Origin of the sequence: Curtobacterium sp. Curtsp57 (assembly GCF_047324335.1) — a bacterium.
GTDB lineage: Bacteria > Actinomycetota > Actinomycetes > Actinomycetales > Microbacteriaceae > Curtobacterium.
In genome coordinates this window covers 2,717,945-2,831,523 of record NZ_CP168511.1, presented here as the reverse complement: position 1 = coordinate 2,831,523, position 113,579 = coordinate 2,717,945, and the positions used below count along the sequence as shown (strand labels likewise).

The window sequence follows — 113,579 nt, the reverse complement described above, 5'->3', positions numbered from 1 at the left end:
AGCGCTTGCCGGCGATCGTCACCTCGAGGCGCCCCTGCGCCAGCCGCGGGACACCGTCCGCGTAGCCGACCGGTACCAGCGCGAGGGTCGTCTCCGTCGTCGTGCGGTACGTGTAGTCGTAGGAGACACCGGTGTCGACCGGCACGCGCTTGGTCTTCGCGACCGACGCGGTGAGCGTCATCACGGGCTCGAGCCCGAGGTCCGCCGCCGAGACGCCGTCCGCGCCGGGGATGCCGAACAGGTTCGCCCCCATCCGGACCATGTCCTTGCGGAACTCCTTGCGCTCGAGTCCGGCGAGCGATGCCGCGACGTGCTCGATCGGGATGTCGAGCCCGAGGTCCTCGGCGCGTTCGACCGCGTCCTCGAAGAGCCCGACGGCGGCGCTGTCGTCGTCCTCGGACGACTCGGCCAGGTGTGTGTACGCGGCGACGACCTCGATCCGCCCGGCGCGCTGGGCGTCCCGTGCGGCCTCGACCAGGGCTGGCCAGTCGTCGACGGACGAACCGTCGCGGTGCAGCCCCGTGTCGAGTCCGAGGTGCACGCGGGCCGGACGCTGGTCGACGGCGTCCACGACGCGCAGCAACTCGGCGACGTTCGAGACGCCGAGGTCCACGGCGGAGTCGATCGCGTCGCGGAAGTCGAGCGCCGGGTCGTGCTGCCAGGTGAAGAGGTGGACGTCCTCGCCGACGCCGATCGACCGGAGCCGGAGCGCGGCCGGGACGGTGAGGACACCGATCCAGCGGATGCCGGCGTCGACGGCGGCGAGCGCGATCGGTTCGAGGCCGTGCCCGTACGCGTCGGCCTTCATGATCGCCATCACCTCGACGGGGTCCATCCACTCGCGGACCAGGTCGAGGTTGGCGCGGTAGGCGTCGAGGTCGATCTCCGCCTGGCGCAGGGGTGCGCTCACGTCGTCCTCCGTTCGATGCTCCGGCCGAGCCGGGCGACCACCTCGTAGTTGATGGTGCCGACGGCCGCCGCCCAGTCCTCCACAGCGGGATCGCCGTTCGCCGGGTCGCCCCAGAGCACGACCTCGTCCCCCACGGCGACGTCGGCGTCCCCGATGTCGATGTGCATGGCGTTCATCGCGACGCGGCCGACCACGGGGAACGTCCGATCGCCGATGCGGACCACGACGTGGTTGCCGAAGGCGCGGTCGAAGCCGTCCGCGTACCCGAGGCCGATCACGGCGAGGCGGGTGTCCGACTCGGCGCGCCAGGTGTAGCCGTAGCTGACGCCGTCACCGGCCGGCACGACGACCGTGCGCAGCACCGACGCGGTCAGGCGCATCGCGGGTCGGAGCCCGAGGTCGGCCGAGGTACGGTCGGCGAACGGGCTCAGGCCGTAGAGCGCGATCCCCACACGGGCGAGGTCCCGACGGGTCTCGGGGACGGCCAGGCTCGCGGCGCTCGCGGCGAGGTGCACCATCGGCGGGACGATGCCGACCGCGCCGAGGCCGTCGAGCGCGCGCTGGAGGGCGGCGTCCTGGTCGAGGTCGTCGGTACGGGAGGCGTTCGACAGGTGGGACATCAGTCCCTCGACCCGGGTCCTCGCGCCGTTCCGTGCGAGTCGACCCGCGGTCTCGAAGAGCTCGGGCCACTCGGACTCGACGGCGCCGTTCCGGCTGAGCCCGGTGTCGACGCAGATGTGCACCTCGGGCACCTCGGAGTCGGCCGCCGCGGCGAGTTGGGACACGCTCGACACCGCGGGGGTGATGCCGTACTGGGCGGCGCGGCGGAAGTCCTCGGCCGGCGCGTGCAGCCAGGCGAGGATCCGGACGCCCTCGTCGATGCCGGCCTGCCGGAGCGCGATGCCCTCGTCGATGTCGGCGACGCCGAGCCACTCCGCGCCGGCGTCCACGAAGGCCTGCGCGGCGTCAGCCGCGCCGTGCCCGTAGGCGTTCGCCTTGACGACCGCGATGACGCCGGACGGTGCCACCTGTTCGGCGACCGTCGCGTAGTTGGCGATCAGTGCCTCCCGGTCGACCGTGATCCCGGTGAACGCACTCAAGCCGTGTCCCCTGTTCCTTCCAACACCACGAACGCCGTGGCGATCCCTCCATCATGGGACAGCGACAGGTGCACGCTCGTGACCCCACGCGCATCGGCCACCTGCCGCGCCTGCTGGTGCAGCGTCAGCGACGGGTTCCGCTGGTCGTCGGAGACGACCTCGAGGTCCTGCCAGCTCAGTCCTGCGCTCGAGCCGAACGCCTTGATCAGGGCCTCCTTCGCAGCGAACCGCGCCGCGAGCGAGGCGATCGGGCGTGGTTCGCCGTCCCGGAGCAGCTCCCGCGACGTGAACAGGCGCGTGCGCATCGCGGGCGTGCGTTCCAGCACCTGCCCGAACCGCGAGAGGTCGACGACGTCGACCCCGATCCCGATGATCACCGTCCGACTACTCGACGGTGACCGACTTCGCGAGGTTGCGCGGCTGGTCGACGTCGAGGCCCTTGGCCGCGGCGAGTTCCATGCCGAACATGTGCAGCGGCGCGACCGCGAGCAGCGGCTCGAACAGCGGGGTCGCGAGCGGGATGCGGAGGACCTCGTCGGCGAACGGCAGCACCGCGGCGTCGCCCTCTTCGGCGATCGCGATCACCCGGGCGCCGCGCGCGCGGATCTCCTGGATGTTCGACACCACCTTCGGGTGCAGCGAGCGGGCGTCACGGGGCGACGGCACGATGACGAAGACGATCTGGCCGGGTTCGATGAGCGCGATCGGACCGTGCTTCAGCTCACCGGCGGCGAAGCCCTCGGCGTGGATGTACGCGAGTTCCTTGAGCTTGAGCGCGCCTTCGAGGGCGATCGGGTACCCGACGTGGCGACCCAGGAACAGCACGCTCCGGGTGTCGGCCATCCACTTCGCGAGCTCGGCGACCCCGGAGGCGTCCTCGATGGTCTGCTGCAGCTTCGGCGCGAGGGACTCGAGTTCCGCGACCTGCTCGGCGATCTGCTCGGACGTCAGCGTGCCGCGGAGCGTCGCGAGGTGCAGCCCGAGCAGGTACAGCGCGACGCCCTGCGCGAGGAACGCCTTCGTCGACGCGACGGCGACCTCCGGACCGGCGTGCGTGTAGATCACGGCGTCGGACTCGCGCGGGATCGTGGCGCCCTGGGTGTTGCAGATCGAGAGGACCTGCGCGCCCTGCTCACGCGCGTACTTCACGGCCATGAGCGTGTCCATCGTCTCGCCGGACTGGCTGATCGAGACGACGAGCGTGCGGTCGTTCAGCACCGGGTCGCGGTAGCGGAACTCGTGCGCGAGCTCGACCTCGACCGGGATGCGTGCCCACTGCTCGATGGCGTACTTGCCGAGGATCCCGGCGTACGCGGCGGTGCCGCAGGCGATGACGATGACGCGGTCGACCTGCTGCAGGCGCTCCGCGATCGGGTCGAGGTCGGTGAGCGTGACGGCGCCGTCGTGCACGCGGCCGAGGATGGTCTTCGCGACCGCCTCCGGCTCCTCGCTGATCTCCTTCGCCATGAAGGAGGACCAGCCGCCCTTGTCCGCGGCCGACGCGTCCCAGTTCACCTCGAACTCGTTGCGGTCGGCCGGGGTGCCGTCGAAGTGGACCACGTCGACGCCGTCGGGGCGGATGGTGGCGATCTCGTCCTGCCCGATGGACAGCGCTCGCTGCGTGTACGCGACGAACGCGGCGACGTCGGAGCCCATGAAGTTCTCGCCGTCGCCGAGCCCGACGACCAGGGGCGAGTTGCGACGGGCGCCGACGACGACGCCGGGCTGGTCGGCGTGCACGACGAGGAGCGTGAAGGCGCCCTCGAGCCGCTGCACGGTCTGCTGCATCGCGGTCGTCAGGTCGCCGGTCTCGCGGAAGGCCTTCGCGACCAGGTGCGCCGCGACCTCGGAGTCGGTCTCGCTGAGGAACTCGACGCCCTCGGCCGCGAGTTCGTCGCGGAGCACGGAGAAGTTCTCGATGATGCCGTTGTGGATGAGCGCCAGCTTGCCGCCGTCGGCGAGGTGCGGGTGCGCGTTCTCGTCCGTGGGGCCGCCGTGGGTCGCCCAGCGGGTGTGCCCGATGCCCGTCCCGCCGTCGGCGATGGGATGCTCGTCGAGCTCGTCGACGAGGGCCTGCAGCTTGCCGGCCTTCTTCGCCGAGGAGAGGTCACCTGCCGGGTCGATGACCGCGATGCCGGCCGAGTCGTACCCGCGGTACTCGAGCCGACGGAGTCCACCGAGGAGCACGTCCGTGCTGCTGTTGGTGCCGACGTAGCCCACGATTCCACACATGGGACCGATCCTACGATGCGGCTCAGCCCGCTCCCTGCGAGGCCGCGGATCGTGCGGGATACCGTGATCATCATGGGACGTTTCGACGCAATCGACATCACGACGCTGCACGGTGAGCACACCACCTTCGGCGCCTTCGCGGACAAGGCGGTGCTCGTGGTGAACGTGGCGTCGCGCTGCGGCCTCGCACCGCAGTACGAGCAGCTCGAGGAGTTGCAGAAGACCTACGGCCCGCGGGGCTTCACGGTGCTCGGGTTCCCGAGCAACCAGTTCCTGCAGGAGCTCGGCTCGTCCGAGGCGATCGACGAGTACTGCTCCACCACGTGGGGCGTGACGTTCCCGATGTCCGAGAAGGTCAAGGTGAACGGCGGTGGCGCGCACCCGCTCTACAAGGAGCTCAAGCAGACGCCGGACGCCGCAGGCAAGGCCGGCCGTGTGATCTGGAACTTCGAGAAGTTCCTGGTGGCACCGGACGGCACCGTCACCCGGTTCCGCCCGACGACGAAGCCGGACGCACCAGAGGTGATCGCGGCCATCGAGGCGGCCCTGCCCGCCTGAGCGGGCTCCGGACTGGAGGCTCGGTGAAGGTCCGCCGCGTCGCCCACCTGCACCGCGCCTCCCGTCTACGCTCGTTCCCATGCCGATCCCGGAAGCCACCGTCGCGCACCCCACCCCGTTCGTGGAGATCCCCCGCGGGGAGTGGTCGCAGCTCGCGCCCAAGGAGCACCTCTCCCTGACCGAGACGGAGATCGTGCAGCTGCGTGGCCTCGGTGACCGCCTCGACATGCAGGAAGTGCAGGAGGTCTACCTCCCCCTCTCCCGCCTGCTGACGCTCTACGCCGCCGGCGCGCGGAACCTGCATGCGGAGACGAGCCGCTTCCTCGGGGAGCGGGCCGGGCGCACGCCGTTCGTCATCGGCGTCGCGGGCTCGGTCGCCGTCGGCAAGTCGACCGTCGCACGGCTGCTGCGCGAACTCACGAAGCGGTGGCCGGACACCCCGCGGGTGGAGCTCGTCACGACCGACGGGTTCCTGTACCCGAACGCCGAGCTCGAGCGTCGCGGGATCATGGACCGGAAGGGCTTCCCGGAGTCCTACGACCGTCGCTCCCTGCTGCGCTTCGTCAGTCAGGTGAAGAGCGGTGCGACCGAGGTCCGGGCGCCGTACTACTCGCACCTCGTCTACGACATCGTGCCGAACGCCGAGATCGTCGTGCGGCAGCCGGACATCCTCATCGTGGAGGGGCTCAACGTGCTCGCGCCGCCGGTGCACGGGCGGCTGGCACTGTCCGACCTGTTCGACTTCACGATCTACGTCGACGCGAAGACCAAGGACATCGAGGCCTGGTACGTCGACCGGTTCCTGGCCCTGCAAGAGGAGGCGTTCTCGAGCCCCGACTCGTTCTTCCACCGGTTCGCGTCCCTGTCCCGATCGGACGCCGTGGAGACGGCGACCCAGGTCTGGCGCGCGATCAACGAGCCGAACCTCGTCGAGAACGTGCTCCCCACGCGCTCCCGGGCGACCCTCGTGCTGAAGAAGGCCGCCGACCACAAGGTCTCGTCGGTCCTGCTCCGCAAGATCTGACGCGGCGCCTCCGGCCGGGGCGGCGGGCGGCGCCGGGCCGGACCCGGATCCCGTTCGCACAACCGAAAGCACCCCGCACCACGTGTTCACGTGGTGTGGGGTGCTTTCGGTTGTGCGAGAGCGAAGCGCGCCGCCGCCAGCCGGCCCAGCCCCTACGCGGCGTCGAGCGCCAGGCGGTCGGACACGACCGCGGCGAGCTCCTCCGCGATGCGCTGCGCGTCGTGCTGGGAAGCCGCCTCGACCATGACGCGGACGACGGGCTCGGTGCCCGACGGACGGAGCAGCACACGGCCGGTGTCGCCGAGCGACTCGGTGGCCGACGCGACGGCGTCCTGCACGCCCTGGTCCGCCAGGCCGTGCCGGTCGACGCCCTTCACGTTGAGCAGCACCTGCGGGAACACCGTCATGCACGACGCGAGTTCACCGAGCGTCTTGCCGGTCCGCGCCATCTCGGCGACGAGGTGCAGCCCCGTGAGGATGCCGTCACCCGTCGTGGCGTAGTCCTGGAAGATGATGTGCCCGGACTGCTCGCCACCGAGCGAGAAACCGCCGGCGTTCATCTTCTCGAGCACGTAGCGGTCGCCCACACCGGCTTCGATCACGGTGATGCCCGCGTCCGCCATGGCGCGCTTGAGTCCGAGGTTCGACATCACCGTCGCGACGAGCGTGTCGTCCTTCAGGTGTCCGCGCTCCTGCAACGACAGCGCGAGGATCGCCATGATCTGGTCGCCGTCGATCGCGTTGCCGTCGGCGTCCACCGCGAGGCAGCGGTCCGCATCGCCGTCGTGGGCGATCCCGACGTCAGCGCCGTGCTCGAGCACCGCGCGAGCGAGGTTGTCGATGTGCGTGGACCCGACGCCGTCGTTGATGTTGATGCCGTCGGGGTCGGCGCCGATCAGCGTGACCTCGGCACCCGCGTTGACGAAGACCTCTGGCGAGACGCCGGCAGCGGCACCGTTCGCACAGTCGAGCACGACGTGCAGCCCGTCGAGACGGTGCGGCAGCGTTCCGAGCAGGTGCACGACGTAGCGGTCCTCGGCATCGGCGAACCGGGTGATGCGGCCGACGTCGGCGCCGGTGGGGGTCGGTGCCGAGTGGTCGTGCATCGCCGCTTCGATGCGGTCCTCGACCTCGTCGGGGAGCTTCCGGCCGCCTGCGGCGAAGAACTTGATCCCGTTGTCCGGCGCCGGGTTGTGCGACGCGGAGATCATGACGCCGAAGTCGGCGTCGATGTCCGCGACGAGGAACGCCGCAGCAGGGGTGGGGATGACCCCGGCGTCGAGCACGTCGACGCCGGCGGAGGCGAGCCCGGCCGCGACTGCGGCACCGAGGAACTCGCCGGAGACGCGCGGGTCGCGCGCCAGGACCGCGCGGGGGCGCGGTCGACCGGACGCCCGGCGGGCGTCGGCATGGTGTCCGTGTGTGAGAACGGCCGCGCTCGCCTGGGCAAGACCCAGTGCGAGCGCGGCCGTCAGCTCGCCGTTGGCGAGACCACGAACCCCGTCGGTACCGAACAGACGCGGCATTGCGATCTTCAGCCGGTGACGACTAGCGCTTCGAGAACTGCGAAGCCTTGCGGGCCTTCTTGAGACCGGCCTTCTTGCGCTCGATGACGCGGGCGTCACGGGTGAGGAAGCCGGCCTTCTTGAGGGTGGCGCGGTTGTTCTCGCGGTCGATCTCGTTCAGCGTGCGTGCGATCGCGAGGCGGAGGGCACCGGCCTGACCCGAGGGGCCACCACCCGTGATGCGGGCGGTCACGTCGTAGGCGCCGAGGAGCTCGAGCACCTTGAACGGGTCGTTGATGAGCTGCTGGTGCAGCTTGTTCGGGAAGTAGTCCTCCAGCGAACGGCCGTTCACCGTGAACGAGCCGGAGCCCGGAACGAGGCGAACGCGCGCGATGGCCTCCTTGCGGCGCCCGACGGCACCGCCGGAGACGTTGAGGATCTGACGGGGAGCGGCCTCGGCAGCGGCGGGTGCGCTCTCCGTGGTGAAGCTCTCCGGGGTCTGGTCGAGGGAATCAGCGATCTGAGCCATGAGTTTCTCTATGTCCTTGAAGTCGTCGTGGCCGGAACTACTGTGCGACCTGGTCGAAGGTGTACGCCTTGGGCTGCTGCGCGGAGTGCGGGTGCTCCGCGCCGGCGTAGACCTTCAGCTTCTTGAGCTGCTCGCGACCGAGGGTGTTCTTCGGCAGCATGCCGCGGATCGCCTTCTCGACGGCGCGGGTGGGGTGCTTCTCGAGCATCTCCGGGTAGGAGGTCGCCGTGAGGCCGCCCGGGTAGCCCGAGTGGCGGTAGTAGACCTTCTTCGCGAGCTTGGAGCCGGTGAGGGCGACCTTGTCCGCGTTCACGATGATGACGTAGTCACCCATGTCCATGTGCTGGGCGAAGGTGGCCTTGTGCTTGCCGCGCAGGAGCGCCGCGGCGTGGGTGGCGAGACGGCCGAGGACGACGTCGGTCGCGTCGATGACGATCCAGTCGTGCTGGACGTCTGCCGGCTTCGGTGAGAACGTGCGAGTCACAGGAGTGCTGCTTTCGTGTCGAGGTGAGGAGTCCGTGAATCCCGCTCCGGTCGGGGTTCCCCGCGGCAGAAGCCGGCGGAACGCCCGGGTGGAGGGCTCATCTGACTGTCCGGCGCACACGGCGCGCAGACCAAGGTGAGAGCCTACCGGACCGGCCTCCCGCTGGTCAAACGCGTCCGGATCGGTCCGCGTGGCCAAATCGCGCGTAGGAGGTCGAAACGCGCGTAGGTAGCCCGAACTTCCGACCACCTACGCGCGTTCCCGCTTTCCACCGCGCGTGCCATGGGTCGAAACGCGCGTAGGTGGCGGACGGGAGGCACGGTGCCAGCTGGCACCGTGCCTCCCGTCCGGCATCTGGTCACGCCCGGGGCGAGACTCGCGCCCGGCGACAGTCCTCGCGGCCCACACCGCGAGGACCGTCGCTCACGCCGAGACTCGGCCCCGCACCCCACGGCGGCGGCGCGCGACCAGCACGCCGGCACCAGCGGCGAGCAGCAGCAGCGCTGCGGCGATGCCACCCGTCAGGTCGGCACCCGTGAACGCCAGCGCACCCGTCACCGGATCGATCGTGATCGTCGTCCACCCGATCACCGACCCGTCAGCAGCCGTCACCACGATCCGGTGCGACCCCGCCGGAGCATCAGCCGGGATCGTCACCCGCACGCTCCCGTCAGCCGCGACCGTCACCGTGCCCAGCAACGTCGGCGTGGAGAACATCCACACGTGCACCCGCTGCCCCGCGTACTGCGCCCCCACACCGATCGTGATCGTCTCACCCGGACGCGCCGACGACGGCGCCGTGACCGTGCCACGGTTCGCATCCGTCAGGGACGACTCCGACGGAGCAACCGGCGCCGAACCAGCACCAGGAGCCGGAACGGGGGTCGAGCCACCACCAGGCGTCGTGCCCGGGTCCGTCGGGTCCGTACCCGGGTCCGTCGGGGTGGTGTCGCCGGTCAGGTCGAAGCCGACCAGGATCGGGTCGTGGTCGCTCGCCCGGTACACGTCGTCCGTGTACAGGTTCGTCGCGTTGTAGTTGTAGCGGCTGTACTCCAGCGCCACCGACTCGACCGAGTTGATGTTCCAGATGTCCACACCCGTCACCGTCGCGAGCGCCGCTGGCGAGGCGAGTACGTGGTCGAGCGACCCGCTCAGGCCGCTGTACACGTACGACCACTCCGACGAGTCGAGCGCCGGCCCGAGGTCCGTGTAGCCGGCATCGTCGAGGACGACCATCGGGTCCTCCTGGCTGTAGGCGTTGAAGTCGCCGAGCATGAACACCTTGTCGGTGCCGTACTGCGTCTGCATCTTCGTGGAGAACGCGGCGAGCGCCGTCGCCTGCTTCACGCGGTCGGCGTTCGACGCCCCCTGGCCGTCACCCTGGTCGGCGTTCTCGCCGGTGCCCGACCCCTTCGACTTGAAGTGGTTCGCGATCACGAGGAACTCGTCGTCCGCCGTGCCCCCGACCGGACGGAACGCGTCCGCGACGGGCTGACGGGCGTTCGTGAACGCCGGGTCGATGAGGATCGTCGACTCACCCGTGGGTGCGACCCGGTCCTTCTTGTAGATCAGTGCCAGGCGGATGACGTCCTCGCTCGCGGGGAGCGTCTTCGGGGACTTGACGTACGCCCAGGTGTCGGCACCGGTAGCGGCGTTGAGCGCCCCGACGAGGGTGGCCACGGCGGCGTCGCGGTCCTGGCCGAACTCGGCCGAGTTCTCGATCTCCTCGAGCGAGACGACGTCGGCGCCGAGACCGTTGATCGCCTTGACGATCTTGACCTGCTGGCGCTCGAAGTCCTCCTGCTCGGCGGCGCCGCGGGCGTCGCAGCCGGAGTTCACCGTGACGGGGTCGCCGTCGCGGTCCGTGTAGTACGAGCAGCCGGTCAGCTGGTCGCCGGTCGTCGGGAAGTAGTTCAGGACGTTGAAGCCGGCGAGCTTGAGGTCGCCGCCGACGTCCTGGGGCTTCGCCGTGCGGACGTTCGAGAAGGTCGCGGGCAGATCGGTCTTCGCGGTCGCGCCGGTGATCGGGGACGTGGGCTGGAACTTCCACGAGTCGTTGCGGTAGTCGAGGACGACGGGCTTCGTGAAGGTCGCCGCTGCTCCGACGGTGACGGGCCCCTGCGTCAGCCAGGACACCGGGATCGACTTGTTCGCCTGGGTCAGGAAGTTCGTGCTGCCGCCGTCGTCGAGCGTGACCTTGCGGGCGGCGTTGTCGGCCTCGACCGCCTTGGCCGCTGCACTGCCCGGACGGGCGACCTCGGTGGGCTGGATCAGCCGCTTCGTGCCCGACGCCAGGACGATCTCGCCGTACTGGTTCGTCGTGTAGTTGTCGGCGACGGTGTAGTCGCCCTGCGGTGCGACGAGCATGCTCTCGAGCGACTCGCGCTGTGCGTCCGAGGCCGGGAAGGCGACGGTGGCGGCCTGCGGAGCCGGCACGGTCTCGGTGCGCTTCGTCATGCCGCCGGCGGCGACGTTCAGCTCGGTGAGGCCGTAGTACTCGCTCACCGAGCCGGTGAGTTCGACGTAGTCGCCCGCTGCGACCCGGGACGCGGTGGCCGAGGAGAACACGAAGACCCCGTCGGACGCGGTGTGCGTGCCGAGGTCGATCGCACCGCCGGTGCCGGGGGTCTGCACGGTGTAGCCGTTGAACCCGCCGGTGGCGTACACGGCGGTGACGACGCCCTTCGTGACGACGGTCTTGCCGACGTACGGCGAGGTGTCCGTCGTGCCCTGCAGCTGCGCGATGGTGACGGCCTCGGCAGGAGCACCGGGGTCCGTCGGCTCCGTCGGGTCCGTCGGCGTCGTCGGCGCGGTCTCGCCGGCTGCGTTCGTCGGCGTGAGCGTCGTCGTGACGGAGAAGTCCGCGGCGTTGTCGTCGCTGTCGACCGTGCCCTGGCGGACCAGGCCGTTCGGGACGGTGTTCCCACCGTCGACGGTGCGCACGTGCCCCTCGAAGGTGTTCGACGCACCGTAGCCGAGGAGGTCCACGACCCCGGCGGTGCCCGCCGCGATCGCGCCGGTCGGCAGGGTGAGCGCCTGGGACTGGTCGGACAGGACCAGCGTGCCCGTGGTGCCCGAGGTGTTCAGGGTCGCGGTGTCGTCCGCGGCGGGCAGCTCCGCACCCGTCGCGCCGTTGCCCGCCATCGTGACGAGGAACGTCCCGTTCGCGGGGACGGTGCCCGCGAGGCCGCTGGTGCTGAACGCGGCCGAGCCGGTCGCCGAGCGGTACTGCAGCGACCAGCCGTCGAGCGAGACCGGGGCGTCGGTCGGGTTCGCGATCTCGACGAACTTCTTGTTGAAGACGGCGTTCGCGCTGCCGCCCTTCAGGTAGGCCTCGGCGATGACGAGACCCGTGCCTGCGGTGTTCGCACTGGCGACGGAGACGGAGGCGAGTGGCGCTGCGAGGAGTGTCGGCCACCGTGGCGCACAGCAGAGTGCGGCCGACGATCTTGGGCATGCTGACCTTCTGGTCGGAGACGTGGATGGTCAGACCGTACCGACCTGCAGAGTCCCTCAGGTTGCGCCCAGGTAAATGATTGCGCTCCGCAACACCAGGGCGCGCTCAGTCCCCGGTGAGCAGGCGGAGCGCCATCACGCCCGCGGTCACCACGTACCAGCCCGCGAGGTTCCCCCGCTTCTGCGCGAGCACCAGCGACGGCGCGGCGGTCGAGCCGGCCACGGCGACCGCGATCCAGCGGATCACCGGGTCCTGCCCGGCCACCCCGACTGTGAAGAGGGCGACCGTCGCGACGACGACGAGGAACGCGACAAGGCCTTGCCTGGCACTCCACGGCGTGGGCGGCTGCACGTCAGGGGCACGGACGACGTCGTCGGGTTCGCGCATCGGACCAGCATGTCACATTCCACCTGACATCACGACCCGACGGGTACCCACTCCCGCCCGACCCGGTGCACCGCCGGCCCGTGGCCCGGCAGCACGATCTCCGGGATCGGCAGCGTCCGGGCGGACTCGAGCGCCACTGCCTGGTCCGCCGTGAAGAACGGCGTGATCATCCGCGGCCTGGGCGTCCACGACGCCGGCTGCGTGTCGTGCCGCGAGACGACGGCGTCCCCGGTGACGATCGCGTCCGCGGCCGGCAGCAGGTACGCGGTGGACCCGTCGGTGTGCCCGGTCGCCGGGAACGGCGTGATCGCCCGGCCCTCGAAGTCCGCACCCGTGAAGGCCCGGACGGTCGGCACCGTGGTCGGCCGGAGCGCGTCGGAGCGGATCGCGCGGGCGAGCCACCTGAGCACCCGCGCCGACGCCAGCCGGCCGCCGATCTCCGCCGGCGTGACCTGCTGCCGCGAGGGTCCTCGGACGTTCGACAGCTCGTCCGCGTGCGCCAGGACCTCGACGTGCGGGTGCTGTTCGAGGATGCCGGGGATGCCACCGACGTGGTCGACGTGCCCGTGCGTGACGTAGATGCGGCGGAGGTCGTCGAGATCGTGCCCGGCGTAGCGCACGGTGTCCAGCACCAGGTCGGTGTCAGCTGGGTAGCCGGCGTCGATGAGGGCGACGCCGTCTTCTTCCGCGAGGACGACCCAGTTCGAGACGGGCCCCTCGACGAAGACCACCCCTGGTGCCACGGAGACGACGGACCGGGGTTCTCTGGAGCTCATCCCCCGACGCTATCCGAGCCGGACGGTGCGGAGCGCCGCGCCCGCGTCTGCGATGCCCGCGCGGCGAGCTCCTCGTCGGCCGGGTAGCCCACCTCGGTCAGGGTGAGACCGCGCGCCGGCGCGACCTTGAAGGCGCTGGTCCGCTCCCCCGCGACCCGCAACTCCTCGAGACGGTCCGGTCCGAAGCGCCCCTCGCCGACGGCGATGGTCGCCCCCACCATCGCGCGCACCATGGAGTGGCAGAAGGCATCGGCCTGGAGGCTCGCCACCAGCACGCCGTCCGGCTCACGGTCCCAGCGGAACTCCTGCAGCGTCCTGATGGTCGTCGCGCCGTCGCGCGGCTTGCAGAACGCCGCGAAGTCGTGCAGCCCGAGCAGCGTCAGCGCACCGCGCTCCATCGCTCCCGGGTCGAGATGCCCCGGGTACCAGGTCGTGTGCCCCCGACGGAGTGGATCGCGGGGTGCGTCGAGGTCCGCGACGCGGTACGTGTAGCGGCGCCAGAGCGGGGAGAACCGGGCGTCGAACCCGTCGGGCGCGACCGAGACCCGGCTGACGACGACGTCCCCGAGCGGCCCCGCGAGCCCGTTCAGGCGCTTGACGAGCCCGTCCAGCGGCGAGCGCCCCGATCCCCGCTTCGTGCTGAGCGCACCCCACTGCTCGGCGGACAGGTCGAGGTGCGCGACCTGTCCGGTGGCGTGCACTCCGGCGTCGGTGCGTCCGGCGACGGTCAGCTGCGGCGCGCGGCCCCAGCGGCTGAACACGGTGGCGAGCGCGTCCTCGAGCGCGCCCTGGACGGTCCGCAGTCCCGGCTGCTTGGCCCACCCGGAGAACGCGGCGCCGTCGTACGCGACGTCGAGCCGCAGCCGCACCCCGCTCTGCAGCCCGTCGCTCTCGCTCACACCCCAACGGTACCGATGTCAGCGCCGCGTCAGTGCCGTGTGAGCGCCCGACGGCAGCATCGTCCTCGACATCGACGAAAGGAACTGCGATGACGACGACACCACTCGCGGTGGAGGCCACCGGCCTCGTCAAGACCTTCGGGCAGAACCGCGCCGTGGACGGAGTCGACCTCCGCGTCGAGGCCGGCACCGTGTACGGCGTGCTCGGCCCGAACGGCGCCGGCAAGACGACCACGATCAGCATGCTCGCGACCCTGCTCAAGGCGGACGCCGGCGAGGCCAGGATCTTCGGCCACGACGTCCGGCGGGAGCCCCAGGAGGTCCGCCGGCTCATCGGCGTGACCGGCCAGTACGCCAGCGTCGACGAGACGCTGAGCGCGACCGAGAACCTGGTCGTGTTCTCGCGGCTGCTCGGGCTGTCCCGGGCCGAGTCGAAGCGGAAGTCCGCCGAGCTCCTCGAGCGCTTCGGCCTGACCGAGGCGGCGAAGCGTCCGCTGAAGAACTTCTCCGGCGGCATGCGTCGTCGCCTCGACCTGGCGGCGAGCCTCATCGCGCAGCCGCCGCTCATCTTCCTCGACGAGCCGACGACGGGCCTCGACCCGCGGACCCGTGCGCAGATGTGGGACACGATCCGGGAGCTCGTCGCGACCGGCTCCACCGTGCTCCTGACGACGCAGTACCTCGACGAGGCTGACCAGCTCGCCGACCGCATCGCCGTGATCGACCACGGCAGGGTCGTCGCGGAGGGCACCGGCGACGAGCTCAAGGCGTCGATCGGCACCGCGTCGCTGCAGCTCCGGCTCGCCGATGCGCTCCGACTCGACGCGGCGAGGACCATCGTGCGCCAGACGCTCGGCGTCGACGCCGTCGCGAGTCCCGAGGGCTCCCGGCTGACCGCGCCGATGGCCGAGCCGGACCGCGTCACCGACCTGCTCGTGTCGTTCCGCGACGCGGGCATCTCCCTCGCCGAGATGAGCGTGCAGAAGCCGACGCTCGACGAGGTCTTCCTGACCATCACGGGCAAGCCGACCGCCGACGCGGCGGACGAGGACGCCCAGCGCGAGCTCGAAGGGAGCATCGCATGACCACGCTCACCCCGCAGGCTCCGACCACCCCACGCATCACCCCGCGACCAGGGGTCGGCGGCACGGGCATCGGTGCCACGATCCGGCAGTCGCTCACGATGGCGTACCGCGGCCTGATCAAGGTCCGCCGCACGCCGGAGCAGCTCTTCGACGTGACGCTCATGCCGATCGTCTTCACGGTGATGTTCACGTACATCTTCGGCGGCGCGATCTCCGGCAACGTGGCGTCGTACCTGCCGATCATCATCCCGGGCATCCTCGTGCAGACGAACATCACGTCGTCGATCGTCACCGGCGTCCAGCTCCGCGAGGACATGGACAAGGGCGTGTTCGACCGCTTCAAGTCGCTGCCCATCGCCCGCATCGCGCCGCTGGCCGGAGCGCTGCTCGCCGACACCGTCCGCTACGCCATCGCGACGACGATCACGTTCATCACCGGCTTCGCGATGGGACTCCGCCCCGCTGGCGGCTTCGGCGCGGTGGTCCTCGCCGGTCTGCTGGTCATCGTCGTCGCGTGGGCGATCAGCTGGATCTTCGCCTACTTCGGCGTCGTCGCCCGCACCGCGTCGAGCGTCTCCGGTATCTCGAACCTCGTGCTGTTCCCGCTGACGTTCCTGTCGAACGCGTTCGTCCCCGCCGACACGCTGCCGGACTGGCTGCGCTGGTTCTCCGAGGTCAACCCGATCTCGCACCTCATCACCGCGGTCCGTGAGCTCGTGAACCACGGAGCCGTCGGCGGCGACCTGGTGTTCTCGCTCGTCGGCGCAGCGGTCGTCGTCGCGGTGTTCGCCCCGCTGACGGTCCGCGCCTACATGCGGAAGGCGTGACGCTCAGGCGCTGAAGCGCAGCTCCTCGAGCAGCACGCGCGCCCGCGAGACGGCCTCGGCCCGGTCCCATCCGGCCGAGGCCGTCTCGGCGTCCACGAGGGGTCCGGCACCGACGACGGCGCCGAGGACCCCGCGCAACCGGTCGTGGGCGAGGACCGCGAAGTCCTGTCGCGAACCGAGCCGTCGCGCAAGGCCCCAACACCGCGCTGCGTGGTCCGCCGCTCCCTGCCGTGCAGCGGCGACCGCCAGCCCGAGCAGCGTGGTCCCGATGACGGGCAGGTCGATCCACCACGGGTGCAGTCGGAGCATCACGAGCGCGCCGACCCGCAGGCGACGCGGCACCTCCGATCCGGACGGGAGGCCCGGTCCGGCTCCTGCGGGTCGGCTCGCCGCCGCCTCGTCCTCCGCCGCGATGCGTGCCGCGCCCGCCATCAGTGTCCAGTTCGGCGTCTGCTTGCGATGCGCGGTCACGGCGTCCCAAGCTCGCGCGTACTCGGCCGCCCCTGAGGCCACGTCCCCGTCACTCCGTGCGCACTCGGCGGCGATCGCGATCGCGAGGACGGCCATCTGCACGGCTTCCCCGTCGGGACCACCGCGGTTCGCCACCGGCTGGTTCGCGAGGTCCGCTGCGACCTGCCGCGCGCGGACGACGTCGCCCGTCGCCGCCGCGCACAGCCCGACGGTCCAGCCGATCTCGTAGAGGTCGTCCTCGGCGCCGAACACCTCGAGGCGGGTCCGCGCGACGTCGGCGACGACGAGCGCGTCCGCGTGCCGTCCGGTCTGCGCGAGCAACTGGGTCATCGTGACCGCACCAGACCCCAGTGCCCATGCGTCGTCGGTCCTGGTGGCGAGTGCCTCGGCGCGCTGGGCGTGGCGGAGCGCGTCGTCGAACTCCCCGTCGTTCTCCGCCAGCGGGGCGCTCAGCATGCACGCAAGGCAGGCCACGCCGTCGTCCGGGTCGTCACGGAGCGCGGCGAGCATCCGCAGCCCGTCGTCCGGGCGGCCGAGCGTGAGCAGCAGTGCCGCCTGCGCGTCGAGGACCGGGAAGCCGGTGGACCCCTGCCGGACGACCCTGCGGAGCATCGCGATCGCGCGCACGGAGGTCCTGCGGTCCGAGAACGCCGTGGAACCGCCGATCAGGACGAGACCCAGCGTCGTGGCGGCTCGGTCGCCGGGGGACGGCTGAGCGGTCCTGAGCAGCGCGACGACCTCGGCGGCGACCGCGACGACCTCGCCGTGGGCACCACGCAGGGTCCAGTACCCGCCGAGGGCCGCGAACACCTGTGCGAGCGCCGACCGGTCCTCGGCGACGAGGCTCCAGCGCAGCAGCGTCACGAGGTTGTCCGCCTCGCGGCCGATCTCGCGGAACCACCGTCGCTGCGGTTCCCCGGTCGCGGTGAAGACGTTGCGGGTGGCGGCGAAGTCCCGCCCCCAGCGGACCATCGCTGCGCGGACCTCGTCGGTGCGCCCGCGTTCGTCGAGGCGGGCGGCACCGAACTCGCGGACGGTCTCGAGCAGCCGGTACCTGATGTCGGCGCCCTCGTGCTCGACGAGCTGGACGAGGGACTGCTCGACGAGCTCGGCGAGGGCGTCCAGCGCATCGTCCCGCTGCTCAGGTGCCGCGACGGCCTCGACCGCGTCGACCGCGAGGCCGTCCGGGAAGAGCGCCAGCCGGGTCAGCAGGTCCTGGGCTCCGTCGTCGAGGAGCCGCCAGCTCCACTCGATGACGGCGAGCAGGGTGCGGTGCCGCTCGGGTGCGCTCCGGTCGCCGCCACGGAGCAACGCGAAACGGTCGTCGAGCCGCCGTTCGATCTCCTCGACGCCCATCCCGCGGATCCGCGCGGCGGCGAGCTCGATCGCGAGCGGCGACCCGTCGAGCCGCGTGCAGATGCGCCGCACGGTGTCGAAGGGCAGGACGGCACCGGGGCGGGCGGCTCGTGCGCGGTCGGTGAACAGCCGGACCGCCGCGCCGTCCGCGTCGACGGGCAGCGGTGCGAGGGGCGCGACGACCTCGCCGGCGATGGCGAGCGGTGCACGCGACGTCGTGAGGATGCGGAGGGACGGGAGCTGGGCGAGCAGGTCGGCGGCGAACGCGGCGACGTCCGCGACGAGGTGCTCGCAGTTGTCGAGCACGAGCACGGTCGGTTCCTCACCGAGCGCGCGGAACACGCGGCGCCGCAGATCGGCGACGACGGCGTCCCGCAGCGCCCGGGCGGACCGTACCTCGGCGATCCCGAGCAGCGCGCCGAGGGCGGGGACGACGTCCTCGCCGGCGGCCAGTGGTGCGAGCTCGAGCACCACGACGCTGCGATCGGCCGGGACTGCCGCCGCGACCGCCTGCGCGAGGCGGGTCTTCCCGAGCCCACCGGCACCGAGGACGGTCACCAGCCGTTCGCGGGACAGGAGGTCCGTGACGGCGGCGAGGTCGGCCTCCCGTCCGACCAGCGCGTTCGGCGCGGCACGCAGGCCGATCCGTCGGACGCTCCCGGAGGCGGACGCCGTCCGGCGGAGCAGGTCGGCGTTCAGCCGCACCAGGTCGGCGGACGGGTCGGCACCGAGCCCGTCAGCCAGCCGCTCCCTGTGGGCCGCGAAGACCGCGAGCGCTTCGCTCGTCCGGCCGGCGGCGGCGAGCGCGCGCATCGATCCCGAGACCGCGACCTCGTCGAACGGGTCGGAGGCCGCTTCCTCGTGCCACAGCCCGACGGCCGCGTCGGCCTCACCGGCGTCGAGCATCGCCGTGCCGAGCGCCCGGCGGAGCGCACGTCGCGCCACCTCGGCTCGTTCGGCGAGCGCCGTGCCGAGGTCGCCGTCGACATCGGCGCCCGGATCACCCCGCCACAGGGCGAGCGCCGCCCGACTCGTGTCGTCGGACGTGTACCGGGCCTCGGCGACGTGTTCGGCACGGACGAGGTCGACGTCGTCCGGCTGGACGTCGAGCGCGTAGCCGGTGCTCGTCGACACCACGAGCCCCTCGGCCGTGCTCCGCCGGAGCCGGGACACCAGGGTCTGCAGGGCCGCCCGCGCGCCCCTCGGCGGAGCGTCGGTCCAGAGCTCGTCGATGAGCGCGTCCGTCGTCATCGCATGACCGCGGGCGAGCACGAGCGCGGTCAGGAACGCCCGCGGGAGCGCCCCGGGGACGGGCACCGCCGCGCCGGACGGGTCCTCGACCAGGACCGGTCCGAGGACGGCGATGCGGGGCTGCTGCGGCACGCAGCGAGTCTACGGACGGTGTTGTGCGATCGTGATGCGCGCACCGATCGGCGGGCTCCACGGCGGCCTAGCCTGTGCGTATGCACATCATCACGAGGGGGGTCGTGGCCGTGGCGCTCGCGACCACGGCGGTCGTCATCGTCGCCGGGTGTTCCACCGCGTCGTCCGCAGGAACGACACCGGCACCGTCGCGCAGCGCCGCACCGTCGGCCACGCCGACCGAGACGGCCTCCGGCGTCGACTTCGGTCCGTCGCCGGAGTCCGACGGCGTACCGACCTGTGCGCAGCTGCTGCCGTCGGACCTCGTCACCCGAGCGGTCCCCGGCACCACCGTGCTCGACCCGATGACGACGCAGGACCACGTCCTCGGCGCCTGGACGACCGCGACGACGAGTGGCGGTACCGACTGCTGGAGCACCAACGGTGTCTCGCTCCTCGACGACGTCAGCCCCGGCGAGCAGGGCGATCCGATGTACGAGGGCGTCGGGCTCTCGGTGCTGCCGGACGCGGCCCCCGAGCACGCCGATGCCACCGAGCACGTCGATCCGTCGACGGACCCCGCGTCGGTGTACTGCGGGGCCTCCGACGCCGCCCGGGTGAGCTGCAGCGGGCGTGCGCTCGCCGGGAACGCCTGGATCGACCTCTCCCTGACCCGCCTCCAGACCACGGGCGACGCCACCCCGGAGCAGGTGCAGCCCGCGTTCCAGGCGCTGCTCGACCACGTCGAGGAGACCGTCGCCGCGGCACCGGTCGCGGGGGTGCAGACCGAACACGATGCAGCGTCCTGGAAGCCGAGCACCTGCACGGCCGACCGAGTGGACGCCGTCACCGCCGTCGCACTGGTCGACCCGTGGTCGCTCGGCTCCGACGTCGGCGCCGAGCCGACCTACTACGCGCTGAACCGTCTGGGTGCCGCGGCGTGCTCGTTCGGTCCTGCCGAGCAGCCGTTCTCACGGACCGGAGCCTCGTACTCCTCGATGCCCGACTCGGGATGGGTCGTCAGCGCCCGCCTCGGCAACGGACTCATCGACCGGCACGACCGGCTCGAGCTCGACGGTCTCGCGGAGGACGCCGCCGCCTGGCGCACCTGCGACGAGGCAGCGTGCTCCGTCGACGTCGTGCAGGACGGCACCTGGACGCACTACGTCCTGTTCTCCTGGGCCGCTCCGAACACGAGCTCGGCGATCGAGCGCTGGGCGGAGTCGTCCCTCACCGCCTGACGTCGCGCCGGTGACCGAACGCGGACGGCCCCGTCGACGTTTCGAGGTCCTCCGTCGCCCGCCGCTCGGACTCCACGATCCCCCGGAGCGACACCAGCGCAGCCGACGTCACCGCGACGTGCGACGGGTCCTCCTTGCTCGCGTCGAGGGCCCGCTCGACCTCGGCGATCGCGTCGTCCCCGGCGCTCTCCGGGCACTCGCCGCGGATCATGCACGCGAGTTCGCGGAACGCCTTCGCGAGCGGTTCGGCGAACGCCGGGTCCGGGCGGCCGAGCCCGTCGGACACCGGACCCGAGCGGGCGACGAGCTCGGTGAGGTCCGTCGTGTACCAGGCGGCCCGCTCGAGCGCCCGGAACCGCGCGCCGTCCTGCTGCAGCCGAGCCCGTGACCCGCGGAGCGCCCCGCGGGGGTTCAGCTTCCGGCTCTCGTGCGCGATCGAGACCCGGGACCGGACGTCGGCGATGGCCCGGTCGAGCCGGTCCTGCTGCTTGTCCCATGCCTTCTCGTCGCGCTCGTCGGCCTCGAGCACCGCGGCGAGGCCGTCGAGGTGGTCGGCGAGCACGTCGTTCACCGCGTCGATCCGGTGTTCGGCGTCCCAGAAGCGCAGCGGCGGGAAGACCAAGAAGTTGACGAGCAGCCCGACCGCGACGCCGACGGCCATCTGCACGAGGTACCCGAGCGAGTACCCCTCCGCGTGCGCACCGCCGACGAGCAGGACGAACAGCGCCGCGGTGGACACCCACGAGCTGCCCTCGCCGAGGATGCGGAACCCGCCGACGAGCACCCCGATCCCCACGGCGAGGGCGATCGCGATGAACCCGGGGTCGCCGATCCACATCGTGAACCCGGCGATCACGATCCCGAGGCCGATGCCCACGAGGGTCTGGATCCCGCTCCTGAGCCCCGCGAACACCGTCGTCTGCATCGCGACCACGGCCCCGAGCGGCGCGTAGTAGGGGTAGTCCGACGCGACCCCTGGCACGTGTCTCGCGATGAACCAGGCGAGACACGCGGCGAACGCGGCCTTCCCGGCGTGCAGCAGGCGCGGCTGTGTGCCCGAGGTCCGGCTCCAGCGCCAGACCCTCGTCCCCACGCCCGCGACGTGTTCGAATCCCATGGGTCCTCCGGTGTCGGCCCGCACCCGATGGGCCGACGGGTCACCCTACGATGCAGTTGCTGGGAACGACACGGCCCCCGCAGCGTGCGCGGGGGGGGCCGTGTCGAGTGGTGCTGGGGTTACTTGTCGTCCGACTTCTCGTCCGACTTGGCCTCGGCGTCTGCCTCGACCTCGGCGGCAGCCTCGGTCTCGGTCTCCTCCGCGACGGGAGCCGACTCCTCGGTGGTCTCGGTCGACTCGACCGGGGCCTCCTCGGTCGTCTCCTCGGCTGCGGACTCCTCGGCTGCGGGCTCCTCGACCGGCGCGGCGGCGGCCGGAGCCGACTTGCGCGAGACGGGGGCCGGCGTGCCCGAGACGGGCTCGAGGACGAGCTCGATCGACGCGAGGGGAGCGTTGTCGCCCTTGCGGAAGCCGAGCTTGGTGATGCGGGTGTAGCCACCCTGGCGGTCCTCGACCTGCGGAGCGATCTCGGTGAACAGCGTGTGCACGACGGTCTTGTCGCGCAGGATGCTGATCACGCGACGGCGCGCGTGCAGGTCGCCACGCTTCGCGAACGTGATGAGACGCTCGGCGACCGGGCGGAGGCGCTTGGCCTTCGTCTCGGTGGTCGTGATGCGACCGTGCGTGAAGAGGGCGTTGGCGAGGTTGCTCAGGAGCAGGCGCTCGTGGGCGGGGCCGCCACCGAGGCGGGGGCCCTTGGTGGGCTTCGGCATGTCAGTTCTCCAGTGGTGAAAGTGGTGCGCGCTGCGTCAGCGGCACGCGTGCGCGTGAGCGCGAGGTCAGTTGTTGGACTCGTCCTCGTCGTACCCGCTGTAGAAGTGGGCGCCGTCGAATCCGGGGACGGTGTCCTTGAGGGACAGGCCGAGCTCGGTGAGCTTGTCTTTGACCTCGTCCACCGACTTCTGACCGAAGTTGCGGATGTTCATGAGCTGCGTCTCCGACAGGGCGACGAGCTCGGACACCGTGTTGATGCCCTCCCGCTTGAGGCAGTTGTAGCTGCGGACCGACAGGTCGAGGTCCTCGATCGGGGTCTGCAGCTCGTTCGAGAGCACTGCGTCGACCGGCGCCGGGCCGATCTCGATGCCCTCTGCCGCCGTGTTGAGCTCGCGGGCGAGACCGAAGAGCTCGACGAGCGTCCGACCGGCCGACGCGATGGCGTCGCGCGGCGTGATGGCCGGCTTCGACTCGACGTCGACGACCAGACGGTCGAAGTCCGTGCGCTCACCGGCACGCGTCGCCTCGACGCGGTAGGTGACCTTGAGGACGGGCGAGTAGATCGAGTCGATCGGGATCTGACCGGCCTCGCTGAACTCCGAGCGGTTCTGCGTCGCCGAGACGTAGCCGCGGCCACGCTCGATGGTGAGCTCGAGCTCGAAGCGCGCGGTGTCGTTCAGGGTCGCGATGACGAGGTCCGGGTTGTGGATCTCGACGCCGGCCGGTGCGGAGATGTCCGCAGCGGTGACCTGACCGGCACCCTGCTTGCGCAGGTACGCCGTGATGGGCTCGTCGTGCTCGCTGGAGACGACCAGGCTCTTGATGTTGAGGATGATCTCCGTGACGTCTTCCTTCACACCGGGAACGGTGCTGAATTCGTGGAGGACGCCGTCGATACGGATGCTCGTGACCGCAGCACCGGGGATCGAGGAGAGGAGCGTGCGGCGCAGCGAGTTCCCGAGGGTGTAGCCGAAGCCAGGCTCGAGCGGCTCGATGACGAAGCGCGAGCGGTGCTCGGAGATCGACTCCTCGGTGAGGGTGGGGCGCTGTGCAATGAGCACTGTGGGATTCCTTTCGGCGAAGTGTCCGCTATATGACACTTGGCGGTACGACGGGGCCGGCGAGGCCCCGACGGGTCTGTTGAGTTGTGATCACGCGCACCGGAGTGCGCGATCGAACGACCAGGAATGGCCGTCCCCGCTCGCTCCCGTCAGACGGGTCTCCCCGTCAGGGACCGAGCAGGGGACGGCCGGTTGCTCCTCGCGTCAGACGCGACGGCGCTTGGGCGGGCGGCACCCGTTGTGCGCCTGCGGCGTGACGTCGTTGATCGAACCGACCTCGAGGCCGGCGGCCTGGAGGGAGCGGATCGCGGTCTCGCGGCCCGAACCCGGACCCTTCACGAAGACGTCGACCTTCTTGACGCCGTGCTCCTGCGCCTGACGCGCAGCGGACTCGGCGGCGAGCTGCGCCGCGAACGGCGTCGACTTGCGCGAACCCTTGAAGCCGACGGCTCCGGAGGACGCCCAGCTGAGGACGGCACCCGACGGGTCGGTGATGCTGACGATCGTGTTGTTGAACGTGCTCTTGATGTGGGCCTGGCCCACTGCGACGTTCTTCTTCTCCTTGCGGCGCGGCTTGCGCGCGGCAGTCTTGGGGGTAGCCATCGGGGTCTCCTATCGAGCCTTCTTCTTGCCTGCCACGGTGCGCTTCGGGCCCTTGCGGGTACGAGCGTTGGTCTTGGTGCGCTGACCGCGCACCGGGAGACCACGACGGTGGCGAAGACCCTCGTAGCTACCGATCTCGACCTTGCGGCGGATGTCGGCGGCCACCTCGCGGCGGAGGTCACCCTCCACCTTGAAGTTGCCCTCGATGTAGTCGCGGAGGGCGACGAGCTGGTCGTCGGTGAGGTCCTTGACGCGGATGTCACCGGAGATACCGGTGTCCGCGAGCGTCTTGACCGCGCGAGTGCGGCCGACGCCGTAGATGTACGTGAGTGCGATCTCCACGCGCTTCTCGCGCGGGATGTCGACGCCTGCTAGACGTGCCATGTGCTGGCTGCTCCTGTTGTCGATGGAGGTGTGGCGCAGTGCCGGTGCTCGGGCCTCCGACCCGAGGTGTCCCCCTGTGCGCGGCCGGGGCCGGACCAGGGTTCTGGTACTGCGTTTGCGGTGTTCAGTTGTGGATCCTGCGCAGGCCGCCTGTCGGCGTCCGGTCAGGCAGTTCCGGGGACTAGCCCTGGCGCTGCTTGTGACGCGGGTTGCTCTTGCAGATCACCATGACGCGGCCCTTGCGGCGAATCACACGGCAGTGCTCGCAGATGGGCTTGACGCTGGGGTTGACCTTCATTGCTGTTTCCTCGTGCTCGCTGGCTTCGTGCCCGGCAGGGTTGCCGAGTCGTTCCTTTCCAGCTCGCGGATCACTTGTAGCGGTAGACGATCCGGCCGCGGGTCAGGTCGTACGGGCTCAGCTCCACGATCACGCGGTCCTCGGGGAGGATGCGGATGTAGTGCTGGCGCATCTTCCCGGAGATGTGCGCGAGGACCTTGTGCCCATTGGTCAGCTCAACGCGGAACATCGCGTTGGGCAGAGCTTCGAGCACCGAGCCTTCGATCTCGATGACGCCGTCTTTCTTGGCCATAGCCTCACTGTCGCTTGGTTGGATTACCGGTGTGATCCCCGAGCCGGTCTGCGGGTCGGTCGCCACGCCGAGAGGGCATGACACACCAAAGATCGATCTTATGGGAAAGTGGTCCGATTGCCAAGTGCAGCCGGCGCGCCCCCAGAGCTGGGGTGTTCCTGAGGGACGGACCAGCGTTCCACAGTGGTTCCACGGCGCGTTCGAGGGGATGGACATGGGTCCAGCCCTACGGTGACGATGCAGCCACCCGAACGGAGACCACGTGCCCGACGCCTCTCGGCCCTTCGCTCGTCACGGACGACTCCCGCGACGACGAGCCTGGACGACCCTCCTGTCGATCGTCGCCTCCACCCTCGCGGTGGTGCTCGTCAGCGGGACGAGCGTCGCGGCCATCGCCGGCGCGCAGCTCGCCGGTGCGCCGACCTCCGTGAAGCTGAGCACCGACGACCAGAGCGCCGCGAAGACCGCCGACATCACGGCCATCAAGGGCGGCGCGAACATCCTGCTCATCGGCAGCGACACCCGCGTCGGGCAGTTCGACGCGAACGAGGACGTCGAGGGCGCACGCAACGACGTGACGATGCTCATCCACGTGTCGCAGGACCACACCCAGCTGACCGCGGTGAGCTTCCCCCGCGACCTCATGGTGCCGATCCCCGCGTGCACCAACCCGGAGACGGGCACGAGCTACCCAGCAGCGACCTCGGCGCAGTTCAACACCGCACTCGGCAACGGCGGCGTCTCCTGCGTGGTGGACACCGTCGAGAACCTCACGGGACTGAGCATCCCGTACGCGGGCCTCATCACCTTCGACGGCGTGATCGAGATGTCGAACGCGCTCGGCGGCGTCGACGTCTGCGTCGCGAAGGACATCGACGACACCTACACGGGACTGCACCTCACCGCGGGGTCGCACTCGCTCGAGGGCTCCGACGCGCTCGCCTTCCTGCGGACCCGACACGGCGTCGGCGACGGCAGCGACCTCGCCCGCATCAGCTCGCAGCAGGTGTTCCTCTCGGCACTGCTCCGCAAGGTCACCTCGGACGGCACCCTCTCGAACCCCATCACGCTCTACAAGCTCGCCGGCGCGGCCCTGAACAACATGGTCCTGTCCGACGGGCTCAACCAGCCGAAGACGCTGGTCGGCCTCGCGAGCATGCTCCGCGGGATGAGCACGTCGAGCATGCTGTTCGTCCAGTACCCCGTCGCCGACGACCCCGACGACAGCGCACGCGTCATCGTGGACCAGACGACCGCCCACACGCTCAACGTCGCGCTGCAGACCGACGAGAAGACGACGCTGAGCGACTCGTCGACCGGTCGTGCATCAGAGGACCAGAGCGGATCCTCCAGCGCCGCGCCGTCGTCGGCTGCGACGCCGTCGAGCGAACCGACCGGCACGAGCACCAGTACGAGCGCAGCGAGTCCGTCGTCGACGCCGTTGCCGTCGTCGATCACCGGACAGAGCGCGGCGGAGGAGACCTGCTCCGTCGGCAACTGACGCCGACGGGGCGGGGCCGAGCCGAGCCTCCAGGCCCTGGAGGCTCGGCTTACGGGATCGGGACCGGTGTCACTCCCAGCGGGGCCAGGGCAGCCGCCCCGCCGTCGCTGGACGTGAGGACCCAGAGGCCGTCCGCGTGGACCGCGACGCTGTGCTCCCAGTGCGCCGCATCGGCGCCGTCCAGGGTCCTGACCGTCCACTCGTCGTCGTCCGTCGTGCTGTCGATCGTGCCGGCGGTGACCATCGGCTCGATCGCGACCACCAGGCCCGGCCGTACGGCGGGGCCTGCGCCACGGACGCGGTAGTTGAAGACCGGGGGTTCCTCGTGCATGGAGCGGCCGATGCCGTGACCGGTGTAGTCCTCGACGATGCCCCAGGCGCCGGTCTCGTCGATGGCGTCCTCCACCGCGTCGCCGACCTCGTTGAGGTGCTTGGCGTGCGCCAGCGCGGCGATGCCGTGCCAGAGGGACCGCTCGGTGGTGTCGCAGAGCGTCTGCCGCGCCGCGGTCACACCGGCGTCGCCGCCGGGCACCACCGTGGTGAAGGCGCTGTCGCCGTTCCAGCCGTCGACCTCGGCGCCCGCGTCCACGGACACGATGTCGCCCGGCTGCAGGACACGGTCGCCGGGGATGCCGTGCACGATCTCGTCGTTCACGGACACGCACAGGGTGTGGCGGTACCCGGGCACCAGCTGGAAGTTCGGGATGCCGCCGCCGTCACGGATCGTCCGCTCGGCGATGGCGTCGAGCTCGCCCGTGGTGACCCCCGGTCGGATCGCCGAACGGACCGCGTTCAGCGCCGCCTCGGTGAGGAGTCCAGGGCGCACCATGGCGCGGAGTTCCTCGGGCGTCTTGTAGATCGAGGGCTTGCGGAACCGGACCACGCCGGGGTCAGACGCCGGCGGTGAGCCCGCGCGACGCGAGCGCTGCCTGGATGCGGTCGCCGACCTCGTCGATGGCGCCGAGGCCGTCGACCTCGACCACGAGACCGCGCTGCTGGTACGCCGCGACGATCGGGGCGGTCTGCTCGACGTAGACCTGCTGGCGACGACGGATCGTCTCCTCGTTGTCGTCGCTGCGGCCCTGGTCCTCGGCACGCTTCAGGAGGCGCCCGACGAGCTCGTCCTGGTCGGCGACGAGCTGCACGACGGCGTCGAGGCCGGTGCCCTGCTCGGCGAGCAGCGCGTCGAGGTACTCGACCTGCCCGACGGTGCGGGGGTAGCCGTCGAGCAGGAAGCCGCTCTCGGCGTCGGACTCGCCGAGGCGGGACTTCACGAGCTCGTTCGTCAGCGAGTCCGGGACGTAGTCGCCCGCGTCCATGATCGCCTTCGCCTGGACCCCGAGCGGCGTGCCTTCCGAGACGTTCTTCCGGAAGATGTCACCGGTGGAGACGGCGGGGATCCCGAAGGACTCGGCGATGCGGCCGGCCTGGGTTCCCTTTCCCGCTCCGGGAGGTCCGACGATGATGAGACGTGCGCTCAACGGAGAAGCCCTTCGTAGTGACGTTGCTGCAGCTGCGAGTCGATCTGCTTCACGGTCTCGAGACCGACACCCACGATGATGAGGATGCTCGCGCCACCGAACGGGAAGTTCTGGTTCGCGCCGAACAGCGCCAGTGCTGCCAGCGGGATGAGCGCGATGAGACCGAGGTAGAGCGAGCCGGGCAACGTCACCCGGGTCAGGACGTAGTCGAGGTACTCGGCGGTGGGGCGACCGGCACGGATGCCGGGGATGAACCCGCCGTACTTCTTCATGTTGTCGGCGACCTCTTCGGGGTTGAAGGTGATCGCGACGTAGAAGTAGGTGAACCCGACGATGAGCAGGAAGTACAGGACCATGTAGAACCAGTTGTCACCCGAGGTCAGGTTGTTCTGGATCCAGGTCACCCACGCGGCCGGCTCCGAGCCGTCGGAGGGCTGGTTGAACTGCGCGATGAGGGCCGGCAGGTAGAGCAGCGACGAGGCGAAGATGACGGGCACGACGCCGGCCATGTTCACCTTGATCGGGATGTACGTGTTGTTGCCGCCGTAGGTCCGGCGGCCGACCATGCGCTTGGCGTACTGCACGGGGATGCGCCGCTGTGACTGCTCGACGAACACGACGGCCATCATGATCACCAGGCCGACGAGGATCACGAACAGGAACAGCTCGAAGGACTGCGACTGCTCGATCGCCCAGAGCGCCGACGGGAACTGCGCTGCGATGGACGTGAAGATGAGGAGCGACATGCCGTTGCCGATGCCGCGCTCGGTGACGAGCTCGCCCATCCACATGATGAGGCCGGTCCCGGCGGTCAGCGTGACGACCATGAGCATGATCGCGTACCAGCTGTCGTTCGAGATGATCGACGAGCACGAGGCGCTGGCGTTCGTGCCGAAGAGCTGGCCGGAACGGGCCACCGTGATCAGCGTGGTGGACTGCAGCACACCGAGCGCGATCGTGAGGTAGCGCGTGTACTGCGTCAGCTTCGCCTGGCCGGTCTGGCCCTCCTTGTAGAGGGCGTCGAAGTGCGGGATCACGACGCGCAGGAGCTGCACGATGATCGACGACGTGATGTACGGCATGATGCCGAGCGCGAAGACCGAGAGCTTCAGCAGCGCGCCACCGGAGAACAGGTTGATCAGGTCGTAGAGACCGCCGGAGGACGATGCGCTCGCGAGGCAGGTCTGGACGGCGGCGTAGTCCACGTACGGGGCGGGGATGTACGACCCGAGCCGGAACAGCGCGATGATCGCCAGGGTGAAGCCGATCTTCTTGCGAAGATCGGGGGTGCGCATGATGCGCGCGACCGCTCTGAACACGAGAACTCTCCGAACTACTGGGACCGGTCTTGCCGATCGAGCCGGGCGAGGCCGCCCGTGGCCGGGACGCCGACCGCGCGACTCGGGACCGTCGGCACGTGGCCGACCAGCTCCGGGTCTGTCATCAAGGAAACCGTAACGGCGGCCCGTGCGCAAACGCACGGGCCGCCGACGGGACTACTGGGAGACGGTGCCGCCCGCAGCCACGATCTTGTCCTGGGCGGAGCCCGAGACCTTGTCGACCGTGACGGTGAGCTTCACGCTGATGTCACCCTGACCGAGAACCTTGACCTTCTCGTTCTTGCGGACGGCGCCCTTGGCGACCAGGTCCGCAACGGTGACGTCGCCACCGTTCGGGTAGAGCTCCGCGAGCTTGTCCAGGTTCACGACCTGGTACTCGACGCGGAACGGGTTCTTGAACCCGCGGAGCTTCGGGGTGCGCATGTGCAGCGGCATCTGCCCACCCTCGAAGCCGACGCGGACCTGGTAACGGGCCTTCGTGCCCTTGGTACCGCGGCCCGCGGTCTTGCCCTTCGAGCCCTCACCGCGACCGACACGGGTGCGGTCCTTCTTCGAGCCAGCGGCCGGACGAAGGTGGTGCACCTTCAGGATCTGGACGCGCTCGTTCTTCTCGTCGCTCATGCGTCGACCTCCTCGACCTTCACGAGGTGCGCCACCGTCGCGATGTACCCGCGGTTCTGGGAGTTGTCCTCGCGCAGGACCGTACGGCCGATGCGCTTGAGACCCAGGCTGCGGAGCGTGTCGCGCTGGTACTGCTTCTCGCTGATGACGGACTTCGTCTGCGTGATCTTCAGCATGGCCATCAGGCACCTGCCTTCTCGGTCGCTGCGGCACGTGCTGCCGCCTCGGCCTTCAGGAGGCGAGCCGGCACGACGTGGTCCACGTCGAGGCCACGACGTGCGGCGACGGCGCGGGGTTCCTCGAGCTGCTTGAGGGCCTCGACCGTGGCGTGCACGATGTTGATGGTGTTCGACGAACCGAGCGACTTGCTCAGGACGTCGTGGATGCCGGCGCACTCGAGCACGGCGCGGACCGGACCACCGGCGATGACACCGGTACCGGCAGCGGCCGGGCGCAGGAGGACGACGCCAGCGGCGGCCTCACCCTGCACCGGGTGCGGGATCGTGTTGCCGACGCGCGGGACGCGGAAGAAGTTCTTCTTCGCCTCTTCGACGCCCTTGGAGATCGCCGTGGGGACCTCCTTGGCCTTGCCGTAGCCGACGCCCACGAGGCCGTTGCCGTCACCCACGACGACGAGCGCCGTGAAGCTGAAGCGACGACCACCCTTGACGACCTTCGAGACGCGGTTGATGGTCACCACGCGCTCGAGGAACTGGCTGTCGCCACCGCGGTTGTTGCGGTCGCGGCCCTGCTGACGGTCACGACCGCCACCACGACGGCCACGGTTGTCGGCCGAGTCGCGGTTGTTGGACGCGGAGCCGGCAGCGGTCTCGACCGGACGCTCGGCGACGGGGGCAGCAGCCTCCGCCTTGGCGTCGGTGGACTTGGTCTCCTCGGCGCTGGTGGCCTCGGTCGTCTCCTCGACGGCCGGGGTCTCCTCGGCGTTGCTGTTGTTCGCGATGTCGCTCACAGGTTCAGCCCTCCTTCACGGGCACCATCGGCGATCGCGGCGACGCGACCGGCGTACTTGCTACCACCGCGGTCGAACACGACGGCTTCGACACCGGCGGTCTTCGCACGCTCGGCGAGGAGCTCGCCGACGCGACGCGCCTTGGCGGTCTTGTCGCCGTCGAACGAGCGGAGGTCGGCCTCCATCGTCGACGCGCTGGCAAGGGTGTGGCCCTTGGAGTCGTCGATGACCTGCACGAACACGTGACGTGCCGAGCGGGTGACGGCGAGACGCGGACGTGCCTCGGTGCCGGTGATCTTCTTGCGGAGGCGGTTGTGGCGACGGGCCTTGGCAGCCGCCTTGCTCTTGCCTCGGGTACGAGTTCCGATAGCCATGATCACTTACCTGACTTTCCGGCCTTGCGGCGCACGTTCTCGCCCGCGTAACGGACACCCTTGCCCTTGTAAGGCTCGGGCTTCCGCAGCTTGCGGATGTTCGCAGCGACCTCGCCGACGGCCTGCTTGTCGATGCCGTTGACGGTGACCTTGTTGTTGCCCTCGACGGCGAAGCTGATGCCCGCCGGCGGCTCGACCGTGATCGAGTGGGAGTAGCCGAGCGCGAACTCGAGGTTCGAGCCCTTCGCCTGGACGCGGTAACCGGTGCCGACGACCTCGAGGCCCTTGGAGTAGCCCTGGGTGACGCCGATGATCTGGTTCGCGATGAGCGTGCGGGTCAGGCCGTGGAGCGACCGGGACTCACGCTCGTCGTCCGGGCGGGTGACGAGGACCTGGTTCTCCTCGACGTTCGCCTGGATGGGCTCCGCGACGACGAGCGCGAGCTCGCCCTTCGGGCCCTTGACCGCGACGTTCTGACCGTCGATGGAGACGGTCACGCCAGCGGGGATGTCAATGGGAAGACGTCCGATTCGTGACATGTTCGATCACCAAACGTAGGCGAGGACTTCCCCACCCACGCCCTTCTGCTCGGCTTCGCGGTCGGTCAGGAGACCCGACGAGGTGGACAGGATCGCCACGCCGAGGCCACCGAGGACCTGGGGGATCTCCGTCGACTTCGCGTAGACCCGGAGACCGGGCTTCGACACGCGCTTGATGCCGGCGATCGAACGCTCGCGCTCGGGGCCGTACTTGAGCTCGATGGTGAGGGTCTTGCCCACGCGGGCGTCCTCGACCTTCCACTCGGTGATGTAGCCCTCGCGCTTGAGGATGTCAGCGATGGTGGTCTTGAGCTTGCTGCTCGGAAGCGAGACGGCGTCGTGGTGCGCCGAGTTCGCGTTCCGCAATCTGGTCAGCATGTCTGCGACCGGATCGGTCATCGTCATGATGTGATTCCGTTTCTCGCCTGGTTTCGACACCCGTTCCACGAATGCCGACCTGAGCGATCGAGTGACTCCAGGGCGATTCCCCGGAGTCTGTGTTCGTGCGTGCGGGCCGGAGGACTCGAGAGTCCTTCGGCCCGCAGCGCCCGAAGTAGTTTAGACCGTCTGCTCGGCAGAGCGGAACGGGAAGCCGAGCTGCTTGAGCAGCGCGCGTCCCTCGTCGTCCGTCTTCGCGGTGGTCACGACGGTGATGTCGAAGCCGCGGACACGGTCGATGCGGTCCTGGTCGATCTCGTGGAACATGCTCTGCTCCGTGAGACCGAAGGTGTAGTTGCCGTTGCCGTCGAACTGGCGGTCGCTGAGACCACGGAAGTCGCGGATACGGGGAAGCGCCAGCGAGAGCAGGCGGTCCAGGAACTCCCACGCGCGGTCGCCACGGAGGGTGACGTGCGCGCCGATGGCCTGGCCCTCGCGCAGCTTGAACTGCGCGATGGACTTGCGGGCCATCGTGACCTGCGGCTTCTGACCGGTGATCGCCGTGAGGTCCTTGATGGCCCCCTCGATGATCTTCGAGTCGCGAGCGGCCTCACCGACACCGGTGTTCACGACGACCTTGACCAGGCCGGGGACCTGGTGGACGTTCGCGTAGCCGAACTGCTCGGTCAGCGCCGCCTTGATCTCGTTCTTGTACTTCTGCTTCAGGCGCGGCTGGACCTTGTCAGCCGTCGCGGCAGTCGTGTCAGTCATCAGAGCTTCTCACCAGACTTCTTGGCGTAGCGGACTCGGACGGTCTTCTTGACACCGTCCTTCTCCACCTCTTCGGTGCGGAAGCCGACGCGGGTCGGCTTCTTCGTCTTGGGGTCGACGATCGCGACGTTCGACACGTGGATCGGGGCCTCGTGCTGCTCGATGCCGCCGGTCTTCGAACCACGCTGCGTCTGGCCGACGCGGACGTGCTTCGTGACGAAGTTCACGCCCTCGACGACGACGCGGTTCTTGTCCGTGAGGACCTCGATGACCTTGCCCTGCTTGCCACGGTCGCCGCCACGCTCCTGCGTCGCGCCCGTGATGACCTGGACCAGGTCACCCTTCTTGATGTTCGCCATGGCTTACAGCACCTCCGGCGCGAGCGAGATGATCTTCATGAACTTCTTGTCACGAAGCTCGCGACCGACCGGACCGAAGATGCGCGTGCCGCGCGGGTCGCCGTCAGCCTTGAGGATCACTGCCGCGTTCTCGTCGAACTTGATGTAGGAGCCGTCGTTGCGACGGGTCTCCTTCTTGGTGCGAACGATGACCGCCTTGACGACGTCACCCTTCTTCACGTTGCCGCCGGGGATGGCGTCCTTCACCGTGGCGACGATGACGTCACCGAGACCGGCGTAGCGACGACCCGAGCCACCGAGCACGCGGATGGTCAAGATCTCCTTGGCACCCGTGTTGTCGGCGACCTTCAGGCGGGATTCCTGCTGAATCACTGCTGTCTCCTATTTCCGCAAGCGGGCCGCGAGGCCTACTTGGCCTTCTCGAGGATCTCGACCAGGCGCCAGCGCTTGGAGGCGCTGAGGGGACGGGTCTCGCTGATCACGACGAGGTCGCCGACACCGGCCGAACCGGCCTCGTCGTGTGCCTTCACCTTGGAGGTGCGGCGGATGACCTTGCCGTAGAGGGCGTGCTTCACACGGTCCTCGACCTCGACGACGATGGTCTTGTCCATCTTGTCGCTGGTCACGTAACCGCGGCGCGTCTTGCGGTAGCCGCGGGTGAGGGCGGCGGAGTCCTTCTCTTCGTTCGCCATCAGTTCTCCTCGGCGGTCTCGGCCTCGGTCGACTCGACCGGCTTGTCAGCCTTCTTCGTCGACTTCTTGGCCTTGGTTGCGGTCTCGACGGGCGCGGGGGTGGCACGGATGCCGAGCTCGCGCTCGCGGAGGACGGTGTAGATCCGGGCGATGTCGCGCTTGACGGCACGAAGACGACCGTGGCTCTCCAGCTGGCCGGTGGCCGACTGGAAGCGGAGGTTGAAGAGCTCCTCCTTGGCCTTCTTCAGCTCGTCAGCAAGACGCTCGTTCTCGAACGTGTCGAGCTCCGTCGGACGGAGCTCCTTGGAACCGATCGCCATTATGCGTCGCCCTCCTCGCGCTTGATGATGCGTGCCTTGAGGGGCAGCTTGTGAATTGCACGGGTCAACGCCTCGCGGGCGATGTCCTCGCTGACGCCGGAGAGCTCGAAGAGCACGCGGCCCGGCTTGACGTTCGCGATCCACCACTCGGGGGAACCCTTACCGGAACCCATGCGGGTCTCGGCGGGCTTCTTCGTGAGCGGACGGTCCGGGTAAATGTTGATCCACACCTTGCCGCCACGCTTGATGTGACGCGTCATGGCGATACGAGCGGACTCGATCTGACGGTTGGTCACGTAAGCGGGGGTCAGGGCCTGGATGCCGTAGTCACCGAAGGAGACCTTGGTGCCACCGGTCGCCTGACCCGAACGCTTCGGGTGGTGCTGCTTGCGGTGCTTGACTCGACGGGGGATAAGCATGGTTACGCCTCAACTCCTGCGCCGGCCGGCGCGTCCTGCGGGGCCTGCTGCTCGCGGCCGCCACGGTCGCCGCGGTCGCCGCCACGACGGTCACCGCGGTCGTTGCGGTCGCCACGCGGGCCTCCACGACGCTCGGGGCGCGACGAACGCTGGTTCGCCTGCTCGCGAGCGAGCTCCTTGTTCGTGATGTCGCCCTTGTAGATCCACACCTTCACGCCGATGCGACCGAACGTCGTCCGGGCCTCGTAGAAGCCGTAGTCGATGTTGGCGCGGAGCGTGTGCAGGGGCACGCGGCCCTCGCGGTAGAACTCCGAGCGCGACATCTCGGCGCCGCCGAGACGGCCGGCGACCTGGATGCGGACACCCTTGGCACCGGCGCGCTGTGCACCCTGGAGGCCCTTGCGCATGGCGCGACGGAACGCGACACGAGCGGAGAGCTGCTCCGCGATGCCCTGCGCGACGAGCTGGGCCTCGGTCTCGGGGTTCTTGACCTCGAGGATGTTGAGCTGGATCTGCTTCTTGGTGAGCTTCTCGAGCTCGCCACGGATGCGCTCCGCCTCGGCGCCGCGGCGACCGATGACGATGCCAGGACGCGCCGTGTGGATGTCCACGCGGACGCGGTCACGGGTGCGCTCGAGCTCGATGCGGGCGACGCCGGCACGGTCGAGGGTCTTCTTCAGGTACTGACGCACCTTGATGTCCTCGGCGACGTAGTCGGCGTAGCGCTGACCCGGCTTCGTGCTGTCGGTGAACCAGTGCGAGACGTGGTCCGTCGTGATCCCGAGGCGGAAGCCGTACGGGTTGACCTTCTGGCCCATTACTTGCTCGCCTTCTTGCTCGTCGCGGCAGCAGCCTCGGCCTCGTCAGGGGTCGCGAGGACCACCGTGATGTGGCTGGTGCGCTTGTTGATCCGGAAGGCCCGGCCCTGAGCACGCGGCTGGAACCGCTTGAGGGTCGTGCCTTCGTCGACGAAGACGCGGCTCACGTAGAGGTCGCGCTCGTCGAGGAAGCTGTTCGTCGAGTCCGCCTTGACACGTGCGTTCGCGATCGCCGAGGCGACCAGCTTGTACACGGGCTCCGAAGCGCCCTGGGGGGCGAACTTCAGGATGGCGAGCGCCTCGTGGGCCTGCTTGCCGCGGATCAGCTCGATGACGCGACGGGCCTTCTGAGGCGTGACGCGGATGTGTCGCACGCGTGCGATCGACTCCACCATTTCGTTCCTCCTCTGCGTCGCCGCCTTAGCGGCGACGGCCCTTCTTGTCGTCCTTCACGTGACCGCGGAAGGTACGGGTCGGCGCGAACTCGCCGAGCTTGTGACCGACCATCGATTCGGTGACGAACACCGGGATGTGCTTGCGTCCGTCGTGCACCGCGATGGTGTGCCCGAGCATGTTCGGGACGATCATCGAGCGGCGCGACCACGTCCGGATCACGTTCTTCGTGTTGGCCTCGTTCTGCGTGACGACCTTGCGAAGCAGGTGCTCGTCGACGAAGGGGCCCTTCTTCAGACTGCGTGGCATCTTCTGAACTCCTACTTGCGCTTCTTGCCGGCGTTACGGCGACGGACGATGAGCTTGTCGCTCGGCTTGTTCGGCTTGCGCGTGCGACCCTCGGCCTGGCCCCAGGGGCTGACCGGGTGACGACCACCGGACGTCTTGCCCTCACCACCACCGTGCGGGTGGTCGATCGGGTTCATCGCGACACCACGCACGGTCGGGCGGACGCCCTTCCAGCGCATGCGGCCGGCCTTGCCCCAGTTGATGTTCGACTGCTCGGCGTTGCCGACCTCGCCGATGGTGGCGCGGCAGCGGGCGTCGACGTTGCGGACCTCGCCCGACGGCAGACGGAGCTGCGCGTAGGGGCCGTCCTTGGCGACGAGACGCACCGAGGCGCCGGCCGAACGCGCGAGCTTGGCGCCGCCACCTGGGCGGAGCTCGATCGCGTGGATGACCGTACCCACGGGGATGTTGCGCAGCGGCAGGTTGTTGCCGGGCTTGATGTCGGCGCCGGGGCCCTGCTCGACGACGTCGCCCTGCTTGAGCTTGTTCGGCGCGAGGATGTAGCGCTTGGTGCCGTCCACGAAGTGCAGGAGCGCGATGCGCGCCGTGCGGTTCGGGTCGTACTCGATGTGCGCGACCTTGGCGTCGACGCCGTCCTTATCGTGACGACGGAAGTCGATCACGCGGTACTGGCGCTTGTGGCCACCACCGATGTGACGGGTCGTGATGCGGCCCGAGCTGTTCCGGCCACCGGTCTTCGGCAGCGGACGAAGCAGGGACTTCTCCGGCGTCGAACGGGTGATCTCGGCGAAGTCGGCGACCGACGAGCCGCGACGACCCGGGGTCGTCGGCTTGTAGTTACGAATAGCCATGATGTTTTCCCTCTGGTCCTCAGCCGACAGCCGTGAAGATGTCGATCGAACCGGACTTGAGCGTCACGATGGCGCGCTTGGTGTCCTTGCGCTTGCCGATGCCGAAACGCGTGCGACGGGTCTTGCCAGGACGGTTCAGCGTGTTGATGCCGGCGACCTTGACGTCGAAGATCTTCTCGATGGCGAGCTTGATCTCGGTCTTGTTCGCGCGGGGGTCCACGAGGAACGTGTACTTGCCCTGGTCGATGAGGCCGTAGCTCTTCTCCGACACGACGGGCGCGATGATGATGTCGCGCGGGTCCTTGTTGAAGCCGCTCATGCGGAGATCTCCTTCGCGGTCTTCGACGCGATGAAGGCGTCGAGGGCGCTCTTGCTGAAGACGATGGCGTCCGAGACGAGGACGTCGTATGCGTTCAGCTGGCCGTACGAGAGCGCGTGGACGTTCGGCAGGTTGCGGATCGACTTGAGCGTGAGCTCGTCGTCCGACTCGAGCACGACGAGCACGTTCTTGACGGGCGCGACCTTCTCGAGGAGCGTGCGGGCGGTCTTGGTCGACGGCACCTCGGCCGCGACGAAGCCCTCCACAGCGGAGATACGGCCACCGCGGGCACGGTCCGAGAGCGAGCCGAGCAGCGCAGCGGCGATCATCTTCTTCGGGGTCCGCTGCGAGTAGTCGCGCGGGGTCGGTCCGTGGACGACGCCACCGCCGGTGTGCTCGGGAGCACGCACCGAACCCTGACGCGCGCGGCCGGTGCCCTTCTGCTTGAACGGCTTGCGACCAGCACCGCGGACCTCGCCGCGGTTCTTGGTCTTGTGGGTGCCCTGACGCGACGCGGCGCGCTGCGCGGTGACGACCTGGTGGATCAGCGGGACGTTGGTCTCGACATCGAAGAGCTCGGCGGGGAGCTCGACGGAGCCGGACTTGACGCCAGAGACGTCGAGGACGTCGATCGTGGTTGCAGTCGTGGTGGCCATGATCACTTACCCTTCACGGCGGTGCGGACGAAGACGGAGCGACCGCGAGCACCGGGGACGGCGCCCTTGACGAGCAGCAGACCCTTCTCGGCGTCGACGGCGTGCACCGTGAGGTTGAGGACGGTCACGCGCTCTCCACCCATGCGACCGGCCATGCGCATGCCCTTGAAGACACGCGACGGGGTCGAGGAAGCGCCGATCGAGCCGGGCTTGCGGTGGTTGCGGTGGGCACCGTGCGATGCGGAGACGCCGGCGAAGCCGTGGCGCTTCATGACACCCGCGAAGCCCTTGCCCTTGCTCGTGCCGACGACGTCGACCTTCGCGCCGGCTTCGAACGTGGCGTCGACGGTGAGCTCCTGGCCCAGCGTGTACTCGCTCGCGTCCGACGTGCGGATCTCGGTGAGGGTGCGGCGCGGGGTGACCCCGGCGGCCTCGAAGTGGCCAGCGGCCGGCTTGTTCACCTTGCGGGGGTCGATCTGGCCAGCGGCGATCTGGATCGCCTCGTAGCCGTCGCGCTCCACGTTGCGGATCTGGGTGACCACGTTCGGGCCGACCTCGATCACGGTGACGGGGATGAACTTGTTGTTCTCGTCCCACACCTGGGTCATCCCGAGCTTCTTGCCGAGGAGGCCCTTGACGGTCTTGGTTGTGTTCGCCATCAGTTCAGCCCCCTTACAGCTTGATCTCGATGTTGACGTCGGCCGGGAGGTCGAGACGCATGAGCGAGTCGACGGCCTTCGGCGTCGGGTCGACGATGTCGATGACCCGCTTGTGCGTGCGCTTCTCGAAGTGCTCGCGCGAGTCCTTGTACTTGTGGGGAGAACGGATCACTGCGATCACGTTCTTCTCGGTGGGGAGCGGCACCGGGCCGACCACGGTCGCACCGGCACGGGTCACCGTGTCGACGATCTTCCGGGCCGACGTGTCGATGACCTCGTGGTCGTACGACTTGAGCCGGATGCGGATCTTCTGTCCCGCCATGTGTTCTCTGTCCTCTCTGCGCCGCGCACCCTCGGGCCGCCTGACGCCGCCGGGTTCCGCCCTGTGCGGACCTGGCTGTTTGCGTGAATCACCGGACGCATCCGCTGGGGATGACCGCTGTTCTCCTGTCAACCGCGCGGACGGTCATGCCGTGTTGCACACGACGGCCCGCGTGGACGTATCGCCACCCCGGCTGAAGGACACGGGTGTCCGTCAGGTTGTGGGGCTTCGATGTGTTCTGCTGCCTGCGGCCCAACCCAGCCCTGCTGGACAAGGGGGTTGTGCACTGCCAGTGCAGTGATCCTTCGGGGCGCGAACGCCCCCGGAATTTCGGAACCGGACAAGTCTCCCATAGCCCGGGGTTCCGTGCAACCCGGGCGTGTCGCGTTTCCCCGGGCGTGTCGAGACCAGCGTACTTCCCCGGTCCGCCGCGGATCCACCGCCCTGGAGGCCCGGCTCGCGTCCGCCCCGCAGCGCACGTCCCGAGACGCCTCGGGCGCCCCCGCCGACATGCGTCGCGCCCCCTCCCGGACATCGCGCCCCGGGGTGGCGGGGTGCGGTGTTCGTGAGGGGGCGCGATGGACAGCCGGGGCGCTCGGGTCAGTCCTCGTCGGGGACGACCGGCGGCACGAACCACGGCGGGAAGACCGCGACGCGCGGGACGTGCCCGCCGTGCTCGGACAGGATGTCCTTCACGGCGTGGCGTGCACGGTCGTTCGGCACACCGATGACCGCCACCGAGGAGAACGGCACGCTCGGCCCGGCGAGGACCTCCACGCCGTGCATCTCCGGGTCGGTGAGGTCCGTGCGGCGCAGCAGGTTCGCCGCTGCCTCCGGACCGACGGCGAACCGGACGTCCTCGGCGTCGGCGTCCGTGTCCGCCAGGATCACCGATGCACCGAAGGCCGCGGTGGGGACGACGAGCACGACGTAGTCGACGCCACGGGCGTGCCGGGCGGCGTCGGACCAGCGCTCGGTGTCGTGCGCCCCGCGTCGGACCTCGTCCCAGCGCGCGCCGTCGGGCGAGAGCGAGAACGGGACGTGGCTGGCGACGCTCGACCCGTCGGGAGCGGTCGCCGCCGCGCGGGCCGCGCGGGCAGCAGGGGCGCTGATGTCGTACGACGGCGTGACGGCGTCGGACGCGAGGATCGCCCCGTCCGCGACGATCCCGTCGAAGTTGTCGATGTGGGTCACGTGGTGTGCGCGCAGGGCGCCGAAGACCCGGGCGGCCGGCATGTCCGGCTCAGCCGTGCGCAGCGCGGTCGCCTTCGCACGGGCGGGCGAACCGCCGGGGGTCGACCGCAGCGAGGTGCTGACGCGGGTGCGCCGCGGCGCGGGGGCCTTGGGGACGTCCGGCACCTCGCGCTGTCGAGGCGCGCAGATGTCGCAGAGTTCGGTGGGGAATCCGTGGATGCACTCGTCGGTCACGACTGATGTGGGTCCTTCCGTGCCGCGTGGGGGTGGGACGGCACGAGGGTCAACGGTACGTCATCCCGGACGCGTCGCGGCACCGATGCAGGTCATTGGCGGTAGAGCAGCGCCCGGACCTCGGACTCCGCGGCGTGCTCGCGCTTCGGATCGATGGTCTCGCCGTGCTCGTACGCGTCGAGCAGGCGGGGGTCGACGTAGCTCTGCCTGGCCACCGTCGGGGTGTTGCCGAGGACCTCGCTCGCCGCCTTCACCGCGTGCGACACCGCACGCTTCCGCTTCGCCTCGCTGGACTGCGGCCCGGTCTCCGCCAGGTCGATCGCCGCCGCGACCGTGCCGTGCAGCGTGCGGAAGTCCTTCGCGGTGAACTCGTCGCCTGCACGCTCCTTGACGTAGGCGTTGATGTCCTCGGCCGACAGCGGCTCCCAGTCGGCTCCCCTGGTCGGACGGAAGGACAGCAGCCGCGCCGTGGGTCCGCGTCGCTTCATCCCGGCGATCACGCTCGACAGGTCGGCGTCGTGGATGGACGACGACCACTCCTGCCCGCTCTTGCCGGGGAAGGAGAGCTCGATGTCGTCACCGGACACGTGCGCGTGCGCGCAGAGCAACGTGGAGAGACCACGGCTGCCGTGCTCGGTCGCGTACCGTTCCGACCCCACCCGCAGCGATCCCTGGTCGAGCATCCGGAACGCCGCAGCGAGCGCGCGTCGCCGGTCCGGCTCGGGGCGTCGCAGGTCGAGGGTGACGCCGCGGCGTGCGCTCGGGAGCGACTCCGCCAGGGCGAGCGCCCGGTCGTACTTGATGCGGTCCATCCGCTCGCGCCAGGACGGGTGGTACATGTACTGCCGCCGTCCGACCGCGTCGATGCCGGTGGCGAGGACGTGGCCGTTGTCGTACGGCGAGATCCAGACGTCCTCCCACGCCGGCGGCACGACGAGGTCCTCGAGGCGCTGCCGGACACCGGGGTCCGTCACCGTCTGCCCGTCGGGGTCGCGGTACGAGAAGCCCTTGCCCGAGCGGACGCGGTGGTAGCCACGACCGTTGGTCGCGGATCTGCGGAGGCGTGTCACCCCTCCGAGCAAACACGACCCGCCTCAGCGGGGCAGCAGGAAGCGACGGATCGCGCACCGCGACCCGGCGGACCCTGCCGGCCGACGGGGTGGTGGCGACCGACGACGGACGGGAGGACCGGTGCGGGCGTGCACCGGTCCTCCCGTCCGTCAGGCGGTCACCGCCCGCCGCTCGGTCATCGTCCGCCGCTCCGTCATCGTGCGTCGCGTCGGCGGCGGAGCAGGAGCAGCAGCAGGCCGAGCGAGAGCGCGAGCAACGCGAGCGCTCCACCGAGTCCCAGGCCGGCCGCACCGGTGAACGCGAGCGCACGGGGCTGCGGGTCGGCGCGGACCGGAGCCGGGTCGCTCGCGCGGAGCGGATCCGTCGCGACCGCACCGGTCACCTGCGTCGTCGCGGACCGGACGGTCGCGACGTTGGTGATGCGGTCGGGGGCGTCCGTGGCGACCCGGACGGTCAGCTGGATCGCGATCCGGTCACCGCTGGCGAGCGGCTCGTCGAGCGTGCAGGACACCGTCGAGCCCGTCGTGCAGGTGGCGGCGCGGTCGTCGACGCTCACGAAGGACAGTCCCGTCGGCAGTGCGTCGGTGACCACGACGGGGCCGGGGTCCTCGGTGGGCCCGGCGTTCCTGACCGTGATCGTGTACCCGACCGTGCTCCCGCGGACCAGCTCGCCGGTGTGCGTCTTCGTCACGGAGAGGCTCGAGAGCGGCTGGACCGCGAGCTCGTCGTCGGCGGCGTTGTCCGCCAACGTCGTCTCGGTGGTCGTCGTCGCGACCGTCGCCGTCGGCGTGACGCCGGGGTAGGCCGCAGCGGTCGGCGTCTGGTGCACCGTGATCGCCGGCGCCAGCGTGCCGGCCGGCAGCGTGCCGCTCAGCGCGAACGACACCGTCGTGCTGCCGTCGGCGTTCGTGACGACGCCGGTGACCGTCCAGGCCGGATCCGCCTCGGTCGAGACGTACGTCAGGCCCTTCGGCAACGTGTAGGTCGCGGTGACGGCCGCCGCGTCGGAGAGCCCGGCGTTCCGGACCTGCACCGTCTCGGGCAGGTCCTTCCCGATCACGGCCTTCCCGCTGTGCCCGATGCTGATCTGCACGTTCGCGACGGCGGCGACAGGCAGCGGGGCCACCGCGGTCCCACCGTTCGTCCCGATCGGCTCCGGCGTGCCCTGCGCGGTGATCGCCGCGCGGTTCTCGATCGCACCGGCCGTGTAGCCGGACGCGATCGCCGTGGTCAGCCAGAGTCCAGGCGCGTCGGTACCCGCCACGACGGTCGACCCCAGCGTGCACGTCACGACGGTGGTGTCCGTGGTGCCGTCGCACGTCCAGGCCGCACCGTCGGACTCCGCGGCCACGAACCGCATGCCCTCCGGCAGCTGGTCGGTGACGACGGTGTCCGGCTGCTCGTCGGACGGTCCCTCGTTGCGCACCTGCAGGTACCAGACCTGCTGGCCGCCGGCGGTGGTCGTCGTGGAACGGTCCGTCGACCCGGTGCGGTCGACCGGGGTCTTCGACAGCGTCAGCGCGGCGTGCGTGGTCACGTCGACGTCGGCCCCCGCGGTGTCGTCCGAGGGGTCGGGATCGTCCGTCCCCGACGAGACCGTCGCCGTGTTCCTGAGCGTGCCGGCGGGCGTCCCCGAGGCGATCGCCGCCGACACGTGGAACGTGGCGGACGCACCGGATGCGAGCGTGCCGGTGGACCAGGAGGTCGGGTCGGCGCCCTGTTGCCACCCGTCGTCGTCCGTGCTGACCGCGGTCACGGTCATCCCGGCCGGAGCCGAGTCGGTCCACGTGACGCGCTGGGCGTCCGAGGGGCCGGCGTTCGTCACGGTCACGTCGTACGTCACGTCCGTACCGGCGTCGGCCGTGGCCGCGCTGGTCCTGGTCTTCGTGATCGACAGGTCCGCGGAGGTGGTGACGTCGACGGTCGCGTCGTCGTGCGCGGTCTCCCCCTTCGCGGTGACCGGCGCGGCGGTGGCGGTGTTCACGATGGACGAGCCGCGGAACGAGGCGGGGACGTGCACCACGACGCCGATGGTGTCGGGGTCGGTGGTACCAGCGGCGATGCCGTCGGTGCTCACGAGGGTCAGGACGCCGTCGACGTTCGACTCCACGGTCCAGTGCGCGGCGGTCCCGTCGGTCAGCCCGACGTACTCGACACCGACCGGCAGCGTGTCCTGCACGCGGACGCTCGGGGTGGTCGCGTCGCCCGCCGGCAGGTCGGACGGCCCGTCCGGGTTCGCGACCTGGATCGTGTAGGTGACGTCCTCACCGGCGTCGACCGACTGGACGTCCGCGGTCTTCGTGACCCGCAGTCCGACCGTCTGCGTCGCGGTGCTCGAGGTGCTCGCGGTCTGTGTGGCCGCGTTGTCCGAGCGCACCACGGCCGTGTTCGCGAGGGTGCCGGAGAGGCCGGCAGGCGTCGTCACCGTGATGGTGAACGACGACGTCGTCCCGGCACGCAGGGTGCCGTCGAGCACGCAGGAGACCGTGTCGTCCGACGTGCACGTCCAGTCGCCGTCGGTCTGGGACCCGCCCTGGAGGCTCGTCCCCGACTCGAGCGCGTCGGTCACGACGACCTTCCGCGCGTCGGCCGTGCCGGTGTTCCTGACCGTGATGGTCCAGTCCGCCGGCTCGCCCGCCACGAGGCGGTCGCTGGAGAACGCCTTCGCGATCGTCAGCGAGGTGGTGTCATCGACCGGGGTGCTCGTGTTGCTGACGTCGTTCGACGCCTTCGGGTCGGTCGTCGACGGGTCGACGGCGACGCGGGCGGTGTTCGCGATCGTCTGCGACGCCGTCGTGTCCGGCCGCACCGTCGCCGTGACGGTGATCGGCGGTGCGGTCGTCCCGTTCGACAGGCCGTCACGGGTGCAGGTCAGGGTGTTGCCGTCGGTGTCGCACGTCCACCCACTGTCGTCCGCGACGGTCACCTGCTCGAGCTGCACGGTGCTCGGCAGCGTGTCGGTCACGGTGACGGTGCCGCGGGCGTCGGAGACGCTCTGCTCGGCCGGGTCACGGACGTTCTGCACCGAGAGGGTCCACGACGCGGTCCCGCCGGCGGTGAACCGGTCGGCTGCTGCGGTCTTCGTGATGGCGAGGTCCGCGATCGCGACCGGGGTGGTGCTCGCCGAGTCCGAGTCGTTCGCGTCGTTCGGGTCGAAGGTCTGGCCGGTGCCCTGATGGATCGTCGCGCTGTTGCGGATCGCGGTGAGCGGGGCGTCGGCGGGCAGCGTCAGTGCGACGTCGAGCTCCGGGAACGCCGAGCCCGACGCGACCACGGCGCCGTTGACGCAGGTCTGCTCGTCCGTGCCGGTCGTCGTGCACGTCCAGCCCGACCCGGAGAACCGCAGGGTCGCACCGTCCGGGAGCCCGGCGACGGTGTCCACCACCGTCGTGCCGTGTGCGGCGTCCCCGCCGGTGTTCGTGACCACGATCGTCCAGGCCTTCGCCGTCGTCGCGCCGGCCACGACGTCCGCGGTCGTCGCCTTCTTGGCGATCGACAGGTCGGCCGCGGCGATCGAGGCGGTCGCCGTCGCGTCGGTCCCCTTCGTGCCGTCCTGCTGCTTCGGGTAGGTGGTGAACGAGCCGGCGCCGCCGTCGTACCCGGTGCCGCCGGAGGCGTCCGTGATCGTCGCGGTGACGTGGTTCGTGTGCTTCGTCGCCGTGCCCGCCGCGGTCGCGGCGGCCGTCGTCGGGGTCGCGCGGTAGTGCAGGGTCAGGGTCTCGTTCGTCCCGAGTGCCCCGAGGTCCGCCCAGGTGAGCGTGGTCCCGGCCACCGACGGGTCGGGAGCTGCCGTGCTGGCGCCTCCGTTCCTGGCGGTCGTCGAGCTGCCGGCGTCGTAGGTCCACCCGTCGGGCAGGACGTCTCGCGCGGCGACGGAGGTCGCGGCACTGCCGGTGTTCGTGAACGTCACCGTGAAGTCGGACGGGACGCCGAGGTAGGACAGCCCGCCGACGGTGTCGTTCGACTTCGCCACGGCGACGGACGGGAACGACGGGGTCACCGACGCGCTCGCGGTGGTGGGGCCGTACGAGCCGCCGTCACCGTCCGGGAGCGAGGTGTACGTGCCCGTCGAGGCGGTGTTCACCAGGGCGTCACCGGTCAGCTCCGCGTCCTCGGCGAGCACGGCGTGGTACGTGTACGTGGTCGTGGAACCGGTGCCGAAGGTCGTGCTCGGCCAGGTGATGACGCCGCCGCCGCACTTCGCGTCGGTACTGAGCGTGCCGCCGCCGGAGATCCGTGCGGGGTCGACCACGATGCCGTCCGGCACGCAGTCGGTGACGCTCGTGCCGTACGCGGGCGAACCGGAGCTCGAGACCGTCACCGCGTAGGTGATGTCCTGGCCCGGCTCGGCCTTCGCGGTGGTCGTCGTCTGCCCGGCCACCGTCGCCGACTTCGCGATCGCGAGCGACGGGGTCACCGCGGTCGCGTTCGCCTGGTTCGACGTCGTCGATGCGTCGGTCGGCTCGGCGCCCTTCGCCGTCCGGTCGTAGGCGAGCTTCGCCGTGTTCGAGTACGCCGTGCCGGACGACTGACCGGCACCGACCCGCACCGGGACGTCGACCGTGATCGTCAGCGGTGCGCCGAGCCCCGACGCGATGTCGGAGATCCGCACCGTGACGGTCCCGGAGGCGACCGATGGGGTGACCGTGACCGAGGAGTCGCTCGCGGTCGCGGTCGGGGTCCCGACCGCCGTCATGCCCTTCGGCAGGGTGTCCGTGATCCGGCCGTCGTACATCGCGACGTTCGCCGGGACGGTCGCGGTGATGCGGTAGGTCGCGGTGTCGCCCGCGCGGATCGGGAGCGCGTTCTTGTTCGCGGGGTTCGTGGTCGCGGTGCCCGTGCCGGCCCCGGTCGTGGCGTTCCACGTCGGCGCGGTGAGCGTCTTCGCGATGGACGGTCCGGACACGGTCACGGTGTTCGTCGCGGTCGCGACCTGCACGAACGACGTGTTCGCCGCGGCGTAGTCGGTGTCGAGGCTGGACGCGAGGACCCTGGCGGTGTTCACGTACTGTCGTCCGGCGGGGGCGGCCGTCCCAACCGTCGCGGTGACGGTGATCGTCGCGGAGGCGCCGGCGGCCAAGGTGCCCACCGACCAGGTGTGCAGCGTGGTGCCGGTCGGACAGGAGCCCAGTGCGCTCCGCTGCGCGCTCGTCGGCGTGCTCTCGGCACGCGAGCTGCTCGTGAGGGTGAGGTCGTCGGGGAAACAGTCCGCGATCACGGTCGACCGCGCGTCCGCGGTGGACGCGGTGTTCTTCGCCGTCAGCGTCCACGTCACGGTGTCCCGACCGGCGACGGTCCGGCCGCCCAGGTTGTTGGTCTTCGTGATGCCGACCTGTGGGGGCTGGACCGCGATCGTCTTCGCGGCGGTGCTCGTCGACGGGGTACCGTCGGCCGGCTTCGACGAGAACGTCGCCGTGTTCGTGACCGTGCCGGGGGCGGTACCGGACGCGTCGTACTTCCCGACCCCCTTCGTCACCACGAGCCCGGACGCGGTCACGGAGAAGATCGCGGTCGAGTCCCCGGCGTTGTCGAAGGTCGTGGGGAAGACGACGGCACCGGCACCGAGCGTGTTCCCCGTCCCGGTCAGCGTGAAGGTCTGTCCGGCGTAGGTCCCGTCGACGTCGGTCGACTGCGCCGAAGCCGGCACGGTGATCGTGCTGCCGTCCGGGAAGGTCAGGGTCCAGCTGCTCGCGGACGTCGTCGAGACGCCGGTCGGCAACGGGTCGCTGAGCGCGCCGTTGCCGACGCTCGTGTGCGCCGGGACGGTGGCGGAGTAGGTGTACGTCACGCCCTGGCCGGGTGCCGCGGTGTCACCGGAGAGGTTCGTCGTGGAGTCGGCGACCGCGCTGCCGCGCTTCTCGACCGCCACGGCCGGGATCGACACGGCTCGCGAGGCATCGGCGTTCGGCGCAGTCCCCTGCCCTGCCCCCGGCGTCGCGGTGAAGGTGCTCCCAGCGGTCTTCGCCGGGATCCAGGTGGTCGTCGTGTCCGCGTTCGTCGTGGTCGTGAAGCTCGTGACCGATGCCGTGTTGGCGTACGCCGTGCCGACGTACCCCGGGGTCGGCACGGTCAGGTCGTACGTCAGCGCCTTCGTGGCAGCGGCGTCGATCGAAGGGATCGTCCAGCGGAGGTAGCGCGAGGACGCGTACTGCGACGCGGCGCCGGTCGGAGCCGGACCGCAGACTCCGTCGTCCGAGATCGCGGCGACGGCAGCACACTCGACGCCGGCGGGGAGCGCGTCCCACACGGTGACGTCACCGATGGCCGTGCTGGTCCCCGTCGCGGGCTTGTTGCCGACGGTCAGGCGGTAGTGCAGCGTCGCGCCCTCGGTCGTCGTCGACGGGTTCGTGACCGCACCGTCGGCGTCGACGATGTCCTTCGCGAGGGTCGCGGTGGGCGTCCCGGCCACGGCGTAGCCGACCGAGGTGCGGAGACTCGTCACGGCGCCGGCGGTGTTCTGCTGGGCGACCTTCATGAGGTTGTCGGCGAGGTCGACCGTCGTCGCGCTCGAGCCCTGCGAGGTGATGCGCGCGGCGACGTAGAGCACGACCCGTGCACCGTCGGTGTCACCGTCCACGTACGTGCCGCTCGCGCCGGAGACCGTGTGCCCGATCGCGAACGCACCCATCGTCGACGACGAGGACTTCAGGGCGACGTCCGACTCCGGGACCGTGCTCTCCGTCCCGTAGGACCAGTCGGTGTCCTCGTCCCAGCTGCTGCCGGCCGTGGTGTGCACGGGGAGCATGTCGGTGATCGTCGCGTTGCGGCTCTGCACGCCGGCCGGGAAGTCCACCTGCAGCTTGAAGCAGACCACGTCCCCGAGCTGGAAGGCGTCGCTCGGGGTGGTCGTCACGTAGGAGCCGGGCCGGCCGTCGGCGGTGCAGTCGGCGGAGCTCGTCACGCCGTCGCTCGCGCTCCGCGGCAGGACGGACTTCGAGATCACCGGCGCCTTCGACGTGATGGACGCACGGGAGTCGTCGACCACCTTCGTGGCGCCGCTGTCGCCGTGGACACCGGTGGAGGTGCCCGTCATCGCGACCGTGTTGTCGAACGAGTCACCGGCGGACGTCGGCCCGCCGGAGCCCGTGACCGAGTAGGCGGTCCGCATGAGCGCCTGGTACCGGACCGTCGTCGCGCCGTCTGCTGCCATGTCCGCGATGTGGAACGAGATCGTGAACTTCCCCGTGGCCGCGTCGTACGCGACACGGTCGACGGTGGCGTTCGTCATCCGCTGGTCCAGCGACGCGTTCATCGAGAGCGTGCAGTCCGCGGGGAAGGTCCCCGTGGTGGGCGTACCGACCGGGAACGCGGGGCAGAGTCCGTCGCCGAGCGTGTCGGTGAACGTGATGCCCGCCGACGACTCGTACTCGCTCGCCCGCACGTCCAGCGAGTAGGTCGCGAACTTCCCGGCCGCGAACGACCCCCCGGCCGGCGTGGTGACCGACTTCGCCACGGCGAGGTCCATCGCCTCGACGGTGAGTGCGGCGCTCGCGGACTGTGCCGAGGTCGCCGTCCCGCCGACCTTGCCCGTGTAGGTCCCGGCGGCGACGACGGTGTTCTCCTGCCCGCGGCCGTTCGACGTGGTGTCGGCGGTGTCCTGACGGGTCGAGGGACCGTTGTTGTTGTCGAGGTTCGCCTCGTCCTGCAGGCCCGTGGCGGCCGGTGCCGACACGGCCCCGGCGGGCTTGCCCGTGCCCTGCCCGCTGAACGACATGGTGTTCTCGAACAGCGGCACGGCGGCGAGGTACTTGATGGTGACCGGGGTGTTCGTCAGCGTCGGGATCGACCAGACGACCTTCGTGAAGACCTTGCCGCCCTGTCCCGCGACGTCGTCCACCGTGGTCACGCTCTGCGGCGTCAGGCAGGCACTCTGGTCCCACTCGCCCGTGGCGCCGGCCGCCGTGGCGGACTGCAGGGACGGCGCACCCTCGTACTCGGGCCCCGAGGTCGTGTTGTCGATCGTGCCGCAGCCGAGGAACTCCAGCCCCGCCGGCAGGAGATCAGTCACCGTGACGTCCGTGCTCGGAGCCGTCGCGGTGTTCTGCACGGTGAGCGTGTACACCGTCGGGTGGTCGTGGACGCCGCGGACGAGCTCGTTCTCGGGGCTGCCCTCCGCCTTCGTGATGCGGATCGCGGAGATCGACGTCGGGTTCGAGGTCGCCGTCGCCGAGTTCGACGTGTTCGTCGCCGGAGCCCCGGTGGCGTCGAACGTCGGGATGTTGCGTGCGTCGCTGTTCACGGCGATCTGCGCCGTGCCGGTGAACGACGTGCCCACCGGGAAGACCGTGTCGGACGCGGTGACCTGGAACGCGATCGACTTCTGGTCGCCCGAGACCAGGTCGGACACGTTCGAGAAGACGAGGAGCGTTCCGCCGTCGGCGAGGGTGGTCGTGGTGGGATCCGGCAGCGCCGTGCCGTCCGCCGTCGCCTTGCCCGCGACGTAGGTCACGCCGGCCGGCAGCGTGTACGAGTACCCGAGGTTGTAGAGATCCGTCCCCCCGGAGGCGTCGGCGGTGTTCTTCGCCGTGAGCGTCACCGTCGCCGGCGCCCCGCTCAGCACCGAGTCGTCGGCCTTCGCGATCACGCTGACCGTCGAGGCCGCCGATGCGGGCTGCGCGATCGCGAACACCGCGAGGAGCCCGGTCACCAGGGCGATCACCACCGCCATCGCCATGGATCGGGGGCGTGCGGGCAGGAGGGACAGTCGCATCGGAGAGTGCTCTCGAGTCGTCTTCGGATGACGCGAGGCACAGCAGACCGCGCCGTCGACTGGGCAGGGTCGAGCAGCGTTGCGGGGGTGTTCGGGTCACCGCGGGACCCAGGGCGGTCCCGCCATTCCACGGTATCGAGCACGCCGACGGACCGATGCACCCAGATCGGGGTACACCGTTGTCGGCCGTCCGAGGGACGCGAACACCCGCCCGGCGAGAGCCGGACGGGTGTGGGGTCGCAGGGGTCGGCGCGGGACTACTCGTTGCCGACGTGCTTGTCGACGTTCGCGGCGGCGTCGTCGATCTTGTCGTCGAACTTCCCGCCGGTGACCTTCTTCAGGCCGTCCGCGAGCCCGTGGATGATCTTGTCCGAGACCTCTTCCACCTTCTCGCTCGTGACGGCCGCCTCGATCTTGTCCTTGTTCTCGTCGACGAAGGCCTTCGCCTTGTCGGTGACCTCCTGCGCCTTCGCGGAGACGTTCTTCTGGATGTCGTCGAAGCCGGCCATGGTGCCTCCCTGTCGGCCGGGGTCCCGGCCATCCGATGGCCGGGTGGTCCGGCCGCTTGCGAGACATGTTGCCCGACCGTGCGCGATCTGTCCGCAGCGCGCAGCACCGCCCCGGGAACGACGAAAGCGGGGCCGGACCCGAAGGTCCGACCCCGCTGACTCAAGGAACCAGAAGTTACTTGATGATCTTCTCGACCGTGCCGGCGCCGACCGTACGACCACCCTCACGGATGGCGAAGCGGAGGCCCTCTTCCATGGCGATCGGCTGGATCAGCTCGACCGTCATCGCGACGGTGTCGCCGGGCATGACCATCTCGGTGCCCTCGGGCAGCGTGATGACGCCGGTGACGTCCGTGGTGCGGAAGTAGAACTGCGGACGGTAGTTCGCGTAGAACGGGTTGTGACGACCGCCCTCTTCCTTGTTCAGGATGTACGCGTTCGCGGTGAACTCGGTGTGCGGCGTGACCGAACCCGGCTTCACGACGACCTGGCCGCGCTCCACGTCCTCACGCTTGAGGCCACGGATGAGCAGACCGGTGTTGTCACCGGCGACTGCCTTGTCGAGCAGCTTGCGGAACATCTCGATGCCCGTGACCGTGGTCTTCTGGGTCGGCTTGATGCCGACGATCTCGACCTCGGAGTTGAGGTCCAGCTCGCCGCGCTCGACGCGACCGGTGACGACGGTGCCACGACCGGTGATCGTGAAGACGTCCTCGATCGGCATGAGGAAGGGCTGGTCGGTGGCGCGCACCGGGTCCGGCACGTGCTCGTCGACCTGGGCCATGAGGTCCTGGACGGACTTGACCCACTTCTCGTCGCCCTCGAGCGCCTTGAGCGCCGAGACCTGCACGACGGGGGCGTCCTCGTCGAACTCCTGCGAGCCGAGGAGCTCGCGGACCTCGAGCTCGACGAGCTCCAGGATCTCCTCGTCGTCGACCATGTCGGACTTGTTCAGCGCGACGACGATGTACGGCACGCCGACCTGGCGAGCGAGCAGCACGTGCTCACGCGTCTGGGGCATGGGACCGTCGGTGGCGGCGACCACGAGGATCGCGCCGTCCATCTGGGCCGCACCGGTGATCATGTTCTTCACGTAGTCGGCGTGACCAGGAGCGTCGACGTGCGCGTAGTGGCGCTTGTCGGTCTGGTACTCGACGTGCGAGATGTTGATCGTGATGCCGCGCTGGCGCTCTTCGGGAGCGTTGTCGATCTGAGCGAAGTCACGGGCCTCGTTGAGGTCCGGGTACTGGTCGTGCAGAACCTTGGTGATCGCCGCCGTGAGCGTGGTCTTGCCGTGGTCGACGTGACCGATGGTTCCGATGTTGACGTGCGGCTTGGTGCGCTCGAACTTGGCCTTGGCCACTGTGGGTCCTCCTCAGGACTCGGATGCGAGACCCCCGGGAGCACCCCTGTCAGGGATGCCGAACCGTTGGCACGCGGTGTGTGTGTCTTTACTTTACTTGGTGGCGAGGGGCCCGTCGCCGGGCGCCCCCGCCTGTGGAGAGCACGCTCGGAAGAGCGTCACTCCCCCTTGGACTTCGCGACGATCTCCTCGGCGACGTTGGACGGGACCTGGTTGTAGGTCTCGAACGTCATCGAGTAGACGGCACGACCGGAGGTCTTCGAACGAAGGTCCCCGACGTAGCCGAACATCTCGGACAGCGGCACGCTCGCGCGGACCACCTTGACGCCGGAAGCGTCCTCCATCGCGGCGATGTTGCCACGACGCGAGCTCAGGTCACCGATGACGTCGCCCATGTACTCCTCGGGCGTACGGACCTCGACGGCCATGATCGGCTCGAGGATGACCGGACCGGCCTTGCGAGCCGCTTCCTTGTAGGCCATCGAGCCGGCGATCTTGAACGCCATCTCGGACGAGTCGACGTCGTGCGCCTGGCCGTCCTTGAGGATGGCCTTCACACCGACGGTCGGGTACCCGGCGAGGATACCGACCTGCATGGCGTCCTGGATACCGGCGTCGACCGACGGGATGTACTCACGAGGCACGCGACCACCGGTGACGGCGTTCTCGAACTCGTAGACCTTCTCCGCCGTGACCTCCATCGGCTCGAGCGCGATCTGCACCTTCGCGAACTGACCGGAACCACCGGTCTGCTTCTTGTGGGTGTAGTCGTAGCGCTCGACGGTCTTGGTGAGGGTCTCGCGGTAGGCCACCTGGGGCTTGCCGACGTTCGCCTCGACCTTGAACTCGCGCTTCATGCGGTCGACCAGGATGTCGAGGTGGAGCTCGCCCATGCCCTTGATCGTCGTCTGACCGGTCTCGGCGTTGAGCTCGACGCGGAACGTCGGGTCCTCTTCGGCGAGCTTCTGGATGGCCGTGGAGAGCTTCTCCTGGTCAGCCTTGGTCTTCGGCTCGATCGCCACCTCGATGACGGGCTCCGGGAAGGTCATCGACTCGAGGACGACCTGGTCCTGCGGGTCGCACAGGGTGTCACCGGTGGTGGTGTCCTTCAGGCCGATGACCGCGTAGATGTGACCGGCGGTGACCGCGTCGACCGGGTTCTCCTTGTTGGAGTGCATCTGGAAGATCTTGCCGATGCGCTCCTTCTTGCCCTTGGTCGAGTTGATGACCTGTGCACCGGACTCGATGTGGCCGGAGTACACGCGGACGTAGGTGAGGCGACCGAAGAACGGGTGCACCGCGACCTTGAACGCGAGCGCCGAGAAGGGCTCGGAGGCATCCGGCTTGCGGATGATCTCCTTCTCCTCGTCCTTGACGTCGTGGCCGATCATCGGCGGGACGTCGAGCGGCGACGGCAGGTAGTCGATGACCGCGTCGAGCATCGGCTGGACGCCACGGTTCTTGAACGCAGAACCGCAGAGCACTGGGTAGAGCTCGCTGTTGACGGTGAGCTTGCGGATCGCAGCCTTGATCGCGGCCACCGAGAAGTCGGTGTCGCCCTCGAGGTAGCGCTCCATGAGCTCGTCGTCCGCCTCGGCCACGCGCTCGATGAGCTTCTCGCGGTACTCGGCAGCGCGGTCGGCCAGGTCGGCCGGGATCTCTTCGATCTCGTACTTCGCGCCCATCTGGACGTCACCCTTGGCGTCGCCGCGCCAGGTGAGGGCACGCATCTCGACCAGGTCGACGACGCCCTCGAAGGAGGACTCCGCACCGATCGGGAGCTGCAGCACGAGGGGCTCGGCGCCGAGGCGCTTCACGATCGTGTCGACGGTGAAGTAGAAGTCCGCACCGAGCTTGTCCATCTTGTTGACGAAGCAGATGCGCGGGACGTTGTACTTGTCCGCCTGACGCCACACGGTCTCGGACTGGGGCTCGACGCCCTCCTTGCCGTCGAAGACGGCGACAGCACCGTCGAGGACGCGGAGCGAGCGCTCCACCTCGACCGTGAAGTCCACGTGACCGGGGGTGTCGATGATGTTGATCTGGTTGTTGTCCCAGAAGCAGGTCGTCGCGGCCGACGTGATCGTGATGCCGCGTTCCTGCTCCTGCGCCATCCAGTCCATCGTGGCGGCGCCGTCGTGGACCTCACCGATCTTGTGCGTGATGCCCGTGTAGAACAGGATGCGCTCGGTGGTCGTGGTCTTGCCGGCGTCGATGTGCGCCATGATGCCGATGTTGCGGACCTTGTTCAGGTCGGTGAGCACGTCCTGTGCCACAGGGTTCCTCCGGAAGAGTTGTAGGAGATGGTGGTCGGCCGGGCGCCGTGGGTCTTGCCCTGACGGCGCCCGAACCGATCAGCCAGGTACGCCGGGATTACCAGCGGTAGTGCGCGAAGGCCTTGTTCGACTCGGCCATCTTGTGGGTGTCCTCGCGACGCTTGACAGCGGCGCCGAGACCGTTCGACGCGTCGAGGATCTCGTTCATGAGACGCTCGGTCATCGTCTTCTCGCGGCGAGCCTTGGCGTACGAGGTCAGCCAGCGCAGGGCCAGCGTGTTCGCACGGTGCGGCTTGACCTCGACCGGGACCTGGTAGGTCGAGCCACCGACGCGGCGGCTACGGACCTCGAGGGTCGGACGGACGTTGTCGAGCGCCTTCTTCAGCGTGACGACGGCGTCCTGGCCGTTCTTCGACGAGACACCTTCGAGTGCGTCGTAGACGATGCGCTCGGCGAGGCCCTTCTTGCCGTCGAGGAGGATCTTGTTGACGAGCTGGCTGACGATCGGTGCGCCGTAGACGGGGTCTGCGACGACGGGACGCTTGGGGGCGGGACCCTTACGAGGCATCTAACTCAACCCTTCTTCGCGCCGTAGCGGCTACGCGCCTGCTTACGGTTCTTGACGGCCTGGGTGTCCAGTGCGCCACGGATGATCTTGTAGCGGACACCCGGGAGGTCCTTCACACGACCGCCGCGGACGAGCACCATCGAGTGCTCCTGCAGGTTGTGGCCCTCACCGGGGATGTAGGCCGTGACCTCGGTACCGTTCGAGAGCTTCACACGAGCGACCTTGCGCAGTGCCGAGTTCGGCTTCTTCGGGGTGGTGGTGTAGACGCGGGTGCACACACCACGCTGCTGGGGGTTCGCCTTGAGGGCCGGTGCCTTGGTCTTGACGACCTTGGGCGTACGACCCTTGCGAACCAGCTGCTGAATAGTAGGCAACTGTTCTCCTGGTTCTTCGCTCGTGTTCTCTGGCCGACGTGGTCCGTCGGCATCCTCGCCCACGCGAACGGCCGCCTGTCAGGCGGACGTGAGTTGGGGGCGGACTGTCCGGATCAGGTCGTCGACCTGCCGAACTTTTCGGGCGCGCCCGAGGGCGCACACCCGGAAGAGCCTACCTGTGTACCCTCGCGAAATCAATCCGGGCGCGTCGTCCTGGAGGCCCGTGGAATCGGCCGTCGGCGAACGCACGTCCGCCGGCCGGTCGCGCCCGGCGCGGGGCGGGCCCTGGAGCCCGCCACGTGCTCCGGCGTGCTGCCGTCGCGGAGGCGGGTCGGGCCTCCCGTCCGGGACGGAGGCGACCACCAGCGATCAGGAGCCGGTGTCCGACGAGCCGTTGCCGATCGACGACTCGAACGTCGCACCCGCGTCGGTGAAGCCCGTGATGTAGCCGGAGGCGTTCACGTTGATCGGACCGGCCGTCGCCGTGCCGGAGCCCGCCGGCCCCGTGAAGTTCGCCGTGAACGTCGCCGAGCCGTACGACGACGTGGTGACCATCCAGCCATCGGCGAGCCAGCCGTCCACCTGCACGGTCGGGCGGGCGTCGAGCGTCCACTTCTGGTCGGTGTAGGTGTTCGCCGGGTTCTCGCCGTACGCGTAGAAGCTGCAGCCGTCCGGGGTGGTCGACGTCGAGGCGATGCAGCCGTCCACCCAGGCGTTCACGGCGTCCGTCGCAGCCGCTCTGCCGTCGTCGGTGAGCGTCGTCGTGATCGAGACCGGCGTCGACTCCGCCGCGGCGAACCCGCGGACGTCCGCCGTCGTGGTGTCGGCCGTGAACCACTTGCCGCCGTCGACCGCGACGTCGTAGGAACCCGGGAGCGCACGCAGGGTGAGCCCGCCGGTCTTGTCCGTGGTCACCTTCTGGCCGGCGACCGCGACCGTGGTGCCCGCCGGGGCCTGCACGACGACGTCCACCGATCCGAGGTCGGGGGCCTGGAGCTCCCACTTCGGGAACACGCCCCAGTCGGTGCCGGTCTTGTCGAGGGTGAACGTGGCGGCGACCTGGCGTCCGCTCTGCGTCAGGTACGCGCCCACCGTCGCGGTGTCGCCGTCGGTCTTCGTGGCGGCGATGCGGTACCCCGTGACGCGCGACTTCGCCTTGGCGTACGCGGCGTCGGTCAGCAGGACGTCGTCCTTCGAGTGCTCGATGCCGGCGTCGGTCAGGGCCGCGTCGACCTTGCCGGACCGGAGGTCGTCGAGGAACGCCTCGACCTGGCGTTCCGGTGCATGGCTGTTCGAGCCGACCGAGTAGCCGACCCCGCCCGCGACGGCCAGCAGCACCACGGCCGCTCCGCCCGCGATGATGCCGATGAGTGCGCCCCGGCGCATCCGCTTGCGCGGTCGCGGTGCCGGCGCTGCTGCAGCACCCGCCGGCGCCTCGCGCGTGCCCGGCGCTGGCGCTTCGCGCGTGCCGCTGATGTCCGCGACCCGTGGGACGGATCCCCATCCGTCCTGCGGTGCGGTGTCGTCCGTGCTCATCGGTCCCCCGTGGTCTCGCTGCCGCGCTGTTCCGGCGGCACCGATATCCTACCGGCGACCGCCGTCAGTTCGACTGCTTGGTCTGGTGCCTGGCCATCGCGATCCCGCCGATCACGCAGAGCAGCGCGATCACGACCGAGCCGACCACGAACGGGCCGAGGGCGTAGCCCGCCGGGAACACCAGGAGCTCGGTGACGTCCTGGCGGATCAGCGCGTAGCCGACCGACCCGACGCCGAGCATCACGAGGTAGCTCGTCGCGGCTGCGACCAGGCCCGTGACGCCGGGGTTGCCGTCCGGGATGCCGAACGCCGTCGCGAGGAACACCACCACCGCGCCGCCGAGGACCATCGCCGGGCCGAGGTACGGCGTCGCGTCGGTCTGGGAGATGATCGCGATGTCGGCGAGGAGGGACTCGAACCCGCTCACGGCGATGACGAGCGCGATGAAGAGGATCGACGTCATCGTCGCCACCAACCACCGGGACATGGACCGATGGTAGCGCCGGTGACGGGTGCCGTGGCTGGTGTGGCGGGTCGGGTGCGGCGTGCGTTGCGTGGTTCGGTGCGGTCAGCTCGCAGGCTGGTCCTGCTGCTCGCGGTCGTCCCGTTCGTTGCGCTCGGCGCGGCGCTGCTCTTGCGCGGCGTTCACGAGGGCGATGGCGATCGCTGCGGTGATGACCGGGACGCTCTCGGTCATGGGGGCGGCGGGGGCGGTGATCGCCTGTTCGACAGGCTCGGCCACGTCGGCCACGTCGGCCACGTCGGTCTGGAGGCTCGGGGGTGCGTCCGCCGTGTCGGTCACGTCCGGCTCGTGGTGCCGGACGGCGGGGCCGATGACGGGCAGCACCGCGGTCGTTGCCGCTGGCTCCGTCGAGAGCTCGTGGTGCGTCTCGAGACCGGCCCGCTTCGCCGTGCGACGCGCTCTGGCCATGCGGACCAGGACGACGACCGCGACGACGGCCCAGATGCCGTTCACGATGGTCGACGGGACGGCGTGGTGGGCGGCGACGTTGACCGCCACCGCGAGTCCGCCGACGAGGTTGAACAGCTGGTAGACCGGGCCGTTCGGGAGCTTGCCGGTTGAGAACAGGATGTAACCAGCAAGGACGGTTACAGCTCCGAACCATCCGAGGAATTCCACGATTCCAGACAACACGCGCGACTCCGGGCACGACGAGGAACGGCCGATTCGAGCCGACCGTTCGAGGGGGTGTGACGAGCCGCAGAACGCGGCATCGGGAGCATCGTACGCACAGCGGGAGCCGCCACGGAAGAGGCTTCGGCGTGGCGGCTCCTCCCCCAGTTGGCGGGGGTGCTTGTCAGCCCTTCGCGGGGGTGTCCGACGTGGCGCGGAGGACGTACACGTACCCGGCGAAGGTCCAGGTCGTCGTGGAAGCCCCCGCGGCGTCTGCCGACCCGTCCGACGTCGAGGACGAGATCGAGTCGATCAGGAACAGCCGCGCACCGTCCCGGGTACCGGACGCGAACGACAGCGCCTGTTCGAAGGATCCGTCGACGGACACCGAGACCGGGATGACCGAGAAGTTCGAGCCGGTGATCGCCGGGTTCGTGGTCACGTCGGGAGCGGTCGGTGCAGCCGACGCCGTGGCCGACGCAGTCGGCTCGGGTGACGCGGTCGCGGCAGGGGACGCCGCATCGGTCGCCGTGTCGGTCGCGGTCGACGCAGGCGGGGCGTAGGCGATGGCGTCCGACGTCGTGATCGCGGACACCGTGACGCCGGACGTCGAGGCGATCCCGTCGATCTCGCTGTAGAACCTCGACATGCTCGCGCTCGACGGCACCGACGCTTCCAGACCGGTGAGCTCCGACTGCATCTCGGGCAGGGACTTCGCCCGTTCCCGGAGGCGAGCGAGTTCCTTCGCGGTGGTGCTGTTCGTGGCCTCCACCGTGGTCTGCTGTGCACGGTTCGACGCCGCCTGTGCGAGCTGCGGCTGCACGCCCAGGAAGAAGCCGGCCGCCGCCACGACGACCATCGCCAGCACAGCGATCAGCATGTTGAGTCGGTTCTTGCTCATGTCACTTCCCCCCGTCGAGGTCGTACTTGCCGTCGAAGGCCTTCTCGTTGACGTGGATCGTCATGTTGACCGTGTACGTCCCGGACGTCTCGTCGAGGGTGACCGAGTTCGCGGTCGCGTCGACGAACCCGGTGATGGACCTGACGGAGTCGAGCCACTCCGGGACCGAGGGCAGCGTCGGGCTCTCGGCGTCGAACGTGAGCGTCGCGATGCGCTGCCCCTGGAGCGGGGCGTCGGCCTGGGCGTACGCCTCGAGCGGTGACGCCGAGTCGACCGTGACGCCGGTGATGTCCACCCCTCCGGGGAGCGAACTCTTCACCGAACCGAGGTAGGTCCCCCAGTCGATCTCCGTCGCTCCGCCGACCGCCTGCGCTGCCTCGAGGAGCGAGGTCGAGGCCTCGGTCTCGCGGACGTCCTTGTACTGCGCCTGCTGCTGGACCAGGGCGAGCGTCTGCGCCTGGGCATCAGCAAGGTCGTTCGCGGACTCGGCTGACATGAGTGAGGCTCCGCCGATCGCGATCCCCGCGACGACTGCGACGACGGCGACACCACCCCAGACCCGCCGGACCACCCGACGTTCTCGTCGGTCGACCAGCACCTCGGTCGGGAGGAGATCCACCCGCGGCCGGGCGCCGACGGTGAGCAATTGCATGTTGGCGCGGCCCTGCCGTTTGGTGCGCTCGGCGACCTCGGCGGACACGCGGCCCTCGGCGCTCTGGTTCGTCTTCGCCGGACGCCCGGTACGGGGCGGTCGGACCTTCGTCGCTTCGCTCATGCCGCCTTCCCCCCTGCTGCCAGACCCCACGCGGTGGCGATCGACGGCCCACGCGAGTACAGCTCGTCGCGGCTGATCCCGCGGGACAGCCCGGCGTTGGCGAACGGATCGCCGTGGCGGACCGGGATCCGGGTGAACTCGGCGAGGGAGTCGCGGAAGCCGGGAAGGGCAGCGCCGCCGCCTACCAGCAGGATCTCCCCCACGGGTTCGGCGGGGTGGGTGTTCACGAAGTAGTTGACCGTGTTCCGGAGGCTCGCGAGCAGTTCGCTGGTCGTCTCACGGATCGCCGCCACCGCGAGTGCATCGTCGGGGGTGTGCGCACCGAGTGCGTCCATGCCGAGGTGACGCTTCACGGCTTCCGCCTCGGCCTCCGGGATGTCCAGGCGGCCCGCGAGCATCCGCGTGACGTCGTCGCCGCCGGTCGGGATGATGCGGACGAACTTCGGGACGCCGTGTGTCACGATCACGACCGTCGTCGTGTTGCCACCGCACTCGACGATGGCCGCGGTCGGGTGGGCCGCGGTCGGAGCCACGGCCCGCGACAGCGCGAACGGGATCAGGTCGACGCCGACGGGGTTCAGGCCGGCGTGCTGGACCGCGCGGACGTTGGCGAGGACCGCGTCCTTCACCGCGGCGACCAAGAGACCGTTGACGACGGGGCCGTGCTCGGTCACCGACTCGGACGTCGGGTAGAAGTCGAGGATGGCGTCGCCGACGGGGACCGGGAGCATGTCCTGCACCTGGAACGGGAGCGACTCACGGATCTGGGCGAGCGGCGCCTTCGGCACCGTCAGGTCGCGGGAGAGCACGCGCTGGTTGCCCATCCCGAGCACGACGTCCTTCGATCGGAACTTCCCGGCGGACCACAGTTGCTTGAGCGCTGCGGCCACCGTGTTCGGCTCGATGACCTCGCCCTGGCGCGTGGAGCCGGGAGGAACCGGGACCTCGGCGAACCGCACGATGGTCGGCTGCGGCTTGTCGTGGTCCTGGACCTCGACCGCGCGGATGGTGGCTGAGCCGATGTCCACGCCGACGATGCTCTTCGCCATGCTGTTGTCCTTCCGGAGCCGCAGGCTTCGGGTGCGCTGCGGGTGGTCTGTTGGGCTGACCGTGGGAGACGGCCGAGTTCAGGTCGAGTGATCGGGGATCAACCGAGGCCCAGCACACCGAGGTACGTGGACCAGATCGGCGCGCCGAGGGAGATGCCGAGCCAGGAACCGGCGAGCATCCAGGGGCCGAACGGGATGCCGCTCCGACGTCCAGCCCGGCGCACGATCACCAGTGCGATCGCGAAGATACCGCCGAGGACGAAGGCGCCGAAAGAACCCACTGCGAGGGGTCCCCATCCGAGGTACGCCATCGCGAAGCCGAGGACTCCGGCCAGTTTCACGTCCCCGAGCCCCATGCCGCCGGGCACCGCGAGCGCCAACGCGAGGTACACGCCGCCGAGCACGACGAGCCCGAGGAACGCGCGCGCCAGAGCTCCCCAGTCGCCGGAGAGCGCCGACGCCGCAGCGAGCAGCAGCGGCACCACGGCGTACGCCGGCAGCACGATGCGGTTGGGCAGGGTGTGTGTGTCCAGGTCGATCAGGGTGAGCGCCACGCTGATCGCCATGACGTAGAGGTAGGCCAGGAGGACGACCGCGCCGTAGGCCAGCGCAGCGCCCGCTCCGTCCGGTGCAGCGGTCCGCAGCGGACTCCACGGTACGGTCACGAAGAACACGGTCACCAGGACGGCCAGGAGGCCCGTGGCGGCTTCCACGAGCGGGTAGCGCGCCGAGATGGGGGCAGCACAGTCACGGCACCGTCCGCGCAGGACCAGCCAGGAGAGCACGGGGACGTTGTCGTACCCGCGGATCGCGTGCGCGCACCGCGGGCACGCGCTCGCGGGGCGCGACACCGAGAGTCCGGCTGGGACGCGGTAGACGACGACGTTGAGGAACGACCCGACCGCGAGTCCGAGGACGCCGGTGATCGTCGCGAGGAACGAGAGGGCAGCGGTCACGACGCGCTCCCGTCGGCGGCGTACGCGGTCTTGGACTCGACCTGGGTCGCGACCCGGTAGGTCGTGATCGTGGGCTGCGGGAACTTCGGAGGCGTGTACGTCGCGAGTGACGAGTCGTACTCGTAGTCCTTCGCGTAGCCCGTGCCGCCGGTCGTCGCGACGGCACCACGGAAGTTCTGCGCGATCGAGCCGTTCACCGTCAGCGTTCCCCTGCTCGACCCGAGCGTGTAGTTCTGGACCGCGAAGGTGCCGTCGTTGGAGAGGATGGCGGCGTCGATGCGGCGGTCCTTGGCCTTGTACGTGCTGTTGGCGCTGTTGATCGGGTTCCACACCCAGACCGCCTGTTGCCCGATCAGGCCGAGGACCGTCGACGCGGTGCGGTTCGTCGGGTAGGTGATGTCGCCGGTCACGTAGACGAAGTTCTCGGCCGCGATCGTGACGGCCTTGTCGACGGTGCCCTGGACGAACACGTCGCCGTTGTCGCACTTGTACGGGTTGGTGACGGCGTTGCCGAGGCCGGCCGTCGGGTCGGCTTCGCTGTTGCTGGAGTTGGTCCCGACCTCGGGGAAACCGACCCCGTTCGACGGCAGCGTCGTGTACGCGCTGGCACGGGTCGTGTTGGAGCACGCGGTCGCCTGCGTCTTGTAGCTCGACGCGCTCCACAGGTTCGGGTCCTGCGACGAGCCGGACCTGGACCCCGGCTCGTTCTGGACGTAGATGAGGTTGTTCTTCGGGATGTCGATCGTCGCGCCGGCCGCGGTGTGCAGTGCAGCGACGTCACCGCACCGGGCCGGAGCGGCCCCACCCGTGAGCAACCCGCCGGACTGGTTCGTCGTCCCCGTGACCGTGGTCTTCACCGTCAGCGGGGAGACGATGTTCACCTTGCCGCCGCCCACGAAGGTGATCTTGGTCGGCCCCGTGTACAGGCAGCCGGGGCCCTCGACCGTGTTGGTCGTCGTCGCCAGGTCGGTCCGCATGTAGTCGCGGAGGTCGGAGATCGTGGCGGGTGGGGTCAGCGTCGAGCTCGTCGTCGGGTTGGACGCGAAGTTCGGCGTCGTCCCGGTGCACCCCGTCTTCGACCAGCCGTAGACGCTCTGCACCGTGCTCTTGAACGTGGCGCCGCAGATGCGGAACTGGTCGTTCGAGCGCACCGGCCCCTCGAGCGTGTCGCCGGCGGCGAACTGGATGTACTGGCAGTTCGTGGACCCGGCCAGCGGCTGGTACGCGCTCACGCACGGGGCCTTGCAAGTCAACGAGCCGCAGCGGTAGCTGTACGTCTCGCTGCTCACCGACGGGTCCTGCGACTCGTAGTTCGTGAAGTAGAGGTAGTTCGAGAAGCCGTCCGGCTTCACGTTCGCGATGAACGTCCGCGTGGTCGAACCCGCCCGCCCGGTGGACTGGACGCGGATGACACCCTGCGAGGTGAGCTTCGAGTTGTCGACGGCGTACCGGTACGAACCGTCGCTCGCCGCGCCGTTCGCGCCGGGGACGCTGACCCAGCGCCCGCCTGCGGTGTAGTCGAACGCGGGGTTGTCGCCGGTGCCCTTCGTGAAGGTGCTGAGCGTCGCCTGGCTGAACGGCGCGAGCTTCTGCCCGTAGTTCCCGTAGCTGTTGTCCGCGTTGAGCCGGGCCTGGTAGTCGGCGATGCCCGCGTAGGCGGCAGCCGCTGCACGTGCCCAGTCCCGATCGCTCGTGGTCGCCTTCGCGCCGTTCGTCGCGACGGCGACGAGGGTCGCGACGAGCATCATCACGACCATGCCGATCCCGACGACGGCCACCAGGGCGACGCCGCGTTCGTCGTCGCGGGCGCGCATGGCACGCAGGATCCGGATCACGAGGATGCTCCCATCACGATGTTCGGCAGGTTGACGCTGTTCGTGAGCGTGGTAGCTCGGGGGTCCGACGTGCTCGTGCCGGTCGTCACGGTGACGGTCACCTTGCGGATGTTCGGCAGGTCGGTCGCGCTGATGGAGCCGCCGGACGGGGCGATGATGCCGCCGGCGGCGTTGTAGAAGGTGAAGGCATTCGCCGACACGACCGAGTTCACGAGCGTGCGGGTCGACGTCGGGGTGGTGCTCAGCGTCGCACCGGTGGACATCGGGAACGTGAAGTAGTCGCTGTACGGCACGACGGTGCCCGACCACTTCGTCTCGGTGATGGTGCCCCTCGTCGTGTCGAGCGAGAGTTGGACCTGAACGGGCTGCGACGCCGTGGACGACGTGTTGACGTAGGTGAAGAAGCGGACGCTCGTCGCGCTCGCGTACTGGAACGCGTACTGCGGGTCGTCGCCGGTCGACACCGGGTTGTCCGTCGCGGACCGCATCACCCGGGTCATCTCGTTCATCGCCGCCGCCGCGGTGCGGGTGTTCTCGTTGACCGCACTCGCCGTGACCGACGCACGCTGCGTCGAGATGAGGAAGGAGCCGGCGATCGTCAGGACGAGCACGCTCAGGGTCATCGCGACGATGAGCTCGACGAGACTGATCCCCCGCTCGTCACGGAGCAGCCGCTGCCATCGCGACGGCCGACGCCCGGTCACGACGCGGCCTTCGTCCGCGGGTCGAACAGGACCGTCCGGCCGGAGACCGACACGTTGACGTTGGTCGCGCCAGGGGACGCCGCGAACACCGGCGTGTTCGAGCCCAGCGACGTCGCCGACGTCCCCTCGCTGAACTTGAACGTGCCGTACGGCAGGGCGATGGTCGTCGCGGTCGTCGCGTTCAGCCCGGTGAACGTGTACGTCGTCGCGGGCGACGTCGTGCACCCGGGGTCGTTGGCACCCGTCGGACCGGGCGTCGCGACCGCGGTGAGCACGGTGTCGGAACCGTTCAGCTTCACGTCGATGAGCGCCATCGGGACCTTGACCGTGCTCGTGGTACCGGGGACCGCGCCGACGCCGACGGGAGCACTCGCGCTGTCGACCATGAGGTTCGTGGTGGTGGGCGTCGTCCACTTCAGCGGGTTGACGTTCTTGCAGGTCGACGCGTTGTAGTTGCCGGCCACCACCGCCCATCCGTCGGTGTACGGGAAGACGGTCGTCGTCGTGGCGGTGACCGGGGTACCGGCGTCGCCCCGGAGGAAGGTCGTCGCGACGCCCGACGGGAGCTTCGGGTTGCTACCCGCTCGCGCGTTCGCGGCGTACTGGACGTTCACCGTCGCGGGCTGGTCGAAGAGGAAGGTCTTGCTGGCGACGCTCCCGACGGCGGCGGTGACGGTGAAGGACGGGGAAGCGTTGAGCGTCTCGTCGGTGTTGCCGCTCTTGGCGAGCACGATCTTGTACGAGCCCGGGGTGACGTTGAGCGCGTAGGTGCAGCCGTTCGCATCGGTGGCCGCCGGTTGGGACGACAGCGACGTCGCTCCGCCCGAGACGGGGGTTATGGCGACGCTGACGCCGGTGTTCGGACCGCCGCTGGCGTTGTTCACGGCGACGACGATGGTCGAGCTCGATGCGCTCGACACGGAGGTCGAGGGGGCGACCATCGTGTCCATCACGACGGAGCGTTCGTCATTCGAGGTCCCGTTGGTCCAGCTCACCTTGACGCTGACACGCTTGTAGGACAGCTGACCGTCACCCGCGCCGCAAGCGTTGTCCGTGCCGGACGAGGTGATCCAGTTCGACGTGCGGGTCACCGTGTAGGGCTGGTTGCCGACCGTCGCCGAGGTGGTCTTGTTCGTGACGCTGAAGATGTCCTTCGTGCTCCGGACCTCGTCGATCGTCTGCGTCGCGAGGTTGAGCGCCGCTTCACGGGAGCGGTTGTCCTGCGTGAGGTAGATGCTCGACACGATGCCGGCCGCGACACCGGCGGCGATGATCGCGAAGATCGTCATCGCGACCATGACCTCGATGATCGTGAAGCCGTCTTCCTGCTCGCGCGCTGCGCGGAGCCGGTCGACCAGGCGGAGCATGGACGGTCCCTTCACGATGGTGGGTCGGGATGCGATGAAGCGGATCGCGCCGAGGCGCGACCCGCTTCATGACGACTAGGCGCAGAGACCACTCACGACGCCACCGTTCTGCGTGACGCTGAACTTGTTCCCGGCGTTGCTGGTGACCTGGATGCAGAACTTGCCGTCCGCGGCACCGGAGCCGGTCTTGTACGCCGGCGCCACGCCTGGCAGGGTGTAGGTCGACGCGGTGTAACCCTGGTCCTCGAGACCCGTGAGCGCCGTCGGGTTCGCGTTGGTCTGGGTGTAGTACGAGATGACCGCGGTCTTCGCGTTGGTCAGGTCCGACTTCGCGGCCGAGTCCTTCGCGTTGTTCTGCACGCCGATGTACACCGGGATGGCGATCGCGGCGAGGATGCCGATGATGATGACGACGACGAGGAGCTCGATGAGCGTGAAGCCCTTCTCCTTGTCGGCGAGGAGACCCTTGCGGCGAGCGTCGAGCTTGCCCATGAGAGCGAAGTACATGGTTGTTCCATTCATTCGGGAATGTCGGGTGGGGATTTCGGGGCTTTGCTCGCCGCCGGTGATCAGCGTATTGGAGGCGGATTCTGGCGGTAATCCCGAGAACGGGGGCCACGGCGGAGCAAAATGCCCCCAGAAGCGGGGACGCCGACAAACCAAACCACCCCCGTCCGAGTGACGGGGGTGGTCAGGGGGACTACTTGATGAGGCTCGTGATCTGGAAGATCGGCAGGTACAGCGCGACGATCATGCCGCCGACCACCACGCCCAGGAACGCGATGAGGAGCGGCTCGATCAGCGAGGTGAGCGCTTCTGTCGTCGATTCGACCTCGCTGTCGTAGAACTCGGAGATCTTCTCGAGCATGACCTCGAGCGAACCGGCGTCCTCGCCGACCGCGACCATCTGCGAGACCATCGACGGGAACACCGGTTCTTTCAACAATGGTTCGGCAATGGTGTTTCCTTTTCGCACGGCTTCCGCAACGCGGTTCACCGCGCTTTCCACCACGTAGTTCCCGGAGACTTCTCCGGCGATCTGCAATCCCTGGAGAATGGGGACACCGGCACCGATCATGTTCGAGAGGTTCCGCGAGAAACGCGCGATCACGATCTTCTTGTTGAGCCCGCCGAACACCGGCAGGCGCAGCTTGATCGGGTCGACCGCCGCACGGACCCTGGGCGAGTTCTTGTTCGCCCGCCACCAGAAGAACCCGACGATGATCAGGACGGCGAGAACCGGCCCGACGTAGACCATCGCGTGCGACATGTAGACGAGCATCATCGTCGGCAGGGGGAGCTTGCCGCCGAGGCTCGAGAACATGTCCTGGAAGATCGGGACGATGAAGACGAGCATGATGACGACCGCGGCCAACGACATGCAGAGGACGACGACCGGGTAGGTCATCGCCGACTTGATCGTCGAGCGGAGCTTGTGCTCCTTCTCGAAGTTCGTGGCGATGGAGTCCATGGCCTGGTCGAGGAAGCCGCCGGTCTCGCCGGCGCGGATCATGTTGATCATGATCGGCGGGAAGTCGACCGGGTACTTGGCGACGGCGTCCGAGAACGCGACGCCACGTTCGACCTGGTCGCGGACGTCTTCGAAGATGCCCTTGAGCTTCTTGTTCTCCGTCTGGTCCGTCAGGATCGACAGGGTCCTGAGCAGGGACAGCCCCGACGAGAGCATGGTCGACGCCTGGCGCGACACGATCGCCAGGTCCTTGAGCCCCACGCCCTTCTCGAACCCCGGGATCTTGATCTCGGTCTGCAGCCCGGTGCCGGCCTTCGCCTCGGTGATGGCGATCGGCGAGACCCCCATCGTGCGGAGGCGCTGGACGACAGCACCCTCGGACGCGGCGTCGAGCCGACCCTTGACGAGCTTGCCGCCGCCGTCGCGGCCCCGGTAGTCGAACGCGAGTGACATCAGTGGCCTCCGGAGAACTTGTCGCCGAAGTCGATCCCGCTCGCGGCGATGGCCGCTGCGGACGAGTCGGACGGTGATTCGACGCGCTGCACGAGCCGGTCGAACCCTTCGTGGTCGTGGACCTTCTCCATCGCCGCACGCCGCGTGATGGTGCCGACGTTGACGAGCTCGGCGAGGTCCTGGTCCATCGTGTGCATGCCCGAGTCACGACCGGCCTGCATGGCGGAGGTGATCTGGTAGGTCTTGCCCTCGCGGATGAGGTTGCCGATGGCGGGGGTCGTCGTCATGATCTCGGTCGCGACGACCCGACCGACCCCACTCGCCTTCGGCACGAGGGTCTGGCAGACGACGCCTTCGAGGGTCGAGGCGAGCTGCGTCCGGATCTGTCCCTGCTGGTGCGGCGGGAACACGTCGATGACGCGGTCGATGGTGCCGGGAGCGCTCTGCGTGTGCAGCGTCGCGAACACCAGGTGGCCGGTCTCGGCAGCGGTGAGCGCGACGGAGATCGTCTCGAGGTCGCGGAGCTCGCCGATCAGGATGACGTCGGGGTCCTGACGGAGCACGTGCTTGAGCGCCTTCGCGAAGGAGTGCGTGTCCGCACCGACTTCGCGCTGGTTGATGATCGCCTTCTTGTGGTCGTGCATGAACTCGATCGGGTCCTCGACCGTGACGATGTGGTCGGCACGGGTCTCGTTGACCAGGTCGATGAGCGCGGCGAGTGTGGTCGACTTGCCGGACCCGGTGGGGCCGGTGACGAGCACGAGCCCACGCGGCAGCTTGGCGAAGTCGCCGACGTGCTCCGGGATCCCGAGCTGCTTGAGCGTCTTGATCTTGGTGGGGATGATGCGGAAGGCCGCTCCCCAGTTGCCGCGCTGCTGGTAGTAGTTCACGCGGAAGCGGTACTCCGGCGACAGCGAGTACGCGAAGTCGAGCTCCTGCTCGTGGTCGAACTGCCCGGCCTGCTCGACGGTCATCAGGGTCTTCAGCGCCGCGATGACCTTGTTCCGTGCCCAGGGCCCGCCGGGAACTGCGGGGCGGAGACCGCCGTCGACACGGACGGTCGGCGGGGCGTCGGCGGTGACGTGGAGGTCGGATGCGCCCTGGTAGACGACCTGGGCGAGCGCGGTGATGAGGTCGGGGTCCGCGACTTCACGAGCGTGGCGCGTGAAGCCGATCTCCGGCAGCGGCTCGGCTCCCGGAGCGGCGGCGGGCGTCGCGAAGACGGTGGGTGCGTGCACGGCCGGGAGGACCGTGGTCGGGTCGGCAGGCACGACCGGCAGGTGCTGGGTCGCCTGGTCCGCGTACCCGTACGACGCGGTCGAAGGCGGGACCGCGGCCGGCGGGGTCGCCGGACGCGCCTGCGGCTGCGCGACCGGCACGGCGACGGGCGAACCGGACGGTGCGGGCCAGCCGGTGAGGTCGTCGGACAGGTCGTAGACGGGCACGGCTGGCGCGGGCGCAGCGGCGGGGGCCGGCGCAGCTGCGGTCGCCTCCGACTGCGACGCCAGGCGCGCGGCACGGCGGCCGCCGACCTCGGCACCGGGACGGCCGGGGTGCCAGCCGTCGATGGGGTCGTTGACGTCGGGGATGTCGTACACGGAGTCGGTCATCGGTTCGTGCCCTTCGCCTACGCCACCACGCGCAGGATCTCGTCGACGCTCGTCAGCCCGAGCTTCACCTTTTCCCACCCGTCCTGGCGGAGCGTGAGCATGCCCTGCTCCTGCGCGACGCGGCTGATCTCGGCGCTGGAGGCCCGTGCGACAGCGAGGCGCTCGATCTCCTCGGAGACGGTCATGACCTCGTGCAGGGCGATGCGGCCGCGGTACCCGGTGTTCGAGCAGACGGCACAGCCCACCGGCGCGAAGAACGGCGGGATCGTGGCGTCGTCATCACCGACGAAGCCCAGCACCCGGAGCTGGTCGAACGTGTACTCGGCCGGGGCCTTGCAACGGTCGCAGAGCTTGCGGGCGAGACGCTGGGCGACGACGCAGTCGAGCGCCGACCCGACCAGGAACGGCTCGATGTCCATCTCGGTCAGACGGGTGATCGCCGAGGGGGCGTCGTTCGTGTGCAGCGTGGACAGCACGAGGTGACCGGTGAGCGATGCCTCGATCGCGATCTGGGCGGTCTCGTGGTCGCGGATCTCACCGAGGAGCACGACGTCGGGGTCGGAACGCAGGATCGACCGGAGCGCCGAGGCGAACGTCAGGCCGGCCTTCGGGTTGACCTGCACCTGGTTGATGCCCGCCATCCGGTACTCGACCGGGTCCTCGACCGTGATGACGTTGATCTCGGGTCGGGCGACAGCGTTGAGCGTCGTGTAGAGGGTGGTCGACTTGCCCGACCCGGTGGGGCCGGTGACGAGGATCATGCCGTACGGCTTGGAGTAGGACCGCTGGTACGCGTCGAAGTTCTGCTCGAGCAGGTTGAGGTCCTTGAGGGACATCGACGTGTTCGTGTTGTCGAGGATTCGCATGACGACCTTCTCGCCCCACACGGTGGGGAGGGTCGCCACGCGGAGGTCGATCTGGCGGCCACCGTGGCGGACGGACATGCGGCCGTCCTGCGGCTTGCGACGCTCGGCGATGTCGATGTCGCTCATGATCTTGAGACGGCTGATGACGCCGTTCTGGATGTTCTTGGGCGCAGGGGCCATCTCGTGCAGCACGCCGTCGATGCGGTAGCGCACCCGGACCTCGTGCTCGCCGGGCTCGATGTGGATGTCGGACGCGTGGTCCTGGATCGCCTGCGAGACGAGCAGGTTCACGAAGCGGACGATCGGGACGTCGTCGAGCGAGCCCTCGCCGATGTCGACCTGCTGCTGCGCGTTCGCCGTCGCCTCTTCTTCGAGGGAGGACGTCAGGTCGTTGAGCTCGTCGTCGGCACGCAGGTAGCGGTCGAGCGCCGCGGCGAGGTCGCGTTCCTCGACCTGGAGCGGCTTGATCGCACGGCCGGACGCGGCACGGGCGTCGTCGACCGCGAGCACGTTCGTCGGGTTCACCATCGCGAGGACGAGGACCTCGCCCTCGAAGCCGATGCCGAGCACCTGGTGCCGCCGGCAGAGCGCCGCCGGGAGCATCGACACCGCGGTGCCATCGACCGGGTAGTCGGTCAAGGGGACGGTCTTGGAGTTGTTCGACGCCGCACGTGCGGTGATGAACTGCGCCTCGCTGACGACGCCACGGTCGACGAGGGAGCGGATCGAGCGTTCGTCGATCTCCTCGTCGCCGGTGAGCGAGTCGAGGTGCTCGATCGGGAGTGCTCCGTTGAGGATCAGGATCTCGGAGAGCGTCGCCATGAGTCTCGCTGCCTCCTTCGGGTTGCGTGAGGACGTCGTGGTGCGTCGACAGGGTTCGACGCCTGTCCACGCTATGGCCGGGACCGGCGGGTACCGAAGTCCCAGAATGAGGGCCGGAGGACATCGGGGCGCACCCAGAACAGGGGACGGTGGACGGGCGCGGAATGGATCGTGCTGTGGAGGACAGGAAATCCCTCGACGTGCGCGGCACTCGCAGGACATGATGAGTCATGGACATCACGAGCGTGACCGTGGGGCTGCCCGTCACCGACATCGAAGCGTCCTGCCTCTGGTACGGCGCGGTGTTCGAGCGCGTCGAGCCGGACCTCGAGCCGGACGAGGGCATTGCCGAGTACGAGATCGGCGGCATCTGGATCCAGCTCTTCGAGGACGACCAGGCCGAGGAGAACGCGGTCATCGTCCGCTTCGGCGTCGACGACGTCGCCGCGCAGCACACCAGGATCGGCGCGCTCGGCATCGACGTGGGGCCCATCGAGTGCGTCGACGGCGCCGTCGACTGGTTCGACGTCCGTGACCCCGACGGCAACGTGCTCAGCCTCTACTCGCTCGCGGACGAGACGGGGCGCGGATCAGGCGGTCGCGACAGCGACGCCGGCCGCACGATCTAGACGCGACCGAACGGCGGACGGGAGGCTCGGTGCCAGCTGGCACCGAGCCTCCAGTTGGTCTGCGGCAAGGAGATCCGGCAATCTCTGGACAGGCGTCCGGCGCAGTGCCAGCATGGCCATCATGCAGAACACGCGTATTTCAGATGTGGTACAGCGGCGATGCGCAGCGGTGGTCGTCGCCGCAGCGCTCGTCCTCGGATCGACGCTCGTCGCGTCCCCGGCGCAGGCGGCACAGTTCACCGCGAGGGTCGGCGCGATCGCGCACAACGCGGGTGACGTGACCCTGGCCGGCACTGGTGACGCCGGCGATCTCGTCTCGATCACGCCCTCGGACGGTGCGCCCGTCGAGACCCGCGTCAAGCCGAACGGCTCGTGGCGGACCACGGCGCACGTCGACGGGTTCGGGGACCACACCTTCCGCGTCGCCGACTCGATCGGCTCCCCCGCGGCGACCCTCCGCGCGAGCACCCACGAGGTGAGCTTCGAGCGGATCATGGTCGCCCGCGAGAACTGGAACCGCTCCCTGAAGATCGACGGCACCGGCTTCGAGCCCCGCAGCCGCATCGAGCTCACCCTCGACGGCGTCCCGACCGCGACCACCACGACCGACCGCGACGGCGCCTTCGCCCACCGGATCACCGGCGTGCGCTTCGGTGACCACACCCTCACGACCGTGGAACGCTTCGACGGGACGGAGCAGCTCCGCGTGAACTCCTCGGCGAAGCTCGAACCCTCCCCCTTCGTGGACACGGTCCGGGTCGACCCCGTCGCCCGCACCGTGCACCTCGAGGGGCGCGGTCCGGCAGGAACCGACATGCGGTTCGTCGACGAATCAGGTGCCCCGTGGTCACTGACCGACGGGCAGGACTGGACGGCGAACACCGACGGCACGTGGAGCGCCGACCTGGCGTACCCGCCCGCCGGGACCCGGTTCATGGGCATCGTCGCCGAGGTGTACGACGACGGCAAGCTCATCGGTTCCACGACGAGCGGGGCGACGATCCCGTTCCCGGTGACGGCGGACGTGACGAAGGTCACCGCCAAGAAGCTCGTCCTCAGCGGATCCGCCGAGCCCGGCGCCCGCCTGTCGTTCACCGACGCCGACGGCACACCGGTGACCGACGCCGACGGCAACCGCGTCGAGCCGCCGGTGCCCGGGTCGTCGCAGTGGAGCGTGACGCTCGACCCACGTCGCATGGCCGGCGGCACCGTGACCGTCTCGGCCACGGGCGACGACGGCCCCCTCGGCAGCGTCACGCGGACGTACCGCTGACCACATCCACTCCGGCAACGAGCGAGGGCCCCGCATCCTGGTGGATGCGGGGCCCTCGTCAGTGGATCACTCGGCTCAGTTGTACGTGCCCGGCGTGAAGTCGTCCGACGAGAAGCTGTCGAAGTCGACGAAGCTCAGGTCGGCGTCCGAGAACGACGAGTCGTCCGCGAAGATGCGGTTCGGGTACCGCTCCGCCTTCGCTTCCTCCGTCGCGTTCACGTCCACGTCGCGGTACCGGCTGAGGCCCGTCCCGGCGGGGATGAGCTTCCCGATGATGACGTTCTCCTTGAGGCCGACGAGGTGGTCCTGCTTGCCCTCCATGGCCGCCTGCGTGAGCACGCGGGTGGTCTCCTGGAAGGACGCGGCGGACAGCCACGACTCGGTCGCGAGGGACGCCTTCGTGATGCCCATGACCTCCTGGCGAGCGGAAGCGGTCTTGCGACCCTCCTGCAGCGCCGCACGGTTGATCTCGTTGTACCGCGAACGGTCGACGAGCTCACCCGGGAGCAGGTCCGTGTCGGCGTGGTCGACGACCGTCACCTTGCGGAGCATCTGGCGGACGATGACCTCGATGTGCTTGTCGTGGATCGGCACACCCTGCGAGCCGTACACGTCCTGCACACCGTTGACCAGGTGCTTCTGGACCTCACGGACGCCCTTCACACGGAGGACCTCCTTCGGGTCCACCGTGCCGGCGATGAACTGCTCGCCGAGCTCGACGTGCTGGCCGTCCTCGATGAGGAGGGTCGCACGCTTGAGCACCGGGTAGATGAACGGCTCGTCACCGTTGTCCGGCGTGAGGATGATCCGACGACCCTTGTCCGTGTCCTCGACGACGACGCGGCCGGGGGCCTCGGCGATCGGGGACGCGCCCTTCGGGGTACGGGCCTCGAAGAGCTCGGTGACACGGGGCAGACCCTGGGTGATGTCGTCGGCGGACGCCGAACCACCCGTGTGGAAGGTACGCATCGTCAGCTGGGTACCGGGCTCACCGATGGACTGCGCGGCGATGATGCCGACGGCCTCGCCGATGTCGACCAGGTTGCCCGTGGCGAGCGACCGGCCGTAGCACTTCGCGCAGACACCGACGGCCGACTCGCAGGTCAGCACCGAGCGCACCTTGATGCTCTCGACACCGGCCGCGACCAGCTTGTCGATGAGGACGTCACCGACGTCCTCGCCTGCCTCGGCGACGACCGTGCCCTTCGCGTCCGTCGCCGGGGTGGCGAGGGTGCGCGAGTACACGGTGTTCTCGACGCGGGCGTCGCGGACGAGCTTGCCGTCGGCGTCGACCGTGGCGATCGGCAGCTCGAGGCCGCGCGTGGTGCCGCAGTCGTCCTCGCGGATGATGACGTCCTGCGAGACGTCCACGAGACGACGGGTGAGGTACCCGGAGTCCGCGGTGCGGAGCGCGGTGTCGGCAAGACCCTTGCGAGCACCGTGGGTGGCGATGAAGTACTCAGCCACGGTCAGGCCCTCGCGGTACGAGTTGATGATCGGGCGGGCGATGATCTCGCCCTTCGGGTTGTTCACCAGACCACGCATACCGGCGATGTTGCGGACCTGCAGCCAGTTACCACGGGCGCCGGAGGACACCATGCGGTTGATCGTGTTGTCGATGGGGAAGTTGTCCCGCATCTCCTGCGCGATCTCGTTGGTGGCCTCGGTCCAGATCTTGATCAGGTCGGCGCGACGTTCCGCGTCGGTGATCAGACCCTTGTCGAACTCGCCCTGGACCTTGGCGGCCTGCGCCTCGTAACCGGCGATGATCTCCTTCTTGCGAGGAGGCGTCACGACGTCGGAGAGCGCGACGGTCACACCGGAGCGCGTGCCCCAGTAGAAGCCGGCGTCCTTGATCCGGTCGAGCGCAGCGGCCGTCTCGGTCTTGGAGTAGCGCTCGGCGAGGTCGTTGACGATCGCGGAGAGCGTGCCCTTGTCGGTGACCCGCTGGACGAACGGGTAGTCCGCCGGCAGGGTCTCGTTGAAGAGCGCGCGACCCAGGGTCGTCTCGAGGAGGATCGGCTGACCGACCTCGTAGCCCTCAGGTGCTTCACCCTCGGCGAAGTGGACACCCGACATGCGGATCTTCACCTTGGCGTTCAGGTGCAGCGTGTTCTGGTCCTTCGCGAGGATCGCCTCGGCGACGGAGGAGAACGCACGGCCCTCACCGACGGCGCCCTCGCGGACGGTCGTCAGGTGGTGCAGACCGATGATCATGTCCTGCGCGGGCAGGGTGACCGGACGGCCGTCCGACGGCTTGAGGATGTTGTTCGAGGCGAGCATCAGGATGCGTGCCTCGGCCTGGGCCTCGACCGACAGCGGCAGGTGCACGGCCATCTGGTCACCGTCGAAGTCCGCGTTGAACGCAGCACACACGAGCGGGTGGAGCTGGATGGCCTTGCCCTCGACGAGCTGCGGCTCGAACGCCTGGATGCCCAGACGGTGCAGCGTCGGCGCACGGTTCAGCAGGACGGGGCGCTCGCGGATGATCTCCTCGAGGACGTCCCACACCTGCGGACGCGAACGCTCGACCATGCGCTTGGCCGACTTGATGTTCTGCGCGTGCGACAGGTCGATGAGGCGCTTGATGACGAACGGCTTGAACAGCTCGAGGGCCATCTGCTTGGGCAGACCGCACTGGTGGAGCTTGAGCTGCGGGCCGACGATGATGACCGAACGACCCGAGTAGTCGACGCGCTTGCCGAGCAAGTTCTGGCGGAAACGACCCTGCTTGCCCTTGAGCATGTCGCTCAGGGACTTCAGGGCGCGGTTGCCGGTACCCGTGACGGGGCGACCACGACGACCGTTGTCGAACAGCGCGTCGACCGCTTCCTGCAGCATGCGCTTCTCGTTGTTCACGATGATCTCGGGGGCACCGAGGTCGAGCAGGCGGCGGAGACGGTTGTTGCGGTTGATCACACGACGGTAGAGGTCGTTGAGGTCCGAGGTGGCGAAGCGGCCACCGTCGAGCTGCACCATCGGGCGGAGCTCCGGCGGGATGACCGGGACGACGTCGAGGACCATCGCTGCCGGCGAGTTGCCGGTGGCGAGGAAGGAGGAGACGACGCGCAGACGCTTGATCGCGCGGATCTTCTTCTGGCCCTTGCCCTCGGCGATCTGCAGACGGAGCGACTCGGCCTCTGCGGCCAGGTCGAACGCCTCGAGACGGAGCTTGATCGCCTCGGCGCCCATGTAGGCGTCGAAGTAGATCCCGAACCGGTCCTGCAGCTCGTGGAAGACGGCGTCCTCGGGCTTGAGGTCGCCCACCTTGAGGTTGCGGAAGTCCTCCCACACGCGCTCGAGACGGGTGATGTCCTCGTCGAACGACTTGCGGACCTGGGACATCTCCTTCTCGGCGGTGTCCTTGGTGCGGCGCTTGATGTCGGCCTTGGCGCCCTCTTCCTCGAGCGCTGCGAGGTCGTCCTCGAGCTTCTTGAGGCGGTCGGCGATGATCGAGTCGCGCTGGTTCTCGAGGTTCTTGATCTCGAGGCGCATCTCGTTCTCGAGACCCGGCATGTCAGCGTGCCGGCCCTCTTCGTCGATGCTGATGATCATGTACGCGGCGAAGTAGATGACCTTCTCGAGGTCCTTCGGCGCCATGTCCAGCAGGTAGCCCAGGCGCGACGGGACGCCCTTGAAGTACCAGATGTGCGTGACGGGTGCGGCGAGCTCGATGTGGCCCATGCGCTCACGACGAACCGAGGACTTGGTGACCTCGACGCCGCAGCGCTCGCAGACGATGCCCTTGAAGCGGACACGCTTGTACTTGCCGCAGGCGCACTCCCAGTCCCGGGAAGGACCGAAGATCTGTTCGCCGAACAGACCGTCCTTCTCGGGCTTCAGGGTGCGGTAGTTGATGGTCTCCGGCTTCTTGACCTCGCCGTACGACCACTGGCGGATGTCCTCGGCCGTGGCGAGGCCGATCCGCAGTGCGTCAAAGGAAGTTGCTTCGAGCAATGTTCTTCTCTCTTGCTGAATTCGAAACGTTGTCGGGCGGGGCGGGATCAGATGTCGTCGACGGAGGACGACTCGAACCGCGAGGAGATGTTGATGCCGAGCTCTTCAGCGGCACGGAAGACCTCGTCGTCCGTGTCGCGGAGGCTGACCGCCTGGCCGTCGGCCGAGAGGACCTCGACGTTCAGGCAGAGCGACTGCATCTCCTTCATGAGGACCTTGAAGCTCTCCGGGATGCCGGGCTCCTGGATGTTCTCGCCCTTGACGATCGCCTCGTAGACCTTCACGCGGCCGAGGATGTCGTCGGACTTGATCGTCAGGAGCTCCTGGAGGGCGTAGGCGGCGCCGTACGCCTCGAGCGCCCACACCTCCATCTCACCGAAACGCTGTCCACCGAACTGCGCCTTACCACCCAGCGGCTGCTGCGTGATCATCGAGTACGGGCCGGTCGAACGGGCGTGGATCTTGTCGTCGACCAGGTGGTGGAGCTTCAGGATGTACATGTACCCGACCGAGACCGGCTCCGGGAACGGTTCGCCGGAGCGACCGTCGAAGAGCTGGGCCTTGCCGGAGGAACCGATCAGGCGCTCGCCGTCGCGGTTCGGGAGCGTCGAGTCGAGGAGGCCCTCGATCTCACGCTCGTAGGCACCGTCGAACACCGGGGTGGCGACCTTCGTGCCGGGTGCCGCGCTGCGCGCCGCCTCCGGGAGGGCCGATGCCCACTCCTGGACGCCCTCGACGTTCCAGCCCTGCTTCGCGAGCCACCCGAGGTGGATCTCGAGGACCTGGCCGAAGTTCATGCGGCCGGGGACGCCGAGCGGGTTGAGCACGATGTCGACCGGGGTGCCGTCCGCGAGGAACGGCATGTCCTCGACCGGCAGGATCGTCGAGATGACGCCCTTGTTGCCGTGACGACCGGCGAGCTTGTCACCTGCGGTGATCTTGCGCTTCTGGGCGATGTAGACGACCACGCGCTGGTTGACGCCCGAGCCGAGCTCGTCGTCGCCGTCCTGCGCGTCGAACACCTTGACGCCGATGATCGTGCCCTCTTCACCGTGGGGCACCTTCAGCGAGGTGTCGCGGACTTCGCGCGACTTCTCGTTGAAGATGGCGCGGAGGAGGCGCTCTTCGGCGCTGAGCTCGGTCTCGCCCTTCGGCGTGACCTTGCCGACGAGGATGTCGCCGGGGCGGACCTCGGCACCGATGCGGATGATGCCGCGCTCGTCGAGGTCGGCCAGGAGGTCCGGGCTGACGTTCGGGAGGTCGCGGGTGATCTCTTCCTTGCCGAGCTTGGTGTCGCGGGCGTCGACCTCGTACTCCTCGATGTGGATCGAGGAGAGGGTGTCGTCCTTGATGAGGTTCTGCGACAGGATCATCGCGTCCTCGTAGTTGTAGCCCTCCCACGGCATGAACGCGACGAGGAGGTTCTTGCCGAGCGCGAGCTCGCCGTTCTCCGTCGCGGGGCCGTCGGCGATGACCTCGCCCTGCTCCACACGCTCACCGGCCGAGACGACGACGCGGTGGTTGTAGCTCGTGCCCTGGTTCGAGCGGTCGAACTTGCGCAGGTAGTACGTCTGCGTGCCGCCCTCGTCGAGCTGCAGGGTCACGGCGTCGGCCGAGACCTCGGAGACGACACCGGCCTTGTCGGCGGTGACGACGTCGCCGGCGTCGATGGCGGTGTAGCCCTCCATGCCGGTGCCGACGAGCGGCGACTCGGAGCGGAGGAGCGGCACTGCCTGGCGCTGCATGTTCGCACCCATGAGGGCGCGGTTCGCGTCGTCGTGCTCGAGGAACGGGATGAGCGACGTCGCGACCGACACCATCTGGCGCGGGGAGACGTCCATGTAGTCGACCTCGTCCTTGGCGACGAGTTCGACCTCGCCGCCCTTCTTGCGGACGAGCACCTTGTCGTCGGCGAAGTGGAACGAGTCGGTCAGCGGGGCGTTGGCCTGCGCGACGACGAACTCGTCCTCTTCCGAGGCGGTGAGGTAGTCGATGGTCTTCGTGACCTCGCCGTTGACGACGCGACGGTACGGGGTCTCGATGAAGCCGAACGAGTTGATCCGACCGAACGACGCGAGCGAGCCGATCAGACCGATGTTCGGGCCTTCAGGGGTCTCGATCGGGCACATGCGGCCGTAGTGCGACGGGTGGACGTCGCGGACCTCGACGCCGGCACGCTCACGGGACAGACCACCCGGGCCGAGGGCCGAGAGACGACGCTTGTGCGTCAGGCCCGCGAGCGGGTTGTTCTGGTCCATGAACTGCGACAGCTGGGACGTTCCGAAGAACTCCTTGATCGCGGCGACGACGGGACGCACGTTGATGAGCGTCTGCGGCGTGATCGCCTCGATGTCCTGCGTGGTCATGCGCTCGCGGACGACGCGCTCCATGCGGGACAGACCCGTGCGGACCTGGTTCTGGATGAGCTCGCCCACCGCGCGGATGCGACGGTTGCCGAAGTGGTCGATGTCGTCCACGTCGAGGCGGAGCTGCACCGGCTCGCCGTCGCGGACGCCGTCGATCGTGGTGCGCTCGGCGTGCAGCGAGACCAGGTACTTGATGGTCGCGACGATGTCCTGGACGGACAGCACGGAGTCGGACAGCGGCGCGTCGATGCCGAGCTTGCGGTCCAGCTTGTAGCGGCCGACCTTCGCGAGGTCGTAGCGCTTCGGGTTGAAGTAGAAGTTGTCGAGGAGCGCACGCGCGGCCTCGGCAGCGACCTGCTCGCCCGGACGGAGCTTGCGGTAGATGTCCTTGAGCGCCTCTTCCTTGGTGAGGATGGCGTCCTTCTCGAGGGTCGACTCGATCGAGGCGAAGCCCTGGAACTCGTCGAGGATCTCCTCGCTCGTCAGGCCGAGGGCCTTGAGGAAGACCGTGACCGACTGCTTGCGCTTGCGGTCGATGCGCACGCCCACCTGGTCGCGCTTGTCGATCTCGAACTCGAGCCATGCGCCACGCGACGGGATGATGCGAGCGGAGTAGATGTCCTTGTCGGACGTCTTCTCCTGCTGACGCTCGAAGTACACGCCGGGGGAGCGGACGAGCTGCGAGACGACGACACGCTCGGTGCCGTTGATGATGAAGGTGCCGCGCTCGGTCATGAGCGGGAAGTCGCCCATGAAGACCGTCTGCGTCTTGATCTCACCGGTCATGTGGTTCATGAACTCGGCGTTGACGTACAGCGGGGCGGCGTAGGTCTTGCCGCGTTCCTTGCAGTCGTCGATGGAGTACTTCGGGTCCTCGAGCTCCGGGGACGTGAACGAGAGCTGCATGGTCTCGCCGAGGTCCTCGATCGGGGAGATCTCCTCGAAGATCTCCTCGAGGCCGGAGTGCAGCGCGAGGTCGGTACGACCCTGCTCCTGCCCCTCGGCCAGTCGGGCCTTCCAGACGTCGTTGCCGACGAGCCAGTCGAAGCTCTCCGTCTGGAGAGCGAGCAGATCGGGAACCGTGAGGGTGTCCGTGATCTTGGCGAACGAGAGTCGCGAGTGGTTGCGACCGTTCTTGGGGTTGGTGGATGCGTTGGGCGCAGCAGCCAAGGGTGTGACCTCCGTAGGCCCCGTCGGGCCGGTACTGACGAGCAGCATGTAGGTGAGTGGATTGAACGCTCGGCGCAACCCTCGAAGACACGCGATCATGGGCCAGCCGCGTGAGCGGGAACACATGTGCGATGATCTGGGTGAGCGGTACCCGCCGACATATACGGGACCGAACTCACCAGGGCCTGTTCTCGAAGAACTCTGCGTCGACCGCAATATGACGACACGGATGCCAGGGAGCGCGAACTGCCATCATAGGCAGCGCTCGCGCACGATGTCCAGTCCTGGCTTGACCAAGATCAGGACTGCCGTGTATAAGCAGCGGCGACCAGCAGCCATTCCCGGCCGTGCGCTCAGCCCAGGCGTTCGCGCGCAGCTGCAGCCGAGCCTCCAGTCAGGCCCGCCAGCGCACGGAACGCGTCTTCCGGACGGCGCGTCCGCACGAACGTGACGCGACCACGCTCGTCCGTGAGCTCGATGCCGAGCCCCGGGGTGAGCAGCAGCGCCCGGACGCCGCGGCCGAGCCGCAGGCCGATGCCACCGTACGTCGCCGCGTCGGCCTCGACGAGACGGGCGTCCACGATCCGGTGCCGCGCGATCCGCCGGGGCGGGAGGGGGCGGAAGTGCAGGGTGACGTGCGTGTCGGTCACCGTGAACCCGGACCGCGCCAACAGCAGGAGCAGGCCGACGACGACGCCGACGAGACCCGGGACGAGGAGCGCCGCCTCCGGCGCCTCCCCCGGCCAGCCGAGCACGGCCGCGGTCAACCCGACACCCGCCGTGAGGAGCGCACCACCGATCACGCGCATCCAGACGGGGGCCGTCTCGCGGTCCGCGTGGAACGGACGGGAGGCACGGGTCGCCTCCGCGGGCACGCTCGGCGTGGCGGGACGGTGCGTCTGGATGCTCATGGTGTCGGCGGACATGTCGGGTCTCCTGCGGTTCGTGGCCGGCGGATGCTGCATCCGTATTTTACATAACGAACGCAATGTACTCAATGGTCGGTGCGCGCGAGCACACCGAGGAGCCGCAGGCGGACTGCGGGTGACGGCGTGGGGTGCGCTGCACAGCGACGCGCGTCACGGTCGGCCGGCGTGCGGACCCGCGGGGAGGTGGGGGCTCCAGGGGGTCGACGCACCCGGCACGACGACGGTGGTCGACGGTACGTCAGGACGCTTGGCGTTCACTGGCCGTTCATGTGTACGCATTCATCTGGACGGCGGTCCTCGCACGTCAGCCGACCGGCCGCGCTCGCGCGTCAGCGCAGGGCGAGGGCGACGGCCTCCGCGCGGGTGCGGACACCGAGCTTCTGGAACAGCTGGTTCACGTAGGACTTCACGGTCGGCACGGTGAGGAACAGTTCGGCGGCGATCTCCGGGTTCGTCCGACCGTCGGCGATGCGCTCGAGCACGTCGGCCTCACGCGGGGTGAGCTCGGGGAAGCGGGCGCGGAGGGACGCCGGCCGCTCGGGTGCCGTCGTCGCGGTCAGCTGCGCGACGAGTCGTGCTCCCACCGCGGCGTCGAACGTGGACTGCCCGGACGCGACGGCCTGGATGGCGGCGGCGATCTCCACCCGTCCGGCGTCCTTGGTCAGGTATCCGCGGGCACCTGCTCGGAGCGCGGTGGTGATCGACTCGTCGTCGGCGAAGGTCGTCAGCACGAGCATGGCCACGCCGGGGTGCTCCGCCGTGATGCGCGCCGTGGCGGTCGGACCGTCGACGCCCGGCATCCGCAGGTCCATCAGCACGACGTCAGGGGACCACCGTTCCACCGCGGCGAGCGCCTCCGCTCCGTCGGCTGCCTCTCCGACGACCTCGAGGTCCGGCACCATGGACAGCACCGTCACCAGGCCGTCGCGCACGATCGCCTGGTCGTCGACGACGAGCACGCGGATGGTCATGCGTCCGTCACGTTCTGCGCGTTCTGCACGTCCTGCGCGTCTGGTTCGTCGACGCGGGCGCCGGCGACGGGGACGTGCATCGCGACGACGAACTCGTCCTCGGAGCGTTCGGCCTCGACGGTGGCGCCGGCGTCGAGCTCCGCGAAGCGCTCGTGGATGCCGATCAGTCCGTGGCCGCCGCCGGAGAGCGGGTTCGCGACGACCACGTCGACGGCGTCGCCGTCCCGGATCACCGAGAGGGACACCGGTCGGCCGGGGGCGTGGCGGCGGGCGTTGCTCAGGGCCTCCCTGGTGCTCGCGACGACGACGACGCGGTGGGCGTCGTCCAGGTCGGCGAGGGCGAGGTCGCCGGTGACGACGAGTTCCCCGCCGAAGTCGCGGTGGGCGGCGACGAGGGGGTGCAGGCCGGCGCCCGGTGCTGCGACCGGGGCTGTGTCGGTGGTCGCGGCTGTGTCGGTGTCCGCTTCTGCGTCGTCGCGGAGGGCGTGCACCGCACGGCGGGCCTCGGCGAGACCGTCGGCCGCGAGGGTGCGCGCGGCACCGGCACGCTGCGTGGCCTCGTCGACCCGGCCGGCCTCGAGCAGGGCCTCCACCGCGTCGAGCTGCAGCACCAGGCCACCGAGGGAGTGCGCAAGGACGTCGTGGATGTCCCTGGCGGCCCGCGACCGGTCGGCCAGGAGCCGGGCGCGCTGCTGGTCGCGTTCGGCCTGGCGCGCCTGCTGCTCGGCGACGCGGTACTGCCGCCGGCTGAACCCGACGAGGATCCCGAGGACCAGTCCTGCGCACGACCCGAGGACGAACTGCACGGTGGCGCCCTCCAGGCTCGCGGAGACGGCGATCTCGACGAGGGCGACCAGCGCGGCGACGACTCCGGCCCACACCGGGACCGCTGCACTCGCCTGCAGCACGACGATGCCGACGATCACCGCCGCGATCATCAGTGCGTCGGTCGGGGCGACCACGGCAGCGCCCGCGACGACCATGACCGCGCCGGCTGCCGCCATGGTGCGAGGCGTCCTGACGAACTCCCGGAGCGTCCACGCCGCGATCGTCACGCCACCGACGACCCAGACCCACGGTGGGAGCTGCTCGGCGATGCCGTTCCTGATGAACCAGAACGTGACGGCGACGATGCCGACGGCGCTCAGCACCCACCCGAGACGCGAACGCGACCGGCCCGCGGACGGGTCGGTCGGCTCGGGGACGGACAGCAGGGTCACCTGACCATCATGCCGCGGGTCCGTCCGGGGATGCGCTGGTCGATGACGAGCGCGCGGGCCGCACGGTTGATCGCGAGCATCAGCAGGATCGCGCCGGTGGAGGTGAGCAGGTGTGCGCCCATGGTGCCGCCGACGACGTCCAGCCCGACGCGCACGGCGATGAGCACGAACCAGAGTCCGGCGCCGTACCAGCCGGTGCGGGACTGGATCGTTCGGCCCTTGTCATCAGGGGTCGACACCGTCCGGAAGCGGGTCATCGTGCCCATCGCCAGACCGACGCCGACCGAGATGAGCGCCTCGATGCCGAGGAAGACGATGTCCGTCGTGGTGATCGTGGCCTTCGTCTGCGCCAGGACGACGACGCCGATGACCGCCATCACGAGCGGACCACGCCAGATGCGAGCGGGGTCCAGGTACTGCCAGGTGGCCTGCCGGTACGCGAGGAACCCGACGAGCGCGAGCCCGATGACGATGTTCGCGATGAGCTGGACCGACATGATGTGTGCCTTTCGGTGGAGTCCGGCGGGGGTTCCCGGCCGGTGATCCCATCGTGGTTCGGGCGCTCAGCGGACCACACCAACCACGGGTGGGGACGTGGGTGGTGATCGCGTGGTGTTCCATGGACCCATGGCTGATGCGTTCGACGGGTTCAAGCTCGGTGCCGGGTTCTCGGTGATCGAGCCCGACCGGCACCGGCCGGGCTCGTTCACGCTCGTCGTCGACGGCACGCCGCAGTCGCACGTCGACCTCGAGGACCCGACCCACCTGGCGTTCGAGTACATCCGCCGGATCGGCCACGCGATCGACCTGCTGCCGCCCGGACCGATCACGGCACTGCACCTCGGCGCCGGCGCCCTGACGCTCCCGCGCTACGTCGCGGTGACCCGACCGGGCTCGCGGCAGCAGGTGATCGAGCTCGAGCGAGACCTGGTCGACCAGGTGCGTGAGGCCCTGCCGTTCCCCCGAGGCGCCTCGATCCGGGTCCGGTACGGCGATGCGCGCGAGGTCCTCGGGAAGCTCCCCCACGGGCTGCGCGGCACCGTCGACCTGGCCGTCGTGGACGTGTTCGGCGGCGCACGGATCCCGGCGCACGTGACGAGCGTCGAGTTCTACCGCGAGGTCGCCGAGTTCCTGTCCCCGACGGGCATCGTCGCGGTGAACGTCGCCGACGGTGCCGGTCTCGCCTTCGCCAGGGGCCAGGCGTCGACGCTGCAGTCGGTGCTGCCGTCCGTCGCGGCCGTCGCGGACACCGGCATGCTCAAGGGCCGTCGGTTCGGCAACATCGTGCTGCTCGGCTCCCCCACGGACCTCCCGGTCGCGGACATGCCCCGCCGGTACTCGTCCGACCCGATGCCCGCGAAGGTCGTGCACGGCGCGGAGCTCCGGTCGTTCATCGCCGGTGCGCCCATCGTCACCGACGCGACGGCCGTCGCGTCTCCTGAACCGAACCGGTCCGTCTTCGGCGCCTGACCCGGACCTGCTTGCGGGCAACCTGGTGGTGCCGCTGCCAGGATGGGTGCTGAACGACCGCGCAGGTGCGTGGACGAACGAGACGGGGAAGCGCTCATGACGAACGACGACCGGAGCAACGAGGACCGGCCGGGCGACGGCCAGGCACCGACCTGGGGCGAGCCCGCTCCGCAGCAGCCCACGCAGCAGCCGGCGGCTCCGCAGGACGATGCACCGCGATACGGCGAGCGCATCACCCCGGCCTCCGCACCGCAGTACGGCGAGCAGGCCGCACCGCAGCAGCCGCAGTACGACCAGCAGCAGTACGGCCAGCAGCAGCCGCAGTACGGGCAGCAGCAGTACGGCCAGCAGCAGTACGACCAGCAGCAGGGCGCTCCGACGTGGGGCGGTCAGCAGCACGCAGCAGCGGCACCCGCGTCCGCCGGCGCCCCCGGGTGGCAGAGCTACGAGGAACCGAAGGCGAAGAAGAAGACCGTCGGTGTCATCGCGTTCGTCCTCGGGCTCGTCGCACTCGTGGTCGGCGTCATCACCGGCTACCTCTTCGGCACCGCGATCGTCCACAGCAGCGCGTTCGACCAGCTCCTGCAGAACGGCGGGAGCACGACCCCGGACCCGTCGCAGTTCCAGGACATGGAGAACGACCCGGCGCTCGCGGGTGCTGGCGTGCTGTTCCTCCTGGGGACGGTGATCGGTCTCTGGGCCCTGGTGCAGGGCATCATCGCGATCGCGACGAAGCGCGGACGCGGCTGGGGTGTCTTCGCCGTCGTGCTCGCCATCGTCGCGGTGATCGCGGTGCTCGTCACGTACGCGGCGGTCGCCGCGGTCGCGGTCTCGAACGGCGTCTCCTGAGCAACCGCGTGTGGCACCGGCCGCTCCCGGGCACGCACGGTTACCCTCGACCCTGATGTCCCCCGACGACCGCCAGCACCTCGACGACCTGGACGACCGCGCCCGGGAACCGCGCCACGCGGCTCCCGTCACCGCCGGTGTCAGCCCTGGGAGCACCTTCGCGCCCATCAGCCTCCGTCCGGCCGTGGACGTGCAGGTGGTCCAGGACCGCCTCCGTGCCCTCGGGCAGAGCCGCAGCACCGAGGCCCTCGCCGAGCGCGCGGAACTCCTGCGTCTGCTCGGCCGCCTCGACGAGGCCCTCGTCGTCGCGGAAGAGGTCTTCCGGCTGACGATGTTCACCGGGGAACGCGCCGACAAGGTCGCCGCACGGATCCGGCGTGCGCACGTCCTGCACGACCTCGGCCGGTACGAGCGGGCCGCGACCGAATCGGCCCTCGCCCGCGACACGGCGGCGACGGAGGAATGGCCTGAGCTCGAGGGCGCTGCCGCCGAGCTCGAGGGCTGGTCGCTGTTCGAGCTGAACCGCTTCGAGGAGGCGCGCGAGGTCCTCGGTCGCTCGTACGAGGCGTTCCGCGCCGCCGGGGCCCCGTCCGAACGCACCGACGCGCTCCGCTCGGCCGTCGAGGCGGCGATGCGCGCGTCCATCGCCCAGCCGGCGGCAGCGCCCGAGCGCCCGACCGCAGACCGTCCCCGCACCGCACGAGAGGCAGCGGTCCGTCGCGAGACCGACCCGGTCACGCGCGTCGCCGAGCCCGTGAAGGAGGTCCCGCCGGTCCGCCGCCGGGTCCTCGGGGCACCGGATGCCGCGCGCACCGAGGCGGACAGCCTCTGGGGCAAGCTCTCCGATCGCGCCGACCGGACCGACCGCACCGACCGCTCCCAGCGGCAGGGCCCAGCCGACCGGTGACGTCGCTCGACCAGGTCCGCTCCCGCGCCGCGGAGCTCATCGCGGCGCACCTGGGCGCCGGGTCGTGGTCGTTCGGCTTCGACAACGCCAAGACCCGTGCGGGCCAGTGCGACTTCGCCAAGCGCCGGATCACGGTGAGCAAGCACCTCGCCGTCCGGTTCTCGGACGACGACGTCGAGCAGGTCCTGCTGCACGAGGTCGCGCACGCCCTGAGCGGTGCCCGCGCCGGGCACGGGCCGAAGTGGCGGCGCACGGCTGCCTCGATCGGGTACACCGGGTCCCGCCTGCACGACGGCCCGATCGCCAGCGAACTGGCCCCGTGGGTCGGCGAGTGCCCGGCGGGACACGAGCACTTCCGCTACCGCACGCCGACCAGACCGCTGGCGTGCGCGAAGTGCTCCCGTCGGTTCGACGAGCGCCACCTCATCACGTGGACCCGCCGGGCGGACGTCGCCCGGACGGAGCCCGCGCGTTCCGAACTCGGCACCGAGGCGCGCCGGTAACCCGTTAGCCTGGGCGGATGCAGACGGGGCAGCACATCCGCACGGACTCGGGGTCGTCGTGGTTCTTCGACGCCGGACGGATCGCCCTCGACTTCGCGCACACCGGCGGGTTCGCCGACGACCCCGACGGCCGACGCCCCCGAGCCCAGCTCGGTGAACTCCTCGTCACGCCGGCCGACCTCGACGAGTGGTTGAGCGACCACACCGAACCGATCGACGTCGGCGCGAGCGCCCGCGAGCTGCAGGACGCCCGTGAACTCCGCGCCGCCATCGGCCGTCTCGCGGTCGCGGCGGCGCCCGCGCCGGCGTCCACGGCTGCCGAGCGCGCCGCGGTCGCAGCCGGCCTGCGTGCCGGGACCGGCCGCACGCGCCCCGCGCCAGACGACATCGACACCGTCAACCTGTTCGCCGCCCTGCCGGACGTGCCCCCGAGCCTCCCGGGTGGCCGTCGCCGGGCCGGAGCGAACCGTGTGCGGCTCGCACAGGCGCTCTCGAGCGTCGCTCGCGACGCCGTCGCCCTGTTCACCGAGGTCGGGTTCGACGACGTGGAGGCCGACGGCCGACCGACCCGCCTCAGCCGCTGCTCGGCGCCGGACTGCGGGCTCGTGTTCTACGACTCGTCCCGCGGCGGCACGCGCCGGTGGTGCGCGATGCAGCGCTGCGGGAACCGCGCGAAGGTGCGCGCGCACCGCGCTCGGCGCGCCGCCGCCTGACCTGCGGGTCGGCGAGCGCGTCGAACGTCACCGACCCTGGACGACAGAACCGTTGTCGTACGACAGCGATGCTGTCGCAATCCCGCGCGTGCAACTGTTGCGGGCGCGTGGGAGCGACACAACCGGTGTCGTACGACAGCGACTCTGTCGTTCCGGGTCGACAACCGGAACGGGCGCGGGCAGCCGGAACGACGCGGGCAACCGGAGCCGACGCGCACGCAAGCGCGCGCCTACTCCGCGCGCCAGGTGATCGTCGAGTCGCCCTCGGGGGCCTCGTCCACGGGCGCCGCACGCATGTAGCTCACCGCGTCGACGGTGGAGTCCTTCGGCGCCAGCAGCACGGCGCAGACGTCCGCGGTGCCGGTACCCGTCAGCGCCGACGTGATCGCCTTCCGGTCGAACGGGCACGCCTCCTGCAGCACGTCGTTCCGGTCGCTCGCGGCGAGCTCCGGCCCGGCCTGCAGCTTGTCGGCCGCACGGAGCCCCCACGCGTCGTTCGTCAGGTCTCCGACCGCGTCCGGGTCGAACGCACCGGACACCCGCTTGACGGTGAAGTGCGCGAGGTACGCGTCGTCGCCCTTCGGGTTCAACCCGAACTGGTCCATCGCGGCCGCGGTGACCCGCTCGACCTTCGTGGCGCGGATGTCGAGCTGCCCGTGGAACGCGGAGCCGTTGAGCTTCGTCGTCACGGAGTCACCCATGTCGTGGCCGCCCTGCGCGCACCCGCTGAGCATCGCGGCGGCGGCGATGGCGAGCACGCTCGCCGTGGTCAGTCGTCGTCTGGTCCCCTGCATGGTCGCCACGGTACGGACCCGGGAGGCTCGGGGCACGTCGTCGAATCAACCTCGCGTCCGGCGCGGGTCGGGACAGGCGCCGTCAGCAGTCGGTGACGACGTGGTCGGGATCGCCGAGGTCCTGGGACTTCCCCCAGTCGGCGAAGGAGAGCTCGACGGTACCGGTGGTGTCCGATGCCCGGAACGAGTACGGCACGGGCTCCCCCACGGCGGAGACCACGAGCGACCCGATCGGGGAGGACCCGTTCGCGACGACGATCTGCACGCGGGCGTCGTCGCCGGTGCCGGTGACCGCCCCGGGGTGCAGCGTGACGTCGGACCCGGTGCCGAGCATGCTCCGCAGCAGGTCGTCGGGCTCGGTGAACGGTGCCAGGTCCCGCACGGTGGCGGAGGTCGCTGGCACGCACACCCGGCCGCTGGTCACCTTCGCGAGACCGGACTGCGCGGCGAACGCGGCGTTGCCGGACACCCACACGTCGTCGGCCCGGCGACGGGCATCGAGGGACACGTCGCCGACGGACAGTCGCAGCGCGGAGTCCTCGGTCGTGCCGCGGTAGTCGATCCGCACGGTCCGGCCGGGCACGGTGTCACCGGACCCCTTCGCGGCGGCGGGGTCCGGCACGAGTTCGGTGACGGTGCCCGTCGCGACGACGGGCTCGGAGCGCATCGCCGCGAGGACGTCCTGCAGCGCGGTCGTCCCGTCGACGGTCTCGATGCCGTTCCTCGTACCGTCCACCGGGGCCTGCCCGCCGAACCCGGTGGCGGTCGGGGTGACCGCGATGTCCGTCGGAGCCTGCCCGGAGCACGCGGTCAGCACGAGCGTCGTCGCGACGACCCCGGCTGCGACCGACCAGCGGCGCACGCGTGCGTCAGCCCGCATCGCCCACGCAGACCTGCTTCGCACCCTGGTCGGAGAGCGCACCGGCGTCCGTCGGCACGCTCTTGCCCTGGTTGTCGGCGGTCGCGCGGACGACGAAGCACGAGTCGGCGTCGTACAGGCCGGACGACTTCGGGATCCAGACCTCGGTGCCCCGGACCAGCCGGCTGACGTCGACGGGCTTCGTGCCGGGTTCGACGACGAACACCGACCACGCGACGTCGTCACCCTTCCAGGACACCCGGACGTTCCCGGAGCCGGACTGCACCGCGAGGCCGGACGGCGACGGCGGTCCCTCTGCGGTGACGGCGCGGACGACGAGCACGGCACCGATCACGACGGCGATCAGGGCGAGGGCCGCGGAGACGAGGAACGCCGGGTGCCGCCAGAGCGGGCGGCGGGTGGTCTCGGTGCGCTCGAGCTCGGGCAGGACGCCGATGTCCGACCCCATCGCGCGCTTCGGGGTCTGGCTCTGGACGCCCCACTGCTCGTAGAGCGCCGGCTGCCCCGGGTCCCAGCCGAGCCGGGTGCCCTGTCGCTGCTGGGACGGCGCGGCCGAGGTCGACGGTGACGGAGCGGACGGCACCGGGACGGAGGGGATCGGCGGGACGACGGGTGGTGACTCGCTCAACGGACCGGTTCCTCCCCAAGACGGTGATGCTGACCCCACGGTGCGGATCGCACGGCAAGCATACGGACGACGACGGCCCCCGCGAGCACGCGGGGGCCGTCGGGACGGATCAGAAGGTGAGCGAGCCCTCGATGTCCTTGACCTTCATGCGGGCCAGCGCGAGGTTCGCCTTCGCGCGGTCCAGCACGAAGTAGATGAAGACCTCGGGGTGGCTCGCCAGCGGGCGGATGATGTGGAACTGCGAGGACAGCGTGATGAGGATGTCGTCGATCGAGTCGGCGAGACCGAGGGACTTCGCGGTCTTGAGCTTCGCGCGGACGACCTCGGTGTTGCCGGCGGCAGCGAGCTCCAGGTCGATGCCGCTGCCGGCGCCGCCGAGCAGCATGCCGGAGCCGCTGTCGACCACGGCCGCGGCCATGGCGCCGTCGACGGAGACGAGTTCGTTGAGGGAGTCGGTGATGGTGGCCATTCGGGTTTCCTTGTCGTTCGGTACCGACGCGCAGGGACGCGCCGGGCCCCGCCGCGGTGGCGAGGAGCTTCGGTGCCGGGCTCGGATCAGGAGCCGGCGGGGACGGGAGCGGGGACCGCGAGCGCCTCGGCGATGCGGGAGGCACAGCGGCGGGACACGGTCAGCGCCTTGCCGAGCATCTCGTCGGTGTCGAACAGGGCGGCGAGCACGATCGTCTGCCCCGGGATGCGCATCTGCACCACGTGCCCGCGCTCGGCGGCGATGATGACGTACTCGCTGGTGCCCATCGTGAGCTCGCGGGCGACGGCCTCGCTGAGCGCCTGGATGGAGCTCGCCATGCTGGCGAACCGGGCCCCGTCGGTCGGTGCGGAAGCGCTGTCGGACAGGCGGACGATCTCGAAGCCGTCGTCGCTGAGGAGCGACGCGGTGATCAGCGACGTGGTCATGTCGCGCATCGCGGTGAGCTCGACGCGACCGAGGTCGATGACGACGGGGTCCTGGTGGGGGGCGAGTGACATCAGTGCACTTCCTGCGCGGGAGCGGGAGCCGCCGGCGCCATGGCCGCGCGCATCTCGATGTTGGCGACGAGCGTCAGCAGGACAGTGGTCATCTGCTCCGGCTCGCGGGGGTCGACGGTGAAGACGGGCACGAGCATCTCGGGGTGCGCCGCGTACAGGGCGTCGGAGAACGCGGCGGTGGAGGTCCCGCCGACCACGTCCGCACGGGTCACCCCGACCACGACACCGCCGCGGTCGTGCAGGTCGCGGAACTCCTCGATGAACTCGAGCATGCTCGCGACGGGGTCGGGCGCATCGGCGTTCACGAGCACGACGAGCCCGCGCGCGCGGTCCTTCAGGATCTGCCACATGAAGTCGAACCGGCGCTGTCCCGGGATGCCGTACAGCCGCACCTTGTCGACGTCGCCGACGGTGATCTCGCCGTAGTCGAGCGCCACCGTCGTGGTCGCCTTGTCCGCCGTCTCGCGGTCGGTGTTCGCGGCCTCGGTCCGGACGACGGGGACCTCGCTGAGCGCCTCGATCGCGGTGGTCTTGCCTGCGCCCATCGGGCCGGCGAACAGGATGACGTGCTCGGCCATCAGCGTGCCAGCCGGTCGAGCAGACGGCGGAACAGCCCGCCGCGGGCGGGTGCGGCGGTGGCCGTGGCGGTGACGACGGGGCGATCGAACGCCGGACGGGCCATCGCGACGTCGGGGGCCGTCGACCGGAGGATCCGCATCAGGCTGAAGGCGTTGACCACGCGACGGGCCTCGGCGGGCGCGACGTTCGCCTGCTCGGCGAGCTCGTCGACCGTGAGCGACGCGTACCCGAGCATGGACGTCATCCGCACGTGGTCGGGGGTGTGCGCGAGCGTGGTGAAGTTCGGCCAGCGCTGCAGCCGGTAGGTGTCGTCGCGCTGCAGCCACCAGGCGAGCTCACCGGGGAAGGAGTTGAGGCCGATGTGCCAGAGGAGCGACTGGAGCTCGTTGCCCGGCGTCGTCGTGACGGCGGAGTCCTGTTCGCGGGACTCGCGGCCGACCCGGAGCTCGAGCGGCTCGATCGGCATGTCGGCGAGGTCGGTGGACCACCAGTAGGCGTTCGCGGTGACGTCGATGAGCAGTGGCTCGTGTCCGGCGATCTCGACGCGCAGCACGTCGTCCTGCGCGTCCCACATCGGCCGGAGCGCCATGGCGACCCGGGTCCAGCCGAAGCGCGGCATCGCTCCCGTGTCGTCGGACATGACGGGCACACGGTCAACGGCCCCGTCCGGCAGTACGGGCTCCATCGGTGCTGGCTCCATCGGTGGTGTCTCCTCCTGGGGCCGGTACCCCCGGCCGTCTCCCCCTCGGGAGCCGGTGCGCACCCGTTCGGACCCTCCGATCCAAGCGGTCGGGCGGAGGTCCCCGGAAGCCCCCGTCTGGGCGGCACCTGTCGGGGAGGTGCGCGCCGCCTATCATGAGGTCGTGCTCCGGGGGCGTGCAACGACGACGGGACGAGGGCGGCTGGGTGCCGTGCTCGCGTCCGTCGCGCTCGCTGCGGGCGGCCTCGTCGCACTGACGGGAGGCCCGGCTCCGGCCGCGCAGGCGGCGAACGGCCCACAGCGGCTGGACACAGCGCGGGTCGGCACAGCGCAGGTCGACACAGCGGCGGCCGGCTCGACCGTCTCGACCGGCTCGACCGACGGGGCGGGAGCAGCGTCGGACCCCGTGCGGGTCGCCGTCCCGTACACCGGCAAGGCCGACGTGGCGCTCGGCGACGGGTGGACGGTCGCCGACTGCGGGCGCGTGAACGTGCCGACGGGCGTCGCGATGGCGTGCTCCGGCGACTCGCTCTCGCTCACGTCGAAGGGCTACCGGACGGACTTCGGGACGGTGCTCATGACCGTGCCGCTGCGTTCCGCGTCGTTCGACCTCGACGTCACGTACCTCGTGTCGCTGGCACCGCCGACCCCTCCGACCCTGGACGGGCAGACCTACGACTACCCCTTCGCCGCGGGGACCACCGCGTCGATCCCGTGGTCGGACCTCGGCGTCCGCTGCGACGGCTGCGCGGCAGGACCCCGGATGACCGTCGTGTCCACGAAGCCCGCCGGGTTCGTCGCCACGGTGACGAGCACCGGTCTGCTGGTCCGCGGGCCCGAGGACCGGACGGGCACCGCGACCGTGCGGCTCCGTGCGACCGACGACCAGGGACACTCCGGCACCGCGAAGGTGAAGGCGGTGTTCGTGGACCAGGGGGAGTCCGGCATCGCCGCTGACGACGTCGTGCGCCGACTCGGCGCCGACGGCTCCGTGACGATCGACCTGCACGACCTGGCCGACGCGCAGCAGGGCGCCGTGACGATCGACGGGTGCGGTACCCCGGTCGCGGGCACCGTCACCTGCGCCGACGACGGCACCGCCACCTATCGTCCAGACGGCACAGCCCGTCCCGACGGGACGATGCGCGCCGCCGACCAGTTCTCCTTCCACGTCCGCACCGCCTCCGGCGACCAGGCGACCGGTACCGTGACCGTGCTCCCACGCGAGGGCACGCGGACGGCCGCCACCGCGTCCGGGACGGTGGCGACGGACGACGACCGCGGCGTGCGGTACCCGGCCACGGGCCTCCAGTCCGACACCGGGGCGACGACCGCGCACAGCGTCGTCCGCACCCTGCCGTCCGAGGACGACACCGCCGCAGGCGGCGGGTCCACCGGACTCCTCACCCCGCTCACGGCACCACTCGACCGCATCACGAACGGAAACCGATGACGCTCCGGCTCAGCCTGCAGGACGCGACCTTCGTGGTCGACGCGACCGACGTCACGAGCGTCGCCGAGGTGGCGGCCGGACTCGGTGTCGATCCGGCCACCATCGCGCCCGGTGCCGCTCCGGAGACGTCGTTGGCCGACGCCGGGATCCTGAACGGGTCGACGCTCCCCGCGCGGGCACCGAGCGAACTGCCCCCGGGGCGACCGCGGCTCGAGGTCGTCGGCGGACCGTTCTCCGGCGAGACCGTGCCGCTGCCCCTCGACGGACCGCTGCGCATCGGCAGCTCCGGTGCCATGGAGCTCTGCGTCGCCGACCCGTTCCTGCGGCCGCACCACGCGACCATCGCGCTCGACCACGGTTCGCCGGAGAGCACGCCCACGCCCGCGATGCCCGGTCCGCTGCGCGCCGTGCTCAGCGTGATGGACGGAGCCGACGGCGTCGTCGTGAACGGCCGGTCCGTCACGGGGACCGCGGACATCGTCCCCGCCGACGTCGTGCAGATCGGCAGCTCGGTGTTCCGCATCGGCATCGAGCCCTACGTCGACGCCGACCTGGCCCCCGACGAGGTCGGCATGCGCGGCTTCAACCGGAGCTCGCGGATCATGCCGCCGGCGACCCCGCCGACCGTCGTGCTACCCGGCGACCAGCCCGACGACGTCGACAAGACCCCGATGCCGTGGCTGTCCGCCGTGATCCCGGTGGTGCTCGGCGTGACGATGGCGTTCGTGTTCGCGCGGCCGATCATGCTCATGATGGCGGCGGCCTCGCCCGTGATGGTCGTCGGCACGTTCCTGACCCAGCGCTCGCGGGCGAAGAAGAAGGGCGTGAAGACGTTCGAGGAGTGGCGGCAGGACATCGCCGACACCCGGGTCCGCATCGCGCAGCTCGTCCGCGAACAACGCCTCGACTCCTGGTACCGGAGCGTCGACCCCGTGGTGATCCGCGACATCGCCACCCGGCCGCTCGCGCGCCTGTGGGAGCGCCGGAAGCGCGACGCTGACGCCCTGCACGTGCGCGTCGGCGTCGCCGAGGTCCCGCTGCAGGCGAACTTCCAGGGCGGCAAGGCGAAGAACGCCTCGCCGCACCACGTCGGCGTCGCGCCGGCTCCGGTGGACGTCGACCTGTCAGCAGGGGTCGTCGGCATCGCGGGGCCTGGCGACGTGACCCGAGCGCTCGTCCGGTCGATGCTCGCCGCGGTCGCCACCCTCCGTTCCCCCCGTGACACCCGCATCGTCGTGGTCTGCGGGGACGAGGACGCCAGCAGGTGGGAGTGGACCCAGTGGCTCCCCCACACGCAGCAGGCCGAGGACGGCGCCTTCGCGCTCATCGGCAACACCGACGACGCCAGACGGGAGCGCATCCGCGAGCTCGCCGCGCTCGTGCAGACCCGCTCGCGCGCGGGTTCCGCCGTCAGCGCGCGGGACTTCGACACCGACGTGGTGCTCGTCGTCGACGGCGCCCGCGAGTACCGCACGCTCCCCGGCATGGTGCAGGTGCTCGAGCAGGGCGCACTCGTCGGCGTGCACGTCGTCGCGCTCGACAGCGACCGTGCACGCCTGCCCGAGGAGTCCCGCACCGTCGTGGCCGTCGACCCCGACGACCGCTCGCTCGCCCGGCTGGAATCGGACGCCGAGTACCACGCGTCCGTGCTCCTCGACGGGCTGTCGGTGCCCACCGCCGAGCGCATCGCCCGCAGCCTGTGCTCGATCCGCCACGTCTCCGGCGTCGGCGACGAGGGCATGCTGCCGACGAGCGTGCGCTACGTGGACCTGCTCGGCGTCGACCTCGACGACCCGGCGCCGATCGTCGCCAGGTGGCAGCGCTCGCCGCGTCGGACGCACGTCGTCGTCGGAGCAGGAGCGGACGGCGAGTTCGCGATCGACATCGCCGCGGACGGCCCGCACGCCCTCGTCGCCGGCACGACGGGCTCCGGCAAGTCGGAGTTCCTGCAGGCGCTCGTCGTCTCGCTCGCGATGGCGAACCGCCCGGACGCGCTCAACTTCGTGCTCGTCGACTACAAGGGCGCCTCGGCGTTCGCGGACTGCTCCCGCCTGCCGCACACCGTCGGCATGGTGACGAACCTCGACGCCCGTGAGACCGAGCGCGCCCTGACCTCGCTCGACGCCGAGCTGAAGCGCCGCGAGACGGTGCTGCGCCTGCCGGAGCTCGGCGTGAAGGACGTCGACGCCGCGTGGTCGAAGGACCCGGACGCCGCCGCCCGCAACGGACTCGCGCGGCTGATGATCGTCATCGACGAGTTCGCCGAGCTGAAGACCGAACACCCGGACTTCATCGACGGCCTCGTGCGCATCGCCCGCGTCGGCCGGTCCCTCGGCGTGCACCTCGTCCTCGCGACGCAGCGTCCGTCCGGGGTGATCACGCCCGAGATGCAGTCGAACATCAACCTCCGCGTGGCGCTCCGCGTGACCGACCGCGCCGACTCCACCGACGTGCTCGGCTCCCCCGAGGCGGCGCTCATCAGCCAGGCCACCCCCGGCCGCGGCTTCGTGCGGGCCGGTCTCGGGGCCATGCCCAGCGGGTTCCAGACCGCCCGCGTCGCCGGCATCCGCCAGGGCGTGCAGCGGGTCCAGCGGCAGCTGCCGAAGATCGCCCCCGTGGACTGGGAGGGCGTCGGCTACGCCCCGCGCTTCCCCGTCCGGCGTCACGCGGCAGCGCCCGTCGACCACGACGACACCGACCTCCGCGCGCTCGTCGACGTCGTCACCCGGGCGACCGAGTCGCTCGGCATCCCGAAGAACTCCTCGCCGTGGCTGATGCCGCTGCCGTCGCTCCTGCCCCTGTCGCAGGTCGCGGGCGGAGCGGGTGCCCCGACGACCGTCACGCTCGGCATCGAGGACGTCCCCGGCCAGCAGACCCAGCGCCCGCTGACGTGGGACCTCGAGGCGGGGACGCACCTGATGTTCCTCGGCGGGGCATTGTCCGGCCGGACCACCGCGCTCCGGACCGTCCTCGCGCAGGCCGTCGAGCGGATGAGCCCGAACGACCTGCACCTGTACGTGATCGACCACGGCAACGGCGGGATGCTGCCCCTCGCGCAGGCCCCGCACACCGGCGCCGTCGTCACCCCGCTCGAACCCGCTCGGCTCCCGCGCCTGATGGACCGGCTGATCGAGGAGCTCGCACGCCGCCAGGGCGTGCTCTCCCGCGCCGCCGTGGGCACCATCGTCGAGCAGCGCCGGGCGCACCCCACGGATGCGCTGCCGTACATCGTCGTCGCCGTGGACGGGTGGGACCGCGCCACGAGCTCGATGCAGCCCGAGGACCTGCTGCCCATCCGCGAGCAGATGACCCGGGTCCTCCGCGAAGGTCCGGCAGCCGGCATCCGCGTCGTCGTCACCGGCGACAAGACCGTCGCCGCCGACCGCATCGCCGGGTTCATCAGCGACCAGTACGTGCTCCCGATGCGCGACGTGAACGACTACCGCGGCGCCGGGGTGATGGTGCGGGAGCTCCCCGAGACCGTCCCGGCCGGGCGCGTGTTCTTCGGCGCGACCGTCCGCGAGGCCCAGCTCGCCGTCCTCGGCCAGGACGCCTCCGCCGAGGCCCAGGCGGCAGCCCTCCGCGGCACGGTCTCCGCCGCCGTCGAACGGTGGACGGACGCGGTCGGGCAGGACCCGTTCCGCGTCGACGCCCTGCCGTCCCGGGTGTCCCTCGCCGAGGCGCAGGACCTCCCCGTCGCGACCGGCCACCCCGCAGACGGCCCCACCGCAGGCGTCGGCGGCGACGAACTCGCCCGCATCACCCTGGACTGGCCGGCCGCCGGCGGGTTCCAGGTCGTCGGCGAGCGCGGCACCGGCCGGTCCACCGCGCTCACGTCGCTCGCGCACCAGCTGGTCTGGGCAGGACGCCCCGTCATCGCCGTCGCGACGAAGCCCTCCGTCTTCCAGACCTGGGCGCAGGAGGCGGACGTCCCGCTCCTCACCGACCCGATGGGGTTCATGGACCTCGGGCCGGCGATCGGCCGCTACGAGGACCCCGCCGAACTCATCACCGTGCTCATCGACGACGCCGAACTCGTGTCGAACACCCCGCTCGAGAACTCCCTGATGGGCGACCGCGCGCGCTTCGTGTTCGTCGTCGCGACCAACCCGGACGCCGCCGCGAAGACCTTCAGCGGCCCCTACGGCGAAGTCCGGCGCACCCAGGAGGGCATGATCCTCTCGCCGTCCAGCGCGCTGCAGGGGACCCAGCTGTTCGGGCAGAAGGTGCCGAAGTGGATGGTCGGGCGCCAGCCCGCCGGAGGCGGCGCGATCCACCGTCGCGGCGAGTGGACGCAGGTGCAGGTGCCCGACCCGGCCGCCTGACGGGCGGGGGCTGCCCGTGCCGGGTGATCGGAGCCTCCCGTAGGCTGTGACGCTGGAAGCGCGAGACGGGGGATGACGACGGATGGCTGCACGCTGCTCGTACTGCGGAGCCGAGCTCCGGCCGAACAGCATGTTCTGCCTGTCGTGCGGCCAGCTCGCCACCGGTGGACGGCGCTCGACGCCCGCCCCGGTGAGCGACACGTCCGAGGTGCCGCCGCAGCCGTCGGCGTCCGTCCCGCCGCCACCCGCTGCTCCGTCCCGTCCGTCGCCGGGTCCCGCCGACGGACTGGAGGCCCGGATCGCCGCCGCCCCGCCGGTCGCCGCACCCGGTCTGCCGCAGCTGGTCTTCACCACCGGACAGACGCTCGTGGTGCGGGAGGGCACCGTGCTGCTCGGCCGGCGGCCGGAGGACATCGCGGCTGCTGAGGGCGCTGCCGCGTTCGCACTGGACGACCCGGACCGGTCGATGTCGCGGGTGCACGCAGCGGTGGTGTTCGGGGCGGCGGGGTTGCGCGTGGTCGATCGTGGATCGGGCAACGGGACCGTGCTCCGGCGTGGAGACCGGGAGGACCGGTGCCCTGAGGGGCTGCCCGTGGAGCTCGTCCCGGGGGACGAGCTGTGGTTCGGGTCGGTGGGGGCGCGGGTCCGGTGACGGTGCTCGACGACGCCACCCGCCAGAGCTGGCAGCGGTTCTTCGCGCTGGACGGACGGTTCGACGTCCACTACGACGCAGAACGCTTCCGGAGGATCGCGAGCAGGAACCTCCGCGACGCGGTCCTGCTCATCGTGTCCGTCGTCGTTGTGCTCGCGCTCGTGCTGCTGTGGGGGCGACTCGGTCCGATCGTCCTCGGCTTGCTCCTCTTCGTCGTCGGTGGGATCCTCGCGATCGTCCTGCTGCGGCGTCGACTCTCGCTGCTCCGCCCGGCCGGGGGCGAACCCGGGCTCCTGCTCGGGGTCTCCAACAGCGGGCTGCACACGCCGCTCGTCCCGCTCATCGACTGGAGCAGCGTGCGAGCGGTGTTCGCGGTCGACGAGTCCACGCGGCTCGCGCAGAAGCGTGGCCAGCGCAACGTCGCGGGCACGGCGGAGGTGTGGGCGGCCGGCAACGGCAAGGCGACCAGGCACCTCTGGTTCCTGCTCGAGGACGCACCCGCCCTGCGGTCGCAGGTGGTTCACCAGCGCTGGGCGAAGGGTTTCGAGACCTTCACGAACGTGAACGGTCCGGCGTTCGCGCAGTACATCCTCGACCTCGACACGGTGCTGTCGTACGACGACACGAGGAAGATCACGGCCGCTGTGCTCGTTCAGGCACAGGCACGTGGCATCCACGCCGTGGAGTCGCTCGGCGCGTCCGACTTCGCCGAGTACGCGGGCCTGCTGAGCGGCGTCACCGTCGACGGGGTCGTCCCCCCGAAGCCAGCGGACGTCCCCGGCAACCCGTTCCGGCACTAGGCTTTCGCGGGAACCCGGCGGGCGGCGCCGGGCCGACAGACGACGAGGGGCGAAGTGTCGATGATGCCTGACGTGCCAGCGGGTCCGAGGCCCGTGACCATCACGCCGGATCCGGAGCGGTACGCCGCTGTGGTCCGACGCGAGCGGGCGACGCTGATCGGGACCGTCGTGGTGGTCGTCGCCGCAGAGGTCGTGACGAGCGTGCTCGGGCTGCTCGGCCCCATCATCGTCGCGCACGGGCTGACGCTCGTCGCCGCGTTCTACTTCTTCTCGGTCCTGCGCTTCCGCCGCAACCGGATGGCGCAGACGCTCGGCGACACCTCGCGCGGGATCACCGTGTCGGACGCCGGGGTGGACATCCCGGTCCTCGGCACCGTGGCCTGGCAGGAGATCGTCGCCGTCTTCACCGTGGTGGACCAGGACCGCGCCGACCGGTACGCCCGGTCCCGCGGGATCCGCGGCGTCGCCGAGCGCTGGACGCAGTCGGTCGGCTCCGCCAACCACTACCTGACGATCGCCGTCGCCGACGGGCTCGCGCTCCGCCAGCGCGTGGATCCGCCCCGCTACCGCCGGTGGGTCAAGCTCTGGGCCCGCTCCGGTGCGCCCGACTTCGGCGCGGTCCAGCTCATCGGCGACTCGTACTACACCGATGCGGACGCCGACCTGCTCGATCGCACGCTCCGCGCGTTCGCCGCGGCCCGTGGGCTGCCGGCCTCGCGGACGGCGAACATGCTCGAACAGGGTGAGTTCTTCCGGACGAACTCCGGCATCGCGGTCTTCGACGGCCGCTCGGAAGCGAAGTGAACAGGATGTCGGACGACGCAACGGCTGCGCTCTGCAGCAGGTTCCGCGGCCCGGTGATGGACGTCGTCGCCGCCGCGATCGGCGCGCAGGGCGCTGACGGGTTCCTCCCGGTGTCACAGGCGGTCGAGCGGCTCCGCGCCGTGACGAACGACGCCACGGCACTGTCGGTCGACGCCGGTCTGGCCAGGTGGACCGCATCAGCGCCGGTCTTCTTCGCCGAGGTCGACCGAGCGCTCGAGCACCGCGACGGGCCGGCGCTCTGGGCTGCGGTCACGCACCACGAGCACGGCGTCGACCTGCTCGGGAAGGCCTGCGCGGGGCATCCCGGCTGGTGACCCGGTCGATGCGTCGGCATGGACAGTCGACGGATCGCCACAGTCCTGAGTAACCTTCGTTGCAGTGCGCAGCATCGGCTATGCTGCTGCACGGTCCACCGCCCCCGAACGGGGGTCGGACCGAATTGGGGGGTAGGTCAGCGGATCGACCCCAGGACACACCAGTGTTTCTTGGAGGGAACCATGGCGGACATCCGCGTCACTTCCGAATCGCTCTCGGGCGTCTCGAACCAGCTGCAGTCCGGCTCGCAGTCGATCGAGTCGCAGCTGCAGAACCTGAAGTCGCTCGTCGACGGTCTCGTCGGTGGCGACTGGTCGGGCGCAGCGTCCGGCTCGTTCCAGGACCTGTACCAGCAGTGGGACCAGTCGGCCGTGCAGCTGAAGGAGTCCCTCGCGGGCATCAGCCAGCTGCTCTCCCGCGCAGCCCTGTCGTACGAGGAGTCCGAGAACTCGATCTCCGGCACCTTCCGCTGATCGGTCGGCCCGGAGCAGACCGCTCCGGGCCACCCAGCAGCAGCACTGATCGACCGCGGGGTCGATCACGGGAGTCGGCCGATCCGCGGGGGTACCAATGGCGCAGTACAGAGTCAGGACCGAGACACTCGGTCAGGTGGCACAGACGTTGCAGTCCGTCGTCACGACGTTCGAGTCGCAGGTCGGCTCGACGAACTCGCACGTGCAGAGCGTCGTCGACGTCATCTGGAAGGGCGAGGACGCTGCGACGTTCCAGCGCTCCTGGACCGACTTCCAGGCGGGCTCGGCCGCTCTCGCAGCCACGCTCCGCGACCTCGCCGAACGCCTCCGTCAAGCGGGCGCGTCGTACGAGCTCAACGAGACCGGACTCTCCGGCAACTTCCTCGAGAACAAGCACGTCGTCCCGGTCCGCAAGATCGACGGCGCTGCCGGTGAGACGACGGCGCCCGCGGCCTCGGGCGCGACGATCATCAGCGCGGGTGGCGTGACCGGCGGCAACGGCGTCGACGACCGAGAGAAGTCGGCACGTCGGGTCATCGCTGCCCAGACCGACACGGCGGGCACCGATGAGTGAGCAGCAGGCGGACATCGCCACCCTCACCCAGCTCGTGCAGTCGATGACGCAGCTCCACGAGTACTGCCTCCTGCTCCAGCAGGGTGCGCAGTCGTTCGCCGCAGTCCTGCCGGCCGAGTGGCAGGGCGCAGCGATGACGTCGTTCCAGGCGACGTTCCAGCAGTGGTCCGCTCAGGCGACCACGCTGGCCAGCGCAGCCGAGGGGCTCACGCAGCACTCGACGCTCGTGCTCCAGGCATACCAGCAGACCATCGACGCGCTCAACACCGCCTGGAACGACTTCCAGGCACAGCTCGCGTGACCCGCGGCCACGGACAAGGGGATCCCACCGCATGACGAACGTTCGCCTCGACGCCTTCGGCATCGCCCGCGACGGCAACGACATGGCCTCGGCGTCGCACGACCTCGCGACCGCGTGGCGCTCGCTGCACTCCGTCTTGTCGTCGTCCGGCGGCATGGCCGGCCCCGACGAGGCGTCGAAGGAGTGGATCGACTCCTACGACTCCATCGCGTCCCAGGCCGGCGAAGCGAGCGAGGGCGTCGCACAGACCCTTGCCGCGTTCGACTCGATCATGGGCGCCACCGGCGCGGCGTACAAGCGCGCCGAGCTCGCGGGAGCCTTCCAGGACAGCGACGGCGGGATCTCCATCCCGACGCACGACGTCAGCCTGCCGACCTCGGTACCGACCGCGATGGGTGAGGGCTGGCCGGGCGCGCTCGGGGAGTTCCAGGGCTGGGTCGAAGAGGCACTCGCCTCGATGGGCCTCCACCTGCCGCTGGCGGACACCGACAAGATGGGCAAGGCAGTCGGTGCCTGGGAGGCGTACCGCGACCAGCTCGCGACCGTCCGCGGCAACATCACCGGCGCGCTCGCGGTCGCCGCAGCGTCCGAGATCCCGCAGTGGAACGCGATGGACGGCGCTCGCAACTCCATCGCCACGGTCGTGCAGTCCATGGGCGACGCGTCCGACCAGGCCATCACGGCGCTGCACGGCCTGATCCAGCAGACCGTCGACGCCCGCAACGAGATCATGGACATCATCAAGGAGCTGGCGATCGCCGTCGGCGTCGAGGTCGGTGTCAGCATCGCGCTGAGCTTCTTCACCTTCGGCGCCTCGGCAGTGGTCGGCGCTGCCGCGACGTCCGCGACGGTCATGCGCTTCGTGGTGCGCATCGCCGAGGTCATCAACCGCCTGATCAGCCTGTCGCGCATCCCGCGCGAGGCGATCGAGAACGGCGTCCGGCTCTTCCAGGCCGTCGGCCGCGGATCGAAGTTCGCGAAGATCGCCGGCGAGACCTTCAAGGGGATGGCGACCGGTGTCATCTCGCAGGGGTTCACGAACACCCTCGTCGAGGGGAAGTCCTTCACCGACGGCTGGACCGGCGCGCTGCTCGGCGGTGCGGTCGGTGGCAGCATCGGTGGCGGCCTCGGGCTCATCGGCCGCTCGGGCGCCGGTGCCGCGACGCGGACCACTGCGACGCACGTCGTGCTCTCCACGGGGCGCGGCGCCGCCACCGGAGCGGCATCAGGGGTCGCGGGTGACTACGTGACCGCCAAGACCAACGGGCAGGACTTCAACGTCATCCAGTCGCTCGTCTTCGGCACCGTCGGCGGCGGGGCGGCTGACGGTATCCACGGGGGCATCGAGGCGCGTGGCGCCCACGCGAGCGGCGGTTCGGACGCGGGTGGGTCAGACGCGCACGGCGGCACCGGGACGCACGGCGCGACCGGAACGCACGGCGCGGACGTCGACCTGGGCACCACTCACGTCACGACGACCGAGGTCGATGTCGACCTCGGTACCTCGGTCGGTGCCGGTTCGGGCACCGGTGCCGGTGCCGGTGCCGGTGCCGGTGTGCACACGACGGCAGCAGGTTCCGGGACGACGGTGCACACCGACGGCCCGGTCGTCTCGGGCGCGGGACACACGTCGACGGCGTCGTCGACGCACTCGGGCGAACGACCGCACGTCGACGGGTCGCAGACCCCGGTGGTGACGGGTGCTGCGCACGGTGGCGGCACGACCGCCCACGCCGGTGGGGAGAACGTCGTCACGCACGTGGACCACGTCGACGCGTCGTCGCACGACGTCGGTGCCGGGCATGCCGAGGGTGCCGGGCACGCGGACGCGCCCACCCACACGGATACGCCCGCCCACACGGAGACCGCCACGCACTCGGAGGCGCCCACCCACACGGAGACGCCTGCTCACACGGACGCCTCCGCACACACGGACGCCCCCGCCCACACGGAGACGCCTGCCCACACGGATGCGCCTGCCCACACGGAGGCGCCTGCCCACACGGATGCTCCCGCTCACGCTGAGGCCCCTGCGCACTCGGACGCCGACGCTCCAGTCGGTGCCTCGCACGACGCCGCAACGCGCGGTACCGCCGCAGACCCGGCACCCTCCCCGCACGGCTCCGAACACGTGGACACGACGTCGACCACATCCGAGCACGTCGACGGCGGTGAGGTCCGTGACGCCGTCTCGCACGCCGAGTCCCCGTCACACGCGGACCTCGCTTCCACCGAGTCCAAGATCACGAGCGCAGCCACCCACGAACAGCCCGCCTCGGTCCACGGTCAGGACTCCGCTGATGCGCCAGCCCACGTGGATCACACCAACCAGGTCGACGCCAGCCACGCTGCGACCGCCGGCACAGCGGCAGCCACTGCCGTGGCCACCCACCCGGGCTCGGTCCGCACCGGAAGTGTGCCGCCTCGCCTCGATGCCTCGACGACGCCTGCGGCCGGAGCGCACGACGGCTCGGCGGGACACGGCGGCGACGGGTCGGTCGACCACGGTGGCGACGGGTCGGTCGGTCAGGCGGCCACGGGACGCGGAGGGCCGAACTACCCGGAAGCACGGGTCACGCCCGAGAGCACGTCGTACCGCTCGTCCCTCGACGCTGCCATCGCCAGGGAAGGGCTCAGCCAGACCGAGTTCAAGCACCTCGTCAGCCAGAACCTCACGGACCTGACGAGTGCGGACATCGAGCGCATCGGACGGATCCGCACCGACGTCGGCACCCCGACGACGCATTCCGTGATCCAGAAGCTCCTCACGCCAGGCGTCGTTCGCGACATCTTCGCCCACACCGGCAACGGCGGACGTTTCGACATCTCGCAGAACGGTGTGTCCGGTTTCATCGCCGAGCTGGCCCAGGCGTCGCACGTCGGTACCGGGCAGCCGGCGACACCCCGCTCGCTCTTCCGGATGTTCGGTCTCGGTTTCAGCGGGACCGAGTTCGACGGCACCGGGCGCTCGTCAATGTTCTCGATCCGCTTCGAGACGACCAGTACGAACGGCGTCACCCCGAAGGACATGCCGTTCAGGGACGCCGAGACGTGGTTCAAGCAGGGCGATCAGAACTCCCTCCGTGGCATCGACCGCACGGTCTGGGACAACGCGACCCCGGCTCAGCGCGAGGACCTCTACCGTCAGGCGATGCAGTCCCGGAGCTACACGAAGTGGGAACTGAGCGACGTCAACGGGGCGCTCGACCGGAACAACCCCTTCCGCGGCAACGGATGGGCCGGTCACTCGGGCTCGTACGCTCCCGAAGTCCTCGGGCGTGAACTCCCGGTCAAGGACGGCGCAGAGATCTGGCGGTACAACCCGGACGGCACGCAGGACGTCGTCGCACGGTACGACGAGGCCACCAAGTCCTGGCGGATGAACCCCTGAGCACGTTCCACCACACCATCGACGGTGCTCCGACTATCCGGCGCGTCTACTCGGCGTCCCCGGATCGCCTCCTCGAGTCGGAGATCCGATCGTTCTCCGGCTCGGCGGTGGCACCGGAACTGGTCCAGCGCGACGTCACCGCGTGGTGGAAGGGGATCCCGGTCTCGGTCGCGTTCGACGATGACACGATCACACTCCGTGGTTGGGCAGACGGCGCGTGGCTTGACGCGAACAGCATCCTGCCGCTCGACGACCGAGACGGGTGGTTCGCGATCCGCGTCCCCGACCTCTCGGCAGTCTCGGGGTTGCGCACGGTGATCTCCACATCGTCATGGACGGACGAGTCAGGCGAGTACGGACCGTACGCGGTGACGGGTGACCGCCTCGCCGACTTCGACCCGCATCCGTCCGGAGACCTCCGCGAGGTCGCCTGGACACGCGCGGACGGCGGCGAGCACGTCGGAGCGGTGGAGTGGAGGCGTGCGCTCGGGTACTTCCAGAACGAGCCCGTCGACGTCCTCGCGTCGAACGGCGAGCAGCTCTGGGTGACCGTCCCGGAGACGAGTCCGCTCGCAGCGCGCGGGGAACGCATCACCGACGCACCGTTCACCGACCTGTACCGCGGCCGCTCCGCGCTCTGGCTGCCGCGCGACGACATCGGGTCGGTCGCGCCGTACACGATGACCGTCGAGCAGCAGGGACCGCTGCAGTGCACCCGCGGGTCCTACGCACGGGTCAACGGACTGTGGCGTCCGATCGACTCGACGAACGCCGCCGTCGCCGGGGACCACCGCCTGCCCCGGTTCGTCCAGACCCTGTCGCCACTGCCCGAGCACCCCGACGACGCCTTCGTGTTCGCGTTCCGAGCACCGACCGCGGCTGATGACTTCACGTCGGAACGAACGGTACCGGGTACGGTTCGCGTCGACGGTGCCGAGGTCGAGCTCGCGGAGCCGTACTCGGCGTGGAACGGCTCCGACCGTCTTCGCGTGTACACGCAGGATGCACTCGACGCAGTCGCGGCTGATGGCTTCGATCGTGAGATCTCGCACGTCGACGGCCGTCCGATCGCGACCGTCCGGAGCTTCGAGATCGGGTCCTGACCTGCGCTCCTAGGATGGGTGCAGCAACAACGCTGTCGACCGCAGGGGGAAGTACTTGAGCGCCACGATCATGCAGAAGGCGATCACGCCGCAGCTCAGCGACGGGTACTTCAACGGCTGGATCGAGCGGATGGCCGGGTACGTGATCCCGCTCGACGCAGCGGCGGGGTTGCAGCGGATCACCGACCTGATCGCCGTGCACGGTCTCGACTTCCCGGCGACGCCGTTCTCCGGCGACATGCCGTACCTCGACGTCCTGCGGTTCGAGGCGGCCCCCGAGCTCTTCATCACTCCGGCGATGGGTGGGACCGACGAACGCACCGCGGCGTTGCTCGGCGCGATGTGGATCGACCACGAGCCCTTCACCGGTACGGGGTTCGTCCCGAACGACCTCGACCGGACGGTGCCGCTCTCGTGGATGCCGTCCCACCGCATCCCGTACGGCGCGGAGATCTGGCGCTACGACGGCAGTGGCCCGTCGACGTTCGTCGCCCGGTATGCCGGCGTCCACATCGGGTGGGTCTACCGAGACGACCTGCAAGCCCGACGCACCCTCAGAGGCCGGATGATCTCGCGGTACAGCGGGGGCATCGCGACGGTCGACGGCGAGCGCTACATCGGCGACATCCTCGAAGAGACCCACGTTGCGATCGTCCGGCCCGACCCGGCTGCCGAGGAGGACGGCTTCGTCCAGACGAGCCCCGGCGCCTGGGGCAAGGTCGTTCCGATCGAGGACGTCTCCGAGTTCTGCGAGCTCGACATCAGGATCCGCTGGAACGGACTCGACCTCCGTGTCTCCGACGAGGTGCCGACCGGTCCGGGTGAGATCGGACTCGCTGCGACGTCGCTCCAGCACGACTCCCGCCTGAACGAAGGGCTCGAGCTGACCAAGCTCGACGCCGACTGGTACGAGGCGACGCTGCCGCTCGACGTCCTCTCGGGTGCCGAGGTTCGCCAGACGCAGCGCCCCGGATGGCCAGGCGCGTGACACGCGAACCAGCTGGCCCCGGTCGCTCGGCCGAACTGCACGACCAGCTCGTGACCGCACTCCTTGACAGCGTGGACGAGCCTTCGTCCACGACGATCCACCTGTTCTACGGACAGGTGGCCACCCAGATCATCGCGGCAACGAGCGCGGAGCGCGCAGACGGCACCCGAGAGGCACGACACACTCCGGACGCCGTCATCGACGTCATGGAAAGCCTGCGCACGGCCGAGGCCGCTCCTGGTCGTGGCGCATGGATCTCCACAACGGTCACCATTCAGGACGGTAGGCTCCACGCCGATGTCAACTGGGATCGGCGCATCTTCCAGAATCCCGCTGACCCGTTCGTTCCGGGAACCGAGCCGTGGATGCAGTTCCCGGACGACGATGACTGGCGGATGGAGTTCCGAGTGCATCCGCGCTCCGCCGAAGCCGTCCCGGTCTGGGCTCGTGCCCTCGTTCCCGACGCGGAATACGACGAGCGCGCTCGGGTGTTGGCGGAGCGCACCCGTGCGGCTTTGCTCGCTGCGAAGGGCACCTTCCCTGAGGCGCTCGCCGCGCTCGAGTCGGCATGGGGGTGGCCGGACATCTGGGAAGCAGTGCAGGACCACGTCGATGCGTCAGTGGCTGCCGCGCGCACATCCGTCATCACGCGCTTGTCCGCGCACCACGAGCGGGAGCGCGAGAAGGCGCTCACCGCACTCGCCCAGGACACCTGGGACCTCCTGTACGCCGAGCTCTTCGACGGGCGCGACAATCAGTTCCTCCTCGACGTCTTCGAGCCGATGCCGCTCGTGCGTTCGCGGGCAGCGGCCTTCGACAGCAGTCGTATCGACCCGCAGGCGACGTTCACACTCGAGGGCGACGAGGACGTGTACCAGGCATTCGAGATCGTGGACTCCGTGCTCGGCGAGATGATCGACGTCGAGCTCGACCAACGCCTCGCGCAGATCCGAGCTTGAGATGTGGGGGCTCGACCTGGAGCAGTACCCCCGGAACCCCGCGTACATGCCCAGGTGGTTGGCGAGCATCGTGTCCCGTCGCGGCAAGTGACACGCCCACTGGTGCCCGGCTCACGAGCTGAGCCGACCCGCCGAACCCGTACCGAACCTCCAGTCCGACGCCCATCCAGCCACCTGCGCAACGGACCGAATCCATGAATTCGGCGTGCCGAATTCTCTGGCATGCTGGTCCCCATGACCGACACCGTCGCAGCACGCCGAGCCGCCACGGGTGACGCACCACGGAAGCGCGCTGCCAGCCTGACGCTCCTCGGCCCCGCCTTCGTCGCTGCCATCGCGTACGTGGACCCCGGCAACGTCGCCGCGAACCTCACGGCAGGGGCGAAGTACGGCTACCTGCTGCTCTGGGTCCTCGTGGCGGCGAACGCGAGCGCCGTCGTGGTCCAGTACCTGTCGGCGAAGCTCGGGGTCGTCACGGGGAAGTCGCTGCCGGAGCTCCTCGGGATGCGGATGCGGCGCACACCCCGGCTGCTCTTCTGGGCACAGGCGGAGATCGTGGCGGCGGCGACCGACATCGCCGAGGTGATCGGCGGCGCGCTCGCCCTGCACCTGCTGTTCGGGCTGCCGCTCGTCGCGGGAGGGGTGATCACCGGTGTGGTGTCGATGGCGATCCTCGTGCTGCAGAACCGGCGGGGCGCCCGCACGTTCGAGGTCGTCGTCACGGCGATGCTCGCGATCCTGACGATCGGGTTCTGCGCTGGGCTGCTGTTCGCCCAGGTCTCCCCCGGCGAGCTCGTGTCCGGGCTGGTGCCGCGGTTCGAGGGTTCCGAGTCGGTGATGCTCGCCGCCTCGATGCTCGGGGCGACCGTGATGCCGCACGCGGTGTACCTGCACTCCGCGCTGGCCAGGGACCGGCACGGGGACACGCCAGCTGGGCCAGAGCGTCGCCGGGTGCTCGTGATGACGCGGTGGGACGTGGCGCTCGCGCTGGTCGTGGCCGGCGGGGTGAACGTCTGCATGCTCGTCCTGGCGGCGGCGACGCTGCCAGGAGTGCCGGGGACCGACTCGATCCCGGGTGCGCAGGCGGCGATCGCGACCCACGTGGGGCCGGTCGTGGGGGTGCTGTTCGCGGTCGGGCTGCTGGCGTCGGGGCTCGCCTCGACGTCGGTTGGCTGCATGGCCGGCGCGGAGATCATGCACGGACTGCTGCACGTGCGCGTGCCGCTGCTCGTGCGGCGGATCGTGACGCTGGTGCCGGCGATCGTGCTGCTCGCGCTGAACGCCGACGCGACGATGCTGCTCGTGGTGAGCCAGGTCGTGCTGAGCTTCGGGATCGCGTTCGCGATCGTCCCGCTGGTGGCCTACACGTCCAGGCGGAGCGTGATGGGCGCCGACGTCAACGCCGTCGGGACGCGGGTGGCGGCGTGGGTGATCGCGGCGGTGATCGTCGCGCTCAACGTCGCGCTGGTGGCACTGACGCTGGCCGGGTGAGCCGCGCGGTGCCGCACGGGGCGGCGCGGCGGCGCGGATCGGGTTGGAACAACACAAAGCGATCCGCACCGCGTCATGGCGTGGTGCGGATCGCTTTAGGTTGTCCGAACGGCCCGAACGGCCGAGGGCGCCCGACAGCCCTACTCGACGACCTCGACGCCCTTCCAGAACGCCACGTAGCCGCTGTAGTCCTTGCCGACCCGGTCGAACGACGAGGGGATCGGCGTCGGGTACGACCACGCGGCATCAGGCAGCGTCTGGTCCCCGGCGTGCACGGTGTAGTACTGCGTGTCGCCCTTCCACGGGCAGTGGTACTGCGTGTCGCTCTCGGTGAAGAGCTCGGTGTTCACGCTCGACGGCGGGAAGTACCAGTTGCCCTCGATCTTGATGAGGTCGTCCTCGGATGCCTCTGCGATGACGGTGTCGCCGGCGACTGCCTTCATGGTGCGCTCCTTCGTTGGTGAGCGGTGTGCTCACCCGTCCGGAACGCTACGCGCGCGCCTTGTGTTCCCCCGGGCGGATCGTCACGACCTCCGGCCCGGCGGCGAGCGCCGCGTGCACCTGCTCCGGCCCGATGCCGCGAGCCGCTTCCGAGGCACTGACGAGGTGCTTCACGGCCCGCCGCAGCCCCGTGTACGCGGCGCACGCGGCAGCGGCCTCCGGCGAGGAGTGGTCGATCCCGACGACGGACAGCGCGTCGATCACGGCGCCGGCGCCGAGCATGTCCTCGACGGCGAAGTCCGGCGCATCGGGCACGTCGACCGACTCGCCTGCGGCTTCGGCGGCGTCGCCACCAGAGGGCGCGTGGTCCAGCCCGGCGGCGATCACCGCGACGACGCACCGGTCACCACGCTCGGCCTGGAGGCTCGTCACCCGTTCCGCGATCGCCGCCGCGTTGCCGAGGTGGCCGGCCACCACCTCGGGCCCCGCCGGCAGGAGGCGGCGCACCGCCCGGTGGTCGGCACGATCCGGTCCGACGGTGCCCGGACCGGCGGGGAGGACGTCCACCCAGACGATCAGGTGCGCTCCCACGGCGACGCGGTGGGCGCCCGAGACGCCCCATCCGAAGCGGACCTGGTACTGCTGCTGGCCTCGTTCACGCACCCCGTCACGATAACGGCTGTGGAGCGCCTGTCCCTTTCCACAGGGCGCCCACTCGGAGCCGTTCACGAAGATGCCCGACGGTACGATCGAGTCCCATGGAGATCGCCCCCGCACCCACCCTGACCGGCGACCGCGTCACGCTCGAACCCATCGCACACGAGCACGCGGACGACCTCCAGGCGGCGGTCGCCGACGGCGATCTGTGGCGCACGTGGTACTCCTCGATCCCGGCGCCGGCGCAGGTCGACGACGAGATCGACCGGCGTCTCGCGGAACACGCTGCTGGCCGGATGGTGCCGTTCGCGGTGCGGGACCGGCCGACCGGACGCGTGGTCGGATCGACCACGTTCATGAACGTCGACACGGCGAACCGCCGGGTCGAGATCGGGTCGACGTTCCTGGCGAAGTCCTCGCAGCGCACCGGGATCAACACCGAGTCGAAGCTCCTGATGCTGTCCCACGCGTTCGACGTGTGGCAGTGCATCGCGGTGGAGTTCCGGACGCACTGGCACAACATGCAGTCCCGCGCGGCGATCGCGGGCCTCGGCGCCAAGCAGGACGGTGTGCTCCGGAACCACCAGATCGGCCGGGACGGCACGCTCCGCGACACCGTGGTGTTCTCCATCACGTCGTCGGAGTGGCCGACGGTACGACTCTCCCTGGCCGAGCGGCTCCGGCGTCACGACCGGGCAGAGGGCTCGCGTCGCCGTTCCGCCCGGCACGCCTGACCTACTCGGTGCTGCTGCGCACCGTGCGGCCGTCCAGCGGCTGCGTGGGGCGGTCGTTGTCGTGGTGGACGGCCGTGAGTGCGTCGATCTGGTCCTGGCCGAGCTCGATCGGCGTCGCGAGGACCACCCAGTGCACGCCTTCGGTGCAGGGCGGCGTCGTGAGCGACCCGTCGTAGGCCCAGTAGGCGCGGTTGGTGGGCAGCATCGCCGCGACGTCGACGACGTGGCTCCTGGCGGAGGTCTCCCCATCGGCCGCTCCGGCGATGTAGGGGTCGAACGCGGCGTCGTGCGCGCCCGCCTCGGCGAAGACCGCGACGACCGCGAGGTGCCCCTTCGCATCGGCGTGCACGAAGTGGAACTCGACCGGGTACCGCTTGCCCTCGACGGTGTGCTCGGACGGAGCGTGGAAGTGCATCTGCTGCAGGTGGTAGGCGGTGCCGTCGATGACGGTCGTCTCGCCTGAGCCGGCGGTGAGCTGCACGGTGTGGCCGTTGTCGGCGGTGGTCTCGGTGACCTCGCCCTCCTCCACGTCGAGGTCGAGCGGGGCGTCGTGGCCGAGCGCCGGGAGGTCGATGGGCGACTGCGCCTTCCCGGCGGCGCACGTGCGGTAGTCGTCGGACACGGAGGCCCAGTGCGCCGGGTCGTCGGTGCCGTCGTAGGCCCAGTGCGCCGGGCTGCTGGTGGCGGAGGGACCGGGCGTGCCGTGCGCCGTCGTCGTGGACGCCGCACTGCACGCGGTCAGCGTGCCGAGGACAGCGAGGGTCAGCCCGGCCGCGGCGAGGCTCCGATGTGTTGGGGTCATCGAGCCATTCTGCATGTGGCATATCTGATGGTCGGCCGGGTCGTCAAGCTACTTCCTGTGCCTCGACTCAGCGGCGCGGGATCGCTCGGCACGGGCGTCAGGCGAGCGAATGGTCGACCGTCCGGTCGCCGAGGGGCTGGACGGGGCGGACGTTCTCGACGTGCGCGGCCTCGAGGTCCGCGAGCTGGTCGGCGCCGAGCTCGATCCGGTCCTCGAGCACGATCCAGCGGACGCCCTCGCTGCACGGCGGCGTGGTGAGGGAACCGTCGTACCGGTAGTGCGACCGCGCCTCGGGCAGCATCGCGTCGAGGTCGACCGTGCTCTCCCGCCCAGCGCCCGCCGTGGCCCCCGCGACGAAGCTGTCGTACGCGGGGTTGTGCGCACCTCGATCGGCCAGGACCCCGACGACCGTGAGCGCCCCGCCCTCGTCCGCGTGGACGAAGTGGAACTCGGCGTCGGCGGCCTCACCCTCGACGGTGTGCTCGGAACCGGCGTGGAAGTGCAGCTGCACGAGGTGCAGGTCGTCGCCGCCGATCCGGGTGCGCGCGCCGTCGGCGGCCGTGAACTGCACGGTGTGCCCGTTGTCGGCCGTGATGCCCTCGACCGGGCCGGACGCCTGGAGGTCGAGTGCCGCGCCGCGCTTCGGAGCGGGCAGGTCGATCGGCGACTGCTCCTCGCCGGAGGAGCACGTGCCGTACTCCGATGCCAGAGCACCCCAGTGCGACGGCCCCTCGTCACCGGTGTACGACCAGGACGAGCCGGGGTCCCCGCCGTGGGCATCGGCGACATCGGGTTGGGAGGACGACGAGCACCCGGCGAGCAGGAGCAGCGCCGCGGGGACGGCGACGAGGGACGGGGCGGAACGAGGGAATCTGTGCATACTCACATATTGGAATATCACGTATCTGTAACGGCTGAGTCGTGACCTCGGTACGGTCACGCGTATGCACGTGGGTCTCCGCCTGGTCCTCGACGCCCCTGTCGACGTCGTCCGTGATGCCCTCATGGCGCCGGAGGTGATGGTCGGTGTCACCAAGCCGTTCCTGGTCTACCGCTCGCTCGATCCCGACGGGTTCCCGTCGCGGTGGACGCCGGGCCGGCCGCACCCGATCGCCGCGAGCGCCTTCGGGCTGCTGCCGAGCGGGACGAGCCACGTGGACATCGACCGGTACGAGGTGGACGGCGTCCCCGTGCAGCGCGACAACGGCGGCGGGACGAGCGGCTTGT

At 69.9% G+C, this 113,579-nt stretch carries 110 protein-coding genes (2 of these 110 running past the window's edge); 29 read left to right on the top strand and 81 right to left on the bottom strand.

The window, feature by feature from the left end:
* The 4 genes in view from alr (ACEN9V_RS13520) to glmS are tightly spaced (at most 7 nt apart) and all read right to left on the bottom strand, a layout consistent with a single transcriptional unit that may run on beyond the window.
* Positions 1–910, bottom strand: partial view of an alanine racemase gene (alr, locus tag ACEN9V_RS13520; RefSeq protein WP_413600729.1) — the 5' portion only. The gene continues 254 nt to the left of window position 1, outside the view; only the first 910 of its 1,164 coding nucleotides appear in the window; it begins with the start codon at positions 908–910; the stop codon falls past the left edge of the window.
* Positions 907–2,010, bottom strand: a complete 1,104-nt coding sequence (gene alr / locus ACEN9V_RS13515; RefSeq protein ID WP_413600728.1) for an alanine racemase — start codon at positions 2,008–2,010, stop codon at positions 907–909. Before alr (ACEN9V_RS13515) ends, alr (ACEN9V_RS13520) begins: the two co-directional genes overlap by 4 nt.
* A complete protein-coding gene (locus ACEN9V_RS13510) occupies positions 2,007–2,387 on the bottom strand; it encodes a holo-ACP synthase (RefSeq protein WP_413600727.1) in 381 nt (126 codons plus the stop codon). The genes alr (ACEN9V_RS13515) and ACEN9V_RS13510 overlap by 4 nt, the downstream gene beginning before the upstream one ends.
* Before the next feature lie 7 nt (positions 2,388–2,394).
* Positions 2,395–4,242 (bottom strand): glutamine--fructose-6-phosphate transaminase (isomerizing), encoded by a 1,848-nt coding sequence (gene glmS, locus ACEN9V_RS13505; protein ID WP_413600726.1) that lies wholly within the window; start codon positions 4,240–4,242, stop codon positions 2,395–2,397.
* A 72-nt stretch (positions 4,243–4,314) separates the two neighbouring features.
* On the opposite strand from glmS, the gene ACEN9V_RS13500 reads away from it, so the two are divergent.
* Together ACEN9V_RS13500 and coaA are read left to right on the top strand one after the other, a co-directional pair.
* Positions 4,315–4,800, top strand: a complete 486-nt coding sequence (locus ACEN9V_RS13500; protein WP_413600725.1) for a glutathione peroxidase — start codon at positions 4,315–4,317, stop codon at positions 4,798–4,800.
* A gap of 79 nt (positions 4,801–4,879) precedes the next feature.
* Complete coding sequence (coaA, locus tag ACEN9V_RS13495) at positions 4,880–5,824, top strand: type I pantothenate kinase (RefSeq protein ID WP_413600724.1); 945 nt, start codon at positions 4,880–4,882, stop codon at positions 5,822–5,824.
* Between the two features lie 152 nt (positions 5,825–5,976).
* Here coaA and glmM read toward each other — a convergent pair whose 3' ends face one another.
* The 7 genes from glmM to ACEN9V_RS13460 all read right to left on the bottom strand — a co-directional run bounded on the left by glmM (position 5,977) and on the right by ACEN9V_RS13460 (position 13,861).
* Complete coding sequence (gene glmM, locus ACEN9V_RS13490) at positions 5,977–7,350, bottom strand: phosphoglucosamine mutase (RefSeq protein WP_413600723.1); 1,374 nt, start codon at positions 7,348–7,350, stop codon at positions 5,977–5,979.
* A 22-nt stretch (positions 7,351–7,372) separates the two neighbouring features.
* Positions 7,373–7,858 carry a 30S ribosomal protein S9 gene (gene rpsI / locus ACEN9V_RS13485; protein ID WP_281265988.1) on the bottom strand — a complete coding sequence of 162 codons (486 nt, stop codon included), beginning with the start codon at positions 7,856–7,858 and terminating at the stop codon, positions 7,373–7,375.
* A 37-nt stretch (positions 7,859–7,895) separates the two neighbouring features.
* Positions 7,896–8,342, bottom strand: a complete 447-nt coding sequence (rplM, locus tag ACEN9V_RS13480) for a 50S ribosomal protein L13 (protein WP_022906970.1) — start codon at positions 8,340–8,342, stop codon at positions 7,896–7,898.
* A gap of 423 nt (positions 8,343–8,765) precedes the next feature.
* On the bottom strand, positions 8,766–11,669 hold the full coding sequence (locus ACEN9V_RS13475) for an ExeM/NucH family extracellular endonuclease (RefSeq protein WP_413603061.1): 2,904 nt from the start codon (positions 11,667–11,669) through the stop codon (positions 8,766–8,768).
* Between the two features lie 235 nt (positions 11,670–11,904).
* Positions 11,905–12,186, bottom strand: a complete 282-nt coding sequence (locus tag ACEN9V_RS13470) for a hypothetical protein (protein WP_413600722.1) — start codon at positions 12,184–12,186, stop codon at positions 11,905–11,907.
* A 29-nt stretch (positions 12,187–12,215) separates the two neighbouring features.
* Positions 12,216–12,962, bottom strand: coding sequence for an MBL fold metallo-hydrolase (locus ACEN9V_RS13465; protein ID WP_413600721.1), 747 nt, complete (start codon positions 12,960–12,962; stop codon positions 12,216–12,218).
* Positions 12,959–13,861 (bottom strand): tRNA pseudouridine synthase A, encoded by a 903-nt coding sequence (locus tag ACEN9V_RS13460; RefSeq protein WP_413600720.1) that lies wholly within the window; start codon positions 13,859–13,861, stop codon positions 12,959–12,961. Before ACEN9V_RS13460 ends, ACEN9V_RS13465 begins: the two co-directional genes overlap by 4 nt.
* A gap of 89 nt (positions 13,862–13,950) precedes the next feature.
* Here ACEN9V_RS13460 and ACEN9V_RS13455 point away from each other — a divergent pair, with 89 nt between their 5' ends.
* On the top strand, positions 13,951–14,946 hold the full coding sequence (locus ACEN9V_RS13455; protein WP_281265992.1) for an ATP-binding cassette domain-containing protein: 996 nt from the start codon (positions 13,951–13,953) through the stop codon (positions 14,944–14,946).
* Positions 14,943–15,773 carry an ABC transporter permease gene (locus ACEN9V_RS13450; protein ID WP_413600719.1) on the top strand — a complete coding sequence of 277 codons (831 nt, stop codon included), beginning with the start codon at positions 14,943–14,945 and terminating at the stop codon, positions 15,771–15,773. The genes ACEN9V_RS13455 and ACEN9V_RS13450 overlap by 4 nt, the downstream gene beginning before the upstream one ends.
* A gap of 3 nt (positions 15,774–15,776) precedes the next feature.
* Here ACEN9V_RS13450 and ACEN9V_RS13445 read toward each other — a convergent pair whose 3' ends face one another.
* Positions 15,777–18,983 (bottom strand): BTAD domain-containing putative transcriptional regulator, encoded by a 3,207-nt coding sequence (locus ACEN9V_RS13445; RefSeq protein ID WP_413600718.1) that lies wholly within the window; start codon positions 18,981–18,983, stop codon positions 15,777–15,779.
* 80 nt (positions 18,984–19,063) lie between these two features.
* Between ACEN9V_RS13445 and ACEN9V_RS13440 the strand changes: the two genes are divergently transcribed.
* Positions 19,064–20,203: a hypothetical protein gene (locus ACEN9V_RS13440; protein WP_413600717.1), complete on the top strand. Its 1,140-nt coding sequence runs from the start codon at positions 19,064–19,066 to the stop codon at positions 20,201–20,203.
* Here ACEN9V_RS13440 and ACEN9V_RS13435 read toward each other — a convergent pair.
* The 7 genes from ACEN9V_RS13435 to infA all read right to left on the bottom strand — a co-directional run bounded on the left by ACEN9V_RS13435 (position 20,193) and on the right by infA (position 24,672).
* Positions 20,193–21,320, bottom strand: a complete 1,128-nt coding sequence (locus tag ACEN9V_RS13435) for an FUSC family protein (RefSeq protein ID WP_413600716.1) — start codon at positions 21,318–21,320, stop codon at positions 20,193–20,195. The genes ACEN9V_RS13440 and ACEN9V_RS13435 overlap by 11 nt on opposite strands.
* A gap of 119 nt (positions 21,321–21,439) precedes the next feature.
* Positions 21,440–22,033 carry a 50S ribosomal protein L17 gene (rplQ, locus tag ACEN9V_RS13430; RefSeq protein WP_413600715.1) on the bottom strand — a complete coding sequence of 198 codons (594 nt, stop codon included), beginning with the start codon at positions 22,031–22,033 and terminating at the stop codon, positions 21,440–21,442.
* 66 nt (positions 22,034–22,099) lie between these two features.
* The gene (locus ACEN9V_RS13425; protein WP_066656999.1) at positions 22,100–23,095 is read right to left on the bottom strand and encodes a DNA-directed RNA polymerase subunit alpha; all 996 of its coding nucleotides are present in this window, start codon (positions 23,093–23,095) and stop codon (positions 22,100–22,102) included.
* Between the two features lie 204 nt (positions 23,096–23,299).
* On the bottom strand, positions 23,300–23,698 hold the full coding sequence (gene rpsK / locus ACEN9V_RS13420; protein ID WP_017885507.1) for a 30S ribosomal protein S11: 399 nt from the start codon (positions 23,696–23,698) through the stop codon (positions 23,300–23,302).
* 9 nt (positions 23,699–23,707) lie between these two features.
* Positions 23,708–24,082, bottom strand: a complete 375-nt coding sequence (rpsM, locus tag ACEN9V_RS13415) for a 30S ribosomal protein S13 (protein ID WP_144760579.1) — start codon at positions 24,080–24,082, stop codon at positions 23,708–23,710.
* A gap of 181 nt (positions 24,083–24,263) precedes the next feature.
* The gene (gene rpmJ / locus ACEN9V_RS13410) at positions 24,264–24,380 is read right to left on the bottom strand and encodes a 50S ribosomal protein L36 (RefSeq protein WP_022903266.1); all 117 of its coding nucleotides are present in this window, start codon (positions 24,378–24,380) and stop codon (positions 24,264–24,266) included.
* 70 nt (positions 24,381–24,450) lie between these two features.
* Complete coding sequence (gene infA, locus ACEN9V_RS13405) at positions 24,451–24,672, bottom strand: translation initiation factor IF-1 (protein ID WP_017885509.1); 222 nt, start codon at positions 24,670–24,672, stop codon at positions 24,451–24,453.
* Positions 24,673–24,934: 262 nt separating this feature from the next.
* Between infA and ACEN9V_RS13400 the strand changes: the two genes are divergently transcribed.
* On the top strand, positions 24,935–26,173 hold the full coding sequence (locus tag ACEN9V_RS13400; protein ID WP_413600714.1) for an LCP family protein: 1,239 nt from the start codon (positions 24,935–24,937) through the stop codon (positions 26,171–26,173).
* A 49-nt stretch (positions 26,174–26,222) separates the two neighbouring features.
* Here the strand turns inward: ACEN9V_RS13400 and map are convergent, their stop codons facing one another.
* From map to ACEN9V_RS13175, 45 genes are all read right to left on the bottom strand, one after another.
* Positions 26,223–27,056 (bottom strand): type I methionyl aminopeptidase, encoded by an 834-nt coding sequence (gene map / locus ACEN9V_RS13395; RefSeq protein ID WP_413600713.1) that lies wholly within the window; start codon positions 27,054–27,056, stop codon positions 26,223–26,225.
* Between the two features lie 7 nt (positions 27,057–27,063).
* Positions 27,064–27,654 carry an adenylate kinase gene (locus ACEN9V_RS13390; protein ID WP_413600712.1) on the bottom strand — a complete coding sequence of 197 codons (591 nt, stop codon included), beginning with the start codon at positions 27,652–27,654 and terminating at the stop codon, positions 27,064–27,066.
* Positions 27,651–28,973: a preprotein translocase subunit SecY gene (gene secY, locus ACEN9V_RS13385; RefSeq protein WP_281266001.1), complete on the bottom strand. Its 1,323-nt coding sequence runs from the start codon at positions 28,971–28,973 to the stop codon at positions 27,651–27,653. Before secY ends, ACEN9V_RS13390 begins: the two co-directional genes overlap by 4 nt.
* Before the next feature lie 177 nt (positions 28,974–29,150).
* Positions 29,151–29,615 carry a 50S ribosomal protein L15 gene (gene rplO, locus ACEN9V_RS13380; RefSeq protein WP_281266002.1) on the bottom strand — a complete coding sequence of 155 codons (465 nt, stop codon included), beginning with the start codon at positions 29,613–29,615 and terminating at the stop codon, positions 29,151–29,153.
* Positions 29,612–29,797: a 50S ribosomal protein L30 gene (gene rpmD, locus ACEN9V_RS13375; RefSeq protein WP_082517835.1), complete on the bottom strand. Its 186-nt coding sequence runs from the start codon at positions 29,795–29,797 to the stop codon at positions 29,612–29,614. The genes rplO and rpmD overlap by 4 nt, the downstream gene beginning before the upstream one ends.
* Positions 29,797–30,585 (bottom strand): 30S ribosomal protein S5, encoded by a 789-nt coding sequence (gene rpsE, locus ACEN9V_RS13370; RefSeq protein WP_413600711.1) that lies wholly within the window; start codon positions 30,583–30,585, stop codon positions 29,797–29,799. The genes rpmD and rpsE overlap by 1 nt, the downstream gene beginning before the upstream one ends.
* Positions 30,582–30,959 (bottom strand): 50S ribosomal protein L18, encoded by a 378-nt coding sequence (rplR, locus tag ACEN9V_RS13365; RefSeq protein WP_281266004.1) that lies wholly within the window; start codon positions 30,957–30,959, stop codon positions 30,582–30,584. Before rplR ends, rpsE begins: the two co-directional genes overlap by 4 nt.
* 2 nt (positions 30,960–30,961) lie before the next feature.
* A complete protein-coding gene (gene rplF, locus ACEN9V_RS13360) occupies positions 30,962–31,498 on the bottom strand; it encodes a 50S ribosomal protein L6 (protein ID WP_281266005.1) in 537 nt (178 codons plus the stop codon).
* 6 nt (positions 31,499–31,504) lie between these two features.
* Positions 31,505–31,903 (bottom strand): 30S ribosomal protein S8, encoded by a 399-nt coding sequence (rpsH, locus tag ACEN9V_RS13355; protein WP_281266006.1) that lies wholly within the window; start codon positions 31,901–31,903, stop codon positions 31,505–31,507.
* Between the two features lie 153 nt (positions 31,904–32,056).
* Positions 32,057–32,647: a 50S ribosomal protein L5 gene (gene rplE / locus ACEN9V_RS13350; protein WP_281266007.1), complete on the bottom strand. Its 591-nt coding sequence runs from the start codon at positions 32,645–32,647 to the stop codon at positions 32,057–32,059.
* Entirely contained in the window at positions 32,647–33,006 is a 360-nt protein-coding gene (gene rplX, locus ACEN9V_RS13345; protein ID WP_144760603.1) for a 50S ribosomal protein L24, read from the bottom strand. Before rplX ends, rplE begins: the two co-directional genes overlap by 1 nt.
* Before the next feature lie 3 nt (positions 33,007–33,009).
* Positions 33,010–33,378 carry a 50S ribosomal protein L14 gene (rplN, locus tag ACEN9V_RS13340; protein ID WP_071299494.1) on the bottom strand — a complete coding sequence of 123 codons (369 nt, stop codon included), beginning with the start codon at positions 33,376–33,378 and terminating at the stop codon, positions 33,010–33,012.
* A 35-nt stretch (positions 33,379–33,413) separates the two neighbouring features.
* Positions 33,414–33,698: a 30S ribosomal protein S17 gene (rpsQ, locus tag ACEN9V_RS13335; protein ID WP_071276754.1), complete on the bottom strand. Its 285-nt coding sequence runs from the start codon at positions 33,696–33,698 to the stop codon at positions 33,414–33,416.
* Positions 33,698–34,018, bottom strand: a complete 321-nt coding sequence (gene rpmC / locus ACEN9V_RS13330; protein ID WP_281266008.1) for a 50S ribosomal protein L29 — start codon at positions 34,016–34,018, stop codon at positions 33,698–33,700. Before rpmC ends, rpsQ begins: the two co-directional genes overlap by 1 nt.
* On the bottom strand, positions 34,018–34,437 hold the full coding sequence (gene rplP / locus ACEN9V_RS13325; protein WP_123654821.1) for a 50S ribosomal protein L16: 420 nt from the start codon (positions 34,435–34,437) through the stop codon (positions 34,018–34,020). The genes rpmC and rplP overlap by 1 nt, the downstream gene beginning before the upstream one ends.
* A gap of 2 nt (positions 34,438–34,439) precedes the next feature.
* Positions 34,440–35,255: a 30S ribosomal protein S3 gene (gene rpsC / locus ACEN9V_RS13320; protein WP_281266009.1), complete on the bottom strand. Its 816-nt coding sequence runs from the start codon at positions 35,253–35,255 to the stop codon at positions 34,440–34,442.
* Positions 35,255–35,650 carry a 50S ribosomal protein L22 gene (gene rplV, locus ACEN9V_RS13315; RefSeq protein WP_123654823.1) on the bottom strand — a complete coding sequence of 132 codons (396 nt, stop codon included), beginning with the start codon at positions 35,648–35,650 and terminating at the stop codon, positions 35,255–35,257. Before rplV ends, rpsC begins: the two co-directional genes overlap by 1 nt.
* A 25-nt stretch (positions 35,651–35,675) precedes the next feature.
* Entirely contained in the window at positions 35,676–35,957 is a 282-nt protein-coding gene (gene rpsS / locus ACEN9V_RS13310) for a 30S ribosomal protein S19 (RefSeq protein ID WP_017885529.1), read from the bottom strand.
* Between the two features lie 11 nt (positions 35,958–35,968).
* Positions 35,969–36,808 carry a 50S ribosomal protein L2 gene (gene rplB / locus ACEN9V_RS13305; RefSeq protein ID WP_281266010.1) on the bottom strand — a complete coding sequence of 280 codons (840 nt, stop codon included), beginning with the start codon at positions 36,806–36,808 and terminating at the stop codon, positions 35,969–35,971.
* A 19-nt stretch (positions 36,809–36,827) separates the two neighbouring features.
* On the bottom strand, positions 36,828–37,127 hold the full coding sequence (rplW, locus tag ACEN9V_RS13300; protein WP_111009849.1) for a 50S ribosomal protein L23: 300 nt from the start codon (positions 37,125–37,127) through the stop codon (positions 36,828–36,830).
* Positions 37,124–37,783, bottom strand: a complete 660-nt coding sequence (rplD, locus tag ACEN9V_RS13295) for a 50S ribosomal protein L4 (RefSeq protein WP_281266011.1) — start codon at positions 37,781–37,783, stop codon at positions 37,124–37,126. Before rplD ends, rplW begins: the two co-directional genes overlap by 4 nt.
* A 2-nt stretch (positions 37,784–37,785) precedes the next feature.
* On the bottom strand, positions 37,786–38,442 hold the full coding sequence (gene rplC / locus ACEN9V_RS13290; RefSeq protein WP_413600710.1) for a 50S ribosomal protein L3: 657 nt from the start codon (positions 38,440–38,442) through the stop codon (positions 37,786–37,788).
* A gap of 13 nt (positions 38,443–38,455) precedes the next feature.
* Positions 38,456–38,764, bottom strand: a complete 309-nt coding sequence (gene rpsJ / locus ACEN9V_RS13285) for a 30S ribosomal protein S10 (protein ID WP_017885534.1) — start codon at positions 38,762–38,764, stop codon at positions 38,456–38,458.
* A gap of 600 nt (positions 38,765–39,364) precedes the next feature.
* The gene (locus tag ACEN9V_RS13280; RefSeq protein ID WP_281266013.1) at positions 39,365–40,192 is read right to left on the bottom strand and encodes a DarT ssDNA thymidine ADP-ribosyltransferase family protein; all 828 of its coding nucleotides are present in this window, start codon (positions 40,190–40,192) and stop codon (positions 39,365–39,367) included.
* 92 nt (positions 40,193–40,284) lie between these two features.
* Positions 40,285–41,262: a DNA topoisomerase IB gene (locus tag ACEN9V_RS13275; protein WP_402727256.1), complete on the bottom strand. Its 978-nt coding sequence runs from the start codon at positions 41,260–41,262 to the stop codon at positions 40,285–40,287.
* A 194-nt stretch (positions 41,263–41,456) separates the two neighbouring features.
* The gene (locus ACEN9V_RS13270) at positions 41,457–49,973 is read right to left on the bottom strand and encodes an isopeptide-forming domain-containing fimbrial protein (RefSeq protein WP_413600709.1); all 8,517 of its coding nucleotides are present in this window, start codon (positions 49,971–49,973) and stop codon (positions 41,457–41,459) included.
* A 257-nt stretch (positions 49,974–50,230) separates the two neighbouring features.
* Positions 50,231–50,482 (bottom strand): antitoxin, encoded by a 252-nt coding sequence (locus tag ACEN9V_RS13265; protein WP_413600708.1) that lies wholly within the window; start codon positions 50,480–50,482, stop codon positions 50,231–50,233.
* Positions 50,483–50,657: 175 nt separating this feature from the next.
* Positions 50,658–51,845, bottom strand: a complete 1,188-nt coding sequence (gene tuf / locus ACEN9V_RS13260; RefSeq protein ID WP_281266017.1) for an elongation factor Tu — start codon at positions 51,843–51,845, stop codon at positions 50,658–50,660.
* Between the two features lie 158 nt (positions 51,846–52,003).
* Positions 52,004–54,121, bottom strand: a complete 2,118-nt coding sequence (gene fusA, locus ACEN9V_RS13255) for an elongation factor G (RefSeq protein ID WP_413600707.1) — start codon at positions 54,119–54,121, stop codon at positions 52,004–52,006.
* A 97-nt stretch (positions 54,122–54,218) separates the two neighbouring features.
* Positions 54,219–54,689: a 30S ribosomal protein S7 gene (gene rpsG / locus ACEN9V_RS13250; RefSeq protein WP_144760634.1), complete on the bottom strand. Its 471-nt coding sequence runs from the start codon at positions 54,687–54,689 to the stop codon at positions 54,219–54,221.
* 5 nt (positions 54,690–54,694) lie between these two features.
* A complete protein-coding gene (gene rpsL, locus ACEN9V_RS13245) occupies positions 54,695–55,063 on the bottom strand; it encodes a 30S ribosomal protein S12 (protein WP_058728453.1) in 369 nt (122 codons plus the stop codon).
* 369 nt (positions 55,064–55,432) lie between these two features.
* Positions 55,433–56,599: a hypothetical protein gene (locus tag ACEN9V_RS13240; protein ID WP_413600706.1), complete on the bottom strand. Its 1,167-nt coding sequence runs from the start codon at positions 56,597–56,599 to the stop codon at positions 55,433–55,435.
* A gap of 64 nt (positions 56,600–56,663) precedes the next feature.
* Complete coding sequence (locus tag ACEN9V_RS13235; RefSeq protein WP_402727260.1) at positions 56,664–57,086, bottom strand: DUF6121 family protein; 423 nt, start codon at positions 57,084–57,086, stop codon at positions 56,664–56,666.
* A gap of 81 nt (positions 57,087–57,167) precedes the next feature.
* Complete coding sequence (locus ACEN9V_RS13230; protein ID WP_413600705.1) at positions 57,168–57,740, bottom strand: CBU_0592 family membrane protein; 573 nt, start codon at positions 57,738–57,740, stop codon at positions 57,168–57,170.
* A gap of 178 nt (positions 57,741–57,918) precedes the next feature.
* Positions 57,919–58,635: a hypothetical protein gene (locus ACEN9V_RS13225; protein ID WP_413600704.1), complete on the bottom strand. Its 717-nt coding sequence runs from the start codon at positions 58,633–58,635 to the stop codon at positions 57,919–57,921.
* Position 58,636: 1 nt separating this feature from the next.
* A complete protein-coding gene (locus tag ACEN9V_RS13220; protein WP_413600703.1) occupies positions 58,637–59,410 on the bottom strand; it encodes a hypothetical protein in 774 nt (257 codons plus the stop codon).
* A complete protein-coding gene (gene pilM / locus ACEN9V_RS13215) occupies positions 59,407–60,459 on the bottom strand; it encodes a type IV pilus assembly protein PilM (RefSeq protein WP_413600702.1) in 1,053 nt (350 codons plus the stop codon). The genes ACEN9V_RS13220 and pilM overlap by 4 nt, the downstream gene beginning before the upstream one ends.
* A 98-nt stretch (positions 60,460–60,557) precedes the next feature.
* A complete protein-coding gene (locus tag ACEN9V_RS13210; RefSeq protein ID WP_413600701.1) occupies positions 60,558–61,415 on the bottom strand; it encodes a prepilin peptidase in 858 nt (285 codons plus the stop codon).
* Positions 61,412–63,229 (bottom strand): hypothetical protein, encoded by a 1,818-nt coding sequence (locus tag ACEN9V_RS13205; RefSeq protein WP_413600700.1) that lies wholly within the window; start codon positions 63,227–63,229, stop codon positions 61,412–61,414. The genes ACEN9V_RS13210 and ACEN9V_RS13205 overlap by 4 nt, the downstream gene beginning before the upstream one ends.
* Before the next feature lie 17 nt (positions 63,230–63,246).
* The gene (locus ACEN9V_RS13200; RefSeq protein ID WP_413600699.1) at positions 63,247–63,954 is read right to left on the bottom strand and encodes a type II secretion system protein J; all 708 of its coding nucleotides are present in this window, start codon (positions 63,952–63,954) and stop codon (positions 63,247–63,249) included.
* A complete protein-coding gene (locus tag ACEN9V_RS13195) occupies positions 63,951–65,321 on the bottom strand; it encodes a type IV pilus modification PilV family protein (protein ID WP_413600698.1) in 1,371 nt (456 codons plus the stop codon). Before ACEN9V_RS13195 ends, ACEN9V_RS13200 begins: the two co-directional genes overlap by 4 nt.
* Before the next feature lie 75 nt (positions 65,322–65,396).
* A complete protein-coding gene (locus tag ACEN9V_RS13190; protein ID WP_413600697.1) occupies positions 65,397–65,828 on the bottom strand; it encodes a type IV pilin protein in 432 nt (143 codons plus the stop codon).
* Between the two features lie 193 nt (positions 65,829–66,021).
* Complete coding sequence (locus ACEN9V_RS13185; RefSeq protein WP_413600696.1) at positions 66,022–67,245, bottom strand: type II secretion system F family protein; 1,224 nt, start codon at positions 67,243–67,245, stop codon at positions 66,022–66,024.
* The gene (locus tag ACEN9V_RS13180) at positions 67,245–68,855 is read right to left on the bottom strand and encodes a type IV pilus twitching motility protein PilT (RefSeq protein WP_413600695.1); all 1,611 of its coding nucleotides are present in this window, start codon (positions 68,853–68,855) and stop codon (positions 67,245–67,247) included. The genes ACEN9V_RS13185 and ACEN9V_RS13180 overlap by 1 nt, the downstream gene beginning before the upstream one ends.
* Before the next feature lie 17 nt (positions 68,856–68,872).
* Positions 68,873–70,543: a GspE/PulE family protein gene (locus ACEN9V_RS13175; protein ID WP_413600694.1), complete on the bottom strand. Its 1,671-nt coding sequence runs from the start codon at positions 70,541–70,543 to the stop codon at positions 68,873–68,875.
* Positions 70,544–70,773: 230 nt separating this feature from the next.
* Between ACEN9V_RS13175 and ACEN9V_RS13170 the strand changes: the two genes are divergently transcribed.
* Complete coding sequence (locus tag ACEN9V_RS13170; protein ID WP_281266032.1) at positions 70,774–71,172, top strand: VOC family protein; 399 nt, start codon at positions 70,774–70,776, stop codon at positions 71,170–71,172.
* Positions 71,173–71,341: 169 nt separating this feature from the next.
* Positions 71,342–72,445, top strand: a complete 1,104-nt coding sequence (locus ACEN9V_RS13165) for an Ig-like domain-containing protein (protein WP_413600693.1) — start codon at positions 71,342–71,344, stop codon at positions 72,443–72,445.
* A 75-nt stretch (positions 72,446–72,520) separates the two neighbouring features.
* Here ACEN9V_RS13165 and ACEN9V_RS13160 read toward each other — a convergent pair whose 3' ends face one another.
* From ACEN9V_RS13160 to ACEN9V_RS13135, 6 genes are all read right to left on the bottom strand, one after another.
* Positions 72,521–76,402, bottom strand: a complete 3,882-nt coding sequence (locus tag ACEN9V_RS13160; RefSeq protein WP_281266034.1) for a DNA-directed RNA polymerase subunit beta' — start codon at positions 76,400–76,402, stop codon at positions 72,521–72,523.
* 47 nt (positions 76,403–76,449) lie between these two features.
* Complete coding sequence (gene rpoB / locus ACEN9V_RS13155; RefSeq protein WP_281266035.1) at positions 76,450–79,938, bottom strand: DNA-directed RNA polymerase subunit beta; 3,489 nt, start codon at positions 79,936–79,938, stop codon at positions 76,450–76,452.
* Between the two features lie 353 nt (positions 79,939–80,291).
* Positions 80,292–80,864 carry a hypothetical protein gene (locus ACEN9V_RS13150; RefSeq protein WP_413600692.1) on the bottom strand — a complete coding sequence of 191 codons (573 nt, stop codon included), beginning with the start codon at positions 80,862–80,864 and terminating at the stop codon, positions 80,292–80,294.
* A 332-nt stretch (positions 80,865–81,196) separates the two neighbouring features.
* Positions 81,197–81,838: a response regulator gene (locus ACEN9V_RS13145; RefSeq protein ID WP_413600691.1), complete on the bottom strand. Its 642-nt coding sequence runs from the start codon at positions 81,836–81,838 to the stop codon at positions 81,197–81,199.
* Entirely contained in the window at positions 81,835–83,058 is a 1,224-nt protein-coding gene (locus tag ACEN9V_RS13140; RefSeq protein WP_413600690.1) for a sensor histidine kinase, read from the bottom strand. The genes ACEN9V_RS13145 and ACEN9V_RS13140 overlap by 4 nt, the downstream gene beginning before the upstream one ends.
* Complete coding sequence (locus tag ACEN9V_RS13135; protein ID WP_413600689.1) at positions 83,055–83,555, bottom strand: hypothetical protein; 501 nt, start codon at positions 83,553–83,555, stop codon at positions 83,055–83,057. Before ACEN9V_RS13135 ends, ACEN9V_RS13140 begins: the two co-directional genes overlap by 4 nt.
* Positions 83,556–83,685: 130 nt before the next feature.
* Here ACEN9V_RS13135 and ACEN9V_RS13130 point away from each other — a divergent pair, with 130 nt between their 5' ends.
* The 5 genes from ACEN9V_RS13130 (at position 83,686) to ACEN9V_RS13110 (ending at position 87,500) form a co-directional block, all read left to right on the top strand.
* The gene (locus ACEN9V_RS13130) at positions 83,686–84,528 is read left to right on the top strand and encodes a spermidine synthase (protein WP_402727275.1); all 843 of its coding nucleotides are present in this window, start codon (positions 83,686–83,688) and stop codon (positions 84,526–84,528) included.
* 96 nt (positions 84,529–84,624) lie between these two features.
* A complete protein-coding gene (locus ACEN9V_RS13125) occupies positions 84,625–85,377 on the top strand; it encodes a DUF4064 domain-containing protein (RefSeq protein WP_413600688.1) in 753 nt (250 codons plus the stop codon).
* Between the two features lie 55 nt (positions 85,378–85,432).
* On the top strand, positions 85,433–86,284 hold the full coding sequence (locus tag ACEN9V_RS13120) for a hypothetical protein (protein WP_413600687.1): 852 nt from the start codon (positions 85,433–85,435) through the stop codon (positions 86,282–86,284).
* Positions 86,281–86,787: a SprT-like domain-containing protein gene (locus tag ACEN9V_RS13115; RefSeq protein ID WP_413600686.1), complete on the top strand. Its 507-nt coding sequence runs from the start codon at positions 86,281–86,283 to the stop codon at positions 86,785–86,787. The genes ACEN9V_RS13120 and ACEN9V_RS13115 overlap by 4 nt, the downstream gene beginning before the upstream one ends.
* A 17-nt stretch (positions 86,788–86,804) precedes the next feature.
* On the top strand, positions 86,805–87,500 hold the full coding sequence (locus tag ACEN9V_RS13110; protein WP_413600685.1) for a CGNR zinc finger domain-containing protein: 696 nt from the start codon (positions 86,805–86,807) through the stop codon (positions 87,498–87,500).
* A 230-nt stretch (positions 87,501–87,730) separates the two neighbouring features.
* Here the strand turns inward: ACEN9V_RS13110 and ACEN9V_RS13105 are convergent, their stop codons facing one another.
* From ACEN9V_RS13105 to ACEN9V_RS13075, 7 genes are all read right to left on the bottom strand, one after another.
* Positions 87,731–88,294 (bottom strand): hypothetical protein, encoded by a 564-nt coding sequence (locus ACEN9V_RS13105; RefSeq protein WP_402727280.1) that lies wholly within the window; start codon positions 88,292–88,294, stop codon positions 87,731–87,733.
* 82 nt (positions 88,295–88,376) lie between these two features.
* Positions 88,377–89,174, bottom strand: a complete 798-nt coding sequence (locus ACEN9V_RS13100) for a hypothetical protein (RefSeq protein ID WP_413600684.1) — start codon at positions 89,172–89,174, stop codon at positions 88,377–88,379.
* Positions 89,164–89,802: a hypothetical protein gene (locus ACEN9V_RS13095; protein WP_413600683.1), complete on the bottom strand. Its 639-nt coding sequence runs from the start codon at positions 89,800–89,802 to the stop codon at positions 89,164–89,166. Before ACEN9V_RS13095 ends, ACEN9V_RS13100 begins: the two co-directional genes overlap by 11 nt.
* A 109-nt stretch (positions 89,803–89,911) precedes the next feature.
* Positions 89,912–90,271 (bottom strand): hypothetical protein, encoded by a 360-nt coding sequence (locus ACEN9V_RS13090; RefSeq protein ID WP_413600682.1) that lies wholly within the window; start codon positions 90,269–90,271, stop codon positions 89,912–89,914.
* An 86-nt stretch (positions 90,272–90,357) separates the two neighbouring features.
* Positions 90,358–90,789 carry a roadblock/LC7 domain-containing protein gene (locus ACEN9V_RS13085; RefSeq protein WP_402727283.1) on the bottom strand — a complete coding sequence of 144 codons (432 nt, stop codon included), beginning with the start codon at positions 90,787–90,789 and terminating at the stop codon, positions 90,358–90,360.
* The gene (locus ACEN9V_RS13080; protein ID WP_413600681.1) at positions 90,789–91,367 is read right to left on the bottom strand and encodes a GTP-binding protein; all 579 of its coding nucleotides are present in this window, start codon (positions 91,365–91,367) and stop codon (positions 90,789–90,791) included. The genes ACEN9V_RS13085 and ACEN9V_RS13080 overlap by 1 nt, the downstream gene beginning before the upstream one ends.
* Complete coding sequence (locus ACEN9V_RS13075; protein WP_413600680.1) at positions 91,367–92,008, bottom strand: hypothetical protein; 642 nt, start codon at positions 92,006–92,008, stop codon at positions 91,367–91,369. Before ACEN9V_RS13075 ends, ACEN9V_RS13080 begins: the two co-directional genes overlap by 1 nt.
* Positions 92,009–92,231: 223 nt before the next feature.
* Between ACEN9V_RS13075 and ACEN9V_RS13070 the strand changes: the two genes are divergently transcribed.
* From ACEN9V_RS13070 to ACEN9V_RS13005, 14 genes are all read left to right on the top strand, one after another.
* Entirely contained in the window at positions 92,232–93,521 is a 1,290-nt protein-coding gene (locus ACEN9V_RS13070; RefSeq protein WP_413600679.1) for an Ig-like domain-containing protein, read from the top strand.
* Entirely contained in the window at positions 93,518–97,846 is a 4,329-nt protein-coding gene (locus tag ACEN9V_RS13065; RefSeq protein WP_413600678.1) for an FtsK/SpoIIIE domain-containing protein, read from the top strand. The genes ACEN9V_RS13070 and ACEN9V_RS13065 overlap by 4 nt, the downstream gene beginning before the upstream one ends.
* 82 nt (positions 97,847–97,928) lie before the next feature.
* The gene (locus ACEN9V_RS13060) at positions 97,929–98,498 is read left to right on the top strand and encodes an FHA domain-containing protein (protein ID WP_413600677.1); all 570 of its coding nucleotides are present in this window, start codon (positions 97,929–97,931) and stop codon (positions 98,496–98,498) included.
* On the top strand, positions 98,495–99,298 hold the full coding sequence (locus ACEN9V_RS13055; protein ID WP_413600676.1) for a hypothetical protein: 804 nt from the start codon (positions 98,495–98,497) through the stop codon (positions 99,296–99,298). Before ACEN9V_RS13060 ends, ACEN9V_RS13055 begins: the two co-directional genes overlap by 4 nt.
* A 93-nt stretch (positions 99,299–99,391) precedes the next feature.
* Positions 99,392–100,102, top strand: a complete 711-nt coding sequence (locus tag ACEN9V_RS13050) for a hypothetical protein (protein WP_413600675.1) — start codon at positions 99,392–99,394, stop codon at positions 100,100–100,102.
* A 5-nt stretch (positions 100,103–100,107) separates the two neighbouring features.
* Complete coding sequence (locus ACEN9V_RS13045; RefSeq protein ID WP_413600674.1) at positions 100,108–100,437, top strand: hypothetical protein; 330 nt, start codon at positions 100,108–100,110, stop codon at positions 100,435–100,437.
* A 183-nt stretch (positions 100,438–100,620) separates the two neighbouring features.
* The gene (locus ACEN9V_RS13040; protein ID WP_071299535.1) at positions 100,621–100,911 is read left to right on the top strand and encodes a WXG100 family type VII secretion target; all 291 of its coding nucleotides are present in this window, start codon (positions 100,621–100,623) and stop codon (positions 100,909–100,911) included.
* A 97-nt stretch (positions 100,912–101,008) separates the two neighbouring features.
* Entirely contained in the window at positions 101,009–101,485 is a 477-nt protein-coding gene (locus ACEN9V_RS13035) for a WXG100 family type VII secretion target (protein ID WP_413600673.1), read from the top strand.
* Entirely contained in the window at positions 101,478–101,786 is a 309-nt protein-coding gene (locus ACEN9V_RS13030; RefSeq protein WP_402727293.1) for a hypothetical protein, read from the top strand. The genes ACEN9V_RS13035 and ACEN9V_RS13030 overlap by 8 nt, the downstream gene beginning before the upstream one ends.
* Positions 101,787–101,817: 31 nt before the next feature.
* Entirely contained in the window at positions 101,818–105,177 is a 3,360-nt protein-coding gene (locus ACEN9V_RS13025; protein ID WP_413600672.1) for a hypothetical protein, read from the top strand.
* 107 nt (positions 105,178–105,284) lie between these two features.
* Complete coding sequence (locus ACEN9V_RS13020; protein ID WP_413600671.1) at positions 105,285–106,280, top strand: hypothetical protein; 996 nt, start codon at positions 105,285–105,287, stop codon at positions 106,278–106,280.
* Between the two features lie 55 nt (positions 106,281–106,335).
* Positions 106,336–107,268 carry a hypothetical protein gene (locus ACEN9V_RS13015; RefSeq protein WP_413600670.1) on the top strand — a complete coding sequence of 311 codons (933 nt, stop codon included), beginning with the start codon at positions 106,336–106,338 and terminating at the stop codon, positions 107,266–107,268.
* A 50-nt stretch (positions 107,269–107,318) separates the two neighbouring features.
* Entirely contained in the window at positions 107,319–108,227 is a 909-nt protein-coding gene (locus ACEN9V_RS13010; protein ID WP_413600669.1) for a hypothetical protein, read from the top strand.
* Positions 108,228–108,461: 234 nt separating this feature from the next.
* Positions 108,462–109,718, top strand: a complete 1,257-nt coding sequence (locus ACEN9V_RS13005) for an Nramp family divalent metal transporter (protein WP_413600668.1) — start codon at positions 108,462–108,464, stop codon at positions 109,716–109,718.
* Positions 109,719–109,858: 140 nt separating this feature from the next.
* Here ACEN9V_RS13005 and ACEN9V_RS13000 read toward each other — a convergent pair whose 3' ends face one another.
* Together ACEN9V_RS13000 and ACEN9V_RS12995 are read right to left on the bottom strand one after the other, a co-directional pair.
* Complete coding sequence (locus tag ACEN9V_RS13000) at positions 109,859–110,161, bottom strand: DUF427 domain-containing protein (RefSeq protein WP_281266066.1); 303 nt, start codon at positions 110,159–110,161, stop codon at positions 109,859–109,861.
* Between the two features lie 46 nt (positions 110,162–110,207).
* Positions 110,208–110,822, bottom strand: coding sequence for a hypothetical protein (locus ACEN9V_RS12995; protein ID WP_413600667.1), 615 nt, complete (start codon positions 110,820–110,822; stop codon positions 110,208–110,210).
* A 95-nt stretch (positions 110,823–110,917) separates the two neighbouring features.
* On the opposite strand from ACEN9V_RS12995, the gene ACEN9V_RS12990 reads away from it, so the two are divergent.
* On the top strand, positions 110,918–111,550 hold the full coding sequence (locus ACEN9V_RS12990) for a GNAT family N-acetyltransferase (protein WP_413600666.1): 633 nt from the start codon (positions 110,918–110,920) through the stop codon (positions 111,548–111,550).
* 1 nt (position 111,551) lies between these two features.
* Here ACEN9V_RS12990 and ACEN9V_RS12985 read toward each other — a convergent pair whose 3' ends face one another.
* Together ACEN9V_RS12985 and ACEN9V_RS12980 are read right to left on the bottom strand one after the other, a co-directional pair.
* On the bottom strand, positions 111,552–112,352 hold the full coding sequence (locus ACEN9V_RS12985) for a carbonic anhydrase (RefSeq protein WP_413600665.1): 801 nt from the start codon (positions 112,350–112,352) through the stop codon (positions 111,552–111,554).
* A 97-nt stretch (positions 112,353–112,449) separates the two neighbouring features.
* Entirely contained in the window at positions 112,450–113,232 is a 783-nt protein-coding gene (locus ACEN9V_RS12980) for a carbonic anhydrase (RefSeq protein WP_413600664.1), read from the bottom strand.
* A 64-nt stretch (positions 113,233–113,296) separates the two neighbouring features.
* Here ACEN9V_RS12980 and ACEN9V_RS12975 point away from each other — a divergent pair, with 64 nt between their 5' ends.
* Positions 113,297–113,579: the 5' portion of a hypothetical protein gene (locus tag ACEN9V_RS12975; RefSeq protein ID WP_281266071.1), read on the top strand. 194 nt of this gene lie beyond the right edge of the window; only the first 283 of its 477 coding nucleotides appear in the window; the start codon lies at positions 113,297–113,299; its stop codon lies beyond the right edge, outside the window.

What these genes read in the sequence shown, in the direction of transcription:
- glmS (WP_413600726.1), bottom strand. Translation starts at nt 4,242, where the DNA reads ATGTGTGGAATCGTGGGCTACGTCGGCACCAACAGCAGCACGGACGTG.
- ACEN9V_RS13500 (WP_413600725.1), top strand. Translation starts at nt 4,315, where the DNA reads ATGGGACGTTTCGACGCAATCGACATCACGACGCTGCACGGTGAGCAC.
- coaA (WP_413600724.1), top strand. Translation starts at nt 4,880, where the DNA reads ATGCCGATCCCGGAAGCCACCGTCGCGCACCCCACCCCGTTCGTGGAG.
- glmM (WP_413600723.1), bottom strand. Translation starts at nt 7,350, where the DNA reads ATGCCGCGTCTGTTCGGTACCGACGGGGTTCGTGGTCTCGCCAACGGC.
- rpsI (WP_281265988.1), bottom strand. Translation starts at nt 7,858, where the DNA reads ATGGCTCAGATCGCTGATTCCCTCGACCAGACCCCGGAGAGCTTCACC.
- ACEN9V_RS13470 (WP_413600722.1), bottom strand. Translation starts at nt 12,186, where the DNA reads ATGCGCGAACCCGACGACGTCGTCCGTGCCCCTGACGTGCAGCCGCCC.
- ACEN9V_RS13465 (WP_413600721.1), bottom strand. Translation starts at nt 12,962, where the DNA reads ATGAGCTCCAGAGAACCCCGGTCCGTCGTCTCCGTGGCACCAGGGGTG.
- ACEN9V_RS13455 (WP_281265992.1), top strand. Translation starts at nt 13,951, where the DNA reads ATGACGACGACACCACTCGCGGTGGAGGCCACCGGCCTCGTCAAGACC.
- ACEN9V_RS13450 (WP_413600719.1), top strand. Translation starts at nt 14,943, where the DNA reads ATGACCACGCTCACCCCGCAGGCTCCGACCACCCCACGCATCACCCCG.
- ACEN9V_RS13440 (WP_413600717.1), top strand. Translation starts at nt 19,064, where the DNA reads ATGCACATCATCACGAGGGGGGTCGTGGCCGTGGCGCTCGCGACCACG.
- ACEN9V_RS13435 (WP_413600716.1), bottom strand. Translation starts at nt 21,320, where the DNA reads ATGGGATTCGAACACGTCGCGGGCGTGGGGACGAGGGTCTGGCGCTGG.
- rplQ (WP_413600715.1), bottom strand. Translation starts at nt 22,033, where the DNA reads ATGCCGAAGCCCACCAAGGGCCCCCGCCTCGGTGGCGGCCCCGCCCAC.
- rpsK (WP_017885507.1), bottom strand. Translation starts at nt 23,698, where the DNA reads ATGGCTACCCCCAAGACTGCCGCGCGCAAGCCGCGCCGCAAGGAGAAG.
- rpsM (WP_144760579.1), bottom strand. Translation starts at nt 24,082, where the DNA reads ATGGCACGTCTAGCAGGCGTCGACATCCCGCGCGAGAAGCGCGTGGAG.
- rpmJ (WP_022903266.1), bottom strand. Translation starts at nt 24,380, where the DNA reads ATGAAGGTCAACCCCAGCGTCAAGCCCATCTGCGAGCACTGCCGTGTG.
- infA (WP_017885509.1), bottom strand. Translation starts at nt 24,672, where the DNA reads ATGGCCAAGAAAGACGGCGTCATCGAGATCGAAGGCTCGGTGCTCGAA.
- rplO (WP_281266002.1), bottom strand. Translation starts at nt 29,615, where the DNA reads ATGAGCGACGAGAAGAACGAGCGCGTCCAGATCCTGAAGGTGCACCAC.
- rpmD (WP_082517835.1), bottom strand. Translation starts at nt 29,797, where the DNA reads ATGGCCATGCTGAAGATCACGCAGACGAAGTCCGTCATCAGCGAGAAG.
- rplR (WP_281266004.1), bottom strand. Translation starts at nt 30,959, where the DNA reads ATGGCTATCGGAACTCGTACCCGAGGCAAGAGCAAGGCGGCTGCCAAG.
- rplF (WP_281266005.1), bottom strand. Translation starts at nt 31,498, where the DNA reads ATGTCACGAATCGGACGTCTTCCCATTGACATCCCCGCTGGCGTGACC.
- rpsH (WP_281266006.1), bottom strand. Translation starts at nt 31,903, where the DNA reads ATGACGATGACCGATCCGGTCGCAGACATGCTGACCAGATTGCGGAAC.
- rplE (WP_281266007.1), bottom strand. Translation starts at nt 32,647, where the DNA reads ATGACTGACACGACTGCCGCGACGGCTGACAAGGTCCAGCCGCGCCTG.
- rplX (WP_144760603.1), bottom strand. Translation starts at nt 33,006, where the DNA reads ATGGCGAACATCAAGAAGGGTGACCTGGTCCAGGTCATCACGGGCGCG.
- rpsQ (WP_071276754.1), bottom strand. Translation starts at nt 33,698, where the DNA reads ATGGCGAACGAAGAGAAGGACTCCGCCGCCCTCACCCGCGGCTACCGC.
- rpmC (WP_281266008.1), bottom strand. Translation starts at nt 34,018, where the DNA reads ATGGCGATCGGTTCCAAGGAGCTCCGTCCGACGGAGCTCGACACGTTC.
- rplP (WP_123654821.1), bottom strand. Translation starts at nt 34,437, where the DNA reads ATGCTTATCCCCCGTCGAGTCAAGCACCGCAAGCAGCACCACCCGAAG.
- rpsC (WP_281266009.1), bottom strand. Translation starts at nt 35,255, where the DNA reads ATGGGCCAGAAGGTCAACCCGTACGGCTTCCGCCTCGGGATCACGACG.
- rplV (WP_123654823.1), bottom strand. Translation starts at nt 35,650, where the DNA reads ATGGTGGAGTCGATCGCACGCGTGCGACACATCCGCGTCACGCCTCAG.
- rpsS (WP_017885529.1), bottom strand. Translation starts at nt 35,957, where the DNA reads ATGCCACGCAGTCTGAAGAAGGGCCCCTTCGTCGACGAGCACCTGCTT.
- rplB (WP_281266010.1), bottom strand. Translation starts at nt 36,808, where the DNA reads ATGGCTATTCGTAACTACAAGCCGACGACCCCGGGTCGTCGCGGCTCG.
- rplW (WP_111009849.1), bottom strand. Translation starts at nt 37,127, where the DNA reads ATGAGCGGCTTCAACAAGGACCCGCGCGACATCATCATCGCGCCCGTC.
- rplD (WP_281266011.1), bottom strand. Translation starts at nt 37,783, where the DNA reads ATGGCCACCACGACTGCAACCACGATCGACGTCCTCGACGTCTCTGGC.
- rplC (WP_413600710.1), bottom strand. Translation starts at nt 38,442, where the DNA reads ATGGCGAACACAACCAAGACCGTCAAGGGCCTCCTCGGCAAGAAGCTC.
- rpsJ (WP_017885534.1), bottom strand. Translation starts at nt 38,764, where the DNA reads ATGGCGGGACAGAAGATCCGCATCCGGCTCAAGTCGTACGACCACGAG.
- ACEN9V_RS13270 (WP_413600709.1), bottom strand. Translation starts at nt 49,973, where the DNA reads ATGCGACTGTCCCTCCTGCCCGCACGCCCCCGATCCATGGCGATGGCG.
- ACEN9V_RS13265 (WP_413600708.1), bottom strand. Translation starts at nt 50,482, where the DNA reads ATGGCCGGCTTCGACGACATCCAGAAGAACGTCTCCGCGAAGGCGCAG.
- rpsG (WP_144760634.1), bottom strand. Translation starts at nt 54,689, where the DNA reads ATGCCTCGTAAGGGTCCCGCCCCCAAGCGTCCCGTCGTCGCAGACCCC.
- ACEN9V_RS13240 (WP_413600706.1), bottom strand. Translation starts at nt 56,599, where the DNA reads ATGAGCACGGACGACACCGCACCGCAGGACGGATGGGGATCCGTCCCA.
- ACEN9V_RS13235 (WP_402727260.1), bottom strand. Translation starts at nt 57,086, where the DNA reads ATGTCCCGGTGGTTGGTGGCGACGATGACGTCGATCCTCTTCATCGCG.
- ACEN9V_RS13225 (WP_413600704.1), bottom strand. Translation starts at nt 58,635, where the DNA reads ATGAGCAAGAACCGACTCAACATGCTGATCGCTGTGCTGGCGATGGTC.
- ACEN9V_RS13220 (WP_413600703.1), bottom strand. Translation starts at nt 59,410, where the DNA reads ATGAGCGAAGCGACGAAGGTCCGACCGCCCCGTACCGGGCGTCCGGCG.
- pilM (WP_413600702.1), bottom strand. Translation starts at nt 60,459, where the DNA reads ATGGCGAAGAGCATCGTCGGCGTGGACATCGGCTCAGCCACCATCCGC.
- ACEN9V_RS13205 (WP_413600700.1), bottom strand. Translation starts at nt 63,229, where the DNA reads ATGCGCGCCCGCGACGACGAACGCGGCGTCGCCCTGGTGGCCGTCGTC.
- ACEN9V_RS13195 (WP_413600698.1), bottom strand. Translation starts at nt 65,321, where the DNA reads ATGCTCCGCCTGGTCGACCGGCTCCGCGCAGCGCGCGAGCAGGAAGAC.
- ACEN9V_RS13190 (WP_413600697.1), bottom strand. Translation starts at nt 65,828, where the DNA reads ATGTACTTCGCTCTCATGGGCAAGCTCGACGCTCGCCGCAAGGGTCTC.
- ACEN9V_RS13185 (WP_413600696.1), bottom strand. Translation starts at nt 67,245, where the DNA reads ATGTCACTCGCGTTCGACTACCGGGGCCGCGACGGCGGCGGCAAGCTC.
- ACEN9V_RS13180 (WP_413600695.1), bottom strand. Translation starts at nt 68,855, where the DNA reads ATGACCGACTCCGTGTACGACATCCCCGACGTCAACGACCCCATCGAC.
- ACEN9V_RS13175 (WP_413600694.1), bottom strand. Translation starts at nt 70,543, where the DNA reads ATGGCGACGCTCTCCGAGATCCTGATCCTCAACGGAGCACTCCCGATC.
- ACEN9V_RS13170 (WP_281266032.1), top strand. Translation starts at nt 70,774, where the DNA reads ATGGACATCACGAGCGTGACCGTGGGGCTGCCCGTCACCGACATCGAA.
- ACEN9V_RS13150 (WP_413600692.1), bottom strand. Translation starts at nt 80,864, where the DNA reads ATGTCCGCCGACACCATGAGCATCCAGACGCACCGTCCCGCCACGCCG.
- ACEN9V_RS13145 (WP_413600691.1), bottom strand. Translation starts at nt 81,838, where the DNA reads ATGACCATCCGCGTGCTCGTCGTCGACGACCAGGCGATCGTGCGCGAC.
- ACEN9V_RS13135 (WP_413600689.1), bottom strand. Translation starts at nt 83,555, where the DNA reads ATGTCGGTCCAGCTCATCGCGAACATCGTCATCGGGCTCGCGCTCGTC.
- ACEN9V_RS13130 (WP_402727275.1), top strand. Translation starts at nt 83,686, where the DNA reads ATGGCTGATGCGTTCGACGGGTTCAAGCTCGGTGCCGGGTTCTCGGTG.
- ACEN9V_RS13125 (WP_413600688.1), top strand. Translation starts at nt 84,625, where the DNA reads ATGACGAACGACGACCGGAGCAACGAGGACCGGCCGGGCGACGGCCAG.
- ACEN9V_RS13120 (WP_413600687.1), top strand. Translation starts at nt 85,433, where the DNA reads ATGTCCCCCGACGACCGCCAGCACCTCGACGACCTGGACGACCGCGCC.
- ACEN9V_RS13110 (WP_413600685.1), top strand. Translation starts at nt 86,805, where the DNA reads ATGCAGACGGGGCAGCACATCCGCACGGACTCGGGGTCGTCGTGGTTC.
- ACEN9V_RS13105 (WP_402727280.1), bottom strand. Translation starts at nt 88,294, where the DNA reads ATGCAGGGGACCAGACGACGACTGACCACGGCGAGCGTGCTCGCCATC.
- ACEN9V_RS13100 (WP_413600684.1), bottom strand. Translation starts at nt 89,174, where the DNA reads ATGCGGGCTGACGCACGCGTGCGCCGCTGGTCGGTCGCAGCCGGGGTC.
- ACEN9V_RS13090 (WP_413600682.1), bottom strand. Translation starts at nt 90,271, where the DNA reads ATGGCCACCATCACCGACTCCCTCAACGAACTCGTCTCCGTCGACGGC.
- ACEN9V_RS13085 (WP_402727283.1), bottom strand. Translation starts at nt 90,789, where the DNA reads ATGTCACTCGCCCCCCACCAGGACCCCGTCGTCATCGACCTCGGTCGC.
- ACEN9V_RS13080 (WP_413600681.1), bottom strand. Translation starts at nt 91,367, where the DNA reads ATGGCCGAGCACGTCATCCTGTTCGCCGGCCCGATGGGCGCAGGCAAG.
- ACEN9V_RS13075 (WP_413600680.1), bottom strand. Translation starts at nt 92,008, where the DNA reads ATGTCCGACGACACGGGAGCGATGCCGCGCTTCGGCTGGACCCGGGTC.
- ACEN9V_RS13065 (WP_413600678.1), top strand. Translation starts at nt 93,518, where the DNA reads ATGACGCTCCGGCTCAGCCTGCAGGACGCGACCTTCGTGGTCGACGCG.
- ACEN9V_RS13060 (WP_413600677.1), top strand. Translation starts at nt 97,929, where the DNA reads ATGGCTGCACGCTGCTCGTACTGCGGAGCCGAGCTCCGGCCGAACAGC.
- ACEN9V_RS13045 (WP_413600674.1), top strand. Translation starts at nt 100,108, where the DNA reads ATGTCGGACGACGCAACGGCTGCGCTCTGCAGCAGGTTCCGCGGCCCG.
- ACEN9V_RS13040 (WP_071299535.1), top strand. Translation starts at nt 100,621, where the DNA reads ATGGCGGACATCCGCGTCACTTCCGAATCGCTCTCGGGCGTCTCGAAC.
- ACEN9V_RS13035 (WP_413600673.1), top strand. Translation starts at nt 101,009, where the DNA reads ATGGCGCAGTACAGAGTCAGGACCGAGACACTCGGTCAGGTGGCACAG.
- ACEN9V_RS13030 (WP_402727293.1), top strand. Translation starts at nt 101,478, where the DNA reads ATGAGTGAGCAGCAGGCGGACATCGCCACCCTCACCCAGCTCGTGCAG.
- ACEN9V_RS13025 (WP_413600672.1), top strand. Translation starts at nt 101,818, where the DNA reads ATGACGAACGTTCGCCTCGACGCCTTCGGCATCGCCCGCGACGGCAAC.
- ACEN9V_RS13005 (WP_413600668.1), top strand. Translation starts at nt 108,462, where the DNA reads ATGACCGACACCGTCGCAGCACGCCGAGCCGCCACGGGTGACGCACCA.
- ACEN9V_RS13000 (WP_281266066.1), bottom strand. Translation starts at nt 110,161, where the DNA reads ATGAAGGCAGTCGCCGGCGACACCGTCATCGCAGAGGCATCCGAGGAC.
- ACEN9V_RS12990 (WP_413600666.1), top strand. Translation starts at nt 110,918, where the DNA reads ATGGAGATCGCCCCCGCACCCACCCTGACCGGCGACCGCGTCACGCTC.
- ACEN9V_RS12985 (WP_413600665.1), bottom strand. Translation starts at nt 112,352, where the DNA reads ATGACCCCAACACATCGGAGCCTCGCCGCGGCCGGGCTGACCCTCGCT.
- ACEN9V_RS12980 (WP_413600664.1), bottom strand. Translation starts at nt 113,232, where the DNA reads ATGCACAGATTCCCTCGTTCCGCCCCGTCCCTCGTCGCCGTCCCCGCG.